This window comes from Aquimarina macrocephali, assembly GCF_051627225.1.
GTDB classification, from domain to species: domain Bacteria; phylum Bacteroidota; class Bacteroidia; order Flavobacteriales; family Flavobacteriaceae; genus Aquimarina; species Aquimarina macrocephali.
This window is the reverse complement of the sequence record NZ_CP151795.1, coordinates 2,653,328-2,768,670: the sequence shown is the minus strand read 5'-3', so window position 1 is coordinate 2,768,670 and position 115,343 is coordinate 2,653,328. Positions and strand designations below refer to the sequence as shown.

73 protein-coding genes (2 of these 73 running past the window's edge) are annotated in these 115,343 nt (G+C 33.7%); 50 read left to right on the top strand and 23 right to left on the bottom strand.

Annotated features, from left to right (window positions below; translation table 11 throughout):
• Positions 1 to 202: the 5' end (the start) of a tetratricopeptide repeat protein gene (locus tag AAFU52_RS11950; protein ID WP_438426532.1), read on the bottom strand. It extends 536 nt beyond the left edge of the window; 202 of the gene's 738 nt are visible here — the first part of the coding sequence; the start codon lies at positions 200 to 202; its stop codon lies beyond the left edge, outside the window.
• A complete protein-coding gene (locus tag AAFU52_RS11945) occupies positions 199 to 786 on the bottom strand; it encodes an RNA polymerase sigma factor (protein WP_438426531.1) in 588 nt (195 codons plus the stop codon). Before AAFU52_RS11945 ends, AAFU52_RS11950 begins: the two co-directional genes overlap by 4 nt.
• A 105-nt stretch (positions 787 to 891) precedes the next feature.
• Between AAFU52_RS11945 and AAFU52_RS11940 the strand changes: the two genes are divergently transcribed.
• The 8 genes from AAFU52_RS11940 to AAFU52_RS11905 all read left to right on the top strand — a co-directional run bounded on the left by AAFU52_RS11940 (position 892) and on the right by AAFU52_RS11905 (position 15,390).
• Positions 892 to 1,929 (top strand): hypothetical protein, encoded by a 1,038-nt coding sequence (locus AAFU52_RS11940; protein WP_438426530.1) that lies wholly within the window; start codon positions 892 to 894, stop codon positions 1,927 to 1,929.
• Between the two features lie 149 nt (positions 1,930 to 2,078).
• Positions 2,079 to 4,073, top strand: coding sequence for a PKD domain-containing protein (locus AAFU52_RS11935; RefSeq protein ID WP_438426529.1), 1,995 nt, complete (start codon positions 2,079 to 2,081; stop codon positions 4,071 to 4,073).
• The gene (locus AAFU52_RS11930) at positions 4,054 to 6,666 is read left to right on the top strand and encodes a CHAT domain-containing protein (protein ID WP_438426528.1); all 2,613 of its coding nucleotides are present in this window, start codon (positions 4,054 to 4,056) and stop codon (positions 6,664 to 6,666) included. Before AAFU52_RS11935 ends, AAFU52_RS11930 begins: the two co-directional genes overlap by 20 nt.
• Positions 6,663 to 7,100 carry a retropepsin-like aspartic protease gene (locus AAFU52_RS11925; RefSeq protein ID WP_438426527.1) on the top strand — a complete coding sequence of 146 codons (438 nt, stop codon included), beginning with the start codon at positions 6,663 to 6,665 and terminating at the stop codon, positions 7,098 to 7,100. Before AAFU52_RS11930 ends, AAFU52_RS11925 begins: the two co-directional genes overlap by 4 nt.
• A 472-nt stretch (positions 7,101 to 7,572) precedes the next feature.
• Positions 7,573 to 8,166 carry a phage tail protein gene (locus AAFU52_RS11920; protein WP_438426526.1) on the top strand — a complete coding sequence of 198 codons (594 nt, stop codon included), beginning with the start codon at positions 7,573 to 7,575 and terminating at the stop codon, positions 8,164 to 8,166.
• Between the two features lie 83 nt (positions 8,167 to 8,249).
• Positions 8,250 to 9,413, top strand: coding sequence for an ABC transporter substrate-binding protein (locus AAFU52_RS11915; RefSeq protein WP_438426525.1), 1,164 nt, complete (start codon positions 8,250 to 8,252; stop codon positions 9,411 to 9,413).
• 78 nt (positions 9,414 to 9,491) lie between these two features.
• Positions 9,492 to 14,444: an Ig-like domain-containing protein gene (locus AAFU52_RS11910; protein WP_438426524.1), complete on the top strand. Its 4,953-nt coding sequence runs from the start codon at positions 9,492 to 9,494 to the stop codon at positions 14,442 to 14,444.
• Between the two features lie 70 nt (positions 14,445 to 14,514).
• On the top strand, positions 14,515 to 15,390 hold the full coding sequence (locus tag AAFU52_RS11905) for a PorP/SprF family type IX secretion system membrane protein (RefSeq protein WP_438426523.1): 876 nt from the start codon (positions 14,515 to 14,517) through the stop codon (positions 15,388 to 15,390).
• Between the two features lie 109 nt (positions 15,391 to 15,499).
• On the opposite strand, the gene AAFU52_RS11900 is transcribed toward AAFU52_RS11905, so the two are convergent.
• Positions 15,500 to 16,753, bottom strand: coding sequence for an ABC transporter permease (locus tag AAFU52_RS11900; protein ID WP_024772402.1), 1,254 nt, complete (start codon positions 16,751 to 16,753; stop codon positions 15,500 to 15,502).
• Between the two features lie 151 nt (positions 16,754 to 16,904).
• On the opposite strand from AAFU52_RS11900, the gene purH reads away from it, so the two are divergent.
• The 6 genes from purH (at position 16,905) to rodA (ending at position 24,084) form a co-directional block, all read left to right on the top strand.
• On the top strand, positions 16,905 to 18,437 hold the full coding sequence (gene purH, locus AAFU52_RS11895; RefSeq protein WP_024772403.1) for a bifunctional phosphoribosylaminoimidazolecarboxamide formyltransferase/IMP cyclohydrolase: 1,533 nt from the start codon (positions 16,905 to 16,907) through the stop codon (positions 18,435 to 18,437).
• Between the two features lie 43 nt (positions 18,438 to 18,480).
• On the top strand, positions 18,481 to 19,509 hold the full coding sequence (locus tag AAFU52_RS11890) for a rod shape-determining protein (protein WP_024772404.1): 1,029 nt from the start codon (positions 18,481 to 18,483) through the stop codon (positions 19,507 to 19,509).
• A 131-nt stretch (positions 19,510 to 19,640) separates the two neighbouring features.
• Entirely contained in the window at positions 19,641 to 20,453 is an 813-nt protein-coding gene (gene mreC, locus AAFU52_RS11885) for a rod shape-determining protein MreC (RefSeq protein ID WP_024772405.1), read from the top strand.
• Positions 20,454 to 20,456: 3 nt separating this feature from the next.
• The gene (mreD, locus tag AAFU52_RS11880; RefSeq protein ID WP_438426522.1) at positions 20,457 to 20,963 is read left to right on the top strand and encodes a rod shape-determining protein MreD; all 507 of its coding nucleotides are present in this window, start codon (positions 20,457 to 20,459) and stop codon (positions 20,961 to 20,963) included.
• Entirely contained in the window at positions 20,960 to 22,831 is a 1,872-nt protein-coding gene (gene mrdA, locus AAFU52_RS11875) for a penicillin-binding protein 2 (protein ID WP_438426521.1), read from the top strand. Before mreD ends, mrdA begins: the two co-directional genes overlap by 4 nt.
• Positions 22,831 to 24,084, top strand: coding sequence for a rod shape-determining protein RodA (gene rodA / locus AAFU52_RS11870; RefSeq protein ID WP_438426520.1), 1,254 nt, complete (start codon positions 22,831 to 22,833; stop codon positions 24,082 to 24,084). Before mrdA ends, rodA begins: the two co-directional genes overlap by 1 nt.
• A gap of 18 nt (positions 24,085 to 24,102) precedes the next feature.
• Here rodA and AAFU52_RS11865 read toward each other — a convergent pair whose 3' ends face one another.
• Positions 24,103 to 24,900, bottom strand: a complete 798-nt coding sequence (locus tag AAFU52_RS11865; protein WP_438426519.1) for a DNA/RNA non-specific endonuclease — start codon at positions 24,898 to 24,900, stop codon at positions 24,103 to 24,105.
• Positions 24,901 to 25,661: 761 nt separating this feature from the next.
• On the opposite strand from AAFU52_RS11865, the gene AAFU52_RS11860 reads away from it, so the two are divergent.
• The 5 genes from AAFU52_RS11860 (at position 25,662) to AAFU52_RS11840 (ending at position 29,097) form a co-directional block, all read left to right on the top strand.
• Entirely contained in the window at positions 25,662 to 25,841 is a 180-nt protein-coding gene (locus tag AAFU52_RS11860; RefSeq protein WP_152538656.1) for a hypothetical protein, read from the top strand.
• 216 nt (positions 25,842 to 26,057) lie between these two features.
• Positions 26,058 to 26,237, top strand: a complete 180-nt coding sequence (locus AAFU52_RS11855) for a hypothetical protein (protein WP_024772410.1) — start codon at positions 26,058 to 26,060, stop codon at positions 26,235 to 26,237.
• A 405-nt stretch (positions 26,238 to 26,642) separates the two neighbouring features.
• A complete protein-coding gene (locus AAFU52_RS11850) occupies positions 26,643 to 26,822 on the top strand; it encodes a hypothetical protein (protein WP_152538657.1) in 180 nt (59 codons plus the stop codon).
• Positions 26,823 to 27,301: 479 nt separating this feature from the next.
• A complete protein-coding gene (locus tag AAFU52_RS11845) occupies positions 27,302 to 28,894 on the top strand; it encodes a vitamin K epoxide reductase family protein (RefSeq protein ID WP_438426518.1) in 1,593 nt (530 codons plus the stop codon).
• A gap of 32 nt (positions 28,895 to 28,926) precedes the next feature.
• Positions 28,927 to 29,097, top strand: a complete 171-nt coding sequence (locus AAFU52_RS11840; RefSeq protein WP_161635331.1) for a hypothetical protein — start codon at positions 28,927 to 28,929, stop codon at positions 29,095 to 29,097.
• 72 nt (positions 29,098 to 29,169) lie between these two features.
• Here AAFU52_RS11840 and AAFU52_RS11835 read toward each other — a convergent pair whose 3' ends face one another.
• Together AAFU52_RS11835 and AAFU52_RS11830 are read right to left on the bottom strand one after the other, a co-directional pair.
• Positions 29,170 to 30,282 carry an ABC transporter permease gene (locus AAFU52_RS11835; RefSeq protein WP_438426517.1) on the bottom strand — a complete coding sequence of 371 codons (1,113 nt, stop codon included), beginning with the start codon at positions 30,280 to 30,282 and terminating at the stop codon, positions 29,170 to 29,172.
• Positions 30,283 to 30,291: 9 nt separating this feature from the next.
• On the bottom strand, positions 30,292 to 32,430 hold the full coding sequence (locus AAFU52_RS11830; protein ID WP_438426516.1) for a carboxy terminal-processing peptidase: 2,139 nt from the start codon (positions 32,428 to 32,430) through the stop codon (positions 30,292 to 30,294).
• 258 nt (positions 32,431 to 32,688) lie between these two features.
• Between AAFU52_RS11830 and surE the strand changes: the two genes are divergently transcribed.
• The 3 genes from surE to lpxB all read left to right on the top strand — a co-directional run bounded on the left by surE (position 32,689) and on the right by lpxB (position 35,093).
• Entirely contained in the window at positions 32,689 to 33,471 is a 783-nt protein-coding gene (gene surE, locus AAFU52_RS11825; protein ID WP_438426515.1) for a 5'/3'-nucleotidase SurE, read from the top strand.
• Positions 33,464 to 33,760: a hypothetical protein gene (locus AAFU52_RS11820; RefSeq protein ID WP_106791896.1), complete on the top strand. Its 297-nt coding sequence runs from the start codon at positions 33,464 to 33,466 to the stop codon at positions 33,758 to 33,760. Before surE ends, AAFU52_RS11820 begins: the two co-directional genes overlap by 8 nt.
• Before the next feature lie 217 nt (positions 33,761 to 33,977).
• Entirely contained in the window at positions 33,978 to 35,093 is a 1,116-nt protein-coding gene (gene lpxB / locus AAFU52_RS11815) for a lipid-A-disaccharide synthase (protein WP_438426514.1), read from the top strand.
• A 4-nt stretch (positions 35,094 to 35,097) separates the two neighbouring features.
• Here lpxB and AAFU52_RS11810 read toward each other — a convergent pair whose 3' ends face one another.
• Complete coding sequence (locus AAFU52_RS11810; RefSeq protein WP_084050558.1) at positions 35,098 to 37,308, bottom strand: ATP-binding protein; 2,211 nt, start codon at positions 37,306 to 37,308, stop codon at positions 35,098 to 35,100.
• Between the two features lie 232 nt (positions 37,309 to 37,540).
• On the opposite strand from AAFU52_RS11810, the gene AAFU52_RS11805 reads away from it, so the two are divergent.
• Together AAFU52_RS11805 and AAFU52_RS11800 are read left to right on the top strand one after the other, a co-directional pair.
• Complete coding sequence (locus AAFU52_RS11805; RefSeq protein WP_024772419.1) at positions 37,541 to 38,062, top strand: C40 family peptidase; 522 nt, start codon at positions 37,541 to 37,543, stop codon at positions 38,060 to 38,062.
• Positions 38,063 to 38,251: 189 nt separating this feature from the next.
• Entirely contained in the window at positions 38,252 to 40,297 is a 2,046-nt protein-coding gene (locus AAFU52_RS11800) for a ComEC/Rec2 family competence protein (RefSeq protein ID WP_438426513.1), read from the top strand.
• Between the two features lie 13 nt (positions 40,298 to 40,310).
• Here AAFU52_RS11800 and AAFU52_RS11795 read toward each other — a convergent pair whose 3' ends face one another.
• The 5 genes from AAFU52_RS11795 to AAFU52_RS11775 form a co-directional block, all read right to left on the bottom strand.
• Positions 40,311 to 41,582 carry a serine hydrolase domain-containing protein gene (locus AAFU52_RS11795; RefSeq protein WP_024772421.1) on the bottom strand — a complete coding sequence of 424 codons (1,272 nt, stop codon included), beginning with the start codon at positions 41,580 to 41,582 and terminating at the stop codon, positions 40,311 to 40,313.
• 492 nt (positions 41,583 to 42,074) lie between these two features.
• Positions 42,075 to 42,614 carry a thioredoxin family protein gene (locus AAFU52_RS11790; RefSeq protein WP_438426512.1) on the bottom strand — a complete coding sequence of 180 codons (540 nt, stop codon included), beginning with the start codon at positions 42,612 to 42,614 and terminating at the stop codon, positions 42,075 to 42,077.
• Between the two features lie 100 nt (positions 42,615 to 42,714).
• Positions 42,715 to 44,265, bottom strand: coding sequence for a peptide MFS transporter (locus AAFU52_RS11785; protein ID WP_438426511.1), 1,551 nt, complete (start codon positions 44,263 to 44,265; stop codon positions 42,715 to 42,717).
• A gap of 9 nt (positions 44,266 to 44,274) precedes the next feature.
• On the bottom strand, positions 44,275 to 45,666 hold the full coding sequence (locus tag AAFU52_RS11780; protein WP_024772427.1) for a peptide MFS transporter: 1,392 nt from the start codon (positions 45,664 to 45,666) through the stop codon (positions 44,275 to 44,277).
• 17 nt (positions 45,667 to 45,683) lie between these two features.
• Positions 45,684 to 47,855, bottom strand: a complete 2,172-nt coding sequence (locus tag AAFU52_RS11775) for a S9 family peptidase (protein WP_438426510.1) — start codon at positions 47,853 to 47,855, stop codon at positions 45,684 to 45,686.
• 383 nt (positions 47,856 to 48,238) lie between these two features.
• Between AAFU52_RS11775 and AAFU52_RS11770 the strand changes: the two genes are divergently transcribed.
• The 6 genes from AAFU52_RS11770 to AAFU52_RS11745 all read left to right on the top strand — a co-directional run bounded on the left by AAFU52_RS11770 (position 48,239) and on the right by AAFU52_RS11745 (position 54,946).
• A complete protein-coding gene (locus AAFU52_RS11770) occupies positions 48,239 to 49,555 on the top strand; it encodes a hydroxymethylglutaryl-CoA reductase, degradative (protein WP_438426635.1) in 1,317 nt (438 codons plus the stop codon).
• Complete coding sequence (locus AAFU52_RS11765) at positions 49,556 to 50,479, top strand: GYDIA family GHMP kinase (protein ID WP_438426509.1); 924 nt, start codon at positions 49,556 to 49,558, stop codon at positions 50,477 to 50,479.
• Between the two features lie 297 nt (positions 50,480 to 50,776).
• Positions 50,777 to 51,436, top strand: coding sequence for an ArsR/SmtB family transcription factor (locus AAFU52_RS11760; RefSeq protein ID WP_438426508.1), 660 nt, complete (start codon positions 50,777 to 50,779; stop codon positions 51,434 to 51,436).
• Positions 51,437 to 51,448: 12 nt separating this feature from the next.
• Positions 51,449 to 52,564, top strand: coding sequence for an MBL fold metallo-hydrolase (locus AAFU52_RS11755; protein ID WP_035093254.1), 1,116 nt, complete (start codon positions 51,449 to 51,451; stop codon positions 52,562 to 52,564).
• 32 nt (positions 52,565 to 52,596) lie between these two features.
• Positions 52,597 to 53,799, top strand: a complete 1,203-nt coding sequence (locus AAFU52_RS11750) for an MFS transporter (protein WP_438426507.1) — start codon at positions 52,597 to 52,599, stop codon at positions 53,797 to 53,799.
• A 1-nt stretch (position 53,800) separates the two neighbouring features.
• Positions 53,801 to 54,946, top strand: coding sequence for a cysteine desulfurase family protein (locus AAFU52_RS11745; protein ID WP_438426506.1), 1,146 nt, complete (start codon positions 53,801 to 53,803; stop codon positions 54,944 to 54,946).
• 138 nt (positions 54,947 to 55,084) lie between these two features.
• Here AAFU52_RS11745 and odhB read toward each other — a convergent pair whose 3' ends face one another.
• Positions 55,085 to 56,296 (bottom strand): 2-oxoglutarate dehydrogenase complex dihydrolipoyllysine-residue succinyltransferase, encoded by a 1,212-nt coding sequence (odhB, locus tag AAFU52_RS11740; RefSeq protein WP_438426505.1) that lies wholly within the window; start codon positions 56,294 to 56,296, stop codon positions 55,085 to 55,087.
• Between the two features lie 69 nt (positions 56,297 to 56,365).
• Complete coding sequence (locus AAFU52_RS11735; protein ID WP_438426504.1) at positions 56,366 to 59,140, bottom strand: 2-oxoglutarate dehydrogenase E1 component; 2,775 nt, start codon at positions 59,138 to 59,140, stop codon at positions 56,366 to 56,368.
• A gap of 114 nt (positions 59,141 to 59,254) precedes the next feature.
• Between AAFU52_RS11735 and AAFU52_RS11730 the strand changes: the two genes are divergently transcribed.
• Complete coding sequence (locus AAFU52_RS11730) at positions 59,255 to 59,779, top strand: hypothetical protein (protein ID WP_024772435.1); 525 nt, start codon at positions 59,255 to 59,257, stop codon at positions 59,777 to 59,779.
• 7 nt (positions 59,780 to 59,786) lie between these two features.
• On the opposite strand, the gene AAFU52_RS11725 is transcribed toward AAFU52_RS11730, so the two are convergent.
• The 3 genes from AAFU52_RS11725 to AAFU52_RS11715 form a co-directional block, all read right to left on the bottom strand.
• Positions 59,787 to 60,413 (bottom strand): hypothetical protein, encoded by a 627-nt coding sequence (locus AAFU52_RS11725; RefSeq protein ID WP_438426503.1) that lies wholly within the window; start codon positions 60,411 to 60,413, stop codon positions 59,787 to 59,789.
• A 67-nt stretch (positions 60,414 to 60,480) separates the two neighbouring features.
• Positions 60,481 to 60,834, bottom strand: a complete 354-nt coding sequence (locus AAFU52_RS11720) for a hypothetical protein (RefSeq protein ID WP_438426502.1) — start codon at positions 60,832 to 60,834, stop codon at positions 60,481 to 60,483.
• Positions 60,827 to 61,801 (bottom strand): polyprenyl synthetase family protein, encoded by a 975-nt coding sequence (locus tag AAFU52_RS11715; RefSeq protein ID WP_024772438.1) that lies wholly within the window; start codon positions 61,799 to 61,801, stop codon positions 60,827 to 60,829. The genes AAFU52_RS11720 and AAFU52_RS11715 overlap by 8 nt, the downstream gene beginning before the upstream one ends.
• A gap of 184 nt (positions 61,802 to 61,985) precedes the next feature.
• Between AAFU52_RS11715 and AAFU52_RS11710 the strand changes: the two genes are divergently transcribed.
• Genes AAFU52_RS11710 through AAFU52_RS11695 form a run of 4 tightly spaced genes read left to right on the top strand, consistent with a single transcriptional unit; the run spans position 61,986 to position 68,621 of the window.
• A complete protein-coding gene (locus AAFU52_RS11710) occupies positions 61,986 to 62,585 on the top strand; it encodes a TetR/AcrR family transcriptional regulator (protein WP_024772439.1) in 600 nt (199 codons plus the stop codon).
• Between the two features lie 5 nt (positions 62,586 to 62,590).
• Positions 62,591 to 63,952 (top strand): TolC family protein, encoded by a 1,362-nt coding sequence (locus AAFU52_RS11705; RefSeq protein ID WP_438426501.1) that lies wholly within the window; start codon positions 62,591 to 62,593, stop codon positions 63,950 to 63,952.
• 7 nt (positions 63,953 to 63,959) lie between these two features.
• Positions 63,960 to 65,126: an efflux RND transporter periplasmic adaptor subunit gene (locus tag AAFU52_RS11700; RefSeq protein ID WP_024772441.1), complete on the top strand. Its 1,167-nt coding sequence runs from the start codon at positions 63,960 to 63,962 to the stop codon at positions 65,124 to 65,126.
• A gap of 6 nt (positions 65,127 to 65,132) precedes the next feature.
• A complete protein-coding gene (locus AAFU52_RS11695; protein ID WP_438426500.1) occupies positions 65,133 to 68,621 on the top strand; it encodes an efflux RND transporter permease subunit in 3,489 nt (1,162 codons plus the stop codon).
• 85 nt (positions 68,622 to 68,706) lie between these two features.
• On the opposite strand, the gene AAFU52_RS11690 is transcribed toward AAFU52_RS11695, so the two are convergent.
• The 3 genes from AAFU52_RS11690 to AAFU52_RS11680 form a co-directional block, all read right to left on the bottom strand.
• The gene (locus tag AAFU52_RS11690) at positions 68,707 to 69,864 is read right to left on the bottom strand and encodes a hypothetical protein (RefSeq protein ID WP_438426499.1); all 1,158 of its coding nucleotides are present in this window, start codon (positions 69,862 to 69,864) and stop codon (positions 68,707 to 68,709) included.
• Positions 69,865 to 69,995: 131 nt separating this feature from the next.
• On the bottom strand, positions 69,996 to 71,870 hold the full coding sequence (locus tag AAFU52_RS11685) for a tetratricopeptide repeat-containing sensor histidine kinase (protein ID WP_438426498.1): 1,875 nt from the start codon (positions 71,868 to 71,870) through the stop codon (positions 69,996 to 69,998).
• A 68-nt stretch (positions 71,871 to 71,938) separates the two neighbouring features.
• Positions 71,939 to 72,667 (bottom strand): LytR/AlgR family response regulator transcription factor, encoded by a 729-nt coding sequence (locus AAFU52_RS11680; RefSeq protein ID WP_438426496.1) that lies wholly within the window; start codon positions 72,665 to 72,667, stop codon positions 71,939 to 71,941.
• Positions 72,668 to 73,505: 838 nt separating this feature from the next.
• On the opposite strand from AAFU52_RS11680, the gene AAFU52_RS11675 reads away from it, so the two are divergent.
• The 10 genes from AAFU52_RS11675 (at position 73,506) to AAFU52_RS11630 (ending at position 104,136) form a co-directional block, all read left to right on the top strand.
• Positions 73,506 to 75,935, top strand: a complete 2,430-nt coding sequence (locus tag AAFU52_RS11675) for a hypothetical protein (RefSeq protein ID WP_024772443.1) — start codon at positions 73,506 to 73,508, stop codon at positions 75,933 to 75,935.
• 14 nt (positions 75,936 to 75,949) lie between these two features.
• Positions 75,950 to 80,818 carry a fibronectin type III domain-containing protein gene (locus tag AAFU52_RS11670; RefSeq protein WP_438426495.1) on the top strand — a complete coding sequence of 1,623 codons (4,869 nt, stop codon included), beginning with the start codon at positions 75,950 to 75,952 and terminating at the stop codon, positions 80,816 to 80,818.
• Positions 80,819 to 80,829: 11 nt separating this feature from the next.
• Positions 80,830 to 81,876, top strand: coding sequence for a hypothetical protein (locus AAFU52_RS11665; protein ID WP_438426494.1), 1,047 nt, complete (start codon positions 80,830 to 80,832; stop codon positions 81,874 to 81,876).
• Complete coding sequence (locus AAFU52_RS11660) at positions 81,873 to 82,934, top strand: hypothetical protein (RefSeq protein WP_024772446.1); 1,062 nt, start codon at positions 81,873 to 81,875, stop codon at positions 82,932 to 82,934. The genes AAFU52_RS11665 and AAFU52_RS11660 overlap by 4 nt, the downstream gene beginning before the upstream one ends.
• A 201-nt stretch (positions 82,935 to 83,135) precedes the next feature.
• Positions 83,136 to 88,004: a hypothetical protein gene (locus AAFU52_RS11655; protein WP_438426493.1), complete on the top strand. Its 4,869-nt coding sequence runs from the start codon at positions 83,136 to 83,138 to the stop codon at positions 88,002 to 88,004.
• An 82-nt stretch (positions 88,005 to 88,086) separates the two neighbouring features.
• On the top strand, positions 88,087 to 90,177 hold the full coding sequence (locus AAFU52_RS11650) for a fibronectin type III domain-containing protein (RefSeq protein ID WP_438426492.1): 2,091 nt from the start codon (positions 88,087 to 88,089) through the stop codon (positions 90,175 to 90,177).
• Between the two features lie 19 nt (positions 90,178 to 90,196).
• Positions 90,197 to 94,243 carry a T9SS type A sorting domain-containing protein gene (locus tag AAFU52_RS11645; RefSeq protein ID WP_438426491.1) on the top strand — a complete coding sequence of 1,349 codons (4,047 nt, stop codon included), beginning with the start codon at positions 90,197 to 90,199 and terminating at the stop codon, positions 94,241 to 94,243.
• Between the two features lie 51 nt (positions 94,244 to 94,294).
• Complete coding sequence (locus tag AAFU52_RS11640; protein WP_438426490.1) at positions 94,295 to 97,081, top strand: T9SS type A sorting domain-containing protein; 2,787 nt, start codon at positions 94,295 to 94,297, stop codon at positions 97,079 to 97,081.
• Positions 97,082 to 97,129: 48 nt separating this feature from the next.
• Positions 97,130 to 101,152, top strand: coding sequence for a T9SS type A sorting domain-containing protein (locus AAFU52_RS11635; RefSeq protein WP_438426489.1), 4,023 nt, complete (start codon positions 97,130 to 97,132; stop codon positions 101,150 to 101,152).
• A gap of 68 nt (positions 101,153 to 101,220) precedes the next feature.
• Positions 101,221 to 104,136, top strand: a complete 2,916-nt coding sequence (locus AAFU52_RS11630; protein WP_438426488.1) for a T9SS type A sorting domain-containing protein — start codon at positions 101,221 to 101,223, stop codon at positions 104,134 to 104,136.
• 84 nt (positions 104,137 to 104,220) lie between these two features.
• Here the strand turns inward: AAFU52_RS11630 and AAFU52_RS11625 are convergent, their stop codons facing one another.
• Together AAFU52_RS11625 and AAFU52_RS11620 are read right to left on the bottom strand one after the other, a co-directional pair.
• Positions 104,221 to 105,561: a RagB/SusD family nutrient uptake outer membrane protein gene (locus tag AAFU52_RS11625; RefSeq protein ID WP_438426487.1), complete on the bottom strand. Its 1,341-nt coding sequence runs from the start codon at positions 105,559 to 105,561 to the stop codon at positions 104,221 to 104,223.
• 12 nt (positions 105,562 to 105,573) lie between these two features.
• Entirely contained in the window at positions 105,574 to 108,510 is a 2,937-nt protein-coding gene (locus tag AAFU52_RS11620; RefSeq protein ID WP_438426486.1) for a SusC/RagA family TonB-linked outer membrane protein, read from the bottom strand.
• Positions 108,511 to 108,851: 341 nt separating this feature from the next.
• On the opposite strand from AAFU52_RS11620, the gene aspS reads away from it, so the two are divergent.
• From aspS to AAFU52_RS11600, 4 genes are all read left to right on the top strand, one after another.
• Positions 108,852 to 110,600, top strand: coding sequence for an aspartate--tRNA ligase (gene aspS, locus AAFU52_RS11615; protein ID WP_438426485.1), 1,749 nt, complete (start codon positions 108,852 to 108,854; stop codon positions 110,598 to 110,600).
• Between the two features lie 60 nt (positions 110,601 to 110,660).
• A complete protein-coding gene (locus AAFU52_RS11610) occupies positions 110,661 to 112,448 on the top strand; it encodes a chloride channel protein (protein ID WP_438426484.1) in 1,788 nt (595 codons plus the stop codon).
• 111 nt (positions 112,449 to 112,559) lie between these two features.
• Complete coding sequence (locus AAFU52_RS11605; RefSeq protein ID WP_438426483.1) at positions 112,560 to 112,814, top strand: hypothetical protein; 255 nt, start codon at positions 112,560 to 112,562, stop codon at positions 112,812 to 112,814.
• Between the two features lie 88 nt (positions 112,815 to 112,902).
• The gene (locus AAFU52_RS11600) at positions 112,903 to 113,100 is read left to right on the top strand and encodes a cold-shock protein (protein WP_024772198.1); all 198 of its coding nucleotides are present in this window, start codon (positions 112,903 to 112,905) and stop codon (positions 113,098 to 113,100) included.
• Positions 113,101 to 113,184: 84 nt separating this feature from the next.
• Here AAFU52_RS11600 and AAFU52_RS11595 read toward each other — a convergent pair whose 3' ends face one another.
• Entirely contained in the window at positions 113,185 to 113,634 is a 450-nt protein-coding gene (locus AAFU52_RS11595) for a nucleoside deaminase (RefSeq protein ID WP_438426482.1), read from the bottom strand.
• A 98-nt stretch (positions 113,635 to 113,732) separates the two neighbouring features.
• On the opposite strand from AAFU52_RS11595, the gene AAFU52_RS11590 reads away from it, so the two are divergent.
• Positions 113,733 to 115,343, top strand: the 5' portion of a protein-coding gene (locus AAFU52_RS11590) for a 1-deoxy-D-xylulose-5-phosphate synthase (RefSeq protein WP_438426481.1). Its footprint extends 156 nt past the window's final position; 1,611 of the gene's 1,767 nt are visible here — the first part of the coding sequence; it begins with the start codon at positions 113,733 to 113,735; its stop codon lies beyond the right edge, outside the window.

The window sequence follows — 115,343 nt, the reverse complement described above, 5'->3', positions numbered from 1 at the left end:
TCAAATTATTTTCTAATGCTTCTTCCTCTTTTTCTGAAGCAAAACGTGTATCAAGATGTGAATTCAACTCTTGATATAGTTTAAGTTCTTTTGCGATAGACTCATTCTCGCTAATCAATTTTGTTAGTGTTTTTTCTTCGGTAGCAGAAAGCTCGTTGCTACAAAACCGATCAAACAGCTCGTATTTTTCTTCTGGGGTCATAACAAATTCTTTATTTTATTAAACTTAGGAGTGTTTTGAACAAGTTTTGTTAATTGGCCAATACATAAAGACTTCTTTTTACGAACATATCCATAGGACTGTCCTAGTTTTAAAGCTACTTCTTCCATAGACTTTATAGTAAAAGTTGCTTTCAGTAATTCTTTACAAGCTTTACCTAATTGATCAAACATCTCTTTAAAAAGTTCGTGTTTTGCATTAAAAATCTCAGTTTCTTCTGCAAAACGAACACTCTCATCATCTATAGATACAATCTCTTCATTAATTGTTACCTGATGATTAGAATGCTTTTTTAATTCATTCAACCATTTACGTTTACACAATAGGAAGAAATAGGCATCAAACGGACAAGTAAGTTGTAGTCCTTTCTCTTTTGCTTGTTTATAAATAGTGATTAATGTTTCCTGGATAATATCCTGAGCTCTGGATTCATCTCCACTATTGTTTTTTATATACCCAACTACTTTCGGAGCGAATTTATCATAAATCTCGGATAAGATTGCTGTATCATTCTTCAAAAGAGCTTCAATGTATTTCTGATCAGAATGAAATTTGGTGTTTCCCATAAATAGTGAATATAAGCAACTAATTTAAAAAAAGTTATCAAAATAAGGGTAACAAAAAATCAAAGCTATTGATCTGATGGTGTAAACAACAAAATTTCGAAAATTATGAGAACATCAAATAGAACGATTGCAGTACCGAAGAATAGTAGGAATGCAAAAAAAGCAATGATGAATTTTTTACTTTTAAGTATAACTATTCTTTTATTAGGAAGCTGTAAAAATGATGACAATGATATTAGTATCGAAAAAATCATAGGTGGAATAGAGTTACAAAAAGCAATTAAAGACAACCGTGAAGGAGCAATGCAGACTTTTGCAATGAACGCTGAATCCGGAGGATATATGTACGGAGAAGAAGGTACGCAGCTACATTTTCTTCCTAATAGTTTTTTAGATCAAAATGGCGATCCCGTTAGCGGAAGTGTTACTATTGAATTAATAGAAATCTATGATAAAGCCAAAATGCTACTAACCAAAATGCCAACCAATGGTAAACGTCCAAATGGTAATGTTGAAACTTTAAAATCTGCTGGAGAATTTTTTATAAATGCAAAACAAAATGGAAATCAACTGCAACTTGCAAGTGGATTTGATATTTTTTCGCCAAATGAAGATTTTGATCCTGAAATGAGGCTGTTTAAAGCTGAAGAAAATGGTTGCGACAGCGATGTAATAGACTGCGATGTTGTTTGGGAAGAAAATGAGGAAGGGGGTATTGATCTTGGTCAAGGAGAAGGACCTAACGGAACAGGAGTAAATGGATATTCTGGTTTCATTAATAATTTTGGGTGGACCAATATCGATCGTTGGTATAATGACCCAAGGCCAAAAACTGTTATTTATGTAGATGTTCCTGAAGGATACGACAATACGAATTGTAATGTATATGTGTCTTATGATGGTGAACCAACCGCATTAGCACTATTGGATATTTATAATGAAGAAACCGAATTATTCTCTGAGCATTACGGGCAAATTCCTATCGGATTAGAAGTACATTTCATATTTGTATCTGTTCAGGATGGTGCGTATACATATGCAATCCAGGGTGCAACCATTGTCGAAGATCACATAGAGATGATTGGATCTACGACCACAGGTACTGAAGCCGAATTAATAGCATTAATAAATGGGTTACCATAAATCAAAAATCATACTGGAATATGTAAATTAGTTAGCGGGGGTTACGGCAAATTCCAGTATATATTCCGGGAGGTAATCTCCCGGAATATTTTTATCAGTATTTCTAATTTAACTTTTTACTTATCTTTAGTAACTACTAACAACAAATCATGAGGGGCTACATCATCTTATACTGTACAGTATTATTTCCATTTCTGTGTTTTGGACAAATACTTACAAATGATACCATACCAAGAATTGCACCTATATCCTATGAAATTAATGGGAACCAAGTAATCTACGGAGCAGAGATGCCTCCTCTAAATCAAATTGCCGGTGCTCCAAAAGCTTTTTACACCTACTATTGGGAATTTGGTGATGGTAATTATAGCTTTAAAGAAAAACCTGCTCATCGGTATAAATCTCCAGGAACATACGAAGCCAAACTTTGGGCTACTAATAATTATGATAACGGGAAACCACCAGCAAGTAGACCCAAATCAATAACCGTAAGTGATGTATCCGACGAGGCTTCTGTAGACTCTAACTCTCCCTTTATTGAAGATCATGATTTAATTCTAAAACGAAACCGTGAGCCTATCCCAGATCAGGAAATGGTATTTATAACAGGTTATAAGAATACCAATAACTATATTTCTAGTGGTAAATTGTACTTATTTTATAATGATAATCAATTCAAAAATGATAATTTTATTCTAGAAGACACCCGATTGCACCATGGGGAAAAGATTATTCCGCTACCTATTATTTCTGAAACGCTCTCTCAAAACGATAACCATACTTTATTAGCCTCTGCAACTCATACCATTCTACAAAATAGAACATTATTTGTTCAGGACACTACCAAAAGAAAAAACCTTCCACTTACTCTAGAAGAATCCAAATCATTATATCGCAATTATCAAGTTATAGCATTTAATGATATGCAACCTGGTGAAGAACGAAACATTTTCAGAACCTTAAAAACAACACCTGAAATGATCAAAGATACCAGTGCCATTGTTACACTAAGAAGTATCTATGTACCTGATGAAAATTTTGACAACCATACCGTGAAGGATACAGAAATGGAAATTGTTACTTCTCATGATCCAAATAAAATGTCTTCTAATGGTTGGCTAATGAACTACCGTTTAGTACGATTTAAACGTCTCAAATTTAAAGTACGTTTTCAAAATAATGGAGAAGGTCCTGCCAATACTATAAAACTAGCAGTAGACACTCCAGAAATCTTTGACAAATCTACATTACGAATTGACGGTATGTATCCCGAGTGCCCTATTTGTCCTAAAGAAAGAGAAGTTAATTATAGTTGTCTTGATACTATCTTGAAAAAAGACAAGATCATTTTTCAGTTTAACCGAATTTACCTCCCCGGAAGCCAACAAAAGAATGTAACCGAAATAGATTCGACCAAAGGATTTGTAAAGTATTCTATGAAATTTGGCAAAGACTTTCATAAAAAAAAGACCAAAAGCCGTACTGCAATATATTTTGATAAAAACGAACCTATCATCACCAACTATGCAACTACCCGATTTATGCCTGGTATTTCTATTGGTGCAAAAGCAGGATATATTGTGGTTCCCGAACTCAATAACCAAAAAGAATACTTTGTAGGAGCAACATTATCTCCTTTTAAATCTTACAGAGGGTATTATCAAGCCGAGATAATGGCATCTGCATCTTCTTATGATGAACTACGAAACTTCGAAACTACATCTATAGATGCAAATGGTACCGAGAGCTTAATTCAGTTCTCTGAAGCCAATACATTTAATAACATTTCTATTTATGCTGTTCCCGGATCATTTCGCTATAATTTCAACAACTTTTTTGCCATGGGAGCGGGTATTCAATTAAAAATGGATATTACCAGCAAAAATGATCAGGAAACCACAGGAGAAGGTTTTACGATTATTAGAAATAATGGCCCAACTCCCCCAGAAATTATTCGAAACCCTGATCTTGATGTTGCAGAAACACAAGAAATAAAAGATGACTTTACAAATATACAGACCGGTGTTTTTGTTGGAATTAATTTGGGGGCTGTAAGAATAGGACCAAGCTTGGGAGTTAGATATGTTCATAATTTTGATAGCCCAAACTCTCAAATTCAATTCTATGGAATTTGGAAGTTTTAGAACATTTCTATGCATCTCTGCTCTGTCCCTATGGTTGGGTAATCCAATAATACAGGCACAACAAAAAACAAAAACCTCAGCGTTTTTATATGATCAATTAGATCACTTTATACAAAAACCTTCGAATTCTGAAGCGCTAAGGTTAAGCAAAATTATTGCTTCAAAAAAAAATCAGCTTCATACAAAAGCAGATCAATTAGCTTGGGTAATCGTAAATTGTAATCTGGGGTATTATCACAATCAATTTAACCATAAACCAACGGCCATTTTACATTATGAAACTGCCTGGAAAACATATTATGAAAAAGGACTGATCGATTATGATATAATCGAAAATTGCCTACAACCACTTGGTAACATCTATACAGAAGTTGGGGATTTACCAAAAGCTGAGACCACAATAAAAAACTATTTATATTTAGCTGAACAATCTGAGAATACTTCAAAAATTATTTCGGGGATAACTAATCTTTCTATCGTATATCATAATCAAGGAAATTATCCAAAAGCTCTCGAAATACTTAAACAAGGTTTAGATATTGACCCGAAAAACATCAATTTACTAACAAACACAGCCACAAATTATCTGGATTCTGGTGACTATAACAAAGCAAAAACTTTTGCAGATAAAGTAATCGCCATAGATGCAAATCAAATAAACGCTTATCAGATTCTTGCAGCCGCTGCTTTAGAGAAAAAAGATTTTAAAAATGCTAAGGATTATATTGTACAGGCCAAGTCTCAATTACTCAAAAACAAAAACACATCGGCCAGAACTACCGTTAAATGGCAATTGGCATATATCGATATTTTATTATCCAAATCAGAATTTGGAGAAATTCAAAAAAACCTGAAAGAAATATATGCCTCTCTCCTACCGGGATATTCAGCAAATACTGATTTACCATCTAAAGAACACCTTATTGCAGATAGGCTTCTGCTAAAGGCTTTAGACATTCAAGCCTATATTTATCAACAAACAAAGAAGCCTCTTCTAGCTATAACCGCCTTTGATTTAGCCTTTGAAGTAAACTCTAAACTAAATGTTTTATACCCGCTTCAGGACACTAGGATCATTCAACATGGTCAAAACAGAAACAGAACAGAGACCTATATTGATATTCTTTTTACCATTTACAAATCCAAAAAAGAGGAAAAATATAGTATCCAGGCATTTCGGGCAGCCGAGCATTCTAAAGCTCCTTTTGTAAACCAAGCTTTAATATCAAAAAAAATACTATCTCAATACAAAAGCGATTCTGTAGTCTCAAATAAAAACCGACTTAATACTGAATTAATATCGTATGAAACTCTAATTTTAAAAGAAAAGCTAAAAGGGGAAGATGCCAGTATTGCTCAAATTCAAAAATGGACTACTGCCCATGACACTACATCTATTGCTCTTAAAAAGGTTCTCAAAAAACTTCAGTACACATATCCCAAATTACTTCAGTATCAAAAAAGCATTTCTATCCCTTCTCTTCAGAAAAAATTAAAAAAAGATCATACTACTTTGATTGAATATTTTTACGGAAATCGAAACGTATATCAATTTGTAATCACCCAAGATTCTTTTGAGATCAAAAAAATAGAAAATCCTGTTTATTTAAAAAGCATCGTCAAAAAGTACATTCATTATTTCGACAATGCTTCAGTGATTACCCGTGATATAAACGAATTCACAAAAAGTGCTGCCGAGCTTTTTAACGTATTAAAAATTCCCAGGCAACCTAAAAGGTTATTAATCATTCCCGATGGTCTTCTCTCTTTTATTCCTTTTGAAACCTTATTACTAAAAGACACTACCTCTATGAATTTTAGCAAAATGTCTTTCTTATTAAGATCCACCGAAATAAGTTATGAGATTTCGGCTAGTAAATATTTAAGATCTAATCCTAAAAATCTTCAGGGAAAAACAGTTCTGGGTGTATTCCCTGTTTTTGAAAATACCGAAACAGAGCTCTCATTTTCAAAAAACGAAAGCAAATCTATACAGCAATACTTTAGTGGTGATTTTATAGAAAAAGAACAAGCAACTTATCTAAGGTTTATTAAACTGGCAAAAGAACATGATATTATTCATTTGTCTACGCATGCCGAGTCTGGAAATTTTTCCAGACCAGCCTCTATACAATTTAGAGATCAGAACATTCTGGTTAATCAACTATATGGAACACAACTTAATGCTAACCTGGTAGTTCTAAGTGCCTGCGAAACCGGTGTTGGCAGATTAGCAAAAGGAGAAGGCCCTATTAGTATTGGCAGAGGTTTTCATTATGCAGGAGTAGAAAATATACTCTTTTCACTATGGAAAGTAAATGACAAAACTACTGCTACAGTAATGAAAAACTTTTACAAAAACCTTAATCATTCTATTCCTAAAGCAAAAGCGATACATCATGCCAAGCTAGACTATTTGGATACGGAAGGTATTTCTAATGTTCAAAAATCACCTTATTATTGGGCTGCATTTGTATATTATGGCGAGGTTGAACAGTCTTATTCTCTAAACTACCTTTGGTATAGAATAAGTATTGTTTTATTTATTTTAATTATACTACTTTTACCCAAGTTTCTTCAAAATAAAGCATGAGTACACTTCGAAAATTTTTAAACCAAAAAGAATATCACAGAATCAAATTAGTTTTTACAAAGACAAATCATTTTGAAGTTAAAGCAGTATTAAATGGTATAGAAGGTAATTTTATTGTTGATACTGGTGCTTCTAATTCTTGTGTTGGGTTTGAAGCTGTAGATAAGTTTTCTCTTTTTGCCCAGGATAGCGATGTAAAAGCTGCTGGAGCAGGTGCTACTGATATGCTAACACAACTTTCTCAAAAAAATGCTATACAAATTGGAAGCTGGTCGAGAAAAAGAATATCTCTTGTTTTATTTGATCTTAATCATGTAAATGCAGCATTAATAGCTCATCATGCAGAGCCTGTAGACGGTATTATTGGAGCTGATATCCTTAAAAGAGGAAAAGCAATTATTGACTACGAAAAAAAATGTCTGTATTTGAAATAAGTATAATTATCCAATAGTGTATATAGCGTATAGATTAAAAAAAACAGTTTAAAATTAAGATTTGTTATTATTTTTTAACTAAATTTAAGTTATAATTGATTTTCTAATCAATGGTACGGATTCTGCCATTATACAAATGTTTCCTTCAGTAGTTATTACATCCAACATCTTAGTATACAAAACTTATACTTTGATATTCTAAATTGTAAATACGCTCACTAATTACCTAATTACCCCTAAACAAACTTTATAGCAAAAAGATCTATATCTAAGAATGTTTTGAGCCACCCCTATTATTGCAAATTTCAGGCAATCATTTTCGAGCTGTTTCAAGCTAATACATTTGTCAAAATCAAGTAGTTATACGTATTGACTAGTTTTTAACTTTCTGTTTTCTTTGAGAAGGCAGAAGACCAAAAACAAGGCTGTCGTATTATATTTTAATGAATCTTTAACTTAAAAAATTAAAATTATGGAATTTTATCTTTCGCAGATTGTGTACTGGGCTTGCAATTTTGCCCCCAGAACTTGGGCATTTTGTTCTGGTACTTTATTAGCTATATCCAGCAATACAGCACTATTTTCATTATTAGGAACCACTTTTGGTGGGGATGGTCGTACAACTTTTGGTTTACCAGATTTAAGAGGACGAGCTCCTATTGGTTTTGGTAACGGGCCTGGCTTGTCTGATTATCGTTTAGGAGCAAAAGGAGGCGTAGAAGTTGTTACTTTAAACATATTACAAATACCTTCACACAATCATTCAGTTACCGCCTCAGAACTAAACATAGCAGTAGATATAAAAGCTAATAGTGGTCAGGCAGATATACATACGCCTGGTAATGGTTCATCATTAGCAGCTCCATATGATAGTAATAATCTAGCCGAAGTAATGGGTTTTAATTCATCAACTCCCGATGTAAGTTTGGCTGGAGCAAGTGCAGCAATTTCAGGATCCATGAGTACTGGTATGACAGGAGGAAGCCAATTTCATGAAAACAGAATGCCATTCTTGACATTGAATCCTTGCATTTGCATACAAGGTCTTTTCCCATCTAGAAACTAAATATTAATACCTATAAGATATATATAAACTAAGTATGTTGTCTGAAAGAGTAATTCAGACAACATACTCCATCTTCAAAAATTATGACTCCAATCAAAATTGGTTTTTTAACACCATATTCAAGCATTTATCCTAATTTTTTCCCACACCTTGCCACTGGTTTTTATCTTGGTCTGGGTCAGAAACCAGGAAGAAGATCAGATATCGAGCTCATTCCAGAATTTGCAGGTTCAGGAGGAATATCCTCAGTTATTGAAGCCACAAAGAAATTACTCAATTTTAGTAATGTTGACATGGTTTCAGGAATGATTAGTTACCGCTCTCTTCCTAATTTGGTTCAACTTATCGATAACAGAAAAGATGTCTTGGGGTTCTTTTTTGATATGGGAGAAATGTTACCAAGTTTTGATTACCACAGCCCAAATGTATTTTTTAATTCTCATCAGCTATATCAAAGTCAATATGCATTAGGGTATTGGGCACAAAAAGAATATCAACAACCAGGGTTGATTATTACACCTATATACAATTCTGGATATCACTTACACACCTCTTTTCAAGCTGGTATTAGTGCTGCGGGAGGCAATACGGTTTTACAATCCGTTAATCCATACAATACAAATAACCCACATCACCTTAATATTGAATTGATCTTTGATAAAATAAGAAAAGAAGCTCCCGCATATGTACATGCTTTGTTTGTCGGACCACAAGGAAATGAATTTTTAAACATTTGGAAATCAAAACCATGGACAAAAGACATTCCTTTATTAGTAGCAGAAAACATGTTGTATCCAGACATGTTGGACGACGTAAAACACCTAGAATTAAACCTTTATGGTGCCATGTTATGGAATCCAGAAGCAGAACATAAAATCAATAAACAATTCGTGAAAAAATTTAAACAAAATACTGGCCAACCTCCTAATCTTTATGCATTACAAGGATATGAAACCGGGCTTTTATTTAAAGAACTACTGAGGCCACTTAAAAAAAGGCAGTGGGATGTTGTAAAAGAAAAACTGCAAAAAATGAGTATTGAAAGTCCACGGGGCATTAAAAATTTCTGTTCTAAAGAAGGTTTTATAACCCCGGATATTGATATTGTGAAAGTAAAAACCAATACTTCTGGAATCTATAATACGATCATAGATATTGGTAAAAAAATGAATGCAAATAATCCTATTACCAATCATATCGTAGGAGAACTGGATTCTGGTTGGGTGAATCCATATTTATGTATATAAAACTTAATTTAAAATAAATCAAAAAATACTTAGCAAAAAAAAGGAAAATTTGAATACACCTCTTAAAACCTTTATCCAATGAAAAAAATTACACTTTTATCTATGATGATCCTTAGCTCTTTTGGTATCGCTATGGAGTCCTCTATAGATAGCAAAAAACCATGTATCTCTTCAGAAGGAGATCCTTATATTATAGATTTCGTTTCTGGTATATTTTCGAAATTAAAGTTAGAATGTGAGACTATAGATGCTTACAAAATTGCAGAAGCTGTAAATGAGTTTGATATACTTGCTCCTACGCAGCCAACAACTCCGGGTACTGCCGTGACTTTTTCTGGGAGCAATCAAATGCTAGAACCCTCGATTGTAGCTTTAAGCACTACCAAATTTGTTGTAGCATACAGATCTTCTGCTGCCGGTATTCCGGGAGAAGCGGTTGTAGGAACACTCTCTGGGAATTCTATTACCTTTGGGAGTAGTACTCAATTTGCCGCAACTGTAGGAGGAACACATACTGCTATTTCGGCAATTAGTGCCACACAGTTTATCGTTGCCTTTGAAGATGAACGTGGAGCTTCTGACGTGGGAGAAATGAGAATAGGTACAGTATCAGGTAGCTCTATTTCTTTTGGCAGTTCATTTGATTTTGCATCTGGAGATGTTGATGCAATAGAGATGGAAGCTTTATCCTCAACAAATCATATCGTGGTCTATAGAGATGTTGAAGATAGCAATAACGGAAAGGCAAAGGTGATCACGGTTAGCGGGGCAACACTTTCTTTTGGAGCTGCGTCAACTTTTTTAACAGCCCCAACAATCTGGACAGGTCTTGATGAATTATCATCCAGTACTTTTGTAGTCGCTTATCAAACAAGTACCACTGGTGCTGAAGGAGGAGCTGTTATAGGATCTGTATCAGGTACAACCATAACCTTTGGTAGTGCAAATGTTTTTGAAACTAATTGTGTACAAGTAGATGTCGTTGCAATTTCACCGACCAAATTTGTTGTGGCTTATGATGATAATGATGATGGAAATGGCTATGTACAGGTAGGGTCTGTTAGTGGAACAACAATAACAGGATACGGGACACGTCAACAATTAATCACCGCTGTCAATGCAATACGACTAGCCCCATCTGTTACTGATAAATTTATTGCAATGTATATTCCGGCTAGTGGTACTGATCCAACATATGCAAGAGAAGGAGAGGTTACAGGGACTGATATCACATTAAGTGCTCAAACTACCATTCATAGCGGTAATAGTGATAATCAGGCTATGGAAGTAATAGAAATTGATGATGGAAAACATATCTATATCTATCAAGATGAATCTAACAGTAGTATTGGTACAGCTATTTATGGTGAAGCTTCAGTATCTGCACCAGATACCGATCCTCCTGTAGTGACAAGTATTTCTTTGGTAGGTACTCCAGCTATCAATGCCGCTTCGATACAATATACAGTTTCATTTGATGAAAATGCTAATAATATTTCTACAGATGACTTTTCTCTAACTACTACCTCAGGAACAGCTTCAGGAACAATATCCAGTGTAAATACTTCATCAGGAACTAGTGTTACCGTAACTATAAATACAATTACTGGCACAGGAGGTATTCGTCTGGATCTAAATGGATCTACCAACATTGCAGATGATTTAGCCAATTCTGGACCAGCTGCATTTAATACAGGAGATATACATACAGTGGATCGAGATGCTCCAACGGGATATTCAGTCGCAATAAATCAGAGTCCTATCAATGCGGGGAATGACAATGCAGTAAGCTATACATTTTCTTCTGCTGAAGCTGGCGCTACATATAATTATACATTTAGTACTTCTGGCGGAGCAGGAACAGTAACCGGATCGGGAACAGTAGCTTCTGCAGGAGCAACTATTTCAGGAATCGACTTGACTGGATTAGCCGACGGAACCATTACATTAAGTGTAACACTCACAGATGTAAATGGAAATACAGGAAGTGCTGCAACAGATACCGAAACCAAAGAAACTGTGGCCCCAACGGGATATTCGGTTGTAATAAACCAAAGTCCTATCAATGCGGGGAATGATAATGCAGTAAGCTATACATTTAGCAGTGCAGAAGTTGGTGCTACATACAATTATACCTTTAGTACTTCTGGCGGAGCTGGAACAGTAACCGGATCAGGAACTGTAGCTTCTGCAGGAGCAACTATTTCAGGAATCGACCTGACTGGATTAGCCGACGGAACCATTACATTAAGTGTAACACTCACAGATGTAAATGGAAATACAGGAAGTGCTGCAACAGATACCGAAACCAAAGAAACTGTGCCCCCAACGGGATATTCGGCCGTAATAAACCAAAGTCCTATCAATGCGGGGAATGACAATGCAGTAAGCTATACATTTTCTTCTGCAGAAGTTGGTGCTACATACAATTATACATTTAGTACTTCTGGTGGAGCAGGAACAGTGACCGGATCGGGAACAGTAGCTTCTGCAGGAGCAACTATTTCTGGCATAGACCTGACTGGGTTAGCCGACGGAACCATTACATTAAGCGTAACGCTGACAGATGTAAATGGAAATACAGGAAGTGCTGCAACAGATACCGAAACCAAAGAAACTGTGGCCCCAACGGGATATTCGGTTGCAATAAATCAGAGCCCTATCAATGCAGGGAATGATAATGCAGTAAGCTATACATTTAGCAGTGCAGAAGTTGGTGCTACATACAATTATACATTTAGTACTTCTGGTGGAGCAGGAACAGTGACCGGATCGGGAACAGCAGCTTCTGCAGGAGCAACTATTTCAGGAATCGACTTGACTGGATTAGCCGACGGAACCATTACATTAAGCGTAACGCTGACAGATGTAAATGGAAATACAGGAAGTGCTGCAACAGATACCGAAACCAAAGAAACCGTTACTCCAACGGGGTATTCGGTTGTAATAAATCAGAGTCCTATCAATGCAGGGAATGACAATGCAGTAAGCTATACATTTTCTTCTGCTGAAGTTGGTGCTACATACAATTATACATTTAGTACTTCTGGTGGAGCAGGAACAGTGACCGGATCGGGAACTGTAGCTTCTGCAGGAGCAACTATTTTAGGAATCGACTTGACCGGACTAGCAGATGGTACCATTACATTAAGTGTTACGCTTACCGATACAAACGGCAATACTGGAAGTGCTGCAACAGATACTGAAACAAAAGAAACTGTGGCTCCAACCGGATATTCGGTAGTAATAGATCAGAGTCCAATCAGTGATCTTAATGACAATGCAGTAAGCTACACATTTAGTAGTGCAGAAGTTGGTGCTACTTATAACTATACCTTTAGTACTTCAGGAGGAGCAGGAACAGTAACCGGATCGGGAACTGTAGCTTCTGCAGGAGCAACTATTTCCGGCATAGATCTTAGTGGTTTAACAGACGGTACAATAACATTAAGCGTAACACTTACTGATACAAACGGCAATACAGGAAGTGCTGCAACAGATACTGAAATCAAAGATGTTGGAGCACCAACAGGGTATTCGGTTGTAATAGATCAGAACCCTATCAATAATAGTAATCAAGGAGCAGTAAGTTATACATTTAGCAGTGCAGAAGTAGGCGCTACATACAATTATACATTTAGTACTTCGGGAGGAGCAGGAACAGTAACCGGATCTGGAACTGTGGCTTCTGCCGGAGCAATTATTTCTGGCATAGACCTTAGTAGTTTAACAGACGGTACAATAACATTAAGCGTAACGCTTACCGATACAAATGGCAATACAGGAAGTGCAGCAACAGATACAGAAACCAAAGAAACTGTTGCCCCAACTGGATATTCGGTAGTAATAGATCAAAGTCCAATCAGTGATCTTAATGACAACGCAGTAAGCTACACATTTAGTAGTGCAGAAGTAGGTGCTACCTATAATTATACTTTTAGCAGTTCTGGTGGAGGAACTAATGTAACCGGATCTGGAACCGTGGCTTCTACAGGAGCAACTATTTCTGGCATAGACCTTAGTAGCTTAACAGACGGCACAATAACATTAAGCGTAACGCTTACCGATGTAAATGGAAATATAGGAAGTGCTGCAACAGATACTGAAATCAAAGATATTGGAGTACCAACAGGGTATTCGGTTGTAATAAATCAGAACTCTATCAATAATGATAATCAAGGAGCAGTAAGTTATACATTTAGCAGTGCAGAAGTAGGTGCTACCTATAATTATACTTTTAGCAGTTCTGGCGGAGGAACTAATGTAACAGGATCTGGAACCGTAGCTTCTGCAGGGCAAACCATATCAGGAATCGACCTAAGCACACTAGACGATGGAACTATTACACTTAGTATAACACTCACCGATACAAACGGAAATACTGGTAGCGCTGCTACAGATACAAAAATTAAAGATACAGTGGCTCCAACAGCAACAATAACCATTAGTGACACAACTCTAACAACTGGAGAAACAGCAATATTAACCGTGATCTTTTCTGAGATTGTTACTGGATTTAACAATACAGATTTAACAATACCTAATGGAACTCTTACTTCTGTAACTTCTATTGATGGAAACATCACTTTCGCCGCTACCTATACACCAATTGCAGGAATAATCGAAAACGTAAATATCATTACATTGGATAATACCGGGATAACAGATGATGCGGGTAATACAGGAATAGGAACTACAGATTCTGCAAACTTTACTATTAACACTCAGGAGCCTATTCTCGCGACCACCTTAACATTTAATAAAGGATTTTCTCCTAATGGAGATGGGATAAATGACACCTGGGTAATAGACGGGATTGAAGATTTCCCTAATCACTACATCCAGATATTTAGTAGATCAGGCAATAAAGTATTTGATGCTAAAGGTTATCAAAATAACTGGGATGGGGTCTCCAATGGCGGTTTAGTGGTTGGAAATGGCAAGTTACCTGTCGGTGCATATTATTATATCATTGAAACAGGCAGTAAAGAAGTACAACCCCTTATCGGATGGATCTATATAAACTATTAAGATCTATAGTTTCAAAAATGAAGAGTTCAACTGTTATTATTTCCATCAAAATCAACAAAAAAAGAGTAAAATGAAGTATTTAAAATATATAGTTTTTGCTATTATCATATCATTCATAGGTAACGCCCAGCAAGATCCACATTTTAGTATGTATAGATACAATATGAATGTAATTACTCCTGCCTATGCAGGTACTAACGGTAGTCTAGAAGCATTATTTGCAGTAAGGAGTCAATGGGCCGGAGTTAAGGATGGGCCAGAAACCCTTAACTTTAATATAAACTCTCCGGCAGGTAAAAATGTCGGTATTGGATTAACCGCTGTAAGTGATAAGGTTTTTGTATTGGATGAAACACATCTTTATGCTGACTTCTCATATAAAATAAAAATTACTGAAGACTTAAATCTATATTCAGGAGTTAAAGTCGGAGGGTCTTTCTTAAAAATAAACCTTAATGAAGTGGGAATTGAAGACGACCCATTATTTACCCAAAATGTAAGTACATTCAACCCCAATGTAGGTGTGGGGTTTTATTTAAAAGCTAAGAAATATTACATATCACTTTCTGCACCTGGGCTCTTATCTAATGATAGATATGAAAAAGAAGGTTTAAACCCTGTTTCAGCCAGCGATGATTTGCAAGTATTTTTGGGTGGAGGATATGATTTTGATCTTAGTAATGATTTTAAGTTACGCCCCTCTGTACTAGGTAAAATCGTAAACAATGCTCCTATATCTTTGGATCTTACAACTTCAATAGTATATAAAGAGCGAATAGAACTAGGAGCAAATTATCGTTTAGATGAGAGTATAACTGCATTTTTTACAGCTAGCTTTTTAGAAAACATATTAAGTATTGGATATGCATATGAACATGTTACATCGGATATAAACACTTATAACAATGGAACTCATGAAGTAATTTTAAAATTTAAGCTAAAGTAACCAGGAAAACATAAATATTAATACTGAACTAATTTAAGCGACTTCTTTATTCAAAAGCCATGTCAACATTTTAGTTTTAATTAGCATAACTAAAGCAATTAGGATAAGATTACATCCCTGTTCTGATTGCTTCTACAGGATCTAATTTTGAAGCTGACAATGCAGGTAAAATTCCTGCAATCAGACCTATTATTGTAGAGGAGAACATTCCCCAAAACATATTAGAACTAGAAAGTATAAACTTAAAATCGCCTGTAAACTGTGAGGCAAATATTGAAATTAACCAAACCAATAAAAGTCCAATTAATCCACCAAAAATTGCAAGAATAATTGCTTCGAAGAGAAACTGAAATAATATAAATCTTTTTTTAGCTCCTAATGCTTTTTGTATACCTATTAGATTTGTTCGTTCTTTAACGCTTACAAACATGATATTAGCAATTCCAAAACCTCCTACCAGAAGTGAAAACATACCAATAAAACCTCCAATAGTAGACATTGTACCTGTTATATTATCTATAAAATCTGTAAACCCTTGTAATTGATTTACAAAAAAGTTATTACCCTCATCCGGTTTTAATCCTCGATATGCTCTTACTTTTTGTTTTAAGGCTGCTACAAATTCAGGTACATCAATCCCAGATTCTGGCTTAATGATAATAGCAGGAAAAGACGATTTATTATTATCTCCATAAATCCTTCTAACCAGATTAACAGGAAGAATAACTGCTGTATCTTTACTATCTCCAAAGAGGCCTGCTCCTTCTTTTTGAAGCACCCCTATTACGGTAAGTTTTCTTCCGTATAAACGTACTTTTTTCCCAATGGGATCACTAGATCCAAACAGGCTATTGGCTATCTCATCCCCTATGACGATTACGGGAGCACCTGCTACAGATTCTTGTTCGTTATAAAATCTTCCTTTTACGACCTGTAATTCTTCAATATCATAATAATCATTGGTAACTGGTGCAATTTCTACATTACTTACACTATTATCTTCATACTTAATCGTTTCAGGAGCTACATTCAAAATAAAACTAGCTGCTTTAAGATCAGGCATCGATCTATTAATATATTGATACTCCTCAAAAGTTACATCAGGAAATTGTTCTCGTTTCCATTGTGGTATATCAGAAGGGCCAAAAGAAAAACGCATAAGATAAATTGTACTATTATCCAGAGAGCTTATACTTCCTTTAATTTCTTGTTTTAATGAGTCTACCGCAGCGAGAACTCCTATAATCGAAAAAATCCCGATCGTAACACCTAACAGCGAAAGAAATGTACGCAACTTATTATTTCTAAGTGCATTAATAGCAAAATTAAAGCTTTCTTTAAGTACTCTAAGATAGATTAGCATGCTCTATTTTTTGGACTGGATTTTAGATTATTTAAATATAGGACGTTTTCCTTATATTTTTGTTACAATTTATTGAAAACAATTACACATAATTGATTGTCTAATTGGGTACTAAATTGCTATTTTTGCGTTTTACTAACTAAATTTTCTCATGAGCAACACAAAAACTGCTAAATCTGCACTAATTTCTGTATTCAGTAAAGACGGATTAGCACCTATCGTAAAAAAATTAGACGAACTTGATATTACAATTTATTCTACTGGTGGGACCGAAAAATTTATTAAAGATTTAGGTATTGATGTTATCCCTGTTGAAGATGTAACATCTTACCCTTCAATCTTAGGTGGAAGAGTTAAAACATTGCACCCAAAAGTTTTTGGAGGAATCTTAAATCGTCAAAATAACGATAGTGATGTTGCAGAGCTTGAACAATATGAGATCCCACAAATTGATATTGTTATTGTAGATCTATATCCTTTTGAAAAAACAGTAGCTTCTGGAGCTTCTGAACAAGATATTATTGAGAAAATAGATATTGGAGGGATTTCTTTGATTAGAGCAGCAGCCAAAAACTTTACCGATGTAACTTGTGTAGCTTCGGTTGATGATTATGCAGAGTTTTTACAAGTTATTTCTGAAGGAAACGGAACTATTTCTTTGGCAGACCGTAAACGTTTTGCTGCCAAAGCTTTTAACGTATCTTCTCACTATGATTCTGCAATTTTTAATTATTTCAATAGTGATCATGAAATTGCTTCTCTTAAAATAAGTGAAACCAAAGGTAAGGTATTACGTTATGGTGAAAATCCGCATCAAAAAGGATTTTTCTTTGGAGATTTTGATACCATGTTTGACAAATTACATGGTAAAGAACTATCTTACAACAACCTTCTTGATGTTGACGCAGCAGTAAACCTGATGAGTGAATTTAAAGGAGAGTCACCAACATTTGCAATTTTAAAACATAACAATGCATGTGGTTTAGCACAAAGAGAAACTGTTCTTCAGTCCTATGTTGATGCATTGGCTGGTGATCCTGTTTCAGCATTTGGAGGTATATTAATTAGTAATAACGAAATTGATACAGCGACTGCCGACGAAATTCATAAGTTATTTTGCGAAGTGGTTATTGCTCCTTCTTTTAGTAATGAAGCTTTAGAAATACTAAAAGGAAAGAAAAACAGAATTATTTTAGTACAAAAAGATATTGATTTACCAAAAACACAAGTACGTACTTGTTTAAATGGTGCATTGGTTCAGGATAAAGATCTTAAAACGGATGCCAAAACAGATTTGGAGACCGTAACTAAGGTAGCGCCTACATCAGAGCAAATAGAAGATCTTTTATTTGCATCAAAAATCTGTAAACACACCAAATCAAATACTATAGTATTTACTAAAGGAAAACAATTATTAGCAAGTGGAACAGGACAAACCTCTAGAGTAGATGCATTAAAGCAATCTGTAGAGAAAGCAAAGGCATTTAATTTTGATCTTAATGGAGCGGTTATGGCTAGTGATGCTTTTTTTCCTTTTCCAGATTGTGTAGAAATTGCAGACAACGCAGGTATTAAAGCTGTGATCCAACCAGGAGGTTCTATCAAGGATCAATTGAGCATTGATTACTGTGATCAAAACGGAATTGCAATGGTTATGACCGGAACACGCCATTTTAAACATTAATTTTATTACATTTACTGAATTTTAACCCCTTTTTTTGACTTTTATGGGATTTTTTGACTTCTTTACCGAAGAGATTGCAATAGATTTAGGTACCGCTAACACATTAGTGATCCACAATGACAAAGTAGTAGTGGATAGTCCCTCTATTGTAGCCAGAGATATTATGACTGGTAAAATTATTGCAGCCGGAAAGGAGGCTGCCATGATGCAAGGAAAAACCCATGAGAATATAAAAACTATTCGCCCACTTAAGGATGGGGTAATTGCTGATTTTGATGCCAGTGAAAAAATGATAAGTATGTTTATCAAAGATATCCCGGCATTGAAGAAAAAAATATTTGCACCTGCTTTACGTATGGTGATATGTATTCCTTCAGGAATTACCGAAGTTGAAATGCGAGCAGTAAAAGAAAGTGCAGAACGTGTAAACGGAAAAGAAGTATACCTTATCCATGAACCTATGGCAGCTGCAATTGGTATTGGTGTTGATATTATGCAACCTAAGGGAAATATGATTGTGGATATAGGTGGAGGTACTACAGAAATTGCAGTTATTGCATTAGGAGGAATTGTATGTGATAAATCGGTAAAAATTGCAGGAGACGTATTTACCAATGATATTATATATTACATGCGTACACAACATAACTTATATGTTGGAGAACGTACTGCTGAGAAAATAAAAATACAAATTGGTGCTGCCACAGAAGATTTAGAATTACCACCTGAAGAAATGAATGTTCAAGGTCGTGATCTACTTACAGGAAAACCTAAACAGGTTCAGATTTCTTATAGAGAAATGGCTAAAGCACTTGATAAATCTATTCTACGTATCGAAGATGCAGTAATGGAAACCTTATCGCAAACTCCTCCAGAACTTGCTGCAGATATTTATAATACCGGTATATATCTTGCAGGGGGAGGTTCTATGCTCCGTGGGTTAGATAAGCGTTTATCACAAAAAACAGATTTACCAGTTTATATTGCAGAAGACCCGTTAAGAGCAGTTGTAAGAGGTACAGGAATTACACTAAAAAACCTAAACAGGTATAAGAGTGTATTGATAAAATAATGTTTTGAAAAAAACATTCCTGAAATATACCTAAATTTCTGATTTTACGTTATCCTGCTTTAATACTTGCTAAGTAAGACTTAGCCCAAAACATAGAACGTTTAACTAAAGAAGTCATCATACTCTAAATCATGCAGCAGATTATTAATTTTTTAATTAAGAATAAACGTTTTCTGCTATTTCTTCTGCTATTATGTATAGCACTGATTTTCACCATACAATCACATTCATACCATAGAAGTAAATTTGTTAGTTCTACTAATTTCTTAAGCGGAGAATTATATAGTTGGCAACACTCTGTGAGTGATTATTTTGGTTTAAAAGAGGAAAACCAACGATTATTAGATGAGAATGAAAAACTTCGTAATCAATTAAGTGCTCTGGGGGCAGATTCTATTGCTACAAAATATTTAGACACACTATCATTTGATAAACCTTATACTTTTACTAAAGCCAGAGTAATTAAAAACGATTATAGCAAAATTGATAACTACATCTTGATTAATAAAGGTGAAAAAGATAGTATTGTACCCGACATGGGTGTTATAACAGATAAAGGTATTATAGGGATTATAGAGAATACTTCAAAAAATTATAGTAGAGTGATTTCTATCCTTAATAGTAATTCTCGAATTAATGCTGGATTAAAAAAGTCCAACCAGTATGGTTCTTTAATCTGGAATGGAAAAGACCCAAACATTGTTCAGTTAGAAACTATTCCGAGACAAGCAATTCTTAAAGAAGGAGATACTATTATAACACATGGTCGTTCAACCATTTTCCCTAGAGGAATAGGAATAGGAACAATTGCGAATTATAAATTAAATCAAAATAAAAGCTACTATTTAATAGATGTCAAATTATTTAACGACATGAGTGATATCGGTTTTATTTATGCTATAAAAAGTAGAGATATTGAAGAAATTAAAAGCTTAGAAAATTAGATCATGAACAGGGATACTTTACTACATATTGTTAGATTCATTGTTTTGGTTTTAATCCAGGTATTTATCTTAAACCATATTAACTTTTTAGGATATCTAAACCCTTATATCTATATCATTTTTATTCTTCTGGCCCCCATTAATATTAATAAAGGCCTTTTTCTCGTAGTAAGTTTTATGTTAGGGCTGATCATAGATATATTTGGTGATTCTGGAGGCGTACATGCCGCCGCCTGTACCGTTATTGCATTTTTTCGTCCAGTAGCATTACGGTCGGTATTCGGACTTAGTTATGAGTTTCAAACTGTAAAACTAAGCAATGTTGGATTTGGTGAGCGTTTTGCTTATGTAATCTTAATGGTTTTAACACATCATATTGTACTTTTCTCGTTAGAAATTTTTAACTTCTCTCACATACTATTAATCATCAAAAAAACGTTATTTTCTAGTTTATTTACAATAGTGATTACCATGTTGGTTTTAGTATTGTTTAGAAGAAATGATTCATGAGAAAGTTACTACTCTACCTAATAATTATTACTACTGGTATTGTCTTTGTTGCAAGGCTATTTTATTTGCAGATATACAATACTTCTTTTGCTTCGTTATCAGAAGATAATGCGATTAAAGTAATTTACGACTATCCCCAAAGAGGTGCTATTTATGATCGAAATGGAAGGCTGTTGGTTACCAATCAACCTTCATATGATGTTATGGTTATTCCCAGGGAATTAAAACCTTTTGATACTTTAGAATTTTGTTCTATTCTTAATATCAGTAAAGATAAACTTATAAAAAGGCTCAAAAAAGCCAGAATCTATTCTCCAAGAGTCCCCTCTATTGTTATACCACAATTGACTAAAGATGAGTATGCATATCTTCAGGAGAAAATGAGGAAATTTGAAGGTTTTTATATTCAAAAACGTTCATTAAGGGATTATCAAACTGTTAATGCTGCAAACGTATTAGGGTATATTGGTGAGGTCAACGAAAGGTTAATAAAAGAAGATACTTATTACCTCTCTGGAGACCTTATTGGTATTGATGGTGTAGAAAAACAATATGAAAATGAACTTAGAGGTATCAAAGGAGTAAAACGAATTCAGAAAGATCGATTTAACAGAGACATAGGCCCATATAAAAATGGAAAATTTGACACCCTTCCTGTAAATGGAAAAGATCTTACCTTAACCCTAGACTCAAAACTACAAGCATATGGGCAAAAACTAATGGAAAATAAACGAGGAGGCATTGTAGCGCTAGAACCCTCGACAGGAGAAATTTTAGCGCTAATAACCGCACCTACTTACAAACCAGAGTTATTAGTAGGACGAAAAAGATCTCCGAACTTCACCAAATTAGTTTATGACACTATAGCGATACCACTTTTTGACAGAGGTTTAAAAGCAGAATACCCTCCGGGATCACCCTTTAAAACTGTTAATGCATTAATAGCATTACAGGAAGGGGTAATCGATACTCAGGAAAGTATTTCTTGTAGAATGGGGTATTATTACGGAAAAAATGGAAGGAAACTTGGTTGTCATTCTCATAGAAGTCCATTAAATATGATTCCAGGTATAGCGAATTCTTGTAACGCATATTTCGCAACAGTATATCGAAGAATTATTGAGAAATATGATACTCCTCAAGAAGGAATGGAAACCTGGAGGAAACATGTTGAAAGTTTTGGTTTAGGAAATTATTTGGGTTATGATTTACCAACCGGAAAAAGAGGAAAAGTGCCAACCGCAAAATATTACAATAAAATTTATCAATACCCAACTTATAAATGGTATGCATCAGCGACATTATCTAATGCTATCGGACAAGGAGAAGTACTTTCTACTCCTATACAATTAGCAAATATGACCGCAGCAATTGCAAATAGAGGACATTATTTTACTCCTCATATTATAAAAGCAATAGATACCAAACCTATAGAAAATGAAAACTATACTATTCCTAAGATTACAACTATTAACAAAGAACATTTCGAGCCTGTAATAGAAGGAATGTATCAAGTATACACCCAAGGTACTGCAAGATCCCTGCAAGTTAAAGGGATTGAGATTTGTGGAAAAACAGGAACAGCAGAAAATTTTGCTAAAATTGATGGTAAAAAAACACAGCTTACCGACCACTCTGTGTTTATAGCATTTGCGCCAAAAGATAATCCCAAAATAGCAATTGCTGTATTTGTCGAAAATGGATATTGGGGTGCTCGTTATGCCGGAAAAATTGCTTCGCTAATGATAGAACAACATATAAACGGAGTCATCTCTAGAACAGATTTAGAAGATTGGATTCTTACACATAGCCTCGAAGAAGAATATGCCAAACCCTATAGTGGCGAACCTTTTAAAATTAATCAATAATGGCAAGATCCAGTGTGGCAGCAATAGATTGGATAACGGTCTTATTATTTTTATTACTCGTTGGTTTTGGATGGGTAAACATATATTCTGCTTCTTCTGAGAATGAAGCTTTCTCATTAACAGATTTCTCACAGGCATATGTTAGACAGGCCTATTGGATTCTATTCAGTATCGTATTGATTATTATTACTCAGGCAATAGAAGCAAAATTTTATGAACGCTTTGCAGGATTGATTTATGTAATATCACTACTATCGTTATTAGGTCTTTTTGTATTTGGAAAAAATATAAACGGTGCAACATCCTGGTATCAGATTGGACCTGCCGGACTACAACCTTCAGAGTTTGCCAAAGCATGTACTGCGTTAGCTCTGGCTAAATTCTTAAGTGATATGCAAACCAATATAAAAATTCTTGGCTATCAGGTTAGAGCTTTTTTAATTATTGCAATACCAGCCATATTTATTATACCCCAACCCGACCCGGGGAGTGCATTGGTTTATGCTGCTTTTTTCTTTCCATTGTACAGAGAAGGCCTGGCCACTATATATCTAATTGTTGGAGCTTCTGCTGCAGGACTATTTATCCTCACATTGCTTTTTAATCCAATATGGGTAGTTCTGGCGGTTGCAGCTATTATGCTTTTTATACTCATTAGAAATAGAAAACGAAAACCAAAATACTCAAGATATCTTCTTACTATTATTGTAGTAGCTGGATTCTGTTTTTCGGTTAATTATATCTTTAACCATGTATTCGAACAAAGGCATAGAGATAGGTTTAATATTGTTTTAGGTAAAGAAGTAGATTCTAAAGGTATAGGCTATAATACCAATCAAAGTCAGATTGCTATTGGTAGTGGTGGTTGGATTGGTAAAGGATTTAAAGAAGGAACACAAACCAAAGGAGGCTTTGTTCCAGAACAACGTACTGATTACATATTTAGTACTGTTGGTGAAGAATGGGGCTTTCTAGGTGCAACTATGATTATAGCTCTATTTGTTTTATTATTAATTCGGCTTATTCACCTAGCCGAAAGGCAAAAATCTCAATTTAGTCGTGTATATGGATACAGTGTTGTCGGCATCTTATTTATTCATTTTACAATAAATATAGGTATGGTAACAGGATTAATGCCAACCATTGGAATTCCTCTGCCTTTTTTTAGCTACGGGGGTTCAAGTTTATGGGGGTTTACAATTTTACTCTTCATTTTTATTAAGCTAGATTCAAATCGAGTAAATGAGTGGTAAAGTCCAAAAAAATCAATATTAAAATTTCCACCCTTTTGTAGCCGAAGAGGCTTCTAATTGATTCTCTATTTTATCCTCTAATGTTGCAAAAAAATCAATCCCTGTTAGTTTTTCGATTTCATCTACCGATACAACAAAGTTTTTTAAAGGTGCTTTAGTATCTTTATGTGGCATCAAAAAAGCTATCATTTTTGGATCAGTAGAAGAATTATTGAATACAATTTTATAAAATTGTTTAGGCACAGAGATATGTTCATATCCAATTGTAGAAAGGTTATCTGATAATACACCTCCAGTTACTATATATACTCCATCATATACTTTGGCCCAATATCTTATTTTTTGCTCTAAATAATTCCAGATACCACTATTAAACTCATGATTTTGAGGTGTGACATTCGAAGTAAGAAATGTCTCTTCAAAAGCTTGGTATGTAAATCTTCTATCTCCCGCGGGGCATAAATGCCCTCTATCATATCCAGAATTCTTATAATTGCGCCAATCTGCAGAAGACGATTTCACTTTTCTGTCTTCTTCAAAAAAAGGTCGTTTAAATTCATTTGCAGATAAATGCTCCTTTTTTAATTCATAAGCTACCCATTCTGCCTGTTCATGTTTTTCAGAATATGATAATGAATAAAAATCATGAACTACTACGGCTCCTGTAGTAGATGTCGGAAGGTAATAAAAACCAAAATCGGTCGTATTCTTAGTTTTCTTATCCGTAAAATCATTATTTTCAATATACCTCTCAAAGTAATAAAACCCAACGGTAACTATAATAATCAATAGTGGGTACACATATTTTCTTTTCATTCTTATATCATTTTGAAGAAGCAAAAATAACAAAACATTGCTATTGATTTCTAATATTCAGACATTCAAATAACATCCTGTAAAATTTGACAAGATTGTCCTTATTTCTTGAAAAATCAAAGAATCAGGACAATATAGTATCAATAGCATCCTAGTTTTACAAAAATACTAGAAAGCTATCTGTTACTTAAAACAAATAGTAAAACCGTAGAGACATATACCTGAGTGTCTATAAAAGTTCGGAAAATTAAATCTTAAAACTTTAATTATGCTATCAAACATTTTAAACCTCACTAATGGTAAAACATTGAACAAAAATGAACAGCAATCTATTAACGGAGGAAGAATAAACGACAATTGCCAAGGTGATCCATGCATGGTTGATGGCCACGGTGCTTGTTGTAGTAGACTTTTTAAGTGTAAACTAAATATATGTCAACTATATATATGAAGTTCTCCTTGTTAGAGGAAGTTTAGGAGAGGGTAATTTTCATAAATTCATCCTCTTTTATTATTCTCTATATCAACACATCTGTGCCTTGTTAATATTTGTGATCCAACAAGAGATATACTAAGGTCGAAAAATCCTTTTATATAAATTTAAATAGTACACCAACAAAAACATAAAAAATTACAACATACTAGTTTTACAAAACTATTAGAAAGCTATATGTTACTTAAAATAAATAGTAAAATCTTAGAAGAGACATATACCTGAGTCTCTATAAAAGTTCGGGAAATTAAATCTTAAAACTTTAATTATGTTATCAAACATTTTAAATCTCACCAATAGTAAAACATTGAACAAAAATGAACAAAAATCTATTAACGGAGGGCACTTTAACTGTGCTGGAAGAGCATGTAGAATCAGTGGAAATGGTGATGCATATTGCTGTGGAGGCGCTACCTGTCGTAATAATGTATGTGGTTATTGGAATTAAGAATTATAAACCTCTAGCAAGGAGGTCTCTTTTGTAAAAATACTAAAAAAACCCCCTATTTATTTATGATTCGTTACAAAAGGTAATTTTTATCAGACAAAAATAACTCAAAATCTATTCTACTACTTCAAAACAAATAGTAAAACCATAGAGACATATACCTGAGTGTCTATAAAAGTTCAGGGGAATACTATATTAATTTATTAAATTTTAATTATGTTATCAAACATTTTAAATCTTACCAATAGTAAAACATTAAACAAAAAAGAACAACAATCTATTAATGGAGGAAGAGCCAATAACTGTAATGGCAATCCATGCAGCAGTGGTAAAAATAATGTACCTTGTTGTGGAGGTACTACTTGTCAAAATAACTTATGTGGTTACTGGGCCTAAGAGAGTCATAAACCTCTAGTTTTTGGTTTATAAAAAGAGGAAGGATTCTTAGAAATTCATCCTCTTTTATTATTCTCTATATCAACACATCTGTGTCTTGTTAAGATTATTATTTGTGATCCAATAACATATCTAACAAGATCAAAAACTCCTTTTATATAAATTTAAATAGTGCACCAATAAAAACATATAAAATTGTCCTGATTTCTTGAAAAATCAAAGAATCAGGACAATGTAGCATTGATAGCATCCTAATTTCGTAAAAAATAACAATACAGTATTATCATAATTAAATTACTCAAAAACCTCACATTACTTTAAGAAAAATAATGAAAACTCTTAGAGACACATACCTGAGTGTCTATAAAAGTTCGGGGAATACATTAATTCATTTAAATTTTAATTATGTTATCAAACATTCTAAATCTTACCAATGGTAAAACATTGAACAAAAAAGAACAGCAATCTATTAACGGAGGAAAAAAACGTGGCTGTAATGGTGCTCCATGTAGCAAGGGGAAAAATGGCATATCTTGTTGTACAGGTGCTAGATGTATTGACAATGTATGTAGCTACCCTGTCTAAAAAAACAATGTAGACTATATATAAAAGTTGCCATTTTTTAGTTAGGAAAAAAGAGGATGGATTTCTAGAAATCCATCCTCTTACACCACATCTCTATTTACACAAACCCATCTTTTCTTTTAAAGAATCAACTACTTAATATGGATTTATATAATTCTAATACGCTATCATGACTATTAAGAATAGCTGGTTTTTAAAACTTTATAAAAGATTAACGATATTTTTATTATTAGACCGACCCAATTCAAAATATCATGTAAAATTATATTTATCAATGTTTTACATTAAAAAATTAACAAAAAAAAACAACCTTACTATGGTTTAACCATATATTTTTTGAGCTCAAAGCATTCCTTTTTACTCAATAAAATCTTTACTTTAGAGAAAATTATTTTCTGAAGTAAAATGACTTGTGGTATTTCTTGTCATTAAGAATTAAAATGCCACATAGTATACTAACAATACTAAGCCAGATACGCATGAATAATACTATTGAAAAAATTGTGGAAAGTGTTTTGATCCAAAACAGGATTGGAAATTATACCAAAAAGGATTTGGAACTACAATTACAAATACATCCCAGCTATCCCAGTTTTCAATCTATTACAGACACTTTAGATTATTTTGATATCGATAATATTGCCGTAGAAATCCCTATGGATGCTTTGGATCAACTTCCAAAAAGTTTTATTTCATTAATAACGGTAGAAAATGCAGAGGAAATCGTTACGGTAATCAAAAAAAATGATAGTATTGAACTTAAACATACCAGCCTAAAGAAAAAGAAATTCACTTTTAATGAATTTAAAGAAATCTGGATTCCCAAGGTAATTGCTGTTGAGTATAATGCAAAACAAAAACTTATTTCTAATCAATCTCTTATTCAAAACCTATTATTTGTTGGATTAGTAACTAGTTTAATTCTCGCTTTTTACGGAAGGCCCTGGGATATTAGTCAAATTCTCTTTTTACTGTTATCATTTACAGGAGTTGTTTTCAGTTTCTTTGCTGTACGAGAAAGCTTAGGAATACAGTCTCAGGCTATGCATCAATTTTGTACATCGGTCGGAAATACGAACTGTGGAGAGGTTATAAATAACAATAGTGGTAAACTTTTTAAGAATTTTTCTTTAGCCGATGCTGGGATAGTTTTCTTTGGTTCTATTTCATTATATCAAATACTTTATGGTTTCAATAGTATATTATTAGTCCCTTCATTGATAGGCATTCCTTTTATCTTATATTCTATTTATTCTCAAGCATTAATTGTAAAAAAATGGTGTGCTGTATGTTTGGCGATGGGCTCTATATCTGTTGGATTAGCAATCATAGCTATACTTAATATTCCATTTAATATTGATATTTCGGATGTTGTAAGTTTTATAATGCTCTCGTCTTTATTTGCTTTAGCCTATTTATACACCAAAGAAAAAGTAAAAGAAAATAAAAAATTTAAAGCAGATAACTTTAAACTAAATCATTTCAAAAGAGATGGTCAGATTTATAATCATTTGCTTAGTATTTCAGAAAAGATTGAAGATAATTCGGCAATACCAAATGAAATTATTTTAGGTAACCCTAATGCAAGTTTTAAAATTATTAGTCTTACCAATCCTATGTGTGGGTATTGCAAAGATGCTTTTGAGGCCTATACACGCGTTTTAAAAGCTATGGGGGATAAACTTCAAATTAGTATTCGTTTAAACGTTAAAACAGACGATACTAATGATAAAGCCACACAAATAGCTCTTATTCTTTTAGAAATATATTATAGTAAAGGACCAGATGAGTTTATTGTTGCCTACAACAAGTGGTTTGCAGACAGAACTCATAGTAAATGGATAAAAGAATATGGCATCCCTCAAGATAATCAAAACCATCTTGAAGTTTTGAAAAAACAATCTGAATGGGCACAAAAAAACAATCTTTACTATACTCCTGCATCACTTATTAATACTACGTTATATCCTAAAAAGTATAATTATAATGAGTTTTTCTACTTCATGAGTATGATGACAGAAAATCAAGAAGATACCATTTCTGAGGTTCAGGAACCTCTTGAAACTGAATAACAAAAAAATCTTTAACCTTAAAACCTATTAATATGAATCAGATTTCAAAATTGAAAGATGCTAAACATCTTTCTAAAGAACAACAAAAAGACATAGCAGGAGGAATAACTCCTCTAATTTTTAAGAGAAGAGGTTGCAACCCTGCCTTAAGTTGCTGTTATCATAACGGAACTACATGGGTTCAAGGACCGCCTTGTTTCTAAAAAAACGATAATCAAATTTTAAAAGCAGTAAATCGTGTTGAGTATTATATACTCAACACGGTTTTTTATTTTCTACCCTTTCACGTCTAATGCATCTCGAAGTGCATTTCCTATTAGCATAAATGCCATTACCAGACTCATAATCCCTAATCCAGGGATAATGGCAAGATATGCTTTACCTAAGATAATATAAGAATAATGATCTTTGATCATTGCTCCCCAGCTTGGCATTGGTGGTTGCGCTCCTATTCCCAGAAAACTTAGGCCGCTTTCGATAAGAATCGCTCCTGCAAAGTTTGCTGCAGAAATCACAATTACAGGTGCTAAACTATTGGGTAGTATATGTTTTGTAATAATTCTAAAGTTGGTAAAACCCAATGATTTTGCAGCAGTCACGTATTGCATCTGTTTTACACTTAATACCTGTCCTCTAACCACACGAGCTACTTCTACCCACATTGTTAACCCAACTGCAATAAAAACCTGCCAAAAACCTTTTCCTAAGGCCAAAGTAATAGCAATAACCAACAACAAAGTAGGTATTGACCAGGTAACATTTATTAACCACATGATCATGGCATCTACTTTGCCTCCAAAATATCCTGCGATTGCCCCCAATGATATTCCCAAAATCAGAGAAATTAATACAGCCACAAAACCAATAGAAAATGAAATCCTAATACCGACCAGCATTCTGCTTAACAAGTCTCTTCCGTATTTATCGGTACCTAAAATAAAGGTCTGTGTTTTTATATAGGTATTAGTTATCTCTTCTGATGTTAAACCTTTTGGAAAACGTTCAAATTTGATTTCTTTTGACAATTCTATAATTTCTCCTTCACTGTAAGGAGAAATTTCTAGTGTGCCATTTTGTATAGTATACCGATCAATAGGGGTTTCTGTATCTGTATTTTTTTCTCCAAAAAAGATTTTACTTAGAAAAGATTGATCAGATACATCCTGAGAAGGAATAGTGAGCATTTTAACTTTAAACCCAGGGGGTTTAGAATGAATGGATAAATGCATTTGATTTGCATTCTGAGAATTATCAGGAGCCAATACATAAGCAAAAACCGCAATGATTGCACAAAGAACAATAAAATAAAAACTCAAGACGCCCCAAAAATTCTTCTTGAATTTTTGGAGCGCCAGTATACTTAAAGAGTTTGATTTTTCTTTGGGCATTAATATGTATTAATTCTTTACCGTAGTAAGTGGATTTTTAGATCTTCGAATGTTATTGATTTTCAAATCTTCAAGAACACTAATCGCCTCTTCTACATAAACATCTTTACTAAGGCTTTTATGCCATCTTTTTCTTTTCTCTGTTAGAATCGAATCCTTTTTCATCAATTCTTTTTCATAAGGTAAAGATTGAAAAGTTAAATTGGTCTTATAATCACTAATCGCATCAAAACGCTCTGCTTGTTTCTCGTTAAGTGCAATATTTAACTTATACTTACTAAACTGTAAAGAATATTTGTTTATATCTCTTTTTTGTCTAACCCACTTTGCATTTTCTTCAATTAATTTTAATTGATCATTTTTAGACATTCTTTCTTTACTATTATTGATTGTTTGATCAAAATCAATATAACCATCCCAAAGGTCATAATCAGCAGCAGCTATTTTATCCCATGGCAGCGGATTTTCCTGATCTTTTTCACCAATATCAATATAACTATAACGATCTGGAACTACAACATCACTTTTTACTCCTTCTAACTGTGTAGAACCTCCATTAACTCTATAAAATTTTTGAGTAGTAAGTTTTAAGGCTCCCAGATCTCCAAAATCATTACTGCGCATCCATCTATTAAGATCCATTACGTTTTGAACAGTTCCTTTACCATAAGTTTGCTTGCTTCCTATAATGATTGCTCTTTTATAGTCTTGCATCGCCGCAGCTAATATTTCTGAAGCAGAAGCAGATAATTCATTTACCAAAATAACTAATGGACCATCCCAAAGTATATTTCTGTCTTTATCACTTAAAACCTCTGGAGACTCTCCTTTTGTTCTAACTTGTACTATCGGACCTTTTTCTATAAATAGTCCTGCAATATCTACTACAGTTTGTAAAGAACCTCCTCCATTATCTCGTAAGTCAATTACCAGACCATCCATATCTTGTTCTTTAAGACGGATGATTTCTTGTTTTACATCTTTAGCAGCATTACGTTGATTATAATCTTGCATATTAAAATAAAACTTTGGTAAATTAACAATCCCAAATGTTTTATCATTCTTTTTAACTGTAGATGATTTTGCATAAGTCTCTTCGAGCTCTACAACATCTCTAACAATCTCTATAATCTCGATAGTACCATCAACCTTCTTTACTGTTAGCATTACCTTTGTGCCTTTTGGGCCCTTAATTAAACTTACAGCATCATCAAGTCGCATCCCTACAATACTTACAGGTTCCTCTTCATCTTCTTGCTTTACTTTCATGATAAGATCCCCTACTTCAACCTCATTACCTCTCCATGCAGGACCTCCAGAAATGATCTCTATTATTTTTACATTATCATTTTTCTTTTGTAATCTGGCTCCGATTCCTTCTAACTTTCCTGACATTGCAATATCAAATCTATCTTTATCCTGAGGAGCAAAATAATAGGTATGAGGATCAAATTCTTCTACAATAGAATTGATATATATCGAAAACCAGTCTTTTCGTTCTAAATCATCTGCAAATTCAAAATATTCTTTTAGTGAAGTTTTTGTGATTTCACGAGATTCTTTTTCTAAGACAATCGAAGTTTTACGGCTATAATTACTGTTTTTGGTAACAGAATCTATTTGCTCTTCAACTTTATCATAATAGCTAGATAATGCATTAAATTTAAGTTGCAATCTCCAACGGTCTTTCATTTGACTTTTACTCTCTACATAAGGTAAGTTTTCATAATTTGTATCGATACTTTCGTCTTTCTCGAAGTTAAAAGGTTGTTCCAAAATTTCTTTATGTAATGTTCTAGCCTCTGCCATTCGCTGTTGCAAACGATCATAAGTTAGATTAAAGAAAGTAATTTCTTTATTTCTGATTTCGTCATCAATCAGTTTTTCAAACTTCTTAAATTCTTCAATATCACTTTTATAAAAATATCGTTTCAGAGGATCTAAGGCATCAACATAATCAGAGAAAACTTCCTTAGAAAAATCATCATTTATATCCTTTGCATCATAATGTCCTTTACCTAAGACATAACTTATTAAATCAATTAGCAATTTATCTTTATCAGGATCATTTTCAACCTTTGTGGTAAAACTGCAAGAAGCTGCCGAAACGATCACGGTAAGCATCAAAATCAAAAAACTCTTTTTCATACGCTCATTTAATTTAGGGATTCAAGGCAAAATACATTAAAAATCGTGCCAATAACACGTAATAATACTAAATTTTTCTTAAATGAGCTAATATTATTTCTTACTCTTTATTCTCTTAAAATTCCATCTGTTCGTATTTATAGTTTTATAATTTTTTAATGAAATATTTATCATTACTATTTTAGTAGATATTGACTTTTTAGGAATTCTTATTTCGTATAAAAAAAGTGTATTTTTACAGTCGTAAAATTTTAAGCTATGCCGCAAAAAAGACCATTGATTTTAGTCACTAATGACGATGGGGTTACTGCCCCGGGAATACGTGCACTTATAGATGTAATGAATGAAATTGGTGATGTTGTGGTAGTTGCCCCAGATAGTCCGCAAAGCGGAATGGGTCATGCTATAACAATTAATAGCACTCTCTATTGTGATCCTGTTGTTATTAATAAAAATGCTCCACAAAAAGAATATAGTTGTTCGGGTACTCCCGTAGATTGCGTAAAAATGGCATCCCGTGAAATCCTTGACAGGAAACCTGATTTATGCGTAAGTGGGATTAACCATGGCTCAAACTCAGCAATTAATGTAATCTACTCGGGTACAATGAGTGCTGCTGTCGAAGCAGGCATTGAAGGAATTCCTGCCATTGGGTTTTCATTACTTGATTATAGTATGGATGCAAATTTTGAGCCTTCGAAGAAATATGTAAAAATTATTGTAGAAAATGTCCTCAAAAACGGGTTACCAAAAGGAGTAGTTCTTAATGTGAATATTCCAAAATTAATCGAAGAAGACATAAAAGGTGTAAAAATATGTCGCCAGGCGAATGCCCATTGGGTAGAAGAGTTTGACAAGAGAACAAACCCTATGGGACGAGAATATTACTGGCTTTCTGGTGAATTTATTAACGAAGATAAGGGTGAAGATACTGATGAATGGGCACTACATCACGGCTACATCTCTATAGTACCTACTCAATTTGATCTTACTGCTCATCACTTTATACAAGAACTAAACAACTGGTCATTACATGATTAAAAAAGAGATTTTTATTGGTTTTACAATCGGCTTATTTGTGAATGCTATAGGATTTATCTTGTGCGTATTTATTTTTTCTGCACTAAGCTCTCAGGGATTATCATTTACTGAAATGGTAAAAGCTTCTGCAGAGAATGATTCTTTAGGAAGCTTAATTGCTTTAGGAGCGATGCCTAATCTAATTGTTTTCTTTCTTTTTTTAAGAAAAAATAATATATATCGAGCTCGTGGCGTGCTTCTTGCTACGCTTATTGCGGCTATTTGTATTGCAATTAGTAAATTTGGATGATCTTAAAAACATAATATCATATTTTTTAGATAAAATCGGTAAAACAAATGTTAGTTTTCGATACTTCGGAAACGTTAAATTTGTAGTTGTTTGATATTTTATCTGCCCTTAAGAAAATTAAAAAACATGAAACGAGCATGCTAAAAGCTTTATCACTCCAAAACAATGATTAATAGCGAACAGCATGTGACTTTTGAAAAATAGTAAATATAAACACATGAAATACTACCTCATCGCGGGAGAAGCATCTGGGGATTTACACGGTGCAAATCTTATGAAATCAATTCTTAAAGAGGATCCTCAAGCAGAATTCAGATTCTGGGGTGGAGATCTTATGCAGGCTGTTGGTGGCTCGATGGTTAAACACTATAAAGATTTAGCATTTATGGGGTTTATAGAGGTTTTATTAAATTTGTTTACCATTCTTAAAAATCTAAAACTTTGTAAACGAGATATTACAAGTTTTCAACCAGATGCAATTGTTTTTATAGATTATCCGGGGTTTAATTTGCGTATTGCAGAATGGGCAAAAGAAAAAGGATTCAGGACACATTACTATATTTCTCCTCAGATATGGGCATGGAAAGAAGGAAGAATAAAATCTATCAAACGATGTGTTGATATGATGTACGTAATTCTACCGTTTGAAAAATCTTTTTATGAGGATAAACATGAATTTCCGGTTCAATTTGTAGGACATCCATTAATTGATGCTATTGCAGATCATAAGCAAATTATGCCCGAAAAATTTAAGGCTGAATATAATTTGGACGATCGCCCTATTATTGCCATACTTCCTGGAAGCAGAAAACAAGAAATTCGTAAAATGCTTGAGGTTATGCTTACTGTTGTAGATGATTTCCCTAATTACCAGTTTGTCATTGCAGGTGCACCAAGTCAGGAAACTTCTTTTTATGCTCCTTTTATTAAAAAACAAGGAGTTCACTTAATTATGAATCGAACATATGATTTATTAAGTCTTAGTAATGCTGCCTTAGTAACTTCGGGTACTGCGACTCTAGAGACCGCCTTATTTAAAGTGCCAGAAGTTGTATGCTATAAAGGGAGTTATATTTCTTATCAAATTGCAAAACGAATTATTAGCCTTGACTATATTTCTTTGGTAAACTTAATTATGGATAAACCAGTTGTATCCGAATTAATACAGAATGAATTTAATCCTAAAAGACTTAAGGAAGAACTTACGATAATAATTGATGATTATAAAAGAGCTGTTATGTTTTTGGATTATTATGATCTTGAAAAAAAACTTGGTGGTATAGGTGCGAATGATAAAACCGCAAAATTAATTGTGGAATCTATAAAAAATTGATTTTCTATTTGTCACAACACACCATAATGGTTTCGTAAAGCAATTTTGGATCTACCGGCTTATTAAGAACAGTGTATATTCCTACTTCGTTAAATTTTTCTCTGTTTAGCTTTTCGGATATTGCCGTTAATGCAACTATTGGTATTCCTTTATCAAATTGTTTAATATATTTTGTTGCTTCAAAGCCATCCATTTTTGGCATCATAATATCCATCAAGATCATAGAATATTTATTTTTCTTAACCATATCTACTGCTTCTTTTCCATCATTAGCAGAATCACAGTAAAAGCCATAATTTGAAATTATTTTTTCTGTAATTAATTGATTTACCTTGTTATCTTCAACCAACAAAACATTAATACTCTCTAGCGATTCGTCATGACCATTTCCCGAGAAAGTATTTTTCTCTATTAGCTGTTCAGGAATATCAAATTTCATGGTAAACAAAACTGAAGTCCCTTTTCCTGGTTTTGATTTTAAAATAATATCACTTCCTTGTAATTTCAGTATTTTTTTTACGATCGACAACCCTAGTCCGGTACCTCCATATTTTCTATTGATTTTAACTGATCCCTGATGAAAAGCTTCAAAAGCCTTACTAATTTGCTTTTCAGACATACCTATACCGGTATCTCGGACAGAAAACTCTATTTCTGCTTTATTATCTATTTTCGAAACCAGTGAGGCTTCAATATAAATATCTCCGTTTCTCGTAAACTTTAAAGCATTATCCAATATATTCAAGAAGATTTGGGAAACTCTGAGGGCATCCCCTTTTAGATGACCAGAGATATCACTATCTATTTTTCTATGAATTTTATTGTTATTATCCTTCATTAACACAGAAGAATCTATTAAGTTATTCAATAATTCTCTTAGATCAAATTTCTCATTTTTCAGCTCTAATTTTCCTTTTTCAAGATCATTTAGATGAATTACATCGGCAATCAAATTCAATAAATAGTCACTAGATAAATTGATTAACTTCATTTGGTTTACCTGATGAGGTGTCAATTCTTCTTTTTGCAATAAAAATGTTGTTCCTTTTATTGTATTTAACGGAGTGAGAAGTTCATGAGTTACCGAATCCAAAAATTCTGATTTAGCTTCTAATGCTTCATCTACTTTTTGATTAGCTTCTACTAATTTTCCATAATTCTTTTGGAGCAATCTATTTATTTTAGTTTTATATAAAGAGACTCTGTATTGAATTATACTCATTAGAATTAATCCCAGAATAATTATTACACTTAACGAGATAATATAACCTCTATTTCTTAATTGCTCGGCTTTTAAGTCATTTTCTAGTTTTATCCTTTTATTTTCTTCTTCTTTCAGATTTAATTGATTGGATAATGCAAGTGTGGTACTTACTTCTCTTGTTCTTTGTGCATGGTACTCTAAAAGATTATTAAAGGATTGACTATAAAAAAGTGTTGCATTTTTATAGTCTCCAATCTTCTCATAATACAACCCCTTATTAGAATACAACCTTCCTTCAAAGTTTAAATCTCCAGAATAAGCAGATTTTTCCTTTTCAATAGTGTCAAAATAGAGTTCTGCTTTTTCAAATTCTTTTAAATTGATATAACTTTCTGTCAAAAACAGATTTAAATTCTTTCTTCTATCCTGTTTGACTCCTGTTTTTCTTATTGCATTTGTTGATTTTAGTGCATGTTCAATAGATTCATTCCATCTTTTTTCCTGCAAATACCTCACACTAAGGTTGTAATTAATATCAATCACATCTTTAGTTTTCCCATATTTCCTTAATAGCTGTTCTGCAATAAGATAAGCTTGATACCCTTCTTCTTTTTTTCCTTGCATAGATTTATGCACTCCAAGTCCTTCATAATACAATCCTAGCTGTCTTTTATTATCTATTAGTTTAATGATTTTTAGATTTTTGGCTAAATACTCTTCAACTCTAAGGGTATCTCGAGTACCAAGAAAAAAATCTATTTTCGTTCTATTAATCTGAATTTCAAGCAAGGGATCATTAACTTTTTTTATCAATTTTTCTGCGAGTTCTAAAAAATAGATCCCCTTTTCTTTCCCTTCCTTTGTTTGTGTTGAAAATGACTTTGAAGATTCTTCTAAAATTTCCCTTATACTATCAGAATTTATCTCTTTATCAGCAACTTGTGCTGTCAAAGAGACAATACCAAAATGTATTAAAAAACACATACTATATGGGAGCACCTTCAATTTCATCTGAAGAATATTAATAAGTATTTAACTAATAAGGTATTAAAATATATTGTCTTTTACTCTATAACCTTAGACAAATACCGCAAAACCCGTAATTCCAAGGTGTAAATAAATACTTTGTACTAGTACAAAGTATTTATTTATGGCAATAATAAAAATTGGAAGGTTCTTAAACAATATTAACTCTTGAAAATTTTAAGCAAAAACGTGTACTTTTGTTACAAACCCAAGTCTAATGAAAAGAGTAGTCTTTTATCTTTTAATTACTATAACTATAGTTTTAACCTCTTGTGGGAGTTCTTCTAAAAACAAAGCGGTTATAACTTCAAAAAATAAAACTAGCGTTAAGGTCAAAACAACCAGAAGCCCTAACTCCAAAAAAATTAAAAGCATTGTGAGTTATGCTAAAACTTTTGGTGGTACCCGGTACAAATTTGGAGGTACTACAAAAAAAGGAATGGATTGTTCTGGCTTGGTATATACTTCATTTAAGAAAGAGAATATTGTCCTTCCGAGAACTTCCAGAACTATGGCTACCCAGGGCAAAGCTATATCATTAAAAAAGGTAATCGTTGGTGATTTACTTTTTTTTAAAACCAATAAAAGAAAAAATGTTATTTCTCATGTAGGGCTTGTCGTTGAAACCAAAGGAGTCATTAAGTTCATACATGCATCTACATCAAGAGGGGTTATTATATCTAGTCTTGATGAGAAATATTGGAACAAGTGCTTTGCTGGTGCCAGAAGAGTCTTATAACCCGCGTATTTACACTTCTATTTTACCGGGAAAATAATTATCCTCTTATAAATTCCTAAACAAGGTTGCTCCTACTTCCTTAATAATCCCAGTTCCGAAAAATGAAACTGGGGTCCCCTATCATTGTACTATGAACATTTTTGAGCAATTAATGATTACTCAAAATAACTTACTACATAAGTCTCTAATGTGAAACTCATTAATATTCCTTTTATAGTCATTACTATTTCGACCCTACTCGGTATACTTATAGGGTACCATTTGACTATTGTTCCTAAAATTGTAGTATTAACTTTCTTAATCTCTATCTGTATCCTTGGTGTTTCATGGAAACAATCAAAAAAGATATTCAGCAAAGGATATTCCTTTGTTATTATAATGGTTGTTGTTTTTATCATTTTTGGAATAGCTTTAGTCAAAATCCACAACCCAAAGAATTATTCTAGTCATTATAGCAATCATATTAATCCGAAAGTGCAACCATATGATATAGGAATTCAATTTTATATTAAAGAACGATTAAAGCCTTCATTCTACTATAATAAATACATTGTCTCTACCAAATTTGTAGATGACAAAGCAGCACATGGTAAAATATTACTTCAGGTCGCTAGAGATAGCTCACAAAACATTTTGGATATAGGCAGCACTTACACCACATTCACAACGCTAAAACCTATTCCTCGTGCCTTAAACCCATACCAATTTGATTACTCAAAACATTTATATACTCAATATATATCACATAGGATCATTGTATTGCCTCATCAGCTTATTGATAATCATAAAATTGAATATTCACTAGGGTACTTAGCAAATCAAATTAGAAAAACCTGTACTTTAAAATTATCCAAATATGATTTTGACTCCACACAGTTATCCATTATCAATGCCCTGCTTTTGGGACAAAGGCAAGATATAAGTCAAGATACATTTGATGATTACCGAGATGCTGGTGCTATTCATATTTTGGCAGTATCGGGGCTTCATGTCGGAATCATTTTACTACTATTAAATTTCTTTTTAAAACCTCTTGACAGATATTATAAAAATGGAAAAACAATCAAATTAACTCTCACTATTTTATCGCTTTGGTGTTTTGCTATTATTGCAGGGTTATCCCCATCGGTACTTAGAGCAGTCACTATGTTTTCTTTTCTTGCCATAGGAATGCAAATTAGATCCAAAACAAGTATTTATAATTCATTGTTTATTTCTCTGTTTATATTAATCTGCTTTAACCCTTTACTATTGTTTTCGGTAGGGTTTCAATTAAGTTATTTAGCAGTTTTTGCGATAGCCTGGATACAACCCTTATTATTCAAAATATACCGGCCTAGGTTTTATCTTTCTAAAAAACTCTGGGAAACATTTACAGTTACTATAGCTGCTCAACTTGGACTGCTACCTCTTTCTCTTTTTTATTTTCATCAGTTTCCGCTTTTATTTTTTATCTCTAACCTCATTATTATTCCTTTTTTGGGAGGTATTCTCGGGTTTGGGATATTGGTTATTCTGCTCGCTTATCTAAATATTCTTCCTGAGTCTATAGCAGCTTTATTTGGTAATTGTATTGACATTATGAATACTATTATTGTATGGATAGCCGATCAAGAAAGTTTTGTTATTAAAAATATTCCTTTCTCGACCAGTATAGGTATTATCTTATATTTCATTATTATTCTTTCAACAATGATGTTTAAAAAATATGAAAGAAGAAAATTTTATTGGTTAGGGATATCCATTATTATACTACTTTCAATTTTGATCTACGAAAAGCATACGGCATCAAATCTGGAAGAATTAATTGTATTTCATAACCAGCGTAACACTACTTTGGGGATCCTAGAAAACGAGCAATTGAGAATCTACAGTAAAGATACTATTGCTGTAAAAACACAACATTTCTTATTCGGTAACTATCTCACCAAAAATCAAGCTACTTTGGATACCGTTATGCGATTAAAAAACATTTACCAATATAAAAAACAAACTATTATGGTTATTGACAGTACTTCAATCTATCATATCAAAAGCTTTCAACCCGATATTATTATATTATCAGGTTCTCCAAAAATTCATCTGGACAGAGTAATTGATAGTTTACATCCAAAACAAGTCGTTGCAGATGCTAGTAATTACAAAAGTTATATTGATCAATGGGAAATTAGCTGTATAAAACAAGAAATCCCTTTTCATCGTACAGACAAAAAGGGAGCCTTTATATTAAAATAAGCTTTTAAAAATTTTATAGCAATACTAAAGATTCTTTTAGCAATTGATCGTTCTGAGTAGTCATTATCTCTTGTATCATTTTATAAATTGTAGGTATACAATTTTTGGCCATTTTATTTTGACTGTTAAAGAGTACACAGATTCCTAGATCTTCGTTAGGATAAATTGCAATCTCACTTCTATAGTTATTAACACTTCCTCCATGATGCACAATAGTACTTGACTCTTTGGTATCAGCGTCTACAAAAGAATGTACGCGCCATCCTAATCCGTAGAAAGATTTTGAATATCCAGGCCACTTCTGATAATACTGTCTTCTTCCTCCTACTTGTATTTTTGGACTAAATACTGTGCGCATTGTATTAGGCATCATAACTTCTGGATTATTTCCGAGCAAAAATTTCATCCACTTACCCATATCTGTTATACTTGCATTAATTCCTCCTGCAGCTATGGCATTATTATAATACTTTTTATTAATACGTTTAGAACGCCATCCATGTCGAATACGCTGATGTGGTTGTGCCACATTATCAGATTCTTTAAGAGCTTCATAACTTGCCGAAGCAGTAGTCATTTGTAGAGGTTTAAAAATCCTATTTTGAATAACTTCTCTCAAAGGTTTACCAGTAACTTGTTCTATTACCTTGCCACTTAACGCAAAAACAGCATTTTGATAGCTATATATATTACCCGGTTGTTCAATAGTACGTACCTCTTTAAATTTGCTTGCAATTCTTGTTATTGATAATCCATCTTCTACTAGATTGGTAAAACTATGATATGGTAAACCTGTAGTATGTGATAACACATGAGACAAGGTCACCTTTCTGGTTCGTTCTTTACTAGAAAGCTGAAAATCAGGAACATAATCTACAATTCTATCTTCCCAATTTAATAAGCCTTCTTCTACATGAATTCCCGTAAGTATACCTGCAAAACCTTTAGAAACCGAACCGATTCTAAAGATTGTTTCTTCATTGATTTTATCTTTTAAAGCTATATTCCTTTTACCATAACCATCTACATAAATAATAGAATCACATTTTACAATAGCCACTGCTGCTCCTACAATTTGATTCTGATTTATAGCTTTGTTAAAATACGCCTGGATAGAATCGGCCAATCGTTCTTTAAGTGAATTCGGGAAATAAACTTCTGTGGGTTGCGATATTTGAATAGCTTGAGGTTCTTGAGCTAATTCTGGTTGTTTAGCGGAAACAAAAGAAAAAAGTAACGCAATAAACAACATAGATGGGACAGCTATGACTAGTATTTTTTTCATAAGTAGGTTTACAATTCAAAAAAAAATAAATAAAATCAAAAAAGCATTACAATCTGTAGAGTAGGTATTAAAATTGAATTAGGCTAGATTAGTTTTATTTTCATTTCTTGAATCAGATTTGGGTATTATTTTAGGTTTATTATTAACTAACGAATAGATCTTCAATTAATTGCACTACCTCTTTTTAGGGCTAACACTAAAGCACTTCGAATTGACTTAATTCTATGAGTACAAAAGATAGTTACATACAAACTTAATCTCAAAATCATTCTTAATCTTTGAGTTTGAAAGAAAAATCCTTCACAAAAACAAAAAAACATTCTATTTGAATGTTATTGTGGTCAATTTACGATAAAAACACTAAAAAACAAGACAAAATACACAAATCTGCAAATTAAGAGTATTTTATATAGTTCATTACATTCATAAAAAAACTTCCTTTTTTGATCATATGATCAAAAAAGGAAGTTTTAAAAAGTATAGTAATCTATATTAATTTTCGAAAGTACTTACAAAGGACTGTTCATATTTCTGCCATGCATCTGCACTAGTTAGCCTTTTATAATCATTATTATTGATCATCTTAAGGTATATCTCTAATTGTTGTGGTGTTTTATACCCCACCACAGGAGCAATAAGATTTCCTTTTTCATCAAAAAATACCATACTAGGATATCCAGTTATTTTGAGCGCATTTGCAAAAAAATGTTGACTATTTCTTCCTTTCCTATCTGGATTATAATTTGGATTGGTATAGGTAAAATCATTGTATTTTATTTCTTCTGTTCCTTCTGCATTAAACTTTACTGCATAGTAGTTCTTATTTACATAGGAAACTACATCTTTATTATGAAAAGTTCTTTTATCCAGAAGCTTACAAGGCCCACACCAATCTGTATATACATCCATAAAGATCTTTTTAGGTTCTTTTTTCTGAGCCTCTAAAGCATCATTCATAGACATCCATTTGATTTCTTGTGCTTGAGCATAACAGCATAATAGAAATCCAAAAATAAAAAGTAGGTTTTTCATAAATCCAAAATTTTTATAACTAGTCGGAAACAAAAATCATTCCTTATTAAAAATTCATTTGCCTTTGGGAAGCAAGTAAAGTTATATATTTTATTACACACTAATGCACTCCATGCATCATTTTCTTCATTTTTGAAGTAATTAAAATTAATATTATCCCAACAACTATCGGAACTATAGTAAAGATCAAAAAGAAAGCTGACATCGAGTAGTTATTAACAATTACATCGATATAACTCCCTACAAAACCAGCTAATTTATTACCAATAGCAATAGCCAGATACCATAGACCAAACATAATTCCTATTTTTTTTGCTGGTACTAATTTTGAAACATAGGATAATCCTACCGGGGACAAACATAATTCTCCCATAGTATGCAGTAAGTAAGCCACAACCAACCATACTAAACTAACGGATGCAGTTTTTGCTCCTTGAGGAATCGATGCAGAACCCCATGCTAGCATTCCGAACCCTACACCTAATAATATCATTCCTAGTCCAAATTTCACAGTGGCAGAAGGGTTATACTTACTTTCCCATACTTTAGAAAATAAGGGTGCTAGAGTAATGATAAATAATGAGTTCAGAATCAGAAACCAGGATGCAGGAATTTCAGTTGTTTCCTGTGGAAGAATTACAGAAAGTTTCCATAATGCAATTGCCCATACACTTAAGAAGCTTACTCCTAAAACAATATTGGATAATGATATTTTTTTAAACGTTTGTGCAAACAGTTTAAATAAAACCCAGGTGATAACTCCTAAAGGCACGATCGTTATTAATGTGTCTACTATTTTAAATATTGATGCAGAACTTCCACTTAATACACGTTGCGTAAATTTATTTGCAAAAATAGTCATAGATCCACTGGCTTGTTCAAAAGATGCCCAGAAGAATACTACAAAAAATGCTAAGACCCCTACAACAATGTAACGGTCTCTTTGAACATGAGCAGGCACTTTTTCTTCAACTTCATCTGTCATATTTTCAATAGCATCTGATAAATCTATTTTTTTAGATGGTTCTACTCCTACATTCTCAAAAATACTTCTACCAAACCAAAACTGCAGCATTCCCAGCATCATAAAAATACCAGCCAGACCAAATCCCCATGCCCAACTTAAATTCTCACCTAAGAAGCCACAAAGCAAAACACCTATAAAACCACCAGAGTTTACACCCATATAAAAAATGGTAAAAGCCCCATCTTTCCTTTCTGGAAACTTATCATACAGACCACTAACAATCGATGTAATATTTGGTTTAAATAAACCATTACCTATGATTAAAAGTCCTACACCTATATACAGTGTAGTTTCTGTTTCTAATGCCATTGCAGCATGCCCCAGCGTCATTACCAGAGCACCTAGTGCAACTGCTTTTTGATATCCTGTAAATTTATCAGCAATCCACCCTCCTATAACGGGGGTTACATAAACTAAAGAAGTATATGTTCCTAAAAGAGCCAGTGCTCTTTCATTAGACCATTCCCAACCTCCATCTGCAAAAGTAGAGGTTAAAAATAACACAAAAATTGCGCGCATTCCGTAGTACGAAAAGCGTTCCCACATTTCTGTGAAGAATAATACATATAATGCGGGTTTATGACCTAATAGACTAAAGTCATTTGAATCGTCTTGAACCGTCATGATATTATTTTATGAGTTATCTGCTAATTCAAAACCTTCAGCTTCTTCATGTATAGTTCCTTCTCTATCTTCAACACCATGTGTTAGAACTTCTAATTTTTTTCTAAAAATCATAACGAGTAATCCAAAGATCACACAAAAAACGGCTATTCCTGTAAAAATGGTAAACTCTCCAAGGTTTTCTGCTGATTCTCCTAATAAACCAGCCAGCTTATTTCCAAAACCAGTCATTGCAAAATATACCCCCATCATTAATGCTCCATATTTAACCGGAGCCAATTTTGTAATAAACGACAATGCCACAGGTGATATACATAGTTCTCCAATAGTATGAAATAAATATGCTAATACTAACCAATACATTGCAGAAGATCCATCAGAGTTAAACTCCATAGATGCAGCTGTCATGAAAAAGAATCCGGTTCCCATAATAATAAGCCCTATAATCATCTTAAATAAAGAACTTGAAACTTTTCCTTTTAGTTTTCTATTCGCCCAGTACCAAGCTATAGTGGTTCCCAAGAAAATTATAAACATGGCATTTAGAGATTGAAACCATGAAGCAGGAACTTCCCAACCCATTAGCATTCTATTTGTTTTTTCTTTGGCGTAGATATTCATTAATCCTCCTGCTTGCTCAAAAGCTCCCCAAAAAACGATCACTAAAAGAAATGAAATAAACAAGACAACAATCCTATCTTTTTCGATCTTAGTTAATGGTTTTTTCATTGCTTCTTTATCTTCTTCTTTTTCAGAAGCTCCTAAAAAGTTACCTACTTCCCCAAGGTATTTTTGACCTAGTAGGTATTGTAATAATCCCAATGCCATTCCTATTCCTGCAAGACCAAAACCGTAATGCCATCCATGTACTTCTCCTACATATCCAACTATTAAACTTGATAAAAATGCGCCAACATTAATTCCTATATAAAAAATAGTAAATCCTTTATCTCTTCGTATATCTCCTTGTTTATACAAACCTCCTACCATAGTCGAAATATTAGGTTTTAGCATTCCTACTCCTGCTATGATTAAGCCAAGACCAGAATACCATGCCCACATTTCTTCAACAGCCAAAATACTGTGTCCTGCAACCAATAAAATCCCTCCGACTAAAACTGATTTTTTTTGTCCCAGAAATTTATCTGCAATCCATCCTCCAGGAATTGATGCTACATAAACCAACATCGTATACCATCCATACAGTGCTAAAGCTTCTCCAGATGACCAACCTAAACCTGCATTTTCATCCACGGTTTTAGCTGTTAGATATAACACAAAAATTGCTCTCATACCATAGTATGAAAAGCGTTCCCACATTTCTGTAAAAAATAAAATGTATAATCCCACCGGATGCCCAAAAAGCTCTTTCTGATGAGCTGCTTTAACTGTATTTGCCATTGTGTTTGTTTAATTAATTATAAGTTGTTTTTAATGAAGTTAGTCATCTTATTATATAAATGTAATCTAGTATTACCACCGTAAATTCCATGGTTTTTATCGGGATAAATTGCCCAATCAAAATCTTTATTTGCTTGTATCAATGCTTCAACCAATTGCATTGTATTTTGAACATGCACATTATCATCTGCACTACCATGTACTAATAAGAATTTTCCTTTTAATCCATTCACAAAATTAATAGGCGAATTATCGTCATATCCTTTTGCATTCTCCTGAGGAGTCATCAAATATCGTTCCGTATAAATGGTATCATAAAATCTCCAACTCGTAACCGGAGCCACAGCAATTGCCATTTTAAAAGTATCCGGAGCTTTAAACAAACAATTACTAGACATAAAACCTCCGTAACTCCATCCCCAGATCCCAATTCGGGATGCATCTATATACTCTAATGCTCCAAAATGCTTTGCAGCAGCAACCTGATCCAGAACCTCTAGATTTCCTAGATCATTTTGAGTAGCTTTTTTAAACTTGGCGCCTTTTAAGCCAGTTCCTTTACCATCAACACAAACAACAATATATCCCTGTTGTGCCAACATCATATACCAATAATCATTTGCTCTATGCCAGGAATTCTTTACCGATTGAGATCCTGGTCCAGAATACTGATACATAAACAATGGATATTTTTTCTTTGGATCAAAATCTTTGGGCTTGATCATCCAGGTATTTAATTGTTCTCCATTAACTTCTATAGTAGAAAACTCCTTTGGTCTTACATCGTATTTTGCCAGTTTCTCTAGCAGCCCTTTGTTATTCTTGATTTCACGAACAACTTTTCCTGTCTTGCCATCATTTAGCGAATACTCATAAGGAGTAGTCGCATTAGAAAAGTAATTAATATATAAACTAAAATCTGCACTAAAGTCTGCATCATTAGTTCCATCTTTTTGACTTAATCGCTTTTTATCTTTTCCATCCAAAGTAACACTATAAATATCTCTATTGATACTTCCGTTCTCTACACTTTGATAGTATATAGTTTTATTCTTTTTATTATAACCATAATAACTAGTTACTTCCCAAGGTCCTTTGGTAACCTGATTTACCAATTCACCAGTTGCTGCGTGATGATATATATGATTATATCCATCTTTTTCGCTAGTCCATATAAAGCTATTATCGTCTAAGAATGTAAGATTATCTGTAATATCTATATAAGCATCATCTTTTTCATTAAGTACAACTTTTGTAGCTTTGGTCTTGGCGTCTACAAAAATTAAATCCAGATTATTTTGATGCCTGTTCATTACCTGTACGCTCAAAATATCTGGATTTGCTGTCCATTTTATTCTAGGGATATAAAAATCTTTATAATCGCCTAGTTTAATTTCGTCTAATGCCATTGCACTAATATCTGCTACATACAGGGAGACTTTTGCATTCTTCTCTCCTGCTTTAGGGTATTTAAAAACCTCTTGTTTTTGATATAAATCTTTACCATAAACATCCATAGAAAACTCAGGCACTTCTCTTTCATCAAATCGCAAAAATGCAATTTTGTTACTATCCACACTCCAATCAAAGGCTCTAACAAACGAAAACTCTTCTTCATACACCCAATCTGTAATCCCGTTGATTATTTCATTTTTCTTACCATCATCTGTTAATTGCACTTCCTGTCCGGTCACAAAATTTAGCATATAAATATTATTATCCAGAATGTAAGCTATCTTATTTCCATCTGGAGATAACATAGGAGATTGTATTTTTTTATCACTGACTTTAAAAATACCTTTAGAAGGAACATCATAAACATGATAAATCCCTTTTGAAGAACGACGATATATCTGCTCTAGCCCACTAGAAAGTAAAACTCTATTTTCATCTTTACTAAAAGAATATCCTTGAAACGTAGATAGGTCATCAATAGAAGCAGTACTTATTAAGGTTCTTACTTTTTCACCAGTTTCATATGAATAGACCTCAATATTAATTGCTCCAGAAACCGCATCCTTTTCTATAACCGAATATTCGATCCCATTCTTCATAGAATGCAATGATTGCAGCCCTTCTGTTCTGAAAGTTCCCCCCCAAATTTCCTGTAAAGTAAAAGCTTTGTCTTGTGCTGATGTTACAAGCCCTATAAAAATTGTAATCGTAAAAAACAATTTTGTAATTTTCATATGATATAATTTTAAAAATTGTTGACGCCAAGAATACTCAAAAATCCGTGAAAAATACAACAATTGCTGTTAAATACAATAAAATCATAAAATCATACGTGTTTTTTTTATCATATTATCAATAACATCTAGAGTTTTGCCTGCTTATTTCATTATTTGCAAACAAGTATATTTACGCAATTACTAACCAACACAAAGCTCATAAAACAATCATTTACACCTGTTTATTGTCTAAAATATTAATCTTAAAAAATCTCTATTTCTCAATTTCATATCTAAATCAACACATCTAGAGTAATGCTTTTGATATATCAAAAATCATTTCCCTATGTGTATGACAAAACAGAATAGTATATTTGAAGCCACTAATAACAACAAACATAATGGCACCTGTAGTTTCTGGGTTTTCTAAACTCTCTAAAGCTGATAAAATCAAATGGTTAGCAAAACACCATTTTAATGATGATCAAAATGCAGTAGACACTTTAGTAACCTATTGGAATTCTGATGAGGGACTTCAACAGCTTCATGATGAATTCACCGAAAACACTATTTCTAATTATTACCTGCCTTTTTCGGTAGCACCAAATTTTCTTATTAATGATAAGCGGTATACGCTGCCTATGACCATCGAAGAAAGTTCTGTGGTTGCTGCAGCAAGTAAAGCTGCTAAATTTTGGCAAACACGTGGTGGTTTTAAAGCCGAAGTGCTATCATCTATAAAAGTTGGACAGGTGCATTTTACATATGTCGGAAACTCTGAAAAACTGCAACAATTTTTCTCTATAGTTAAATCCAAGCTATTAACATCTGCATCCCATATAACTAAGAATATGGAAAAACGAGGTGGTGGAGTAATTGATATAGAGCTTCGTGACAAAACAACAGAAATTGACAACTATTACCAATTGCATTGCACTTTTGAGACGGTTGATGCTATGGGAGCTAATTTTATTAACTCCTGTCTGGAACAGTTTGCAAAAACAATGGTTACAGAAGCAAAAGAATATCATAGTTTTTCTACTCCCGAAAAAGATATTGAGATTATTATGAGTATTCTCTCCAATTATGTTCCGCAGTGTTTGGTAAAAGCATCTGTATCTTGTGACATAAAGGATTTACCTAGCACTACATCGCTTTCTTCTCTGCAATATGCCAAAAAATTTGTGAGAGCAGTACGTATTGCCGAAGTTGAACCTTACCGTGCAGTAACACACAATAAAGGAATCATGAATGGTATCGATGCAGTAGTATTAGCTACAGGGAATGATTTTAGAGCAATCGAAGCAGGAGCACATGCTTATGCATCAAGAAATGGAAAATACACCAGTCTTACTCACGCAGAAATACAAAATGATATTTTCACTTTCTCTATTAAATTACCTCTTGCACTAGGTACTGTTGGTGGCTTAACTTCACTTCACCCTTTAGTAAAATTGGCATTGCAGCTTCTTGAAAAACCTAATGCCAAAAAATTAATGGAAATAACAGCTGTAGCAGGACTTGCTCAAAATTTTGCAGCCATAAATTCATTAATTACAACAGGAATCCAACAAGGACACATGAAAATGCACCTGATGAATATCCTTAATCAATTTAAAGCCACAGAAGACGAAAAAAAACAGCTTATAAAATATTTTGAAACAAATGCTGTTACCCATAATGAAGTGGTAACACAGATTGAAAAACTAAGAGCTTAAATGAAAAAATCCTTTTATAGTCATGGTAAATTATTGCTTACATCCGAATATTTGGTATTGGATGGAGCATGTGCCTTAGCTATACCTACCAAAAAAGGACAATGGTTGTTAATTGAAGAAAGTGATGCCTCTGAAATTATATGGAAAAGCTTTGATGAAGAAGGAAACTGTTGGTTTGAGACTAATTTAATCTTAGAAGGTAATACCTTTAAGTCTACTCAGGATAATATTAAAGAAAATAACATCTCTACTATTCTTATTGATATTCTTACTGCCGCAAAAGAATTAAATCCTAATTTTCTTTCCCCTGAAAAAGGATATCGTATAGAAAGCAGATTAGAGTTTCATAGACAGTGGGGGCTTGGATCTTCTTCTACATTAATTAACAATATTGCACAGTGGGCAAAAGTAGATGCATTTGCTTTACTTGAAAAAAGCTTTGGAGGTAGTGGATATGATATCGCATGTGCACAGCATGACTCTCCTATTTTATACAAACGTAATGAAGGTAATCCTACAGTAAAAACTGCTAATTTTGACCCTCCTTTTAAAGAAAATATTTTTTTTGTCTACCTAAATCAAAAACAGGATAGTAAAGCTTCTATTAAACACTATCAGGCATTACCTTTAAAAGATTTTGATAATGCAGAAGTAGCGGTAAATGAAATTACTTCTAAAATATTAGATTGTCCTACGCTAGAGGAGTTTAATACACTAATAGATTTGCACGAAGAAATTATTTCTAAAATCATTAAAACTCCCACAGTAAAGTCTACCTTATTCTCTGATTATCCAGGTAGTATTAAAAGTCTTGGCGGCTGGGGAGGTGATTTTGTTTTGGTTACCGGAAATTCTTCAGAAATGGAATACTTTAAGAAAAAAGGATACCATACAATTATTCATTATGATAAGATGGTGCTATAGTTATTCCTAATAACCAAACGAACATCTACTTATTCCCAAAAACCATAATATTTTAATTGATTTACCGGTTTTTTTTATTGGTCAAGACTTCTCACATGTAAATTATTCCTTAAAAAAAATGCTCTAGTGGCATTACGTAAAACTATAATTATCTCTTAATCTACATAGACATCAGCAAAAAACATAAATTAATTTCTCTTTTTTTAAGAGTTACAATCAGCTGATTATCAAAAAAATGTGTTAAAAAATTGTTTTAATTCAATTATTCAATATATTTGTTGAATAATTGAATTTATAATGAACAAACAAGAATTTAAAAACAGTATTTACCAAGAGATTGCTAATGTCGCAAAAGCTTTAGCAAATCCCTATAGACTTCGGATCCTTAATCTTATATCTCAAGACGATTATTCTGTAGAGCAAATTGCAGATGAGATAGGAGTATCAATCGCCAACGCATCACAACATCTACAAGTACTTAAAAAGGTGAAACTTCTTAAAACCACAAAGAATGGGCATTATGTGATTTATTCTTTATCCAACAAAAATGTGTATACGCTTTGGAATTCTCTACAGAGCTTTAGCCTACAAAACAGTCTCGAAATACAAGCAACTCTACAAAACTTTAAACAAGAGAAATTCGCAGCAGTATCCTCTATCAACATTGATGAAATAGTAGCAAATAGCAATTTTGATGACTTATACTTTTTAGATGTTAGGCCTGAAAAAGAATTTAAAAAAGAAGCTATTGCAAATGCAAAATCTATACCTATAGAATTACTCAAAGACAATATAACTCAGTTACCAAAAAGCCAACAAATAATAGTGTATTGCAGAGGTCCTTTATGTGTCTTTGCGGATGAAGCGGTTCAATATCTACAGGAAAACGGCTATGATGCAATTCGTCTTCAGGAAGAAGTCTTAGAGTGGAAACAAAAAGGATTACCTGTTAACTAAAAAAAGAGTACGATGAACTTAAAAAACACAAAAACTATCAAAGTAGCAGATCTCAGAATTTTATTAGAAAACAAGGTTCCTATTCAAATTTTAGATGTAAGACCAAAAGAAGAGCGGGAAGAGTGGAAAATTCCCGAGAGTGATTTTGTAGATGTATACACTCAACTAAAAGCAGGGGAAAAAAATCTATTTTCAGACATTAATTTTTCCAAAGACATACCAGTTGTAACGGTTTGTAGTGCCGGAAAAACCAGTTTAATAGCTGCAGAACAACTTCAAGACAGAGGAATAAAAGCATATTCTTTAGAAGGCGGAATGCGTGAATGGACAACCGCATGGAATACAGCACAAACAAAAGACAGCAAAGAAACAACAATCATTCAAATTCGAAGAACAGGAAAAGGCTGTCTATCTTATATTTTAGAAAACAATGGAGAAGTTATAATTATTGATGCTTCTATAGACTCTAAAGTTTATACCAATATCGTTCAACAAAATAATTGGAAAATAAAATATGTTATAGATACTCATATCCATGCAGATCATTTTTCGAGAGGAAAACAGTTAGCAGAGAAATCCAATGCTATTTTACTACTTCCTAATCAGAATATAGTAACGTATAAGTTTGAGCCAATTGTAGATGGCACTATTCTTAACTTTGGGAATGCTAAGCTTAAGGCAATTCATACACCTGGACATACACATGAAAGCTATTCTTACTTGGTAAATAACGAATCCTTATTCTCTGGAGACACCCTATTTACAACAGGTGTTGGAAGACCCGATTTAAAAGCCACAAAAGAAATTGCAAAACAAAAAGCCAGTTTACTGTATCAATCACTGCAAAAATTAGTTACACTTCAAAGTTCACTCATTGTTTATCCTGGTCATATTAGTCATCCTGTTTCATTTGATGAAAATATGGTATGCAGTAACCTCGAGGACATCAAAAATAATGTGAATGTATTGCAACTCGATAAGGAAGGTTTTATTGATAACCTATTGCAAAAAATCCCTGAAACTCCCCCAAATTATGAAGAAATAGTAAAACTAAATATAAAAGGAAGTGCAAAAGGAGCAGATTTAATTGAACTGGAGGCAGGTGCTAATCGTTGTGCCATTTCTTAATACACTTCATAAAACAAGTTAATCATAACCAAATGGAAGAAAAAAACATACAATTAGGGTTAAAAGAAAATTGGAGGCAATTTACACTTTTGTTGATTGTAAATGCTTTTGTTGGAGGAATGGTAGGATTAGAACGTACTATACTTCCAAAATTGGCCGAAGAAGAATTCTCTATTATTGCTACTTCTATAGTACTATCATTTATAATTGTCTTTGGGATAACAAAAGCCATTACCAATTATTTTACAGGAGTATTAGCAAATAGCATCGGGCGCAAAAATTTATTGATTATTGGATGGTTAATAGCTATTCCTATTCCGTTTATCTTAATCCATGCCCAACATTGGAACTGGATTATTTTTGCTAATGTATTATTAGGAATTAATCAAGGACTAACCTGGTCAAGCACCGTAGTAATGAAAATCGACTTAGTGGGAGAAAAACACCGCGGATTAGCCATGGGACTTAACGAGTCTTTTGGATATTTTTCTATCGCTCTGGTTGCATTCACTACAGGATGGATAGCTTCTGAATATGGTTTACGCCCGTATCCTTTTTACCAAGGTATAGGCTTTGTTGTATTGGGTTTACTAATTAGTATTTTTTTCATAAAAGACACTGCAAAACATGTTGCTGTAGAAACAAAAACAAATGATATAAAACCTCTCCCAAATATTTTTTGGGACACCACCTGGAGGAACAATAATCTAGGATCTATTTCACAAGCAGGATTTATTAACAACCTAAACGACGGCATGATCTGGGGAATACTTCCAATTATCCTGGCTAATAGAGGCTTTAGTTTAAAAAACATCGCAATCATTGTAGCCATATATCCTGCTATATGGGGTATCGGACAATTAGTAACCGGAACATTATCTGATCATTACAACAAAAAAATGATGTTATTCACAGGGATGGTGTTACAAGGTATTGCATTAATTTTGATGTTTTGGACATCATCTTTTATTCAATTCCTTATACTCTCGTCGATCTTAGGAGCGGGAACTGCCATTGTATATCCAACCTTTTTATCTGCCATCGCAAGTTTTACACACCCCAGTCAAAGAGCCCAAAGTATAGGAGTTTTTAGATTATGGAGAGATTTAGGTTACGCTTTTGGTGCATTATTGACAATTATTATGGCTCAATTTTTTGAAGTAGATATTACAATAATTGCAATAGGAGTATTAACTATAGTATCATCAATCATTATCAAAATAAGGATGACATAACATGGATACAGCATTTATATATTTAGACCACAACGCTTCTACACCAGTCGATTCTAGAGTAGCAGAAGTAATGTTACCTTTTTTAACTAATCATTACGGAAACCCCTCTAGTATTAATACTCAAGGAATAAAAGCAAAAGAAGCCATTGAAAAAGCCCGTAAACAAGTAGCAAATCTAGTAGGAGCTACTCCCGAAGAAATCATATTCACTAGTGGTGGAACAGAATCAAATAATCATGCCATTATTGGTACAGCATTGGCCCATAAAACAAAAGGGAATCACATCATCACCTCATCAATAGAACATCCCGCTGTACTAGAAGTTTGCAAACACCTAGAAGGTCAAGGATTCAAAATTACTTATATAGATGTTGACAAAAACGGAATTGTTGATAGCAATAAAATCGAAAAAGCAATATTACCAGAAACTATTTTAATTTCTATTATGCATTCTAATAATGAAATTGGTAGTATACAACCAATACGGGAAATAGGTGAAATCGCAAAGAAACACAATATTCTTTTTCATACAGATGCTTCACAGTCGATAGGGAAAATAACAGCTAACGTTATCGATCTAAACGTGGATTTATTAACCATTGCAGGTCACAAATTTTATGCTCCAAAAGGTATTGGCGCATTATACATCAAAAACGGAACCTCTTTGCATAAATTAATGCATGGTGCAGGTCATGAATTTAATAAACGCCCAGGAACCGAAAACACAATGTACATAGCTGGTTTAGGTAAAGCTTCTGAAATAGCTCTTCAAGAATTTGACACAAATACTGTGCAAATGCAAATGATGAGGAATTATTTATTAGAACAATTAAATAATCTAAATTTAGATACTTTTATAAATGGAGATTTACAAAAAACTTTACCCAACACTCTTAATATCAGCTTTAGAAATATTGATTCGAATGCAGTTATATTCAGTATAAGAAATGAAATAGCTATATCTGCAGGTTCTGCTTGTCATTCTGGTACAACCAATTTATCTAATATACTCAAATCAACTTTATCTGATTATGAATACGCCAAAGGAACATTCCGGTTTTCTGTAGGTAAAAACACTACCAAACAAGAAATTGATAATGCTATAGTTATTCTCTCAAGAACTTTTAAAAAGTATCAAACTGTATAGAAATTAAGAGTAATAATGCAAGGCGTCTCATAATAAATCCTATATACTAAACTACAGGTTTCTGTTTTAAATTTCTCAAAACAAAAGTGCCTCAATTATATAATTGAGGCACTTTTGTTTTATACTAAAAATACTTTATTATAATTCTAAAGTTTTAGTTACATTATTATCCATTAGTAACTCTTCTGGGTTTTCTAATGCTTCTTTTACCGCTACAAGGAATCCTACAGATTCTTTACCATCGATAATTCTATGATCATAAGATAATGCCACATACATAATAGGTGCTACTACAATTTGTCCATCTCTTACAATTGGGCGCTCTACAATATTATGCATCCCTAAGATAGCACTCTGTGGGGGATTAATAATTGGCGTAGATAACATACTACCAAAAACTCCACCATTAGTAATAGTAAAAGTCCCTCCTGTCATTTCATCAACAGTAATCTGACCATCTCGTGCTCGGATTGCTAATCGTTTTACTTCTGATTCTACTCCTCTGAAACTTAGATTTTCTGCATTACGAATCACAGGTACCATTAGCCCTTTAGGGCCTGAAACAGCAATACTAATATCTTGAAAATCAAAAGAAATCATTTCTTTACCATCGATCATCGAATTTACAGATGGGTACATTTTTAATGCTCGTACACATGCAAGAGTAAAGAAAGACATGAATCCTAAACTTACTCCATGTTTACTTTTAAATGTTTCTTTATACTGACTACGAAGATTAAAAATAGGTTGCATATCTACTTCGTTAAACGTAGTAAGCATTGCTGTTTCATTTTTAACTGAAACCAAACGTTCTGCTACTTTACGACGAAGCATTGATAATTTATGACGCGACTCTCCCCTACTTCCAAGTCCAGGAGTTCCCAATGCTGGTTTTGCATCTAATGCATCAGCTTTAGTAATACGCCCGTCTCGGCCTGTTCCTTTTACCTGACTAGCATCTATACCTTTCTCGGTAAGTACTTTTTTAGCTGCAGGAGAAGCGGTTCCTGTAGCATATGTTTCTGTCTTAGCAGGAGTTTCTTCTTTTTTCTCCTCTACTTTTGGAGTTTCTTTAGCAGGAGCTGATTTAGCAGCACTACCTTCGGGTTTGGCCGCTTCTGTATCAATAAGACACACTACTTGACCTACTGCTACCGCATCACCTTCTTCTGCCATAAGTGTGATAACTCCACTTACCTCTGCGGGTAATTCTAAGGTTGCTTTATCACTGTCTACTTCGGCAATTGCCTGATCTTTTTCGACATAATCACCAGTCTCAACAAGCCATTGAGCTATTTCTACTTCTGTAATAGATTCTCCCGGTGATGGGACTTTCATTTCTAAAGCCATAATTCTGAATTTATCCTTTGTATAATTTCCTTCGGAAATTTTTAACTATACTTACTTATTTACTAAATTTTATCTTCTTTGATTATTCTTTGTTTTATCAAATACATAATCAATTACTTGTTGATGTCTTCTTTTCGATCTGGTTGCACTCCCAGCTGCAGGAGCTCCATATGATCTTCTACTTGCAAATCTAAATATTTTTGCTTCATCATAGTTCATTAACATATGACTTAACGCTCCCATATTGCGCGGTTCTTCTTGTGCCCAAACCACTTCATCTGCTTTATATTTTTTAATCATAGCATCCATTTCTGCCGCTGGTAAAGGGAATAATTGCTCTATTCTTACCAAAGCAACATCTTTCCTTCCTAGTTTTTCTTTTTCCTCTAATAAATCATAATAGAATTTACCAGTACAAAAAACCAGTGTTTTTACAGCTGTCGCTTTTGCATCGGGATCATCTAATACTGTATGAAACTTTCCGTTAACAAATTCATCTACAGAAGAATGTACTTTAGGGTGACGTAACAAACTCTTTGGTGTAAATACAATTAAAGGTTTACGGTATTTTGCTTTCATTTGCCTACGTAGCAAATGAAACAAATTAGCAGGCGTTGTTACATCTGCTACAAACATATTATCTTTTGCACAAAGTTGAAGATATCGCTCCATACGAGCCGAAGAGTGTTCTGCTCCTTGCCCTTCATAACCATGTGGTAACAACATCACCAAACCATTTTGTAACTTCCACTTATCTTCTGCAGAAGAAATATACTGATCCAGCATAATCTGTGCACCATTACTAAAATCTCCAAATTGTGCTTCCCAAATAGTTAAAGTTTTTGGACTTGCCATCGCATACCCATAATCAAATCCTACTACTCCATACTCTGACAATAATGAATTATAGATATAAAAATCTGACTGATCTCCTTTTAGATTATTTAGTAATACTACCTCTTCTTCACTATCTTCTACTTTAATAACAGCATGTCTATGCGAGAACGTTCCTCGTTCTACATCTTGCCCGCTCATTCTAACATCATATCCTTCTTTTAACAAAGAGCCATAAGCTAATAGCTCTCCCATTGCCCAATCTAACTGGTCTGTATCAAAGAATCTTTTATGTCGGTCATTTACTATTTTCTCTATTTTACGAAGAAATTTTTTCTCCGAAGGAAGCCTGGTAATAACTTCTGCTATTTCGGTAAGTTTATCTTTTGGATAAGTAGTATCAACTACTTCCATCATTTTATCTTCTTGTACTCTTTCAAAACCAGCCCATTCATCTTGCATAAATGGAGTTATCGCAGTTTTTTCCTGCTTACGAGAATCCTCTAACTCTTCTTCAAGAGATGCTTTATATTCTTTTTCAAGTTTTGCAACATGGTCTTTATCTATAATACCTTCAGAAACCAGTTTTTCTGCATAAATATCTCTCGGGTTATTGTGTTTGGCAATAGCCTTATACAACTTAGGCTGGGTAAAGCGTGGTTCATCTCCTTCATTATGTCCATATTTACGATACCCAAGTAAATCTATAAATACGTCACGGCCAAAGTTCATTCTAAAATCTAATGCAAAATTAGTTGCATGAACTACTGCTTCTGCATCATCTGCATTTACATGTAAAACAGGAGATAAGGTAACTTTTCCAACATCAGTACAATATGTCGATGAACGCGCATCCAGATAGTTGGTGGTAAACCCAATTTGATTATTTACTATTATATGTATAGTTCCTCCGGTTTTATATCCATCTAGCTGAGCCATTTGAACAATCTCATAAACTAGTCCTTGTCCTGCTACAGCCGCGTCTCCATGAACTACTATTGGTAATACCTGAGAAATATCTTCTTTATAATGCGTATCTTGTTTTGCTCTGGTTATTCCTTCTACCACAGCACCTACCGTTTCTAAATGCGATGGATTTGGAGCAATATTCATATTAATCGCTTTTCCAGAATCCGATTCTCGTTTAGAAGTCCAACCCAGATGGTATTTTACATCTCCATCAAATACTGCTTCTTCATAGTCTTTTCCATCAAATTCGCTAAAGATATCTTTTGGGCTTTTTCCAAAAATATTTGTAAGTGTACTTAAACGACCACGGTGTGCCATACCCATTACAAATTCTTTTACTCCTAAATTGGCTGCCTTTTCTACTAATGCATCAAGGGCAGGAATAAGAGATTCTCCTCCTTCGAGAGAGAATCGTTTTTGTCCAACATATTTAGTATGTAAAAAGCTTTCGAATGAAACTGCTTGATTTAATTTTCTAAGGATATGTTTCTTTTGTTCTACAGAGAATTTAGTTCTATTAGTATTAAAATTAACCCTAGCTTGTATCCATTCTCGTTCTTCGGGGTCACGAATATACATATATTCGATACCAACAGAATCACAGTATATTTGTTCTAGAAGAACAATAATATTACTTAGCGTACTGGGTCCTATCCCAATAATTTCTCCTGCATTAAAAACCGTATTAAGATCACCTTGACTTAATCCAAAATTTTCTAAAGCTAATGTTGGGATATATTTTCTTCGCTCTCTTACCGGGTTTGTTTTGGTAAACAAATGCCCTCGAGTTCTATACCCATCTATTAATCGAACTACCTGAAATTCTTTTTGAACATTTTGGGGAATGGCAACAGTTTCACCTGGTGCTTGATCAACATACATAGTTTCTCCTAAACTATTAGCGCTTTCTAACCCAAAATCAAATCCTTGAAAAAATGCCCTCCAACTGGGTTCTACACTATCAGGGCTCTGTAAATATTGATCGTATAAATCTGCAAAAAATGCGGTATTAGCCGCATTTAAAAATGAATATTTATCCATATGTAAGTATTCAACTGTCTTTTAAATAATAAAACGCCACAAAAATACAATAATTACGGTATATTAGGTATCGAATTATTTATATTTATCTTATAATTTTTCATAAAATTAACAATGAAAGTAAATGTTCATCAAAATATTAAAATCGTTGTCTTAGTTCTTTCAATTCTATTTTCCTTACAAAAAAGTTATTCTCAAAACAATGATTTTTGGTCCAACATTAGTTTTGGAGGCAATCTGGGAATCGGTGTTGGTAATGATACTTTTAGTGGAGTAATCGAGCCATCAGCGTTGTATAATTTTAATGAACAATTTGCTGCAGGAATAGGAATTAGTTTTGGGTATATCGAATCCAATAATTTTACCGCAACTAATTATGGGGGAAGTTTACTCGCTTTTTATAGCCCAATACGAGAAATTCGTCTCTCTCTTGAGTTTCAGGAAATGGGGGTTTCGAGAACTCTTGAAATTGAAAACACAGTAGATCTCAAAGAAGAGTATTGGTATCCGTCATTATTTATTGGTGCAGGTTATCGCATAGGCAATATAAGTGTTGGTATTCGTTATGATCTCCTTTATGATACCGATAAAAGTATATACGGAAATGCCTATGTTCCATTCGTAGGTGTATTTTTCTAAGATTGTCTTACCACAAATAAAAAATACAACCATATGGCTTTCCACCATATTTTACGAGTTTTTTTTCTGCTTTACGAAGTATTCTATATTTATAACGTAGGTCTTCAATATCTATAGTGCAATCTACTTTTTTAAAACTAAGCGTATTAAAAAAATCTTGATCCCACTCTGACTGTTTTTTCATATCCTGCCTTTCATGACACATTACAATACGGTTTTGGCTTAAAAATGATCGATTCTCGGTAACATCTAACACTTTTTCCATCGAAAAAGAGGCCTCTCTTTCACTCTTGGTATAACGAGTATTAGCTCTAATAATCTCGGTAAATGTTGTATATAACCGTAGCGTATCATTTTCTATATAGTAATATTCTAAACTATTATCCCAGTTTTGTTTATAGATATGTTTTATCAGTTTTAATTGATCATTTTTATAATAATAATAAATATTCCCAGAGAAATACTCTGAACAATTATACCTTTTAGACACTTGTTTAATCAAAGTATCCCTTTCTTTTTCACCAACTTCTTTCAAAAACTCTTCATAAGAAGCATTCATCTTATCTTGAGAAATCTCTTGGCCATAATTAAAGGTTAAGACAAAAAACAAAAAAACACTACTATATAACTTCATACATTTAAAATTTCCTGTTATCCTATATTCTATTTTACATCTAGATAATTTTTTGATAAACATAGCCTCATCCTTTGTTTCTGTACCAAACTTTTTGCCACTCTCGCTTTAGAATCAAATATGTAGCATATTCTGCCATATCAACACTATCTTCAGAATCCAGGTTTCTTATTTCAGCTTCAGAGACATCTACTGCATACAATAAGTTAAGATACTCATTAAAAGCATTCTGCAATTTTTCAATAAGCAAATACACTACTTCAGAAAACAAATCCTGAGGAGCCTTACTTTTGATATCATAATCAATCCCTGCACGATTCAAGTCCTTTTGTAACTGCATCAGAAATTGAGGGTACAGATCAGAATTAGAGACCTCATCCATTAATTGCTTTGCAGTAATAAGACTATATTTACTAGACACTTCGATTCATTAATTTTTCTCCAAACGATTTCAATATCGTTTTTTTATCTTCTGCAATAGAGAGATTTTCTAAAACTGAAAATGCTTTATTGGTATATTTCTCAATCTCTAATCGTGTTTTATCTTTTGCTCCTGTAGTCTCGAAAAGATGCTTTATGATATCTATTTTTTGAGATGGATCATCTGGGCTAAGAGAGAATAATTCTCTTAATTGTTTCTGTTCATCTTCACTTGCAAACTCCAAAGCTTTTAGATATAAAATAGTTTTCTTATTCTCGATGATATCTCCTCCTACTTGTTTACCAAAGGTTTTTGGATCACCAAAAGCATCTAAATAATCATCCTGAAGTTGAAATGCTAATCCCAATAATCTTCCAAAATCATAAATCGAAGACCTACAATCTTCTGGAGCATTGGCTACGACAGCTCCCATTCTCATTGCTGCACCAACTAAAACCGCCGTCTTATATTCGATCATTTTGATATATTCGGGAATAGTTACATCATCTCTGGTTTCAAAATCAATATCATATTGTTGCCCTTCACACACCTCTATTGCCGTTTTGGTGAATAGTTTGGCCAACTCTCTAAAAGTATTTCCTTCATAATTTTCAAATAATTGATACGCATTAATCAACATCGCATCTCCTGAAAGAATTCCCGTATTTATATCCCATTTCTCATGAACAGTTTCCTTGCCTCGTCTAAGAGGTGCATCATCCATGATATCATCATGTATTAATGAAAAATTATGAAAAACCTCTATTGCTAATGCCGCATCTAGAGCCTTTTTATAAGACCCTCCAAAAATTTCGGAAGTCATTAATACCAAAATCGGTCGTAATCGTTTACCACCAAGATTAAGGATATAAGATATAGGTTCGTAAAGATTCTTGGGTTCTTTAGTTATCGTTTTTTTAGATAGATATTCTAAAAAATACCTCTGATAATCAGAAATTGTGTGCACAGTATTTTTTTATGCTAAAGTAATTGAAACTTTTTAAAAAACTGATGCTAATTATAATCTCATATCTAAAACATTTTATCAATCAAAATTTGACATAGTGTTAAAAATTTGTGAAACTCAGGAAACTTTTATTGTTTTTAAAGTTTCCGGATGTACATTTGGCCAAAAAATAAGAATCCCTTTAATGAAAGACAAAATAATAGAAAAAGCTAATGACATGTTTTTGAATTTGGGTTTTAAGAGTGTCACCATGGATGATCTTGCTACTGAAATGGGTATTTCTAAGAAGACAATTTATACTCATTTTCAAAATAAAACCGAATTAGTAAAAGCTACCACAGATCATTTGTTTTGTATTATATCTAATGGAATAGACACTATTGTAGATAAAAAAAATGGGCCTATCGAAGAGTTATATGCAATCAAAGCCTTTGTGATGCATCATCTAAAAAATGAAAAAACTGCTCCACAATATCAACTTCAAAAATACTACCCAAAGATATACAAAACTCTTAAAGCTAAGCAATTTGAGGTTATGCAAGAGTGTGTTATTGAAAACCTGGATAGAGGGATAAAAAAGGAGGTTTTTAGAAAAAATATAGACATCCAATTTATTTCAAGAATATATTTTAATGGAATGATCGGAATTAAGGATCAGGAAATGTTTCCGATGCAAAAATTTCCTATAACTCAGCTTATGGCAGATTATCTGGAATATCATGTTAGGGGCATTGCAACAGAAAAAGGATTAAAAATTTTAAACAATCTACTAATAAAAGAGTAATATCTATGAGAAACAACCTTTGGTTAATCTGTCTGGGTTGGTTATTTACAACCACAATATTAGCCCAACAGCCACCAGCAAATTCTTCATATTCCTTTACACTAGATGAGGCGATAGAATTCGCATTAGAAAACAGTTATCAATCTATTAATGCAAGACGCGATGTAGCTAAAGCACTTAAAAGAAAATGGGAAACCACAGCAGATGGTCTTCCTCAAATTAATGCATCGATTGATTATCAAAATCAATTAAAACAACCTGTTTCGCTATTACCAGGAGAAGTTACTGGCGGGGATCCGGGAACTTTTGTCCCTGTAGTTTTTGGAACAAAACAGCAAGCATCGGCAACAGCAACTCTAAGTCAACTTATTTTTGACGGATCATATTTGGTTGGCTTGCAAGCAGCAAAGAGTTTTTTACAATATAACAATGATGTTGAAGAAAAAACCCAACTCGAAGTTCGTAAAGGTGTTATTAACGCTTATGGAAGCGTACTTGTCGCTCAGGAAAGTGTAAAGATTCTTAAAAATAATGTCACTACTCTAGAGAAAAATTACCTGGAAACAAAAAAGATTTTTGAGAATGGTCTGGCAGAAGAGGAAGATGTAGAACAACTACAAATTACTTTATTACAGATTACAAATCAGCTTAGTAACGCAGAACGGTTAGAAAAAATCTCCATGCAAATGTTTAATTTAACTCTTGGAGTACCTGTCGATTCGAATATCGTACTTTCTGATAATTTGGATGGTCTTGCTTTGAAAAATATGGATCGATCTGTTATCGCCAAACCATTTATTATAGAGAATAATATAGATTACAGATTAGCACATCTTCTTACCGAACAAACGCGGTTAGAGTTAAAACTAGAAAAAAGTAGGGCACTCCCCTCTCTGTCTGCTTTTGTTAATTACGGTACACAAGCGAACAGCAATTCTTTTACCTTTTTAGACAGTGATCAACGTTGGTTTCAATCTTCTATTTTAGGAGCAAGTCTTAATATTCCAATTTTCAGTTCTTTAAAAAGAAGTGCCCGAACACAACAAGCCAAAATAGCTGATGAACAGTCAAGAACCGATTTTCTGAGAATTCAACGAGAGATACAACTTAAATATGACACTGCTATAAGTGATTACAAATTTTCGATAGAAAGTTATAATACCTCGAAGCAAAATTTAACACTTGCAGAGCGAATTGAGAAAAAAAATCAGATTAAATATACAGAAGGTCTTGCCTCTAGTTTTGAATTAAGACAAGCGCAATTACAATTATACTCTTCTCAGAATGAAGTATTGAATACTATGCTTAACATTATCAACAAAAAGGCAGAACTAGAAACGATTTTAAATACACCAAATAATAATTAACCATATTATGAAAAAGATACTTACCATATTATCTATATCACTTCTTATCATTTCATGTGGACAAAATGATACAAAGTCTATCGATAAAATTATAGAAGACGGTAATCTACAAGCAATACGTGCCAAAAGAACCGAAATAGCAGCCAAACAACAAGCCGTTGCTGATCAATTAAATCAATTAGATGAAGCAATAGCCTCTTTGGATTCTGTAAAAAAACTTCCTTTGGTAACCACAATTACGGCAAAAGATACGCTGTTTAATCATTATCTGGAGTTACAAGGAAATGTAGAAACCAAGAAAAATTTAGTTCTATATCCTGAGATGAGTGGGATTATGACCAGAGTTTATGTTAAAGAAGGACAAAAAGTATCCAAAGGTCAATTACTTGCCAGAATTGATGATGGTGGATTAGGTCAGCAATTGTCACAAGTAGAGGTACAAGCACAATTAGCTAAAACTACTTTTGATCGTCAAAAAAGACTTTGGGAACAAAAAATTGGTTCGGAAATTCAATATCTTGAAGCTAAAACAAATTTTGAAGCACAGCAAAATGTGGTAAATCAGATCAAACGCCAATTAGCCAAAACAACTGTAAACGCACCGTTTTCTGGAGTTATTGATGATGTGATTACAGAACAGGGAAGTGTAGTTTCTCCAGGGCAAACAGAACTGATACGTATAGTTAACTTAGATGATATGTATATTGAAACCGAAGTGCCAGAACGTTATATCCCAAGTGTTACTGTGGGTAAAAATGTAGAAGTACATTTCCCGGTTCTCGGAAAAACAATTAGCACAAAAATCCGTCAAGTAGGAAATTATATCAATCCAAACAATCGTTCTTTTATGGTAGAAGTAGGTATTCCTTCAAATGGAGGAACTGTAAAACCTAACCTTACAGCCAAGGTAAAAATCAATGATTATACTAATGAAAAAGCGATCTTAATACCACAAAGTATTATTTCTGAAAATGCAGAAGGAGATCAATATACCTATGTTACCTCTGGAAAAGATGGTCAGAATGTGGCTGAAGCCAGAAGAGTAATTGTAAAAACAGGGAAGACACAAGGAGACCTTATAGAGATCACAGAAGGTATTAATAATGGAGATGCTATTATTAGTGAAGGTGCAAGAAGTGTAAAAGATGGTCAGAAAGTTAAAATTTTAAACTAACAATCTATGGAAGTTAACAAGAAAAAAGTAGATAAGGAATTTAAGTTATCGTCTTGGGCGATAAATAATCCAACTACTATTTATGTAATGATTGGCATATTCTTGGTTTTGGGGCTTTCTGCATATTTCTCTATGCCCAGAGAAAATTTTCCTGAAATCAATGAAACCAAAATTTACATTAGTGTTCCTTATCCAGGGAATACCGCAGAAGACATTGAACGTTTAATTGTAGATCCATTAGAAGACAAGTTAAAAAGTGTAAGTAACGTAATAGAGATTCTATCGACTTCGCAAGAAGATTATGCCATTATAACTGTAGAATTTGATGAAAAACTCTCTGTGCCTGCTGCTAAACAAAAAGTAAAAGACGAAGTAGATTCTGAAACAGCAAATGAAGACTGGCCTACTTTTAATGGCGCTAAAGTAGAGCCTAATGTTTTTGATTTGAGTATTTCTGAAGAAACTCCAATCATGAATATTAATATTTCGGGAGATTATCCGGTAGGTAAACTAAAAGAATTTGCAGAATATCTTGAAGACGAAATAGGAGATCTTAAAGAAATCAAAAAAGCAGATATTCGTGGTGCTCAAGAAAAAGAAGTAGAAGTCGCTGTAGACATCTACAAAATGATGGCTGCCAAAGTGAGTTTTGATGATGTAATCAATACCATCCGCAATGGAAACATGACTATGTCTGCAGGAAACATGATCGCTAGTGGACAAAGGCGTACGATACGAATACTGGGAGAAATTGATCGCCCATCACAATTAGACGACTTTGTGGTAAAATCTCAGAACGGAGCTGTATACCTTAGAGATATTGCTAAAGTAAGTTTTAAAGAAGAAGATAAAACTACCTATGCAAGAGAATTTGGTCATAATGTAGTGATGCTAGATGTAAAGAAACGTTCTGGAGAAAACATGATCGAAGCTGTAGAGAAAATAAATACAATTCTTGACGAAGCTAAAGAAAATGTGTTTCCAAAGGATTTAGAGATTACAGTAGCAAATGATCAATCTGAAAAAACTGAAAATCAAGTAAGTGACCTGGTTAATAATATCATTTTTGGTATTATTCTGGTCGTTGGAGTTCTGATGTTCTTTTTAGGCTTTAGAAATGCATTATTCGTAGGGTTTGCAATACCAATGTCTATGTTTATGTCTTTTATGATTTTATCTGCTCTGGGATATACGATGAACACAATGATCCTTTTTGCATTAATCATGGGATTAGGAATGCTGGTAGATAATGGTATTGTAGTAGTAGAGAATGTGTATCGTTTAATGGAAGAAGAAGGAATGTCTCGAATAGAAGCGGCTAAAAAAGGTATAGGAGAGATTGCATTTCCGATAATCATTTCAACTTTAACTACAGTAGCAGCCTTTGTTCCATTAGGAATGTGGCCAGGAGTTATGGGGCAATTTATGATCTATTTCCCTATTACATTATCGGTAGTATTAGGATCCTCTCTGTTCGTCGCAATATTCATTAACTCTATGCTGGTTTCACAATTTATGGAGGTTGGCGAAAAAGTATTGACCGTAAAACAATTAATTCGATTAAGTATCATTTTAGGAGGTATCGGGGTTTTTATACTAATTTTTGGAGGAGCCGTAAGTGGATTAGGTAGTCTTATGATATTTACTGCTGCTATGTTTTGGGTATATAAATATGTATTAAAAGGTGCGGCCAATTTTTTCCAAAAAAGAATCCTAGCTTGGCTTGAAAATAAATACCAACGCTTTTTAAGCTATGCTTTAAAAGGATGGAGAGCGTATGGATTTACCTTTGGAACATTCATTTTACTATTTGTAGTGTTTGCCATGTTTGGCGCTTCTATAGGAAAACAACGTACCAAAGTAGAATTTTTCCCGGATAATAAGCCGAATCAAATTGTGGTTTATGTAGAATATTCTCAAGGAACAGATATAGATAAAACTAATGCGATCACTAAGGAAATTGAGCAACGTGTTTATGCTGTCATCAATGAATCAGAATATTTAGAAGGTGAAAATCATAATTTTCTTGTAGAATCTGCAGTTTCTCAAGTGGGAGAAGGTGCAGGAAACCCTCAGACCGATGGGGGAAGTAATGCCGAAATGCCTCATAAAGCAAAGATTACGGCTACAATGAGAGAATTTAAATATAGAAAAGGAAAAGATTCTGAAGTGTTACGTCAAAAAGTACAAGAATCTTTAAAAGGAATTTATCCTGGTGTAGCTATCTCTGTCGAGAAAGACCCTGTAGGTCCTCCTGCCGGATATCCTATCAATATTGAAATCGAAGGTCCTGATTATGATGAGTTGATTACTATTGCAGAACAGATGCGTAATTTTATTAATGAAAAAAACATCCCCGGTATCGAGGAATTAAAAATTGACGTTAATAAAGGTAAACCTGCTATGCAAGTTGTTGTTGATCGTGAAAAAGCAGGAGGATTAGGAGTTTCTGCCGGCCAGGTAGGTAATCAACTTCGTCGTTCTATTTTTGGTGAAAAAGCAGGTGTATACAAAAAAGAAGGAGAAGATTATGATATCTATGTTCGATTTAATGAAGACAACCGATACAATACCAGTGCACTCTTTAATCAAAATATTACCTTTAGAGATCCAGCTTCAGGGAAACTAAAAGAAATACCTGTTTCTACCGTAGCTTCACAAAAAAATACTTCTTCATTTAGTGCTGTAAAACATAAAGATACTAAGAGAGTAGTAACGGTATACTCTGGTTTACAACCAGGATTCACTGATGCAGGAGCAATTGTATCTCAGATTCAAACCGAGATGGCCAGTTTTATAACGTTACCCAGAGGAGTGAAGATTGATTATACAGGTCAGATAGAGGAACAAGGTAAACAGATGGCTTTCTTAATGGGAGCATTTTTCTCTGGATTGGGACTTATTATGTTGATTCTAATATTTCAATTTAGTTCTATTTCTAAACCTACCATTATTATGATTGCTATTTTCTTGAGTTTTATTGGAGTGTTTGGAGGTATATTAGTTACGGGAGCTTCTTTTGTGATTATGATGACAATGATGGGTATTATTTCATTGGCAGGGATTGTTGTAAACAATGGAGTAGTTTTACTCGATTATACACAGTTACTGATAGATCGTAAAAAAGTAGAACATAATGTACTGGAGAAAGAACTACTACCTAATGATGAGGTAATGAAAATTATTATTAGAGGTGGTAAAGCGCGTTTACGACCAGTATTATTAACAGCAATTACTACTGTATTAGGATTAATACCACTAGCTATCGGATTCAATTTAGATTTCTTCTCCTTATTCAGTACCGGAGATCCCAAAATATATCTAGGTGGTGATAATGTAATTTTCTGGGGGCCACTAGCCTGGACTGTTATCTATGGATTAATCATAGCTACATTTCTAACCTTAATTATTGTTCCCGCATTATTCTTTATTGTACACCGAATAAAAGTTAGATTTAGTAAAAAGAAAGTTGCTGTAGTTACTGCAACAGTATAATATTTTATAAAATTGATTACAAAAAAACGTCACGGGTATACCGTGACGTTTTTTGTTTAGTTCTCATCCCTAAATATTATTTATATTATTTAACGATTTTTGAGGTAATGTTAAGTTTTGCTGACTCTAATAAATCATCAATTCCTTTATTATATTTTATACTGGGATAAAATACTGCAGTTGTTTTATACGTTCCTTCTGGGTAGTCTCTAGAATTTACAGTTACTGACACGTCTCTGCTTTCGCCAGGTATTAATCCTCCTGAAGGCAAAGTTCTACGAGATGTAATCACTCTGGTAGGAGTTGTAGGCTCTTGATTTTCATAAGTAGTAGCTTTTTCATATTCGAGTAAATGATTTCCTTGATTAATCCACTTTGTAACCGTAAATGTTTCTGAATTACCTTCTGTCGCATCTGGGGTTGTAATAGATACTGTTTCTATTCTAATAGGATTTACTACATCAACAATTACTGTAGTGGTTCTAAGTTTATCATTATTTTTATCCTTAACTGCTAATATAAAATTCTTAGGATATTTAAAATCAATACTTGCATTTCCTTCAGGATATTCTATATCCATATCTACAGGTGCTACAGAAGAATCCTGAGTATAAAAAAGTTTTGTTCCATCATAAGTAATAGTAGGTATTAACTTTGTGAAATCTGTTCCCACAGGAACAAATAGATATATTTTATCTAGTCCGGTATCTTCAATAGTTCTTGAAATCGTTATATCATTTGGCAAACTTGGGTTTTTATTCTTTTCGAACATAAAGCCTGTTATCTTTAAAGTTTCGGGTATAATTGGATCTTCTTTTACAATCCTAACATTATAATGAAGTAGCTCTTTCTTGTCACCAATGGCAGCATTAATCGTATATATATTTATCTTTTGATCTTCATAAGACAGTCCAATCTCATTACCAGGAGAAATACTAAACTTACTCAGGTTAAGTTCTGCTGATGTTATGGATGCACTTACATTATCTAAAGTGGTTGTACTAGATACAGTAATTTTAATTTCTCCATATTTTACTTCTTTATTTTCTACAATCTCTGGATCAACAATATTTATTTCTTTGTATTGTATTCCAAATAGTGGGAAACCCTTAAGCTTTCCTTCTTCTATAGTAATCTCTGGTGTTAGAATCGTAGAGTCATCATCACTAGAATTACAGCTAATCATAAAAAATACAGAGAAAATAACACTTCCTATATTTGATAATTTTATAATACGTCTCATTGCTTGTTTTTTAAATTTATCAAGCAAATCTATACTCCCTCTATATTGTTTCTAAATTTATATGGTATATCGCACTCTTTACTTGGTGAATGTATTAAAATGCAGGGTAAAGCTGATTCGTTTTTCTAGTATTATGTGGCAATATTAAATGCAATGGTATAGTAAGCTCCAGGATTAGAAATAATATGTATTGATCCATTAATTTGTTGAGTTAACCCTTGTATGAGTTGCATCCCAAGAGATCGGCTGTTTTCAATCTCAAAATCTTCTGGAAAACCAACTCCTGTATCTTTTATGGTAAGGATACATTGGTCTTTATCCCTAGAAGCCTCTATACTAATTTGCCCTCCTTGATTATCCCTAAAAGCGTGCTTAATACTATTGGCAATAATCTCATTAACAATTAAGCCACAAGGAACCAGATAGTCCATATCTAAATTAATATCTTCTATCTCCCTATTTATAGTTATGTTTCGTTCAGAAAGGTGATAACTGGTCTTGAAATGAGTTAATAAACCATCTAAATAGGTTTGCAAATTAATTAAGGATAAATCATTAGACTTGTACAGTTTTTCATGAATAATAGCCATTGCTTGTATTTTGTTCTGAATCTCTTGAAAAATCTCTGCAGCACTTTTATCCTCACTAAATTTATGCTGAAGACTTAACAAACTAGATACAATCTGCAAGTTATTTTTCACCCGGTGATGCACTTCTTTTAATAGTATTTCTCGATCTTTCAGGGTTTGAGATATTTTACTGTTTTTTTCTGCAAGGATTCTATTGGTTTTTTGTTTGTTTTTGTAAGCATACAATAGTGTTACTAGTACTATTATTAATCCTGCTAATCCTGCTATCAATACAATTTGTGTAGTTTGCTGGTTTTCATTTTCTAAAACCTTTATTTTATTTTCTTTGGTTAGTATTTCTACTTCTCTTTCTTTACTTTCCAAATCAAATTTGGCTTGTATCTCCCGGAGTTGCTTATGTTTTTCCTCTGTAAATAATGAATCTTTAACTGCATTGTATTTTAATAGATATTCATAGCTTTTTTTATATTCTTTTTTCCTGTTAGAATACTTATGAAGTGTCTGGTATACTCTTGATAATTGTGGTAAAGCTTTTGTCTTTAATGCTGCCAACAATGCTTTATCGTAATAAGATATTGCAGTTTTAGTATTTCCAAGTTTATCGTAGATATCTCCCAATGTTAAATATGCTAATGTAATATCTTCAGAAGATCCTCTTTCTAATCGAATCTGTAATGCCTTTTTAGTATGTTCTAAAGCTTCATTAAAGTTTTTTTTCTCTATATTTATTTGGGATAGATTATTATATCCCGATATAACGACTTCGGTATAATTTGTTTTTTCAGCAATACTAATAGATTCTTTTAATATATTTTTGGCCTTTGCAAACTCTTTTTGACGCATATACATTTCACCAACAGCACCCAAAATATGAGCTCTAAATTCTTCGTTTCCAATTTTTTTAGATAATGTTAATGCTTTATTGTAATATACTAATCCATTCTCATCATCTTTCAATCTACAAGAATATAAAGAACCTATGTTACCCGTTATTCCCACAACAAAATTCTCTTCTTCTAATGTTTCATAGATCTTAAGTGCTTTTAAATAATAATCCAATGTCTGGTTATAATCACCCATTTTTACATAAGTCACCCCAATATTTTGATAACTCTTTGCAACTCCCAATTCATATTCTAACTTTTTTGCGATCTCCAGCAATTTTTTATTACAAAACAATGCCTTTTCATGCTCTGATTTAGCATTATAGAAATTCCCCATTCTTAAATAAAAAAACCCGGTATCCTTTGTATAATCATCCTTCACCAATTCTAACCCTTGCTTAGCATACTCAAGAGCTTTTTCTATTTCTGTCTTACCATATATATTGACTAATTGTTTATAGGTTTCTATTTTTTCTGCTTTAGAACCTGTCATTAGTTTTTGTTCTAAACTATCAGTTTGTGCAATAGTCATTGAAACAAAACAAAACAAAAAAAAGAGACAACTATACCTCTTAAAAAAATGCACTATTCTCTTCATATTTATAGAATATCCAATCGTTCTAATAATTGACTTTTATATGCTTTACTTACCGGAATATTTTTATCCCCAATAAAAACAAATCTGTTTTCTATTTTATCAATTTTGTCTAATGCCACAATATATGATCTATGAATTCTCAAGAATTTATCCTGTGGCACTTTTTCATAGAACTCTTTCAAAAACATATTTACCACAACCTTTTTATTCCTGGTGATAATTTGAGTATAATTATCCATGGCTTCTACCCATAAAATTTCATCTATTTTAACACGTATAAGCTGAGATTTATCCTTAATAAATAGAATGTCTGATACTTTATTGTTTGGAAGCACAATTCTGGAGCTTTTGTTTTCGAGTTGTTTTTGCAAAGCTATTTGAAGCGTAAAAGACAACTCTTTTACATTAAAGGGCTTTAATATAAATCCAAAAGGTTTGGATTGTAAAGCCTCTTTAAATGTAGCATCATCTCCATTAGCAGTAAGAAAAACAATTGGAATTTTATATTTCGAATAAATATCTTCTGCAGCTTCAATACCATTTTTATCTCCAGAAATATTAATATCCATTATAACAATATCTGGCATAGTTTCTACGCTATATTTCATTGCCTCTTTATAATTACTTGCAATCCCTACTATAACATAATCTAATTTCTCTAAACTAATTTTAATATCTAATGCAATTGAAAACTCATCTTCAACTATTAATACTTTTTTGTTCCTTACCATAAAAATAACTCTCTTTGCCTTAGGCTACAAAGCTATTTAAATACCAACCTGTTAGTATTAAAAAAGTATTAATATTTTACAAGATTAGCAAGGCAAATTACAATCAATAAAAATTCACATATTTTAAATAAATCATTCATGGTCCTTGTTGTTTTATTCGCATAAACTTATTTGATCCCTAAATATTAGCAAAATCAATATGGTTAGTGGTGTAGTTTTGATGGTGAATGAATCTAAAAAAGAGGTAGGGAAATTTCTATTACCACAAAACAGTATTCATAATTAAAAAAACGGCTTCTATACTTTCGTATAAAAGCCATTTAGGGGAACATAATTTTTTTCACTCCTGACTAAACTAAATATAAGTGAGTTTGTATTTATACATCAAAATTAGGAATTCTTCTCCCCTAATTGATTTCACTTTCTTGCGATAATTATGTCACTTTTTCACATTAACTATGTTTTAGTAAATACTTAGCAATCTCAGCCTTATTTTACCCAAAATGAATTATCATTAACAATTCAGGCTTTTACTTTTTACTCATTTTAGGGAATCAAAACCTCTTTTCTTTTAAAAAAAATATACCAGTCTCAAAAAATGAGACTCATGCGTAGTACAATTGTACTGTTTATCTATAGAACATCTTGAACGTTTTACCATAATTGTATTATGGTCATAATCTTTAATTTATATATGTTCTTAGCATTTATGTATATTACAATACACTTATAATGTAGTCATAGTGTGCCATAAGCTAGGATATTGAATATTAGAAAATTCTATTGGTGAATTGTTAAAATTGTATTAATTTCGTTATCCCAACATAGCTATTACACATTGAAACTAAAACTACTCATCTTTTTTCTGGGCTTTACTTTAATTGCTTCAAGTCAAAATCTGGAGCAAATAGGTAAGGTTCCCCTACTTCGATTTAATGGTGGAATTTCTGGTAATGGTGTATTTTATGATGGTACTGCAAATCGAGACCCTTTTACTTATTTCGTAAATGGTAATCTTAATTTCAATATTAGTGGTGTCTATAACATCCCTTTATCCTTTTCATATACCAATCAGGATTTTGGATATAGTACACCTTTCAAAATAAACCGCCTAAGTATCCATCCTTCTTATAAATGGGTAGCAACCCATATAGGTGATGTTTCTATGACTTTTTCTCCATATACACTAAGCGGTCATCAATTTACAGGAGGAGGAGTTGATCTTACCCCCAATGGACCTTTTAAAATAAGTGCACTTTATGGTAGATTCCTTAAAGAATCTGAATATAATCCAGAAACTCCAGAAGCAATACCTGCTTATAAACGAATGGGATTTGGATTTAAAACCTCTTACGCATTCGAAAAAGCTTCAATTGGACTTATATTTTTTACTGCAAAAGATGATGAAACTTCGATTCAAAATTCATTTCCAATAGAATTAGAGTTAACCCCAAAGGAAAACGCTGTGGTAAGTGCAGAAACCAATTTCACAATATTTGAAAAAGCCAAAATATATTTAGAATACGCAATTTCGGGAATTACTGAAGACACTCAGGCGTTAGAATCACGAACATCAACAGGAACTCTTTCTTTTTTATTAAACGAAAATTTAACCACAAACTATTACAATGCGTTAAAGGCTCAACTTGACTATCCTGCAGGTAATGGTTCTGTTGGTGTTGGGTATGAGCGTATTGATCCCGGTTATAGAACTTTTGGTGCTTATTACTTCAACAATGACCTCGAAAACATAACTTTAAATGCTTCTCAAAGCATCTTTAACAATAAAGTTAGTCTTAATGTTAATGCTGGTCTTCAACGAGATAACCTAGACGATACTAAAAGCTCAGAATTACAACGCATCGTAAGTGCAGTTAATATTACATACACAAGTTCAGAAAAACTTTCTATTAATGCCGGGTATTCTAATTTTCAATCTTATACTAATATTCAGAATCAATTTGATTTTATTAATGAGGTTAATCAATTTGATAACATAGATACACTTAATTATCGTCAAATATCTCAAAATGCAAATCTAGGGATCAATTACACGCTAAAAAAAACAGAAAGTAAACAGCAAGCCGTTAATCTAAACCTTACCTATCAAAACTCTGACAATAAACAAGGTGGAACAACTATAGAGAACGGATTATCAAAATTTTATAACGTTGCTTCGGCATACACTTTGGGTTATCCCAAAAACTCACTTAATTTTTCGTTGGCTGCCAATGTTTCATATAATACCGTTGGAGTAACCGATAATCTAACTTTAGGGCCTACACTTAGCGCTACCAAGTCTTTTTTTGACAAAAAACTAAGAACTAATTTCTCTAGTTCATATAATGCTGCGTTCAATAATGGCGAAAAACAAAATGATATTTATAATATTAGATTAGGAGGTAATTATTCTTTTTATGAAAGTCATAACCTAAATCTAAACCTACTTTCACTATTTAGAAATACAAATACTGGTAATAATACAGATTTTACAGCAACTTTAGGGTACACATATACCTTTGACACCTTTAAGATAAAGTTCAAAAAACGCAATAGAAAACTTTTGAACGAAGAAGATATAGCCAAGTTAGGTACATTACAATTTAGATATCGCTCTGTAGTCTATAGTGGTACTATCCCAGAAATCACAGAGCAACTTACTAATGTAAAGAACAGTTCAAGGTTCTTAAATATCCCTCAAGAAAAACAAGGAGATCTAAATTTCTTGTTCGCTACAGTAAAGGAACAGACAAAACCAGAACTGTATAAAGAAAAAGCTTTAGAGTTTTTAGCAGTACTTTATAGCTATGAAGATTTCTTAAAAGCGTACGATACTATACTCTATGAAGTTATAAAAAGTTTGAAAGATGATATGCAGTTTATTGATTTTAAGCTTGAACGAAGTTTTGTAAAAACCAAAATAGAATTGGATGAACTTAAAAAAGAGTCTCCTGATCATATAAAAGAAATAGAAGAACTTAATAAAGAACTTGATAACAGGCAGAAGAAATTAGTAGGTCATCGATGGATGAAGAAAAAATTCGATAGGTATACCAGCATTGAAGCGGTTAAAAAACCTGATGATCTGATCGCTGCATTTAAAAAGCGTGAAGCACAAAATGCTTTTAAGTTATATGAAGAAGAAGAAAAAGATGTTAAAAAAATTAACTTATATTTGGAAGTCCAAATCATTGATTTCTACTACCATAAGTCACTTGAAGAGGTAAATCCTGATAAGTTCGAACTTAGATATATAGATAAGATTTAAAACCAACTTAACCCATGAAGAAACAGTTACACTTTCTGTTCCTTATTGCACTTTTTGCATTACAAGGTATACGATCACAGACTTTTCCGGTGACATTGTTACCTCAGCCAATACCGCCTGCTCCTATTTATTTCTCTTCATATGCAGACGTATCCTCCACGAATAGCCCTTTACGACTTCAGATCATTTTAAATGACCTCTCTGTTGCAAATCGTGAGATTAGGTTAAAAACTTATTTTGAAGGTAATGGGATTGCTTTTCAGAGTAAAGATGTTGTTATAGGCGCACCTTCTTTATTTATAGAAGGAGGTATCCCGCTAACATTAACCAATGTAGAACTTGCTCCTTATTTTGCCTTTGAAAATATCACTGGGATATCACCTACAATTTATGGACAATCTATACCAGAAGGTTCTTATCAGTTCTGCTTTGAGGTTTTTGACTCACTTACCGGTGCACGTATATCACAAAAAACCTGTGCAACAACATATATTTTTCAGAATGAACCACCATTATTAGTTACTCCTTATAATCGGGATGATATTACCGAACAGAACCCATTAAACTTAATGTTTCAATGGACTCCGAGACATATCAATGTAAGTAATGTACAGTATGAATTGAGTATTGTAGAAATATGGGATCAAACTATAAACCCTCAAGCCGCATTTTTAGCATCTCCTCCATTCTTTCAAACTACAACAACAAACACTTCCTATTTATACGGACCTGCAGATCCTCTATTTTTACCAAACAAACGATATGCATGGAGAGTACAGGCAAAAGCATTAAATGGTGCAGAAGAAATAGGGCTATTTAAAAATAATGGTTTTAGTGAAGTTTACTGGTTTAATTATGTGGCACCATGTGACACTCCTAATAATGCACGACACGAAGTAAAAGGGGCGCAACAAGCAAACATATTATGGGATGACTTTACTACCGATGTTCCAGAATTTATAGTTCGCTATCGTGAAAAAGGAAATAATAATGAATGGTTTTTTTCTAGAACCAGCGGCAATTGGATAACACTATGGGACTTACGCCCTGGGACAACATATGAGTACCAGGTAAACAAAAAATGTCTTATTTCTGAAAGTGAGTACTCTATCTTACAAACGTTTACTACACTAGAAGAAAGTGATGAAACCAGTCTTATCGACTGTGGTATTTCTCCCGATATGAATATCGAGAATATGGAACCACTAGAACAGCTTTTACCCGGTAATATATTTAAAGCTGGTGATTTTCCGGTTAAGGTAATAGAAGCCAATGGAAGTAATGGCCGGTTTTCTGGTAAAGGATATGTCTCTTTCCCTTATTTTAAAAACATCAAAGTAGCCGTAAATTTCACAAATATATTTGTGAATAATGAAAGCCAGCTTGCAGAAGGTACAGTCGTAACAGTGTATGATCCCAGCTGGGGAAACATTCTTGATATTGATGAGGTCATTGATGTTGTAGAAGATATTGCAGATGTTGTAACAGGCGGTGATAACACCGAAATCCCTCAATTGGATTATGATATCGACACTAATGATATTAGCATTACCGATGGACAAATTATCATTACAAAACCAGACGGCTCTCAAGATACTTTTGATTATGATGAAGGAGATACGTATACCATTACCGATGCTAGTGGAGATGAATGGACTGTAGATGATAAGGGTAATATTACCCAGACTGGTCAGGGAGATCCATCTCCTCCTTTAACTTCAAATAATGCAGATGGTATCAGATCAGGTACTCATGGTGGTACTGTAGATGACCCATATGTTGATGCGATTACAAATGATGTGGTTAAGGTTACTTTTAGAACAGATAGCGATACTCGTTTTGCCTTGGATCAGGTTAATAATGATTATGAAACCTCAAAATATCCTAAAATAAATGCTTCTGCCGGTGAATCCTATTATCCAGCCCATAAAGCAGCCGTGCAAGGAGAGGATGATGTGTTTTATGCAGATATAGAGATTAGTGATGCCAAAATAAACATTGATAGTCTTATTATAAAAACAGTAGAAAACAAAGCAATAAAACATGAGAGAATAGTAGGCACAAATACTTATAAAATAACTGTACCTGGTGCTAATCCTTATCGTACCGAAGAATGTGTCGTTACATATTTAGATACTGCTGATAATAAATATAAAATAGCTGCAAGTTTCTTTGTTCATCATATTAAGAAACATACAGAAGTACCTGTGCAAGTTGTAACCGTAAATGGCGGAAATGCCATAACCAACTTCGAAGCAGAGTTAAATGATATTTTTGGCCGTGCCGGTGGGAAATTTAAAGTGAAACCCGACGTAATCAATCTTACCATTACACAGGATTCTTGGGATACCGGTGATAAAAATGGTATCATAGATTATGACGGAAGCGGACTATTATCAGATTACCCGACCGAGCTTAAGAATATTTATCAGGAATTCAAAAAACAATATCCAGATTACGACTCTAGACAATACTTCATTTTTGTACTTGGAAATGAGTTTACGGTTTCTAAATCCCTAAGTGGTTTTATGCCCAAAACCCGACAATGGGGATTCCTTTTCGAAAAACACATGGGTGACGGTTTAGAGAAAAAAGATTCTGCCCTTAAGGTAGCTGCTCATGAGCTAGGTCATGGGGTATACACTCTAGCGCATCCTTTTGGAGAAAATCCAGATAATTCTGGACAGGCCAATACCTGGTTAATGGATTATGGCAATGGTACAGAACTAGGCTATCCCAATTGGGCAACTATGAGCGATCCTAGCCTAAAATTATACTTGTTTCAAGATGATCAGGATGGAGAACTTGCCAACAGAACGTGGTTAACTCCAGACTGGAAGCCTTTTAGATTTGATCAATCAAACGTAATTACTAGTAGAGCTAATTCTGCACCCGTCACAAAAGGGAGCATTCCTGGGGTTTATTACGACAGCAAACATTATATAGCATCCTTTGATGGTACAAAATTTATTGGTTATGTTCATAAAAACTCAAATGACGTTTTAAAATTAGAATACAAAACACTCACAAATACCGATGAAATTTTTCTTTACAGAGATAATGGTCGTTGTGGTTCGGACTCTTATTACAAAACCACTTGGGAACATGTAAAAAATAAACCAAATTTCAAATTCACGGACAATTCTGCAATGGAATATCAAGGAATTATTCCTTGTAGGGATAAAACTTCTAATGACGGGAGTAGATGTGATAGGTTTGATTATTTTGACACCTCTAATCAAGATGATTTAGCTAAAATGAACAATTATCAAAATACGCTAAACGAATATTTAAAAAATGCCTTATCAAACATACCTCAATCTTCTAAAAATGAAGTAAGAATGAAAGGAGTGTTTAATCACATTCAATTCCCTAGTACTGTATCTTCAATAGTCAAAAATAGTGAGCTTGAAATTTTAGAAGATAAACTACACTTACTCACATATAAAATGCCCGATACATATGTTGTAGTTTCATTTATACAAATTGAAAATAATCACTCGCTACAAAATAATCAAATTAACGATATAGCTATACGATCAATTGAGCATAATGAATCCTTGATAGGTAATAAAAAAATAGTCCATATAATCGTCCCATATTCTAATTATGAATCAATATTTGGAGTAGGTTTTTTTAATAACGATAGCTGTTATAATATTGGATATGGAGAAAGTCAAAATGGTATCGTAACTAATAACTCCACTTATCAGCAAAAATCAAAAATTTCTCAAGGAATTCTTGAAATTTTTAAACAAATTGAAAAACCATTATTCATAAAAAGGTTTTACATAAAAGCAGATGGTTCCATGGCGGAAACTGCCTTAGGTAAGGAAAAAACAGCTGGATATGATGCTATAAATGTTTTACAATTTTACAAATCAAATTACATCTCTCAAATAGATAATTTACGTAGCCAAGCAATTGGAGTTATATCTCAATTTGCTCATGTAAACTCTAGCGATGAAAACCAAATTACTAATCTACTAAATCAATATAAATCCATAAAATCTCAAATCAAAGATCTATATCTAGATGCTGATTCCAAAGAGGTTAATCTTGATGTCATAGGGAACAAATCTACTTGGAAATATCATCAACCGACCAATTTAGGGAAGCTTAGGGAAGTTTATATTCCTAACCAAGATGTAACTCATGCATACTTTTTAAGTCAAACTGCATATTTTGGTTTTGGTCAAAATTTCAATATATACTTTGGGTTTAATGACTATCTGAACCCCGATTTACATTTCTACAATTTTGACAAATTCACTGTTTTTGATCCACTTGTGTATGGACTTGCTGATGGTCTAAGTTTAATTCCGGTACCACCACTCGACTCAGCGGGAGATGCTCTTGGGTTCATCTATGCTTCTGCCAGGGGGGATTTAAGTAAAGCTCCGTTTTATGCATTAGGACTTGCGTTACCTGTTGGGGCAGGATATCTTAAATTAGGATCAAATGCAGCGCAAGATGTTTTTGTTGTTGTTGCCAAAAAAACAGATGCAGGAGAAGTTATTTTAAGGAGTAGACTCAAAAACGCAGTTAAAGCAGATGAAGTTATAGTAACTACACCTTTAACTACAAATGCAACAAAAGCAGATGAAGTTGTTAATCGTCTAAACTCATCTGAAAACAAACAGAAAATTGCTAAATATTTCGATGATGCTGCTAAATTAAGTGATGATCTTTTCGCTTTCTTAACACCTGCTCCGGCAGGTTGGACTGATGATATGGTTAACGCTTTTAAAACAGAATATGAACAAGGGAGTAATGCTTTTAAGGCAATCTTCAATGTTACAGATCAAGCTAAAAAACTAGAATTAGCAAATTCATGGAAAAGATTACGAAGTAAATTTCCTGAAAGACCATTTTGTAAGTAAAAAATATGTCAATGAAAAATCTTAAAAACTATATAGTTTTATTGCTAATACTATTTTTTAGTATAAGTACAGTTTCAATTGCACAGCCCTCCTGTCCTATTGGTGGTTTAGCAAATGATTTAACCGACAAACAACTAGGACCAGCTGTAAAGGAGTTTATAGATAATAATGATGGCATTGGATCATGGTTATTTCTGTTTGATGCATTTCAGCAAACAAGAGTATTTACAAAAGATGTTCCTACATTAAACAAAATTAAAGGTTTATTAAATGATGTAAATTTCAAAAATAAACTTGGAGACAATTGGGCCGATGAACTAAGTATTGTTTTAGAAAAAAACAGAGTGTTGCATTGTAATGCGGCTGGATCCGCTACAGGATTATCCAGATATTTCTCTAATATGGATGAGTTTTTGGATGAGTTCAAATATTTAGTTGATAATTTTGATATTTCGCAAGGAGGAGCCAATCAATTTTATAGATGGGTTAAACGCATTAACTTAAATGGATCGGCCATGGCAAACCCTAATTCTCCCATAATTGCCGAAATGTATCAAACTCTTTATTTGTTAAAAAAACGGGGATTTAAAGGTGGTGACATTAGATCCTTCGGTGGAACGTTCGCTGTAGGAAGTAATAAATATGACTTACTTACCCAAGCAAATAAATATATAGAACTTAAAAATGTAAATTTTGTAGACTATCCATTAAAAGGAAACGCTCATGTTACTCAACAGTTTGTAGAAGGGTATTTAAAAAATATTTCAAGTTTTGACAATTTTGAATTTGTAGTACACTTTAAAAAATTAAATGCACATGGTTGGGCGAACAAAACTACCGCTTTGAGTAATATGAAAAATCAATTTAAAGAATTTATTAAACTCAAACCGGATGAAACTTTTAATGCTATTTGGGGTAATCAAAATTTAAGAACAAGTCTTTTTGGTGCTATTCCAGCAAATCAACTCAATATATTAAAAAATAGTAAAAAAACAGTTTTTAATAATTGGGTAGACACTTTAGATGATAGGCTGTATAAATTTATAAAAATTGAATGATGTATAAATTAAGTCACACAAACAAAAATGTACAATATTATTATGTAAATGAACAGATGTTACACTATTCTGATCATCTGTATTATAATTTTAAAAAAATTTCTGGAGAAAACATCATTGGAGGAAGTTTATTAGATCATAATCATATTATTGTAAATAAAGAAGAACGACAGCTAATCATAGATACTAATTTAATAACAATCCAAGAGTTTTCAAATGATATCATACTTTTTGACACTTTTATTAAAACCCCAACAAATAGAATTGCATCAGTAAATACGATATTTAATGATGATGGGAGCATTGTTTGTAATTGGGTTCTTTTCAATTATACTACAAATAAGGTTATTCAAGATTTTAGGATCAAAACTAGTTACTGTGTTCCTGTTTATATCAACGAGAATATCATTGTTTTTCAAGATATGAACAAACTAACATCTTATAATATCCAAAACGGAACTGTTTTATGGGAATTTAGCGATGAATCTTTAGCAAGTCATATACTAGGAACATTTAATAATGAAATAATATTACCTACTACAGCGAACTCGATTTTGACATTAAATGCTCATACAGGAGTAAAGGAAAAAGAGTGGAAAGAAATTCCCAAAATCAATATAGGTTCTCAAATAGAAGGAGTTATACCAGAGCCTAGTAGTTTCGTTTTAGATATAGAGAATAAAAAACTTATTGGAGCTATTGGAACCAATTATATTGAAATAGAACTAGATACAAACAAAATAAAGCATATAGATCTCATTGAAGAACTTCAAAAAAGTAATATTTTTTTTATAAAGCAGATCACAGACAATCCCTTTACAGAGACTCATTTATTCTTAACGGCCATGATGGAACAAAATAAAAATGATGAAAAATGGTCTTATGATTGTTTATTCGCCTTAAATAGAAAAACTTTTAAAATAGATTGGAAATACAATTTTGAAACACAAAATTTAGGCACACATACTCCTAAAGCATCAAAGAATCATTTATATCAATTAGATAATGACGGAACTTTATTTGTATTCGAAAAACAACTAGAAAACACCTCTGTCTAAAAATTATTACTAGCATAAGTGTTGTCTTATTCTCGTAAAATTAAGAGAAAAATGAGCATCCAAAAGGATATTCATAGTAAACAAACCCACTTTTGCAAAGTCTTCAAACTTTGCTGGGTAATCAAAAGCAAAAAGTCAAACAATAAAAATGACTAAAAAAATAAAAACATTAAACAATAGTAAAAAGTAAACCAAAATAGAATGAAAAACTACCATTTACTCTTACTTACCCTGCTCCTATCGGTAGCCTGCTTTGCCAATACTGGTAAAGATTCGTTATCGGTTGCTAAAAAGAAAACGGCATCGTCGTTATATAAAAACCCGATAGCCAAAGGACTAGACTCGCTGGCATTACAGCGATTAGCTGCTTTTAAAGCAAAACGGATAAAGGATCAGGCGGGTAGTGCCTATGCTTTACGTAAATACAATACCAAGCAGTTTCGGTCTTTTCCAGAATTAGAAACTCCATCGACAGGTGCTCCTACCGAAAATTTCTTTCAGGGATTAGCAGAGTTTACCAAAGATTATATCAAAAAAATCTATAAACCTACTCCAAAAACAGATTCTTTGGTCAGTAAAGCCAAAGAACTATTTAAAGAGATAGAAAAGCAGGAAAATTTCATCAATATCATCAGTGGTAAAGAGTTACTTCAATTTCCTGTTGGAATCAAAAAACAAGTATCCACAAATTCATCAATTACCATTGGTATTGTAAAGGCCAAGTTACATGCTAACTATTCTGAAGTAGATTTATTTGCAAAACTTACATTAGGTGAATTAAGCACCGAATTGTTTTTTGGAGCTAATAATGTAAAACTATCTCATGAAGGAGGAATTTATGGTGAAGCACAATTAAACCTGTTAGGTGATTTTCCGATAGGACAAAGTGGTGGACAATGGATTATCACTTTTAAAGGAGGATTAGAGAGTGATGGTAGTGCTACAAAACAAACGTATATCACCATCGATTGTACGGGTAAAGTAAAAGAAATAGCGCTAGAAGCCGATGTACGAATCGCTAAAACGGTGGCAATTCCATTAAATGATGATGGTACCAAAAAATTTCCGGGAGAAACAAAACCACAAGATGGTAAAAACCCTGCCGGTAATGAAAGTTATGTAGGAGCTAGTTTCAGTTTTGTAGCAACCTCGTTACAAGATCTTTTAATCGAACTGGATTTACCAAAATTCGAACTTAAACCTTTACCTGGGTGGGCGTTCAAAATGCATGATGTAGTATTGGATCTTAGTGATACCAAAAACTCACCACTAGTAGATTTCCCTAAAATCTATGATGAGCAACAATTAATCCCTTCAAATCAAAAAGAATTATGGCGTGGCTTTTATGGTAATGAAGTAAGTGTCACTCTGCCACCAGAATTTCAGATTACAAAGTCTGAAGAACGTATTTCTTTTGGAGCAAAAGGTTTACTAATCGATAACTTTGGAGTATCTGGGAACTTTTTTGCATCTAATTTATTTAATATTAATGAAGGAAATGCTGGTAAATGGCAATATTCACTAGATTCTGTAAATGTAGATATACAGGTCAATCATTTTATCAAAGCCGATTTTAGCGGAGAACTAGTACTCCCAATTAGTAAATCCGATTCTAGTAGTAATGGAGCTCTGGGTTACAAAGGATTGATTACTGCAGATCAACACTACAGCGTTCGGGTAGAAGTAACAGAAGATGTAGATTTCAATATTTTTAAAAGTAAAGCAAAGCTATTTCCCGAGTCCTATATTAAAATGGAGGTAGAGAACGGAAAGTTTTATCCCGAAGCTAACCTCACCGGGCTTATGGCCTTTAATAAGGCTCAAAAAGATTCTCTAAATGCCATATCATCACAGGATAAAGATAGAGATGTAGACGATATAGAATCTCTTAATTTTGATGGTCTTTCCTTTCAAAATTTTAAAATTCAGACAAAAACACGCCCCTACCTCTCTATAAAATACATGGGATTCAAAGACACTATTGCACTGCCCAAAATTGCAGGGTTTCAATTAGGGTTTTATGATATCAAAGCAAAAGTATATGAAGATGATCGTGCAGAAATAGGACTTAATAGTTATCTCAATCTCGATAAATCAGGGATCAAAGGAGATGTTAGGCTTCGTATTATAGGAAAACTAAAAGAAGGAGATTATTTAAAATGGCAATTCGATAAAATTGAAATCGATGAAGTTGAAGTTGATGTAAAGCGTAAAAACTTTGAATTTTATGGTAAACTTGCCTTTTTTAGGGATAATCCAATATACGGAAAAGGACTATCTGGTAAACTTAGACTATATGCCGAAAGTCTGAAAATCGAACTCGAAGCTAAAGGAATTTTTGGACGACAAGACGATTTTAGGTATTGGTATGTCGATGCTTTTGGCAGACCGCTTTCAAGCAAGAGTGATAAAGCCTTAAAAATCCATGATATCGGTGGTGGGGTCTACCATCATATGCGAAAAGCAGGGATGGATGAACGTGCAGAAAGCATGTCGGGAATTTATTATCGTCCCGATATAGATACCGAATTTGGCTTTAAAGCTATGGCCGCTTTTGAGGTAAAAAAATCAGCAACCTTTACAGGGTTATTTGCTATCGAAATGAGTTTCAACAGCCAATCTGCTGGTGGTGGAATCAGCAGGCTTGGATTCTATGGTGGTGCAGCATTAATGACTTCTGGTGGTAGCAGTGGTGGTGGTAGCGGCGGTAATGCTCCTTTCGGGACTGTAGATGGTATGCAAAAGAAATTAGCAGAAAAAGAAAAGTCAATCAGTAACTTCCATGAGATGTCCATTGATAAGGAAGGGATTAAATATTTTGCTACAGAAGTATTTCCGAATATCTTAACCGGTAAAGAACAATTTGCTGCGCAATTAGCTATCGATTTTGATTTTAGAAATGATACCTACTGGGGGATGTTTGATGTATTCCTTAATCTTGGTCAGATTAGAGGTGCCGGAGAGAAAAACAGATTGGGATATATCGAATTTTATGATGCCCCCGATGATTGGTACATCTATATTGGTACTCCTACCAAGCGTTTTGGTGTAGCTGGTATTCCTATAGGACCATTTGATGCCGCATTTGACTTGTACTATATGACGGGAACAATTCTTCCTGATCCTGCATTACCAAAACCCGAAGTGATTGATATTTTGAACCTAAGTGGAGATGAGCTTCTTTTTGGCAGAAACTTTAATAGTCAATTAGCACAAGGTACCGGGTATGCTTTTGGAGCATATGTAGAAATAGGAAAAAGTTTTGATTGGGGAATCATATATGCATCGGTAAGAGCTGGTGTAGGCTTTGATTTTATGATCAAAGATTTTGGAGATGCGCATTGTAAAGGAAAAGCAGGGCCATTAGGTATGGACGGATGGTATGCCACGGGGCAACTCTATGCATTCCTACAAGGAGAAATTGGTGCTCAAATCAAAATTTTTGGTTTCAGAAAAAGAATACCTATTCTAAAAGCGGGAGTAGCCGTATTGGCACAAGGCCAGCTACCAAACCCTTGGTTCGTAAAAGGTTATGCCGGTGTAAAAGTAAGAATATTAGGTCTTGTAACCGTGCAGGCTCGACTTAAAGTTACTATTGGTGAAGAATGTGAAATTGTAGGTAAAACAGGGCTACAGGAAGTCGTCATTATCTCTGATATTTCTCCAGAAAACAACAGTGACAAAGTAGATGTTTTCGAAGCAGTTCAAGTTGCTTTTAATGTACCTATTGGCGAAGTTGTAGAAATCAGTGATGATTTAGGTTCAAAAAAATACCAGGTAGAACTTAAAGAAATTACAATAAAAGAAGGATCTACTACTCTTGCAGGTGAACAAGTATGGAACAGCAATAAAGACATAATGATCTTTGAACCAGACGATATTTTACCTCCTGAGAAAAAAATAACTGCAACGGTAAAAGTACAATTTAATGAATATAAAGGAGGCCAATGGGTAGCTGTTCTCGAAAATGGTCAACCAATAGTAGAAGAAAAAACAGTGAACTTTACTACTGGCAAAGCTCCTACAAAAATCCCATATAAAAATATCGAATATATGTACCCAATAGTGGATCAACGCTATGTTCTTCCTAAAGAAAGTAATACTGGATATGTACAGTTAGAACGCGGGCAAGATTACTTATTTGGTACAGAAGGTTTTAAAGACGAGTTGTTCTTTATTACCGAAAATGGAAAATCCACGAAAACCCAGTTTTCTTACGACACGGCAAATAACATATTAACTTTCAACCTTCCTAAGTTGCCTAATGAAACAGGAGTTGTTTATAAACTAATAACTTCAAAATTAGGTTCAGAGAGCAATGATGGTAGTACTTCAGAAGAAACTTATACTAATGTAAGTGATGATGTATCTATTTCTCAAAATACACTTACAGGAAATGCTTCTACTAATGCTTCTTTAACACGACTAGAATTCAATTTTAGCACAAGTAGATTTAATACCTTCAAAGAGAAAATAAGGGCAATGGATATAACAGACTACTATACTTTTATGGATGGTTCTTCTAATGCCGCACAGATGGAACTAAGAATTGCGAGATTCGAACCATTTGATGTTAATGAAGTATTAGGTACCCGATATAGTTTAAACAAACCTTTAATGTCTGGTGTTGGAATGAAGTCTGATTATTATTATGAAAAAGAAATTCATCCTTTACTCTATCAAAATTATCCTTTGGATACTAATATTCGGGTAAACAGAGATGAGAATGTTTTGGGAACACCTCCTATGAAAAATATTAAGCCTTCTCTAACATATAGTGAATATGTACAAAATAATCCAGAGAACACTTATCTAAAAGAACGTTTCCCTTTTCGATGGAACCTTGCTGCGGCATACAAAGAAGATTTTGTACATCTACAATATGTGATCGTAAACAGGTATCTAAATACTAATCCGATAGATACTAATGCTTATCAAAAATATAAATATATCATTGATGGTATATTCCCATATATTAATGTAGAAAAATACCAGGTAGAGTTTCAGTATGCACTGCCAAACAAAACATCTGGTAACAAAATTAAAGTAGATTATAAAAATTATTTTTAAAAGAAATGAGCATAGTTAAGAACTTCTATACCATAGAAATAATTGCTATGCGATTACATCTAACAAAAGAAAAAACAAATAGATGAAATTAAAATATTGCATACTATATATAATGTTGCTTTTTGGAAGCTTAAGTATTAGTATATCTGCACAAGAGAAAAGTACAGAAACTCCTAAGAAAATAGTGGTAAAAGCTTTCGCAAAAAAAGGAGCAATACTATTGCGTTGGGCAGTAACCGATAAATATGCCTGGAAATATAGTAATCAATACGGTTTTGTGGTAGAACGTACAACTGTGCTGCGTGATGGAAAACCTCTAACTAATCCTGAAAAGAGTATAATTTCTGGAGATACCATTAGACCGAGACCTCCAAAAGACTGGGAAAGTTTCATTCAGCAAAACGATATGGCTGCTATTGCAGCGCAAGCTATTTATGGAGAAACTTTTCAAGTAGATAATCAAGAAGAAAATCAATTGCTTAGGGTATTTTATGAAAGTGAAGAGTTGGATCGTCGATTTGGATTTTCATTATTCGCTATTGATCAAGATTTTAAAGTAGCTCAATATGCTGGACTTGGATATGTAGATACCGATGTTAAAGAAAACGAAAAGTATCTCTATAACATAAAAAGTGCTATCCCAAAAGAGCGAATGGAGTTGGAACCCTCTGGAGTTTTTATCAGCACAAAAGACATTGAAGAATTACCACAACCATCTGACTTTTTTGGGTATTTCTATAAAAATGCATTTGTTTTGGTATGGGAGTATGATCAGCTACTCCCCTATTATACAGCATACAATTTGGAAAGATCTGAAGATGGTCAGGTTTTTAATAAAATCAATGATGTTCCCATTACCAAATTAGCAGACACACCATATTCTGGAGTTTCCTATACCGATTCTATACCTCAATATGGTAAAAAATATTGGTATCGTATTGTAGGTATCAACTATTTTAGTGAAACCAGTCCTCCATCTGAAGTGGCAGAATTAATAGGATTTAAAGAAATAAAAACTGAACCTATAATTTCTGGCACAAATATTATTTCTGAAAATGAAGTAGAACTGGAATGGACTTTTGCCGAAGAAGAACAATGGAAACTTAGAAAATACGAACTTTTGCGTGCCGAAAAAGCAGTAGGGCCATATAAAACTGTAATTGATAGCATATCTCCAAATCAGAAAAAGATTACTTACGGGCCATTATCCGATATTAATTATTTTAAGCTCAAAGCTTTTGGGAAATATCAGGATTATAAAGAATCTCCTCCTGCTATGGTACAACCTATAGATAGTATTCCTCCAAAAAAACCACAAGGCCTGGAAGGAATTGTAGACACATTAGGTGTAGTTGCACTAAAATGGGTAAAAAACACTGAATTGGATTTAAAAGGATATGATATTTTGAGAGCCTATCGTAAAGATCAGGAATTCACAAAATTGAATAAAGCCAATCTTATTAATGAAAGTTTTATTGATAGTATCGATATGACCTCTTTTGACAAAGCAGTTTACTATCGATTAATAGCATTAGATAACCGTTATAACGAATCTGTACCTTCGGATACCTTAGTACTTAAAAAACCTGATAGAATACCGCCAACATCTCCAGTATTCAAAACTTATGAAATAAAAGAAGGTGCTGTGGATTTCTCATGGGTCAACAGCTCGTCTGATGATTGGGAAGCAACCGTAGTATATAGAAAAAATGTAACCGACTCTATAACTCAACCCTGGGAGAAAATATATCAGACAAGCATAGATTCTATCACCAGCTTTACAGATACAAAGACCAATCCAGGTAGGAAATACCAGTACACGTTAATTACAGTGGATCAAAGTGGTCTGGAAAGCGAACCGACCCCTCCCGTAGTTATTGTTATGCCAGGAAAATTGATGCAACCCGGGGTAAAAGGATTATATGCAACAGTAGATCGTGAAGGTAAATTTATACAACTCACCTGGCGATTTAAAGAAGAGAATGCTGTAGAGATACAAGTATATAGAAAGAGGGTTGAAGATTCATTTACCTTATATAAACGGTTAGCCCCAGATGATAAAGGGTGGATAGATCAAAATCTAACTCCAAATACTACATATAAATATGCTTTTAAAGCGGTATTTAATGATGGTAGTGTGAGTGAATGGAAAGAGATTGAAGTAAAATATTAATAAAAACATAGTTATGATAATGAGGTTAATACTATTAATACTCTTTTATACAGTACTATCTTTTCCGGTTTTGGCACAAGATCCACCAGAATATGGATTCCTTTCCCGAACAACCATAAATGCAACTCAGCATGCTAATATTCACGATTTTAGTGTTACTACAGATACTGGAGGCAACATACATTCTAGTGGATATTCTAGCAATTCAAGTAATGTAGGGAATACTTATTATCGTTTTGTAATTTTAAATGAACCATTCAATAACACAAGTGTACATATAGAAAATTCTTGGGAATCAATTAGAGAAGATAAAAGGTGTAATGGAAATAAAAGTTTTACCTACCCGAGAAATCAATTTAATGATACCCCTACAAATTCTTATAGTAGATGTAATTTTTCAACAAAAATTTATACAATTCATATCGATCGCCCAGATATGGATGAAATCTGCCCTCAACAAGAAATAACCTTAGGATATGGATTCCATTGGCAATTTAAATTAGATGGTTTAGGTTGGATCGATTTTCCTATATCCAAAAATGGGAGGACTACAACTTTTAGTTTACTAGAATTATTTAGCCTAACAAATACTCCTGATAATCAGTGGAAAAATAGTAACAGCATAAAATTTAAAACAGGGTATAATGGTGAGTTTACGAATATCATTACTCTAGGTATCATTAATTGCTCTCCCAAACTAGACGGGCCTATAGTTGATATTCAACCTACCTGTAGTAATAGTATCAATACGAATGATAATAACAATGGGAGTTTCACAGTTACTTTTGATAGAGAACTCGATGATACCAAACAAGAAAAAATGAACCTGCAGGTATATCGACAAGTAGGAAGCATCTTTGATGGTTATGAATCAAAAGTATTAACCAAAAGTGATTTCACTGGAGCTTCCTATACCTGGGAACCTAAAAACCTACCTGCCGGAACTTATAAATTATTCTGGCAAACCAAAAGTAACAATGAAGGCTTTGATGACATCAGCACAGTACCTGATGCCTATGATGAAAGCAATCCTTTTACACTAACTGCTCCTCCGGCATTATCGGTTAGTGGTACCCCTTCTCCCGTACAATGTTTTGGAGGAAATGATGGAAGCATTACAGTAATTCCAAATGGGGGAACACCAGGAACATCACCCCGCTATCAATATTCGATTGATAATGGAACTACATGGCAACAAGAAACCCTTTTTGATACATTATCAAAAGGAGACTATACCATACTCATTAAAGATAATAATGGCTGTGAAGCCTCTAGCAATACTATAACCATCATTGAACGTTTCATCTCTATTCCTGATGTAATTGGGTTATCTGCACTCATTAATAACCCTACTCTTATCAATGGTAATAATGGACGTATCGTAATCTCTGTATCTGGAGGATCAGAAAGCTATACTAATTATACATGGACCAGAAATGGTAATCCGTTTACGCCCCCTTCGGGATCAACCACTACAAATATCATCAACCTATATGAAGGAATCTATACTATTGTAGTAACCGATAGTAACGGATGTAGTTCTGAAATCGAAACATTCACCCTTACAGATCCTGAACCTATCGACATCTCTATCAATATGACTCCTAATACTGTCGATTGTTCTGATACCAAGGTCAATCTTATTGCAAGTGCAACAGGGGGATTCTTAAACTCTGGTGGGGACTACACTTATCTATGGGATGATGGAACTACCGGAGAAACCTTAAATAATGCAGGAATAGGAACCTATCAGGTAATCGTATCTGATCAAGGAGGAAATAGCCTCTCTAAATCTTTTCAAGTACAAGGACCTGATCCCATAACAGCGATATCATCTGTAAGCAATGTAGCATGTAAAAATGGAAATGATGGAACCATACAATTAACCATCAACGGAGGGACAGGACAATATACCGTAAACTGGACCAAGCTATTCGATAATACCTTCAACAAATCCGGAGCCAGTATAACCGATCTTACAGCCGGATCATACGAGTATACCATTACCGATCAAAATAATTGTACCATCAATAACTTTGGAACCCCAATAGAGGTAACAGAACCTTCTATCGGGATGGAAATATTTGAAGTTACTGCATCACATATAGACAATACCGTCTTTGAAGGGAATACCGGAGTTCTCGAAATCAACATCATCAATAATCAAGGAACACCACTATTCAACTGGCTTAAAGAAGGAAATCCTTTCACCCCGTCAACCGGATCTACAAACACCAAATTAGTCAATCTGGAAGCCGGAAACTATGCTATTGAAGTCACTGATATTGATGGCTGTACTGCAACATTAACACAACCTATTGTAATCACACAGCCTGATCTGTTAGAAATTCAGGATACTACCATTACAAATAGTAGCTGTAAAGATCTTGATGATGGAAAAATTACAGTAAATGTAATTGGTGGAATTCAACCCTATACCTATCTATGGACTAAACAAAGCGACCCTTTATTCTCCAGACCTGATGATCCTTCTATAGACGACCTAGAGCCAGGAGCATATATAGTCACCATAACCGATGATAGTAATGTAGAAATATCCTCGGGAGTATATAACATCACTCAGCCTGATCTGTTAGAAATTAATAGTATAAGTACAACTCCTGTACTTTGTCCACAAGGCAATACAGGAGCAATCGATGTATCTATTACAGGAGGAACTCCTCCTTATACCATACTCTGGGAGGATGGACAAACTACTCAGGATATTCAAAACCTAACTGTAGGACAATACAATATCATGGTTCAGGATGCTAATGGATGTACTACTGATAAAACAATACCTGTAATCAATCAGGATAATCAAATTCAGATTCAAGATGCTTCTTTAACAAATGTATCTACTTATGAAGGAGATGATGGAAGAATCGAATTACAACTCAAAGGAGGATTACAACCTTACACCATAAACTGGATACGACTCTCTGATAATACCAATGTTGGAAACAATGCGGTCATAGACAATCTAATCGCTGATCAATATCAAGTCAGCATTACCGATGCAAATATCTGTACAATTCAGCAAACTTATCAAATAACACAACCTGACATCGTAGATGTAACCATAAAACCACTGGTATGTAACGGGGAGTGTAATGCAGAAATTGAAATTGAAGTAAACAAAGGAAATGGTAATTTTACCTACCAATGGAATACCGGAGATACCACAGATAAAATAACTGGATTATGCGCCGGATCATACACCGTAACCATACAAGGATTTGGAAACAAAACCTTAGTGAGAACCTATCAAATTACAGACCCAGAACCAGTCGATATTAATCTGGGAGAAGATCAGTTTATTTGCTTAGGACAAACTGCTTCATTCTCGGCTCTAATCGATGACCCTAACGCATCATATCTATGGACAGCACAAAACGGATTCTCTAGTAACCAACCTCAAATAACTGTCGATCAAACCGGAGAATATATCGTCACTGTAACTAATGGAAAAGGATGCACAGCAACTAGTAGGGTAGTCGTAAATAAAGTCGACACCGAAATTAATGCAGAATTCCTATATGCCAGCCAGGTATTTACTAATGAAAAGTTCGTAATAATAGATGTGACTTACCCAATACCTGATCAAATTCTGTGGGTAATGCCTGAACAAGCCACTGTAGTAACACAAAATCAAGATCTTATTGAAATCTATTTTGAAAAACCCGGAGAATATGACATCGCGATGATATCCAAATCAGGAAACTGTCAAGAAGTATTTACTCAAAAAATAATCGTCCTAGAAAAAGAAAATCTCGATGATCAAACTGAAGAAGAACTACAAGAACAATTAACTAGCATTAAAGAGTTTAGCATATATCCTAACCCTTCTGATGGAAAGTTCTTTGCAAAAGTAACCCTGAAAGAACAAAAAGATATTAGTATTAAAGTATTTAGCCTGGCGAACAATACCATATTAGAGCAAAAAAAACAATCCGGTAAAAAACAATATGAAATCCCTTTTACTCTACAAGTACCCTCTGGAATATATGCCCTGGTACTGGAAACACCATATGGAAATCATATTAGAAAAATAATTGTGAAATAATTATAGAATACTATTGAAAAGTAATAAGCTAAATGAAAGTTGACAAGAATTATGAAAAAACTCTTATTATACATATCGTTTTTATTGTTTTCTATTAGTTTTTATGGACAATATAAATATCATGTCTCTACAGTTAATGTTTTAGACTTAAGTGCTTCAAGTTGTTTTCTTTCTAATCCGGCAAGTGTAATATCCTCTACCGGAAGTTTGAAAATTGCAGATGGAAGTGATACAACTCTTAGCACTACGACAGGAATATTAGATTTAACTACAAGACCAGGATATTATTTAGTTTCAGCTGGAAGTTGCAGATGGATCGAAGGCCCTAACAGGGGAAAAACATATAGTTTAGGAGGATACAGAATGGATATCGATCCTAACATAGATTCATATTATGAACATAAACCATCTTTTGGGACATTATACTTTGAAAAAGTTAATACAACACAATCTAATGAACTTGACTGTAATGGTGTTACATTAAATGCTACTTCGAGTATTTCTGATACAGATATTATTGAATGGGAATATTCTTTTGAAGGACAATTAGCTACAATAAGTGGTTCTTCAAACAAAAAATCAATATTTATAGATTTTGATAATTTTCCAGTAGATTTTGAGAATAATGCAAATAAAATAATTTATTTCAGATACAAACTAGTTGGTAATGTTTTTTCTCCTTTAAAACCTTATACAATCCTTAACTGCTCACCTGCATTAGATCCAAATATTTCTCCTAACCCAAAGCTTATTCATCCTACCTGTAGTTATAACAATGATGGTAGCTTCACAGTAACTTTTGATAGAGAACTCGATAGTAATGTTTCAGAAAAAATGAGTTTAGTTGTATTTGTATCTAATGGAACATTTGACAATGTTGCCGGGGTAGATATTTTGACAAAAAGTGATTTTAATGGCCGATCTTTTACTTGGAATGCCAATGGTTTAGGGCCTGGCGCCTATATATTGGGTTGGCAAACCAAAAGAGGAGGAAACGATCCTGGCACAAATCCAGACGCTCTTGATTTTAGTAGTGAATTTACACTAGTCGCCCCTCGTGTATTGTCTGTTAGCGGTGATCCTACACTTGTACAATGCTTTGGAGGTAACGATGGTACCATCACTGTAACACCCGATGGAGGAACTCCTCCTTATCAATATTCTATAGTAGGAAGCAATATAGAACCTGTAGGGACCTTATTTGATGGGCTGACCGCCGGCGATTACACGATACTTATCAAAGACAAAAATGGCTGTGAAGCCTCTAGTACATCAATAACTGTTGGCGAACGCTATTCCAGCATACCCAATGTGATTCCTGTACTGGGTACTAGCCCAACTCTTATCAATGGTAATAATGGTCGTATCACCATCTCTGTATCTGGAGGATCTGGTAGCTATACTAGCTATGTATGGACTAGAAATGGTAATCCATTTACTCCTTCTACGGCTTCAACAAATACATCATTAGTAGACCTCTTTGAAGGAGTATATACTATTACAATAACCGATAGTAATGGGTGTAGTTCTGAAATCGAAACATTCACCCTTACTGATCCTGAACCTATCGATATCTCTATTAATATGACACCCGATACTGTTGACTGTTCTGACACTCAAGTCAACCTTATTGCAAGTGCAACAGGGGGGTATTTAAACTCTGGTTCTGACTATACCTACATCTGGGATGATGGCACAACTGGAGCCTCTTTAACTAATATAGGAATAGGAACCTATCAAGTTACCGTGACCGATGATGGAGGAAATAGTCAAAACAAAACATTTGATGTAAACGGACCCAACCCTATTACAGTTACACTTGCCAACAAAAAAGAATTATCATGTAGAGATGGTAATGATGCTGCTATACAATTAACCATACAAGGAGGAACTGGAGATTATGTCATCACTTGGGAAAATATAGTAAACCCAAATTTTAGTGCATTAGGTAATGAACTTAAAAATGTGGGATTTGGATCTTATGTATATCGCGTAGTAGATCAAAATGGATGTTTCACTACAAACTCAAGTCAACCCATAGAATTTATAAACCCTCCCCTATTCTCTATAGACCTGGGAGAAGATCCTTTCTTTTGTGAAGGACAGACAGTAAACATATCTGCTGCTATACAAGATTCTAATGCTTCTTACAGTTGGACATCGGATACTGGATTTACCAGTACAAATCCAGAAATCAATGTAGATCAGCAAGGAACATATACTGTCTCTGTTACCAGTGGAAAAGGATGTGTTGCCCAAGACACCATTACTGTAATAGAAAATATAAAAGAAATTAATGCTCAATTCTTATATGCAAGCCAGGTATTTACCAATGAAAAATTTGTCGTAATAGATGTGACTTACCCAATACCTGATCAAATTCAATGGGTAATGCCCCAAGAAGCTACTATAGTATCACAAGATCAAGATCTTATTGAATTGTATTTTGATAAAGCAGGAGAATATGAAATTACTATGATCTCTAAACTAGGAAACTGTCAAGATACATTTACCCAAAAAGTATTGGTACTACAAAAGGAAATAACAGATGAGCAAAATCAGGATAATCAAAATCAACAGCTAGGAAATATCAGAGAATTTAGCGTATATCCAAATCCTTCTGATGGAAAATTCTCTGCAAAAGTAACCCTGAAAGAACAAAAAGATATTAGTATTAAAATATTCAATCTAGCTAATAATACTATACTTACTCAAAAAAAACAATCTGGTAAAAAACAATATGAAATCCCTTTTACATTACAAGTACCCTCTGGAGTATATGCCCTGGTGCTAGAAACACCATATGGAAGTGATATCAGAAAAGTGATTGTAAATTAATTGATAAGTAGTATTAATGATGATAGTAAAATGATATAAAATCTAAAAATGAAAAAAATAGTACTTATAATATTGGTTTTAACAACGCATATTGGGTTTTCTCAAGATTATGGGTTTTTATTCGTTACAGAAGTACAAGGTACTGAGCACGCTAATGTTTTTAGTGCATCTGTAAGTACAGATTCGCCAGAAACATACCCAAATATAGGATACCGGTCTTCTGAAGCAACGATTAATGAGGTTTATTACGATTTTATTGAATTAAATAACAATTTCAATACGGCTATAGTAAATCTTTCCAGTCACTGGATTTCTATTAGTGATCCTATCAGCTGTGAGTCGGATGATAATTTTACATATACAAGAAATGAGTTTATAAATAATTTAGTTGAATCTAATTCTACAGATTGTAATTTTTTTACAGTTGTTTATCCTATCCATATTAATGATCCCTCTGCAAATGAATTCTGTCCTGATCAAGAAATAGTTTTAAGCTATGGATATCATTGGCAATTCAGTTTTGATGGTATAACCTGGAAGAATTTCCCTGCATCACTAAACACAAAAAGAACAACAAATTTTACACTAACAGAACTATTTAGTTTAAGTGGAACTCCTAGTAGTGAATGGCAAGGCAAACCTAACATTAAATTCAGAACTGGATATAATGGAGAGTTTACTAATACTATAAACATAGGGATCATCAAATGCTCTCCAAAGCTAATAGGCAATCCCCTACCTATCAACCCCACCTGTAGCGATAATGACAACGGTAGTTTCACAGTTACTTTTGATAGAGAACTCGATGATACCAAACAAGAAAAAATGAACCTGCAGGTATATCGACAAGTAGGAAGCATCTTTGATGGTTATGAATCAAAAGTATTAACCAAAAGTGATTTCACTGGAGCTTCCTATACCTGGGAACCTAAAAACCTGCCTGCCGGAACTTATAAATTATTCTGGCAAACCAAAAGTAACAATGAAGGCTTTGATGACATCAGCACAGTACCTGATGCCTATGATGAAAGCAATCCTTTTACACTAACTGCTCCTCCGGCATTATCGGTTAGTGGTACCCCTTCTCCCGTACAATGTTTTGGAGGAAATGATGGAAGCATTACAGTAATTCCAAATGGGGGAACACCAGGAACATCACCCCGCTATCAATATTCGATTGATAATGGAACTACATGGCAACAAGAAACCCTTTTTGATACATTATCAAAAGGAGACTATACCATACTCATTAAAGATAATAATGGCTGTGAAGCCTCTAGCAATACTATAACCATCATTGAACGTTTCATCTCTATTCCTGATGTAATTGGGTTATCTGCACTCATTAATAACCCTACTCTTATCAATGGTAATAATGGACGTATCGTAATCTCTGTATCTGGAGGATCAGAAAGCTATACTAATTATACATGGACCAGAAATGGTAATCCGTTTACGCCCCCTTCGGGATCAACCACTACAAATATCATCAACCTATATGAAGGAATCTATACTATTGTAGTAACCGATAGTAACGGATGTAGTTCTGAAATCGAAACATTCACCCTTACAGATCCTGAACCTATCGACATCTCTATCAATATGACTCCTAATACTGTCGATTGTTCTGATACCAAGGTCAATCTTATTGCAAGTGCAACAGGGGGATTCTTAAACTCTGGTGGGGACTACACTTATCTATGGGATGATGGAACTACCGGAGAAACCTTAAATAATGCAGGAATAGGAACCTATCAGGTAATCGTATCTGATCAAGGAGGAAATAGCCTCTCTAAATCTTTTCAAGTACAAGGACCTGATCCCATAACAGCGATATCATCTGTAAGCAATGTAGCATGTAAAAATGGAAATGATGGAACCATACAATTAACCATCAACGGAGGGACAGGACAATATACCGTAAACTGGACCAAGCTATTCGATAATACCTTCAACAAATCCGGAGCCAGTATAACCGATCTTACAGCCGGATCATACGAGTATACCATTACCGATCAAAATAATTGTACCATCAATAACTTTGGAACCCCAATAGAGGTAACAGAACCTTCTATCGGGATGGAAATATTTGAAGTTACTGCATCACATATAGACAATACCGTCTTTGAAGGGAATACCGGAGTTCTCGAAATCAACATCATCAATAATCAAGGAACACCACTATTCAACTGGCTTAAAGAAGGAAATCCTTTCACCCCGTCAACCGGATCTACAAACACCAAATTAGTCAATCTGGAAGCCGGAAACTACACTATTGAAGTCACTGATATTGATGGCTGTACTGCAACTTTAACACAACCTATTGTAATCACACAGCCTGATCTGTTAGAAATTCAGGATACTACCATTACAAATAGTAGCTGTAAAGATCTTGATGATGGAAAAATTACAGTAAATGTAATTGGTGGAATTCAACCCTATACCTATCTATGGACTAAACAAAGCGACCCTTTATTCTCCAGACCTGATGATCCTTCTATAGACGACCTAGAGCCAGGAGCATATATAGTCACCATAACCGATGATAGTAATGTAGAAATATCCTCGGGAGTATATAACATCACTCAGCCTGATCTGTTAGAAATTAATAGTATAAGTACAACTCCTGTACTTTGTCCACAAGGCAATACAGGAGCAATCGATGTATCTATTACAGGAGGAACTCCTCCTTATACCATACTCTGGGAGGATGGACAAACTACTCAGGATATTCAAAACCTAACTGTAGGACAATACAATATCATGGTTCAGGATGCTAATGGATGTACTACTGATAAAACAATACCTGTAATCAATCAGGATAATCAAATTCAGATTCAAGATGCTTCTTTAACAAATGTATCTACTTATGAAGGAGATGATGGAAGAATCGAATTACAACTCAAAGGAGGATTACAACCTTACACCATAAACTGGATACGACTCTCTGATAATACCAATGTTGGAAACAATGCGGTCATAGACAATCTAATCGCTGATCAATATCAAGTCAGCATTACCGATGCAAATATCTGTACAATTCAGCAAACTTATCAAATAACACAACCTGACATCGTAGATGTAACCATAAAACCACTGGTATGTAACGGGGAGTGTAATGCAGAAATTGAAATTGAAGTAAACAAAGGAAATGGTAATTTTACCTACCAATGGAATACCGGAGATACCACAGATAAAATAACTGGATTATGCGCCGGATCATACACCGTAACCATACAAGGATTTGGAAACAAAACCTTAGTGAGAACCTATCAAATTACAGACCCAGAACCAGTCGATATTAATCTGGGAGAAGATCAGTTTATTTGCTTAGGACAAACTGCTTCATTCTCGGCTCTAATCGATGACCCTAACGCATCATATCTATGGACAGCACAAAACGGATTCTCTAGTAACCAACCTCAAATAACTGTCGATCAAACCGGAGAATATATCGTCACTGTAACTAATGGAAAAGGATGCACAGCAACTAGTAGGGTAGTCGTAAATAAAGTCGACACCGAAATTAATGCAGAATTCCTATATGCCAGCCAGGTATTTACTAATGAAAAGTTCGTAATAATAGATGTGACTTACCCAATACCTGATCAAATTCTGTGGGTAATGCCTGAACAAGCCACTGTAGTAACACAAAATCAAGATCTTATTGAAATCTATTTTGAAAAACCCGGAGAATATGACATCGCGATGATATCCAAATCAGGAAACTGTCAAGAAGTATTTACTCAAAAAATAATCGTCCTAGAAAAAGAAAATCTCGATGATCAAACTGAAGAAGAACTACAAGAACAATTAACTAGCATTAAAGAGTTTAGCATATATCCTAACCCTTCTGATGGAAAGTTCTTTGCAAAAGTAACCCTGAAAGAACAAAAAGATATTAGTATTAAAGTATTTAGCCTGGCGAACAATACCATATTAGAGCAAAAAAAACAATCCGGTAAAAAACAATATGAAATCCCTTTTACTCTACAAGTACCCTCTGGAATATACGCCCTGGTACTGGAAACACCATATGGAAATCATATTAGAAAAATAATTGTAAGGTAACTAATATCCATTTTAAAACATTAACTTAATGAATTAAAGTTAAAGAGGAAAAATCTAAACTTGTCGTCATGAAAAACTTACTTATTTTATTCTGTTGGGTATTTTCTTTCCAAATCTTAGCACAAGTCCCTGAATATTCGCTTTTTGTCTCTAGCAAGCCATATCCTGTCCCTCAATATGGTGTTTGTCTCAATGAAACAGTTTCGTACCAATTCGATGGAGGAAGTCTACAAGTTTTTGATACTGGCATATACGATTTAGGGGTTTCAATTCCGGTTATTGATATAAAACGATATCATAGGGTTGGACTATGGATATCAGTTATAGGTATTCCAGCATGTGATTATTTTTGTAGCAAAACATATGATTTCAAACTTATAAAATTTCAAAGTAAACTTATTGATAAATACAGACCTATTCCTTTTGGTAGCCCTGGTTGGCTTACTGATTTAGACAAATCTTGTGATGTTACTATTCGAACAAATTTTGTTGGAAGTCCAGATAACCCTTTTCATCAATCTGTAATTCTACCAAAATATATACAGCCCGCATCAGAGACTTCAAGAACATTAGATCAGAACCTATTTATCGAGAGCAAAAATCTTTTTTCTGATACTCCTGTGACCATTCCAACTGTAAAATGGCAATATAGCTATGGCGGAGGCTTCTTTTTTAAAGATTTTCCTGATGACATAAAAAATGTTTTTCCACTTAACACCACAATTGAAAATATACTTAGAAATGAGCCTAATGTACAAGGAGGTAAAGTATTAAAAATCAAATATGTTTTTTCCCTTCTAGGACTCCCAACTGTAGAATCACCAATTCTAAATTTTGACATACTTAATAATTCTCCAGCATTAGATCCTAACGTCAATCCAAATCCAAATCCAATTAACCCTTCTTGTAGTGACAAGACTGATGGTAGTTTTATCGTAACTTTTGATAGAGAATTAGATGATACCGTATCAGAGCGAATGAACTTAGTTGTGTATCAATTTGATGGTATAGGGTTTGATATTATTGCAGGAACCGATGTTTTGACAAAAAGTGATTTTAATGGACGATCTTTTACCTGGAATGCCAATGGTCTAGCTCCTGGCACATATAAAATAGGTTGGCAAACAAAGACTGGCACCGATCCATTTACCAATCCAGATGCTTATGATGAAAGTAACCCTTTTAACTTAATAGTCCCTCCTGCTTTATCGGTTAGTGGTACTCCTACACTTGTACAATGTTTTGGAGGTAATGATGGCACCATCACTGTAATACCCGATGGAGGAACTCCTCCTTATCAATATTCTATTGATGGTAGTAACTGGCAAACTAATACTCTTTTTGATGAACTATCGAAAGGGATTTATACTATTTCTGTTCGGGATAGCAAAGACTGTGACGCTACTAGTAATCCAATCAATATCGATGAACGATTTCCAACAATACCATTAGTAGTAGGAATACCAGGATCAATTAATAGCCCAACTCTTATCAATGGTAATAATGGTCGTATCACCATCTCTGTATCTGGAGGATCTGGTAGCTATACTAGCTATGTATGGACTAGAAATGGTAATCCATTTACTCCTTCTACGGCTTCAACAAATACATCATTAGTAGACCTCTTTGAAGGAGTATATACTATTACAATAACCGATAGTAATGGGTGTAGTTCTGAAATAGAAACATTCACCCTTACTGATCCTGAACCTATCGATATCTCTATTAATATGACACCCGATACTGTTGACTGTTCTGACACTCAAGTCAACCTTATTGCAAGTGCAACAGGGGGGTATTTAAACTCTGGTTCTGACTATACCTACTCCTGGGATGATGGCACAACTGGGGCCTCTTTAACTAATATAGGAATAGGAACCTATCAAGTTACCGTGACCGATGATGGAGGAAATAGTCAAAACAAAACATTTGATGTAAACGGACCCAACCCTATTACAGTTACACTTGCCAACAAAAAAGAATTATCATGTAGAGATGGTAATGATGCTGCTATACAATTAACCATACAAGGAGGAACTGGAGATTATGTCATCACTTGGGAAAATATAGTAAACCCAAATTTTAGTGCATTAGGTAATGAACTTAAAAATGTGGGATTTGGATCTTATGTATATCGCGTAGTAGATCAAAATGGATGTTTCACTACAAACTCAAGTCAACCCATAGAATTTATAAACCCTCCCCTATTCTCTATAGACCTGGGAGAAGATCCTTTCTTTTGTGAAGGACAGACAGTAAACATATCTGCTGCTATACAAGATTCTAATGCTTCTTACAGTTGGACATCGGATACTGGATTTACCAGTACAAATCCAGAAATCAATGTAGATCAGCAAGGAACATATACTGTCTCTGTTACCAGTGGAAAAGGATGTGTTGCCCAAGACACCATTACTGTAATAGAAAATATAAAAGAAATTAATGCTCAATTCTTATATGCAAGCCAGGTATTTACCAATGAAAAATTTGTCGTAATAGATGTGACTTACCCAATACCTGATCAAATTCAATGGGTAATGCCCCAAGAAGCTACTATAGTATCACAAGATCAAGATCTTATTGAATTGTATTTTGATAAAGCAGGAGAATATGAAATTACTATGATCTCTAAACTAGGAAACTGTCAAGATACATTTACCCAAAAAGTATTGGTACTACAAAAGGAAATAACAGATGAGCAAAATCAGGATAATCAAAATCAACAGCTAGGAAACATTAGAGAATTTAGCGTATATCCAAATCCTTCTGATGGAAAATTCTCTGCAAAAGTAACCCTGAAAGAACAAAAAGATATTAGTATTAAAATATTCAATCTAGCTAATAATACTATACTTACTCAAAAAAAACAATCTGGTGAAAAACAATATGAAATCCCTTTTACATTACAAGTACCCTCTGGAGTATATGCCCTGGTACTAGAAACACCATATGGAAGTAATGTTAGAAAAATAATTGTGAAGTAATCATAGATGGTATCTATTCTAAGAGAAACTCATAAAAAAACGCCGCAAAAAATTGCGGCGTTTATAATATTAAAAAAAGATCATTTATTCATTTTCTGATAATGGAATAGGAAGTATATTAAATATTTGATCTCCAGTTCTATCAATAGATAATGTACTTGATAAACTATATCTTCTTAAATCAAACATCCTATGATTTTCTGCCCATAAAGAATATCTTCTCTGATTCAACATTTCTGTGGTTAGAGCATCTGCGGTTACTGCTCCTGAATAATTTGGTAAACCAGCAGCATTCCTAATCACATCTAATGCAGTTACTGCATCTGTAAGATTATTAGCCAATATACTTGCTTCTGCATATACCAAAACTAACTCTTCATTTCTAATAACATCTATTGGAGTGACATTAGTAGCATATAGTCTAGTCTCATGAGTCCCTGTAAGACCATCTTGAACACTAGGATCAGGTCTAACAGCAGTTTTTGTAGTAACTCTTGTATCTCCTGCTTCTGCATCATTAATCCAGCTATCATGTACTATGATTTGATCTCCATTGTTTGGTTCTGTTGCAGATACCGATGCTACTCTAAATACTGGGTTAGCTCGGTCATTTCCTCCTCCTAATCCAAAGACATACTTTGGTCCAGTAGTCAAACCAGCGGTAAGACTAAAAAATGAACTCGATAATGATGTTAAAGAACTGCCCCCATCTCCAGCATAAACAGCTGCTACTGCAGCTACCGCTCTATTAAATAAAGCAAATGTACTTGGTGTATCAAAACCAGCAAATCCACTACTTAAAGTAAATGCAAAAGTACTTCCAGCGTTACTTAAATTTGTATTCGCTTCATCTAATAAACTTCTCACTGCAGCTAATGCTGCATCAAATCCTAAAACCGGACCTAAATTATCTGGATCAGAAATATCTACTCTAGCGGTTCCATAAGATTTTAAGATCTGAACTAATTCATAAGCCTTCATTGTTTTTGCATATCCTAAATATCCAGATTTTTCTTCTTCTGAAACTACATTAGTATTGGCTACAGCCTCTATCAAAAGACTAGCATTTTTGACACATCTGTAGCTTCCATTCCATTGTGCTGTACTATAAAATGAATTATTATCTAAGGCCACTCCATCTTTTCCTAATAGATTTCCTGTATTTCTAGGATCAGCATCAAATAAATAAAGTTCGCGTGCCATAGTTCCACTCGCTGTAACTTCTACACCTAATCCATTTCTTGAAGTAGATTCTACTCCTGTTGCAAGTTCATTTAATTGTTTTTTTGATGCACCATTAAGGACTCCTACGACACTTGGCCCATTTGGATCTACAACTTCATCTATAGTACATGAAGTTCCTAATAAAGCAAAAAGTGCTCCGATAATAGTATACTTCATTTTAATTTTAAATATATTTTTCATTATGTGCTTGTATTAAAAATTAACATTTAAATGAAAGTAAAATTGCTGTGAACTAGGGAATGGAGTTACCTCAATTCCGCTTGATAGTCCTGCTCCTCCATTTACTGAAACTTCAGGGTCATAACTACTATAATCTGTAATAGTAAATACATTTCTAGCAGATACTCCTAATTTTATACCTTCAACAGCATCTCCTAACCAATTAGTAACCGTTTTTGAAGGAAGTCTATAGTATATTGCAGCTTCTCTTAATCTTATATAGCCAGCTGGTTCAACAAATCGTAAAGCATCAGCAGTTGATGCCAAACGTGCCTGTCCTTCTGCAGTTTCTAAATCTGGCGACGTTCCTCCTAAATCTGTTAAGAATCTTGATAAATTCAGGTTTTCACCCCCCTTTTTCCATTGTAATAGAAATGAAACATCCCATTGCTTTAATATCGTTAATTGATTATTAAATGACATCTGAAAATCAGGCTCTACGTTCCCTACTTGGGTTAACGTTCCATTAATATTTCCTACTAACTGTGTTACTGGTTTTCCCTCTTCAATATAAAAAGTACCTAAACCTGTACCAAAACCAGCTCCTGGTTGTGCAAATGCAGGAACATCTAATCGAGTAACTTCTGATCTATTTAAATAAAACTGTACTCCTGTATTCCAACGAAAATTATCGCTATCCAATACATCTGCTCTCACAGCTAATTCTACACCTTCATTTTTAAGATCCGCTAAATTTGTAGTTTCTGTAGTAAAACCTGAGGAAGCAGGCAGTGATCTAGATAGAATTAAATCGCTTACTTTTTTACTATAGTATGTGGCTTCTAAAGAAACTCTGCTATTAAGCAATCCAAGATCAAAACCAACCTCGAATTCTGAAGCTGTTTCTGGCTCTACATCTGGATCCCCTTTTAAACCAGCAACAGATGTTCCTCCATTACCTCCAGTATTTGAAGATCCTAAACTCGTAAATGTCGCTCCAAAAGAAGCCGGGTTTCCAGTTTCTCCATACGCAGCTCTAATTTTAAATTGATTAACGGCCTCTACACTCCAAAAATCTAAATTTGCAATATTTACTGCCAAAGAAGCTTTTGGGAATCCATATAGTTTATTAGGATCTCCATTTCTTGAAGATTTATCAAACCTATATCCCAAGGTTGCTATAAACTGATCTTTATAATTTCCTTCTACCTGAGCAAAATAACCAAAATCTTTTTCAGTTGAGAAGAACTGGTCTATTACCTGGTTTACAGATTGATCTACATTGGTTTGTCCCCCAGTTAAATCAGAACCACGACTATTTACCAAATTAGATTCCTGATCTAAATAAGTAATACCAAATTGTGTAGTCAAATCCAAATCACCATTAAGTGAGGTATTGTTCCAAACGGCTATTGCTTGAGCATTGAACTGTGTAAAATTGTTTTTTCCTTGTGCAACAAACCCTTCTTGATTTCCAACTTGAGCTTGGTGTGTTTCTGGTACATATACATAGGTTTCATTTGCCAAATAATCAACTCCTCCATTAAGGATAAGTCGAATTCTATTGTTCTCTCTGGTAAATAGTTTAGTATTCAATTTGAATCCTTGTATAATTCTATTATTTGAATCTTCATTTTTTGCTTGATCTCTTACAAAAATTGGATTCCCAGGATAATTAGGATTATTTGGGTAGTTACCATCAGCGTCAGGATATAAACTATTCCACGGACGGGTAAATGCTAATGTATACCCATAACTTAACCCTCCTTCATTTTCATTTCCTGTAAAACTTCTGCTAGAATTACTTCTTACATAGTTTGTAGTAGAACTAAAATCAAATACATCAGAAATACGATGATCTATATTGGTTCTTAATGATAATCTATCAAATCCTGTATTTTTGATAATCCCTTCTTCATCTCTATATGATCCTCCTACATAAAATTTTGTCTTCTCATTACCTCCGGTAGCATTTATTCTAGTATCGGTTATAAAACCAGTATTACCATAAATTTCATCTTCATAGTCATAAAGACCTCCATTAGAAGCTATAGTAGCATTAAATTTATCTCTTTCTGCTGCATTAAAAGTAGATTCTACAGATGCCGCAGTCCAAGGTCTTAGTCCCAATTTATTTTGAATAACATTAACTCCTGTATCCTGGCTAAAGCTTATTTTTGTTTTACCACCTTTTCCTCTTTTGGTAGTAATAATAACAACACCGGCATTACCCCGTTGTCCATAGATAGCTGCTGCAGAAGATCCTTTTAAAACCTCAATATTTTCAATATCATTAGGATCCAAATCCGCTAATCTATTCCCTGAATTTTCTTCATTCCCTCTGTTTCCTCCTGAAGCAAATCGTAATCCAGATGGAATTTCTACATTATTTATATATACTCCATCTACAATAACCAAAGGCTGATTATTACCATTTATAGAAGAAACTCCTCTTAATCTCAATGCAAATCCTCCTCCAGGTGCACCTGAGGATGAAGTAATATTTACACCTGTAACTTTACCATATAAAGCTCCATCTACAGTAGTTTGTCCAGTATTTCCAACTAATTCTTCGGCAGAAACTGTTGAAACGGCATTAGCTAAATTCGCTCTCTTTATGGATGAACCTAGTCCTGTTACTACCACTTCTTCTAAGGATTCTGTCGACTCAGCTACTTGAATCGTGATATTTCCTGCAGTTGCTACAGATACAGTTTTTTCTGCAAATCCTAATGCAAATACTTTTAGATTTACTGGTAAACTGTTCACAGTAATACTAAAGTTACCATCAATGTCACTAGAGGTACCATTATTTGTTCCTTCTTCAATAACATTCATAAAAGGAGCTCCTTCACCAGTACTCTCAACGACCACTTTTCCCGTAATGGTCTCCTGAGCCAACAACAAAGTCGGAACAAAAATTAGTAATAGCAAAATCTTCATTTTGCAAAAATGATTGTGTTTTTTCATAATGATTTGTTTAAATGTTTGGTTAAATCTATTAAAAGATATTGATAAAACAATGTTAAAACTAACAATTGTTCGCATAAAAACAGCCAAAACACTACCTATTGTGTATTGAAAAACTAAAAAAAGACTTAAAATTTCCGGATTTTTCAGCTTTCCAATTTGATAATTTTATCTACACTTTCTAACTAGTATTTAGTAAAATATTGAAACTTTTGTCTCTTTAAGTTTCTGGAGAAGCATTAAAACAATCTATCCCAATTATATTCTCATAAAAACTATCAACCATCTACCATCAACTAATCCATAAATCTTCTTATTTTTGCAGCCTTAATATATAACATATGTATAGAAGTCATTCGTGCGGTGAACTACGCCTCTCAGATATCAAAAAAGAAGTCACCTTATCAGGATGGGTGCAAAAGACTCGTGATAAAGGATTTATGATATGGGTTGATCTTAGAGATCGTTACGGCATCACTCAATTAATATTTGATGAAGAACGTACTCCAGCATTAATTGTCGAAAAAGCTAAAACTCTCGGAAGAGAGTTTGTTATCCAGATAAAAGGAACCGTAATTGAACGTGAGTCTAAAAATCAAAATATCCCTACAGGAGAAATTGAAATTCTGGTGAATGAATTAACGATTCTTAATGAATCTATCGTCCCTCCTTTTACTATAGAAGATCAAACGGATGGAGGAGAAGATATTAGAATGAAATATAGGTATCTGGATATACGTCGTAATCCTGTGAAAAATAGCTTGATGTTTAGACATCAAGTAGGGATGCAAGTAAGAAATTATCTTTCGAATGAAGGGTTTATCGAAGTTGAAACTCCGTATTTAATTAAGTCCACCCCCGAAGGAGCTCGTGATTTTGTTGTTCCATCCAGAATGAATGAAGGACAATTCTATGCATTACCACAATCACCACAAACTTTTAAGCAACTACTTATGGTTGGTGGAATGGATAAATATTTTCAGATCGTAAAATGTTTTAGAGATGAAGATTTAAGAGCCGACAGACAACCCGAATTCACGCAGATAGATTGTGAAATGGCATTTGTCGAGCAAGAAGATATTTTAAACATATTTGAAGGACTTACCCGATATTTACTATCAGAAATAAAAGGAGTCAATATTGGTAATTTCCCTAGAATGACCTATGATGAGGCCATGCGAACTTATGGTAATGACAAACCCGATATAAGGTTTGAAATGAAGTTTGGTGAGCTTAACGATATTGCTCAACACAAAGAATTTAATGTATTTAACACAGCAGAGTTAGTCGTTGGGATCGCAGTTCCTGGTGGAGCTTCATATACCAGAAAAGAGATTGACAAACTTATTGATTGGGTAAGACGCCCTCAAGTTGGAGCACTCGGAATGGTATATGTAAAATGCAATGAAGATGGTACATATAAATCCTCTGTAGACAAATTTTACGATCAAGATGATCTGGCCAAATGGGCAAAGAGAACCGGAGCAAAAGCAGGAGATTTAATCTGTGTCCTTTCTGGTCAAACAAACAAAGTAAGAGCACAACTAAGTGCTCTTAGAATGGAACTTGCTGAACGACTAGGATTAAGAAATCCAGAAGAATTTGCTCCTCTATGGGTAGTAGATTTTCCATTATTAGAATGGGATGAAGAAACAGAACGCTATCACGCTATGCATCATCCTTTTACTTCTCCAAAACCAGAAGATATTGCTTTATTAGATACTAAACCAGGAGATGTTCGTGCTAATGCATATGATCTTGTTTTAAACGGAAATGAAATTGGCGGCGGTTCTATCCGTATTCATGATAAAGAAACGCAAGCATTAATGTTTGATCATCTGGGATTCACCCCAGAAGAAGCAAAGGCACAGTTTGGATTTTTAATGGATGCTTTCCAATATGGGGCTCCTCCTCATGGTGGTATTGCTTTTGGGTTTGATAGATTAGTCGCTATTCTTGGCGGCCAGGAAACAATCCGGGATTTTATAGCTTTTCCAAAAAATAATAGTGGAAGAGATATTATGATTGATGCACCATCTAATATCGATAGCGAACAGCTCAAAGAATTAAATATAAAACTTGATTTATAATATAAAATCCCGCCACGAGCGGGATTTTTATTACCTTTAAACTAGTTAAGTCAGGTAAATATGTCTCCCCAAAAAAAAAAGACACTACTCTATAAGGTACTTAAATGGAGATATCGCCATATTTCTGACAAAACCTTTATTCTTATTCTAAGCATTCTTGTTGGGTTTACAGCAGGGCTTGTTTCCTTATTATTAAAAAACATTACTCATTTAATCCAGGTCGTTTTAGAAAGTGATATTATCTCCTGGCAAGCTTCTTTTTACTTTATCATTCCTATAATAGGTTTACTAATCGTTTATATATTCACAAAATATGTATTTAAAAGAGACGTGAAATCAGCGATCCCTCTTATTTTACATTCGCTTTCAAAAAAAAATGGAATCATAAGACCTATTCATGGATATTTACCTCTCATTCTAGCACCAATCACAGTAGGTTTTGGTGGTTCGGTAGGGCTTTTGGGTCCAGCAATTAGTTCTGGATCAGCATTAAGCTCTAGTTTTAGCACCTTATTTCATGTTAATCGAAAAACAAGAGTATTACTTATCGGTTGTGCTTCTGCAGGTGCTATTTCTGCCGTATTCAAATCTCCTTTGGCGGGGCTAGTATTTGCTGTAGAAGTATTTAGTTTAGACCTCACATTGACTTCTTTGTTACCTTTACTTTTTGCTTCAGTATCATCAATAATTACCTCCTACTTTTTTTTAGGTGATGAAGTTTTATTTAGATTTAATGTTTTAGAAAAATTTGATATCTATGATACTCCATTTTACATTATTTTAGGAATCGGAACCGCATTTGCTTCTATATATTTTACTAAGATGTATTTTGGAATACTACATTTTTTTGATCGGTTTTCTAAAAAGATTCATCGGTTATTAATTGGTGGGCTTGCTATCGGAATCATGTTATATTTTATCCCTCCACTCTATGGTGAAGGTCTTGGTTTTATAAATGGTTTATTACACGGTGATCATCTAACTGCTATTGGCAAAACTCCATTTGACGCTATGACTAGTAACATATGGATTGTCATAGCTTTATTAACTGGTATTACCATTTTTAAGGCTGTTGCCATGACCGCTACTTTTGCTGCAGGAGGCTCTGGAGGAATTTTCATCCCAACAATGGTTATGGGTAGTGCATTAGGTAATGTAGTATCTAAAGTAATTAATAATCTAGGAATGGGGCTTCATGTTTCTGAAGCCAATTTCACACTATTAGGAATGGCTGGGCTTATTGCCGGGGTATTACATGCCCCACTAACTTCAATATTTCTTATTGCAGAAATCACTTCTAGTTATGAGTTATTTGTTCCGTTAATGATTACTACTTCAATATCATTTATAATTTCAAAAAATAAAATAGAACATAATATCTACACCAGAGAACTCGCAAAACAAGGTCATTTATTAACCCATGACAAGGATCAAACTGTTTTGACTCTAATGAATCTCGAAGATTGTATAGAAACTAATTTTATCCCGGTAAAGCCAAACTATACCTTAAAGCAACTTTTAAGTGAAGCCGTCGCAAAATCAAATAGAAACCTATTTCCTGTTACTGATGAATCTGATCATCTCATAGGAATGGTTTCACTAGATGACATTAGAGATATTATGTTTGACATTACCTTATATCACAAAATAACAGTAGATACCTTGATGGCTCAAACCTCGGTTGCTATAATTTATGAGCATGACAATGCAAAAACGGTAATGAAAAAGTTTCAGGATACCGGAGCCTGGAATCTACCTGTGATTAAAAACGGTAAGTATTTTGGTTTTATTTCAAAATCAAAACTTCTTACTGCATATCGTAGAAAGTTGATTAATTTTACACGATAAAACTCCTAATCCATCATAACATTGTTATAAAAACAAGTATTACTATTATCTGGGGGAGATCTCAATTTTTAATGAATTTATTTTTACATTACCTAAAAAACACCTAAACGCATGAAATATATTATTAGAATACTTTTTATAGCTATTATCATATTGATATGTGTTGGATATTACTTCAAAAATTCGGGAGATCATGGTACCGGTGATAAATTAGTTGGGATTGGTATACTAGCTTCTTCTTTTATTCTAATGCCAATTTTTATCTATCACAGATGGAAAAACAAAAAAGTTAAAGACTATATGCTTACCGAAGAAAACCTAAAGAAAATGAGGGATTATGAGGGAAATAGAGAAAATAATAGCTGATAAATTTTTAAAATATTCATACTTTGATAACAATTCATAAAAAATTTAAAACTACCTTTATTATTCAAATACTTATTATCTTATTACAATGGAAGGAACAGTAAAATTTTTTAATGAATCAAAAGGTTACGGATTTATTACAAACGACGAAACAGGAAAAGACATTTTTGTTCATGCTTCAGGAATTGATGGCGAGGCATTAAATGAAGGTGACAAAGTGGAGTATAATGAAGAAGAAGGAAAAAAAGGGCTTACTGCAGCTAATGTGCGTATAATTCACGGATAGAACGCATACTCCTAAGTTTCAAAAGCACTACTGATCGTAGTGTTTTTTTTATTTTTAATTAACTCTTGATACAAAAAATTAACTTCAGTTAAGGTTTCGTTTTTCAATAAAAAATCTAGTAAGTAGTTCTCCACATTCTTTTTCTAAAATACCACCTATAATTTCAGTCTTTGGGTGAAGTTTTGTTCCCATTGCAGCACATCCTCTTCGTTCATCAACTGCACCATACACTATTTTTTTGATCTGACTCCAATATAACGCTCCGGCACACATCTGGCAAGGCTCAAGGGTTACATATAATGTGCATTCTTTAAGGTACTTCCCTCCCAAAAAATTTGCTGCTGCTGTTATTGCCTGCATTTCGGCATGAGCAGTAACATCATTTAATAATTCTGTAAGGTTATGAGCTCTGGCTATAATACGATCTTCAACTACTATAACCGCTCCTATCGGAACTTCATTTTTTTCATACGCCAATTCTGCTTCCTGAAGCGCTTTCTTCATATAGTAAGAATCATCCAATGGGTCTAACATATACTATTAAATTTTAGGTAAAGCTAAATAAAAATATTTGTATTCTGAATGAAATAAAAAGTATATAAAGAACCATTACAAAATAGTACTTTTGTGCTATGCAACAATCATTTCTATCTAATATCAAATATCCATCTGATCTAAGAAAATTATCTACGGATCAGTTACCCAAACTAGCCAGAGAACTTCGGGATTTTGTGATCAATATTGTTGCTGCCAAAGAAGGTCATCTCGGAGCAAGTTTAGGAGTGATAGAGCTTACTATTGCTCTACATTATATTTTTGACACTCCCAATGATCTTCTTGTTTGGGATGTAGGGCATCAGGCTTATCCTCATAAAATCCTTACCGGAAGAAAAGATATATTTCATACCAATAGGCAATTGGGTGGTATAAGTGGGTTCCCTAAACGTACTGAAAGTGATTATGATACTTTTGGAGTTGGGCACTCTTCTACTTCTATTTCGGCTGTATTAGGTATGGCAATTGCATCTAAATTAAAAGGAGATATCACAAAACAGCATGTCGCAATAATTGGTGATGCTTCTATTGCTAGTGGAATGGCTTTTGAAGGACTTAATCATGCTGGTGTAACCGACACCAATATGCTGGTTATCCTTAATGATAATGCTATCGGTATCGATCCTAGTGTAGGTGCTCTGAAAGAATACCTTACTAAAGCCAAGATCGGAGTTAGACCTAGAAAAAATAATATTATAGAGGCATTAAATTTTAATTATTTTGGCCCTATTGACGGGCATGACCTACCTATGCTTCTCAAAACTTTGGAAAAACTAAAAACTACAAAAGGCCCAAAACTTTTACATATTATTACCACCAAAGGAAAAGGTTTAAAACAAGCTGAAGAAGATCAGGTAAAATACCATGCTCCGGGTAAATTTGACGCTTCGACCGGGGATCTAATTTCAAAAGATAATACAGGATTACCACCTAAGTTTCAGGATGTTTTTGGGTTTACTATTCTCGAACTTGCAAGAAAAAATAAAAAGATTATAGGTATTACACCCGCAATGCCTACTGGGAGTTCTCTAAAATATATGATGGAAGAAATGCCAGATCGGGCTTTTGATGTTGGCATTGCTGAGCAACATGCAGTCACCCTTGCTGCCGGAATGGCGACACAAGGACTAATCCCTTTTTGCACAATCTATTCTACTTTTTTACAACGTGCCTATGATCAAGTAATCCACGATGTAGCTTTACAAAATTTGCCTGTAATTTTTTGTGTTGATCGTGCCGGTATTGTTGGCACAGATGGTGCAACACACCATGGTGTTTATGACATTGCCTATCTTACATGCGTCCCTAATATGATTGTTGCAGCACCAGCCAATGAAATTGAGCTAAGACATTTACTTTATACTGCTTCTTTGAGACTAGATCACCCTATAACGATACGCTACCCCAGAGGCAGAGGGCATATTATCGACTGGGAAGTCCCCATGCAAAAACTAGAAATTGGTAAAGCTATCAACCTAAAAAAAGGTTCCAAAATCGCTCTAGTTTCTACAGGTACTATTGCACATAATGTAACCAAAGCCATAGAAGCTATAGAAAAACCAATTAGCCACTATCATTTTTGCTTTATAAAACCTTTAGATATTAATCTACTGAAACAAATAGTGCAGAACTATGACACCATTATTACTGTTGAAGATGGCGTTATTAAAGGTGGTTTTGGGAGTTCA

Excerpts from the sequence above, each read along its gene's own strand:
- AAFU52_RS11725 (WP_438426503.1), bottom strand. The coding sequence starts at position 60,413 with ATGAAGTTATATAGTAGTGTTTTTTTGTTTTTTGTCTTAACCTTTAAT.
- AAFU52_RS11685 (WP_438426498.1), bottom strand. The coding sequence starts at position 71,870 with ATGACTATTGCACAAACTGATAGTTTAGAACAAAAACTAATGACAGGT.
- AAFU52_RS11710 (WP_024772439.1), top strand. The coding sequence starts at position 61,986 with ATGAAAGACAAAATAATAGAAAAAGCTAATGACATGTTTTTGAATTTG.
- AAFU52_RS11805 (WP_024772419.1), top strand. The coding sequence starts at position 37,541 with ATGAAAAGAGTAGTCTTTTATCTTTTAATTACTATAACTATAGTTTTA.
- AAFU52_RS11845 (WP_438426518.1), top strand. The coding sequence starts at position 27,302 with ATGAATAATACTATTGAAAAAATTGTGGAAAGTGTTTTGATCCAAAAC.
- AAFU52_RS11890 (WP_024772404.1), top strand. The coding sequence starts at position 18,481 with ATGGGATTTTTTGACTTCTTTACCGAAGAGATTGCAATAGATTTAGGT.
- AAFU52_RS11705 (WP_438426501.1), top strand. The coding sequence starts at position 62,591 with ATGAGAAACAACCTTTGGTTAATCTGTCTGGGTTGGTTATTTACAACC.
- AAFU52_RS11735 (WP_438426504.1), bottom strand. The coding sequence starts at position 59,140 with ATGGATAAATATTCATTTTTAAATGCGGCTAATACCGCATTTTTTGCA.
- AAFU52_RS11655 (WP_438426493.1), top strand. The coding sequence starts at position 83,136 with ATGAAAAACTACCATTTACTCTTACTTACCCTGCTCCTATCGGTAGCC.
- AAFU52_RS11925 (WP_438426527.1), top strand. The coding sequence starts at position 6,663 with ATGAGTACACTTCGAAAATTTTTAAACCAAAAAGAATATCACAGAATC.
- AAFU52_RS11910 (WP_438426524.1), top strand. The coding sequence starts at position 9,492 with ATGAAAAAAATTACACTTTTATCTATGATGATCCTTAGCTCTTTTGGT.
- AAFU52_RS11760 (WP_438426508.1), top strand. The coding sequence starts at position 50,777 with ATGAACAAACAAGAATTTAAAAACAGTATTTACCAAGAGATTGCTAAT.
- AAFU52_RS11595 (WP_438426482.1), bottom strand. The coding sequence starts at position 113,634 with ATGTTAGACCCATTGGATGATTCTTACTATATGAAGAAAGCGCTTCAG.
- AAFU52_RS11785 (WP_438426511.1), bottom strand. The coding sequence starts at position 44,265 with ATGACGGTTCAAGACGATTCAAATGACTTTAGTCTATTAGGTCATAAA.
- AAFU52_RS11640 (WP_438426490.1), top strand. The coding sequence starts at position 94,295 with ATGAAAAAACTCTTATTATACATATCGTTTTTATTGTTTTCTATTAGT.
- AAFU52_RS11920 (WP_438426526.1), top strand. The coding sequence starts at position 7,573 with ATGGAATTTTATCTTTCGCAGATTGTGTACTGGGCTTGCAATTTTGCC.
- AAFU52_RS11730 (WP_024772435.1), top strand. The coding sequence starts at position 59,255 with ATGAAAGTAAATGTTCATCAAAATATTAAAATCGTTGTCTTAGTTCTT.
- AAFU52_RS11695 (WP_438426500.1), top strand. The coding sequence starts at position 65,133 with ATGGAAGTTAACAAGAAAAAAGTAGATAAGGAATTTAAGTTATCGTCT.
- rodA (WP_438426520.1), top strand. The coding sequence starts at position 22,831 with ATGGCAAGATCCAGTGTGGCAGCAATAGATTGGATAACGGTCTTATTA.
- AAFU52_RS11700 (WP_024772441.1), top strand. The coding sequence starts at position 63,960 with ATGAAAAAGATACTTACCATATTATCTATATCACTTCTTATCATTTCA.
- AAFU52_RS11915 (WP_438426525.1), top strand. The coding sequence starts at position 8,250 with ATGACTCCAATCAAAATTGGTTTTTTAACACCATATTCAAGCATTTAT.
- AAFU52_RS11820 (WP_106791896.1), top strand. The coding sequence starts at position 33,464 with ATGATTAAAAAAGAGATTTTTATTGGTTTTACAATCGGCTTATTTGTG.
- mrdA (WP_438426521.1), top strand. The coding sequence starts at position 20,960 with ATGAGAAAGTTACTACTCTACCTAATAATTATTACTACTGGTATTGTC.
- AAFU52_RS11690 (WP_438426499.1), bottom strand. The coding sequence starts at position 69,864 with ATGAGACGTATTATAAAATTATCAAATATAGGAAGTGTTATTTTCTCT.
- AAFU52_RS11620 (WP_438426486.1), bottom strand. The coding sequence starts at position 108,510 with ATGAAAAAACACAATCATTTTTGCAAAATGAAGATTTTGCTATTACTA.
- mreD (WP_438426522.1), top strand. The coding sequence starts at position 20,457 with ATGAACAGGGATACTTTACTACATATTGTTAGATTCATTGTTTTGGTT.
- AAFU52_RS11750 (WP_438426507.1), top strand. The coding sequence starts at position 52,597 with ATGGAAGAAAAAAACATACAATTAGGGTTAAAAGAAAATTGGAGGCAA.
- AAFU52_RS11650 (WP_438426492.1), top strand. The coding sequence starts at position 88,087 with ATGAAATTAAAATATTGCATACTATATATAATGTTGCTTTTTGGAAGC.
- AAFU52_RS11935 (WP_438426529.1), top strand. The coding sequence starts at position 2,079 with ATGAGGGGCTACATCATCTTATACTGTACAGTATTATTTCCATTTCTG.
- AAFU52_RS11945 (WP_438426531.1), bottom strand. The coding sequence starts at position 786 with ATGGGAAACACCAAATTTCATTCTGATCAGAAATACATTGAAGCTCTT.
- AAFU52_RS11790 (WP_438426512.1), bottom strand. The coding sequence starts at position 42,614 with ATGAAAAACCTACTTTTTATTTTTGGATTTCTATTATGCTGTTATGCT.
- AAFU52_RS11850 (WP_152538657.1), top strand. The coding sequence starts at position 26,643 with ATGTTATCAAACATTCTAAATCTTACCAATGGTAAAACATTGAACAAA.
- AAFU52_RS11770 (WP_438426635.1), top strand. The coding sequence starts at position 48,239 with ATGGCACCTGTAGTTTCTGGGTTTTCTAAACTCTCTAAAGCTGATAAA.
- AAFU52_RS11795 (WP_024772421.1), bottom strand. The coding sequence starts at position 41,582 with ATGAAAAAAATACTAGTCATAGCTGTCCCATCTATGTTGTTTATTGCG.
- AAFU52_RS11745 (WP_438426506.1), top strand. The coding sequence starts at position 53,801 with ATGGATACAGCATTTATATATTTAGACCACAACGCTTCTACACCAGTC.
- purH (WP_024772403.1), top strand. The coding sequence starts at position 16,905 with ATGAGCAACACAAAAACTGCTAAATCTGCACTAATTTCTGTATTCAGT.
- AAFU52_RS11930 (WP_438426528.1), top strand. The coding sequence starts at position 4,054 with ATGGAATTTGGAAGTTTTAGAACATTTCTATGCATCTCTGCTCTGTCC.
- AAFU52_RS11600 (WP_024772198.1), top strand. The coding sequence starts at position 112,903 with ATGGAAGGAACAGTAAAATTTTTTAATGAATCAAAAGGTTACGGATTT.
- AAFU52_RS11860 (WP_152538656.1), top strand. The coding sequence starts at position 25,662 with ATGTTATCAAACATTTTAAATCTCACCAATAGTAAAACATTGAACAAA.
- AAFU52_RS11625 (WP_438426487.1), bottom strand. The coding sequence starts at position 105,561 with ATGAAAAATATATTTAAAATTAAAATGAAGTATACTATTATCGGAGCA.
- AAFU52_RS11645 (WP_438426491.1), top strand. The coding sequence starts at position 90,197 with ATGAGGTTAATACTATTAATACTCTTTTATACAGTACTATCTTTTCCG.
- AAFU52_RS11605 (WP_438426483.1), top strand. The coding sequence starts at position 112,560 with ATGAAATATATTATTAGAATACTTTTTATAGCTATTATCATATTGATA.
- AAFU52_RS11810 (WP_084050558.1), bottom strand. The coding sequence starts at position 37,308 with ATGAAATTGAAGGTGCTCCCATATAGTATGTGTTTTTTAATACATTTT.
- AAFU52_RS11630 (WP_438426488.1), top strand. The coding sequence starts at position 101,221 with ATGAAAAACTTACTTATTTTATTCTGTTGGGTATTTTCTTTCCAAATC.
- AAFU52_RS11660 (WP_024772446.1), top strand. The coding sequence starts at position 81,873 with ATGATGTATAAATTAAGTCACACAAACAAAAATGTACAATATTATTAT.
- aspS (WP_438426485.1), top strand. The coding sequence starts at position 108,852 with ATGTATAGAAGTCATTCGTGCGGTGAACTACGCCTCTCAGATATCAAA.
- AAFU52_RS11665 (WP_438426494.1), top strand. The coding sequence starts at position 80,830 with ATGAAAAATCTTAAAAACTATATAGTTTTATTGCTAATACTATTTTTT.
- lpxB (WP_438426514.1), top strand. The coding sequence starts at position 33,978 with ATGAAATACTACCTCATCGCGGGAGAAGCATCTGGGGATTTACACGGT.
- AAFU52_RS11775 (WP_438426510.1), bottom strand. The coding sequence starts at position 47,855 with ATGAAAATTACAAAATTGTTTTTTACGATTACAATTTTTATAGGGCTT.
- AAFU52_RS11900 (WP_024772402.1), bottom strand. The coding sequence starts at position 16,753 with ATGCTAATCTATCTTAGAGTACTTAAAGAAAGCTTTAATTTTGCTATT.
- surE (WP_438426515.1), top strand. The coding sequence starts at position 32,689 with ATGCCGCAAAAAAGACCATTGATTTTAGTCACTAATGACGATGGGGTT.
- odhB (WP_438426505.1), bottom strand. The coding sequence starts at position 56,296 with ATGGCTTTAGAAATGAAAGTCCCATCACCGGGAGAATCTATTACAGAA.
- AAFU52_RS11680 (WP_438426496.1), bottom strand. The coding sequence starts at position 72,667 with ATGGTAAGGAACAAAAAAGTATTAATAGTTGAAGATGAGTTTTCAATT.
- AAFU52_RS11830 (WP_438426516.1), bottom strand. The coding sequence starts at position 32,430 with ATGAAAAAGAGTTTTTTGATTTTGATGCTTACCGTGATCGTTTCGGCA.
- mreC (WP_024772405.1), top strand. The coding sequence starts at position 19,641 with ATGCAGCAGATTATTAATTTTTTAATTAAGAATAAACGTTTTCTGCTA.
- AAFU52_RS11780 (WP_024772427.1), bottom strand. The coding sequence starts at position 45,666 with ATGGCAAATACAGTTAAAGCAGCTCATCAGAAAGAGCTTTTTGGGCAT.
- AAFU52_RS11855 (WP_024772410.1), top strand. The coding sequence starts at position 26,058 with ATGTTATCAAACATTTTAAATCTTACCAATAGTAAAACATTAAACAAA.
- AAFU52_RS11635 (WP_438426489.1), top strand. The coding sequence starts at position 97,130 with ATGAAAAAAATAGTACTTATAATATTGGTTTTAACAACGCATATTGGG.
- AAFU52_RS11865 (WP_438426519.1), bottom strand. The coding sequence starts at position 24,900 with ATGAAAAGAAAATATGTGTACCCACTATTGATTATTATAGTTACCGTT.
- AAFU52_RS11940 (WP_438426530.1), top strand. The coding sequence starts at position 892 with ATGAGAACATCAAATAGAACGATTGCAGTACCGAAGAATAGTAGGAAT.
- AAFU52_RS11765 (WP_438426509.1), top strand. The coding sequence starts at position 49,556 with ATGAAAAAATCCTTTTATAGTCATGGTAAATTATTGCTTACATCCGAA.
- AAFU52_RS11835 (WP_438426517.1), bottom strand. The coding sequence starts at position 30,282 with ATGCCCAAAGAAAAATCAAACTCTTTAAGTATACTGGCGCTCCAAAAA.
- AAFU52_RS11755 (WP_035093254.1), top strand. The coding sequence starts at position 51,449 with ATGAACTTAAAAAACACAAAAACTATCAAAGTAGCAGATCTCAGAATT.
- AAFU52_RS11670 (WP_438426495.1), top strand. The coding sequence starts at position 75,950 with ATGAAGAAACAGTTACACTTTCTGTTCCTTATTGCACTTTTTGCATTA.
- AAFU52_RS11905 (WP_438426523.1), top strand. The coding sequence starts at position 14,515 with ATGAAGTATTTAAAATATATAGTTTTTGCTATTATCATATCATTCATA.
- AAFU52_RS11610 (WP_438426484.1), top strand. The coding sequence starts at position 110,661 with ATGTCTCCCCAAAAAAAAAAGACACTACTCTATAAGGTACTTAAATGG.
- AAFU52_RS11840 (WP_161635331.1), top strand. The coding sequence starts at position 28,927 with ATGAATCAGATTTCAAAATTGAAAGATGCTAAACATCTTTCTAAAGAA.